The following is a 113,264-nucleotide window of genomic DNA, read 5'->3' on the forward strand; positions in this document are numbered from 1 at the left end:
GGTGCCGTGCACCGAGGAGCGGAACGGGATGGTCGTCTCCGTCCGGATGTCCTCCCCGCGCGCCGGCGGGGCCTGGTAGCCGCCCGGCGCCCCGTACCCGGTCTGACCGCCGAACTGGGCGAACAGGTCCTCGAACCCGCCCGGGCCGCCGGGGCCGCCCGCGCCGCCGGTGGAGTAGGTCGTGCGGCGGCGGCGTCCTCCGCCGCCTTCGCCGAAGATGTCGCCGAAGAGGTCCTCGAAGTTGGCCGAGCCCCCGGCGCCGCCGGGGCCGCCGGCGGTGAAGCGCGCCCCGGAGCCCATCGCGCGGATCGCGTCGTACTGCTTGCGCTCCTCGGGGTCGGAGAGCACGGAGTTCGCCTCGGTGATGTCCTTGAACCGCTGCTCGGCCTCCGTGTCCCCCGGGTTCTGGTCCGGGTGGTACTGGCGGGCGAGCTTGCGGTAGGCCTTCTTGACATCGGCGGCGGACGCGTCCTTGGAGACGCCGAGAATGCTGTAGAAGTCCTTGTCGATCCAGTCCTGGCTGGCCATGACGCCTCCTTTCTGTGGGGCCGGTGGGGGTCCTGCGGAGCAGGACCCGGTGGTGGTCCGGGGGTCGTCCCCGGCGCGGCGGCGCCGGGGACGGGTGGACGGGTCAGGGGAGGCCCGACGGACGGGCCTCCCCTGACGTCGCCGGGATCAGGCCGGGTCCGGCCTCACTCGGCGACCGCGACGGCGACCTGGGCCGGCCGCACCACGCGCTCGCCGATCCGGAAGCCGGAGCGCAGCACCATCGAGACCTGGTCCGGCTCGACCTCGCTCGTGGGCTGCTGCAGCACCGCCTCGTGGACGTTCGGGTCGAACTTCTCCCCGACCTCCCCGAGGCGCACCAGCCCGTGCCGCACGAGGGTCTCCTCGAGCTTGTTCGCGATCGCCGCGAATGGGCCGTCGGTGAGGTCGCCCGCCTGCCGGGCCGCGTCGATGTCGTCGAACACCGGCAGCAGCGTCTGCAGGAGGTCGCCCGTCACGAAGGTCCGCAGCTGCTCCTTCTCGCGCGCCGTGCGGTGCTTGAAGTTCACGAACTCGGCCTGCAGCCGGCGCAGCTCCTCGAGCCGCTCCTCGGCGAGGGCGGCCGCCGGGGACTCCTCCGCGGCGGCCGGCGCCGGTGCGGCGTCCCCGGACTCCGCGTCCGTCGACTGGGGCGTCGAGAGGATGTCGTCCACCGTCAGGCCCTCCGGGCCGGCCTCCTCGCGGGGGCCGGCGCCGGAGTCCTGCGCGGACTGCTCGCCGGGGTGGGCGGCGGGGTCGCCGGGAACGCTCCCGGCGCCGTGGTCGTCCGCGTTCTCGTCGGGTCCTGGCGTGGGGTCGGGCATGCTCACTTCTTCTCGTCCTCGTCGTCGACGACCTCGGCGTCGACGATGTCCTCGTCACCGGTGGCACCGGTGGCGCCCGCGCCCGGGGCGCCCTCGGCGCCCTCGGTCTGCGACTGCGCGTAGAGGGCCTCGCCGAGCTTGGTCTGGGACTGCTGCAGCTTGTCGTAGGCCGACTTCACGGCGTCCTCGTCCTCGCCCTCGAGCGCCTTCTTCAGGGCGTCGACGTCCGCCTGCACCTCGGACTTGACGTCCGCGGGCAGCTTCTCATCGTTGTCCTTCAGGAGCTTGTCGACGGAGTACGCCTGCTGCTCCGCGTTGTTGCGCAGGTCGGCCGCCTCGCGGCGCACCCGGTCCGCCTCGGCGTTGGCCTCGGCGTCCTTGACCATCCGGTCGATGTCCTCTTTGGAGAGGGAGGACCCGCCCGTGATGGTCATCGACTGCTCGGTGCCGGTGCCCTTGTCCTTCGCGGAGACGTGCACGATGCCGTTGGCGTCGATGTCGAAGGTGACCTCGATCTGCGGCATCCCGCGCGGGGCGGGGGCGATGCCGGTCAGCTCGAAGGTGCCCAGGTTCTTGTTGTCCCGGGTGAACTGGCGCTCGCCCTGGAAGACCTGGATGGACACGGACGGCTGGTTGTCCTCGGCGGTGGTGAAGGTCTCGGACCGCTTGGTGGGGATGGCCGTGTTGCGCTCGATGAGCTTGGTCATCACGCCGCCCTTGGTCTCGATGCCCAGCGACAGCGGGGTCACGTCGATGAGCAGCACGTCCTTGCGGTCGCCCTTGAGCACGCCCGCCTGGATCGCGGCGCCGACGGCGACGACCTCGTCCGGGTTCACGCCCTTGTTGGGCTCCTTGCCGGCCAGGCGCTGGACGGTCTCCGCGACGGCGGGCATGCGGGTCGAGCCGCCCACCAGCACCACGTGGTCGATGTCGGACACGGAGATGCCGGCCTCGGCGATGACGTCCTTGAACGGCTTCTCGGTGCGCTCGAGCAGGTCCCGGGTGAGCTCCTCGAACTTGGCGCGGGTGAGACGCTCGTCCAGGTGCACCGGGCCCTCGGGGGTCACGGACAGGTACTGCAGGGAGATGCTGGTGCTGGTCGCGGAGGACAGCTCCTTCTTGGCCTGCTCCGCGGTCTCCTTCAGGCGCTGCAGGGCGATCTTGTCCTTGGACAGGTCCGCACCGGTCTTCGACTTCACCTGCGCCAGCAGCCAGTCGACCACGCGCTGGTCCCAGTCGTCGCCGCCGAGGCGGTTGTCGCCGGCGGTCGAGCGGACCTGGATGGTGGAGAAGTCGTCCTCGTCCTTGCCGACCTCCAGCAGGGAGACGTCGAAGGTGCCGCCGCCGAGGTCGAAGACCAGGATGAGCTCGTCCTCCTTGCCCTTCTCCAGGCCGTAGGCGAGCGCCGCGGCGGTGGGCTCGTTGACGATGCGCAGCACGTTCATGCCGGCGATCTCACCGGCCTCCTTGGTGGCCTGGCGCTCGGCGTCGTTGAAGTACGCCGGGACGGTGATCACGGCGTCGGTGACCTTGTCGCCGAGGTAGGACTCGGCGTCGGTCTTGAGCTTCATCAGGATGCGCGCCGAGATCTCCTGCGGCGTGTACTTCTTACCGTCGATGTCGGTGGACCACCCGGTGCCCATGTGGCGCTTCACCGAGGCGATCGTGCGGTCCACGTTGGTGACGGCCTGGCGCTTGGCGATGTCGCCCACCAGGGTCTCGCCGTCCTTGGAGAAGGCGACGACGGACGGCGTGGTCCGGTTGCCCTCGGCGTTGGCGATGACGGTGGGCTCGCCGCCCTCCAGCACGGACACCACGGAGTTGGTGGTGCCGAGGTCGATTCCTACTGCACGAGACATGGACGTGTTCTCCTTCGGGTCGAGCTGAACCGGGCGGGCCGTACCGGCCCCGTTGGGGTCCCGGAGGTCTCAGTTCTTGAGTTTTCCTGGCTCAAGTCTGCCACGTGAGCCGCTGATGTCAACTTAAGTTGAGCCACATCGACTCAACCCGGGGTGCCGGGTGATGTGAGACGCCGCGCACTCCCTGCCGCTGGGGCAGGACGTCGGATACCGTGGAGTGTTTGAGCCCGTTCCCGCGGGCCACCGCCACACCCCCCGGGTCCGCCCCGCACGTCACCGCACGCACCGACACGACACCGCACGCACCCCGACACCTCAGGAGCCACCGTGAGCACCACGCCACCCCATTCGCCGCATCCGTCCAGTGAGGCCGACGGCTCCCGCCGGCCGAAGCCGCGGGAGGTGCTGCGGGAGATCAACTACCCGCACGGCATCCACCCCGCCCTCGTCCCCGGCATCGCCGTCGAGGACCAGAAGCTGCACTACGGCACGGACAAGGTGGTCTTCACCGTCACCGCCGCGCTGATCGTGGGGTTCATCGCCTGGGGCGTGCTCTCCACCGAGTCCCTGACGGCCGCCTCCACCGCGGCCCTGGGCTGGGTGACCGGCAACACCGGGTGGTTCTTCACCGCCCTGTCCACGGCCGCCGTGCTGTTCATGCTCGTCGTCGGCTTCACCCGGACCGGGCGGATCCCCCTGGGCATGGACGACGAGAAGCCCGAGTACTCCTTCTTCTCCTGGCTCGCCATGCTCTTCGCCGCCGGCATGGGCATCGGCCTCATGTTCTACGGCGCCTCCGAGCCACTCAGCCACTTCGGCGCCGGCGTGCCCGGCTTCGGGGCGGAGCCCGGCTCCGAGGAGATGACCGTCTACGCCCTCGTCCAGACGGCCTTCCACTGGGGTCTCAACCCCTGGGCCATGTACGCCGTGGTCGGGGCGGCCGTCGCGTACGGCGCCTACCGCCGCGGACGCTCCCCGCTCATCAGCCGGATCTTCGTGCCGCTCATCGGCCAGCGGCGCGCCGAGGGCGGCCTGGGCCGGCTCATCGACGTGTTCGCCATCTTCGCGACCCTCTTCGGCACCGCGGCCTCGCTCGGGATCGGCGCGCTGCAGATCTCCCGGGGCCTCGAGATCGTCGCCGGCTGGGGACCGGTCGGCAACGGCGGGCTCATCGCGATCATCGCCGTCCTCACCGCCGCCTTCGTGGTCTCGGCGGTCTCCGGCGTGGCCCGCGGCATCCGCTACCTCTCCAACACGAACCTGCTGCTGGCCTTCCTGCTGGCCCTGTTCGTGTTCGTGGCCGGGCCCACCGTCCTGATCCTGGACCTGGTCCCCGCCGTGTTCAGCACCTACCTGCAGGAGTACCTCTGGATGACCGGTCAGACCGGCGGCTGGGGCGAGGACGCGACCGCCTTCGCGGGCGGCTGGACCGTCTTCTACTGGGCCTGGTGGCTGTCCTGGTCCCCGTTCGTCGGCATGTTCATCGCGAAGATCTCCCGCGGCCGCACGCTGCGCCAGTTCGTGACCGTGGTGCTCGTGGTCCCCTCCTCGATGTGCGTGCTCTGGTTCGTGGTCATCGGCGGCACGTCCATGTACCTCCAGCGCACCGGGACCGACCTGGCCGCCGCGGGCGGCCAGGAGGCCGCGCTCTTCGGCATGCTCGACGCCCTGCCCTTCGGCGCGATCACCTCGGTGCTCGCCATGGTCGTCATCGGCATCTTCTTCGTGACCAGCGCGGACTCCGCGTCCATCGTCATGGGCACGCTGTCCCAGCGGGGCCAGCCGGAGCCGAACCGGCCGATCGTCGTGTTCTGGGGCCTGTGCCTCGGCGGCATCGCCTCGGTCATGATGCTCGTGGGCGGCGACGACGCCCTGACCGGCATGCAGAACCTCGTGACCGTCTCGGCCCTGCCGTTCGCGGTGATCGTCGCCTTCCTGATGGTCTCCTTCTACAAGGACCTGCGCAGCGACCCCGCCACGATCCGCCACGCGTTCGCCCTCACGGCGGTGCGCAAGGCCGTGATCCACGGCATCGAGGAGCACGGCGACGACTTCGCCCTCCAGGTGGAGCACGCCCCGGGCGCCCGTGCCGCCGGCGAGACCTTCGACTCCCACGACCCGGCCGTCACCGACTGGTACCGGCGGGTCGACGAGAACGGCGAGGAGATCGACCTCGCCGCGCAGACCGGTTCGGCCTCCGGCCAGCAGGCTGACCAGGAGCAGGAGCGTCCGGACGCCCGGCAGGAACGACTGGACCCGGACGAGCAGCGACCGCTCGACCCGACCGTCCGCCGGCCCTGACCGGACCCGCGCCGTGCGGCCGTCGCCCCTGGGGGCGGCGGCCGCACTTCTCGTGCCGGGACCGGACGGCTTAGACTGCCCGCTATGTATTCGATCGTGGCCGTGTGCACCGGCAACATCTGCCGCTCGCCCATGGCGGAGTTCGCCCTGCGCCGCGCCTTCGAGGCCGCAGGACTGGCCGAGCGCGTGCGGATCGACTCGGCCGGCGTCAGCGACGAGGAGCTCGGCAACCCCGTGGACCCCCGCGCCGGCGACCTCCTGCGCCGCGAGGGGCTCGACGCCTCCGCGCACGCGGCCCAGGTCTTCGACCCCGTCCGCTTCGGCGACCGGGACCTCGTGCTCGCCCTGGACGTGGTGCACTGGCAGCGCCTGCGGGCGCTCGCACCGGACCCCTCCGCCGCCGCCAAGGTGCGGCTGCTGCGGGAGTTCGACCCCGCCGTCGAGGACCTCGAGCACGGCGATCTGGGGATCTACGACCCCTGGTACGGGGGCCCCGAGGACTTCGAGTCCACCTGGGGCATGATCGACGCCGCCGTGCCGGGCGTGGTCCGCGCCGTCGTCCGGGAGCTCGGCGCCGACCGGCGAGCCGCGCCGGGCCCCGCGCAGGACGCCGGACGCGCGTGATCGACATCGAGCTCGAGCTGGATCCGGCGCTCGCCGCGGCCCACCCCGCCGGCACCAACCTGGCGCGGCTGCTCCCCTCCCCCACCCGCCGCCCGTACCTCATCGGCATCGACGGGCGCTCGGGGGCCGGCAAGACCAGCCTCGCCGAGCAGCTCGCCGCGGTGCTGCGCCCGGTGCGGGACGTGACGCTCTTCCACCTCGAGGACCTCTACCCGGGCTGGGACGGGCTAGGCCCCGGCCGCCGCACCTACGTGGACGAGGTCCTCACGCACCTCGACCAGGGCCGGGACGCCGAGTGGAGCGCCTGGGACTGGGTCACCGGCTCCCCGGGGACCCCGCGGCTGACCCGCGTGGCGGAGGTCGTGATCCTGGAGGGCGTCGGCGCGTGCAGCGCCGAGGCCCGGGAGCTGCTGGACGTCTCCGTATGGGTCGAGCTGCCCACCGCTCTACGCTACGACCGCGCGCTGAGCCGTGACGGCTCCTACTACGCCGAGCACTGGGACCGCTGGGCCGCCCAGGAGGACGCCTACCTGGCGGAGGACCACGTCTGGGAACAGGTGGACATCCTGCACCCCGGCCCGGTCTGCTGAGCCCCGCGACCGCACCGACAGGAGGATCCGTGACCAGCACCGTCGTCGTCCTCGACGCCGCCCACCCGGAGGGCGTCCTCGCCGATCCGTCCGTCCCGCTCGTGCGGATCGACGACCAGGGGCTCACCCGGGGAGACGGTGTCTTCGAGACCATGCGCGCCGTCGACGGGCTCGTGCAGAAGTTCGAGGCCCACCACCAGCGGCTGTCGGCCTCCGCGCGGCTGGCGCAGCTGCCCGTGCCGTCGGCGCGGGACGTGCGCGGGGCGGTGGAGCTGGCGCTCGCCCACGCCGCCCCCGGCGGGGAGGGCGGCCTGGGGGCCGAGCACGCCGTCAAGGTGGTGATCAGCCGCGGCACCCCGGCGGACGGCCCGTGGTCTTGGATCGTGGTGAGCCCCGTGCCGGAGACGACGTTCCGGCAGCGCCGGGACGGCGTGACCGCGGTGCTGCTGCCGCGCGGCCACGACCCCGCCCAGGACGCGGGGTACCCGTGGCTGCTCCCCGGGGCCAAGACGCTCTCCTACGCGATCAACATGGCCGCCCTGCGCCACGCCCGCTCCCTCGGCGCGGACGAGGCGGTCTTCACCACGGAGGGGCGCAGGATCCTGGAGGGCGCGACGTCCTCCGTGGTCTGCGCCCGGGTGCGCGCCGGCCGCCGCACCCTGCTGACGCCGGAGCCCTCGCACGGGATCCTGCCGGGCACCACGCAGGCCAAGATCTTCGCCGCCGCCCGCCGGGACGGCTGGGAGCTCGGCTACGGGCCCCTGTACCCGGTGGACCTCATGGAGGCCGACGCCGTGTGGCTGGTCTCCAGCGTCCGGCTCGCGGTGCCGGTGCGCCGGCTCGACCACCAGCCGCTGCCGGTGGACCCGGACCTGACGAGGCTCGTCACGAGCTGGGTCCAGCAGGCCTGATCCTTCGCTCAGGCCCAGATGAACCGGTGCGTCCCGAGCAGGGCGGACACCGCCGGGCCCGCCGCGGCGGCGGCCGCGCAGCCCGCGAGAACCGCGGCGTCCCGCCAGGAGTACCCCGGGACGCGGGCCCACGTGCGCGGACCCGCACCGAAGCCGCGGGCCTCCATGGTGACCGAGAGCCGGGTGGCCCGTCGCAGGGACTGCACCAGCAGGGTGAAGGCCTGGCCGCCGAACTCCCGCAGCGCGCCCACCGGACCGTGCCCGGCCCCCGCCCCGCGCGCCCGCCGCGCCATCGCCAGGGTGGCCCACTCGGAGACCATCACCCCCACCAGCCGCAGCGCGGCCAGGGACGCGAGCACGAAGCGGGCCGGCAGGCGCAGCGTCTGGGCGAGGCCGTCGGCGAGGTCCGTGGGATCCGTGGTGAGCACCAGCATCAGCCCGGGCAGCGCCAGCGCCAGCCCGCGCAGGGCGATCGCCACCCCTGCGGCCAGCGAGCCGGACGAGATCCCGGTGACCCCCAGGTCGAGCAGCACCGGCCCGGTGTCCTCGGTGAGCAGGGCCGTGCCCCACCCGCTCACGAGCGCCGCCACGACCACCGGCCACGCCCGGCGCAGCAGCGCGAGCGGGCGCTGACCGGCCAGCGCCAGCAGCAGCACCTCGCCCAGCAGCACGGTCCCCGACGTCACGGGGTCCGCGCTGAGCAGCAGCACCACGGTCAGCAGCAGCGCCCCGGCCAGCTTGACCACCGCGTTCGTCCGCCCCAGCAGGGAGGTCCGGGCCGACGGCGCGATCGCGGTGGCGCTCACCGGACGGGCTCCCGCCGGGCGGGGACGACCCGCACCGCGCCGGCGCCCGGCGCCGCCGGAGCGGCCGGGGCACTGCCTGCCGCGGACGCGGACCGCACGGCAGGAACGGCCGCCGCCCCCTCCGCCGCCGGTGCCGTGCGAGCGGCGTGGCCCCGCTTGCACGGGGTGCCCAGCGCCAGCACCTCGGCGCCGAGCGCCCGCACGAAGTCCTCGTCGTGGGTCACGGCGAGGACCGACGTGCCGGCGTCGACGAGCTCCACGAGCAGGTCCACGAGCTCTGCCCACGTCAGGGCGTCCTGACCGAACGTCGGCTCGTCGAGCACCAGCACGTCCGGGTCCGTGGCGAGCACCGTGGCCACGGACAGCCGCCGCTTCTCGCCGCCGGAGAGGGTGAACGGGTTGGCGTCGGCCAGGTGCGCGAGCCGCAGCCGGCGGAGCAGTTCGTCCGTGCGGCGCTCCCGCTCGGCCTCCGGCGTGCCGGCCAACCGGGGGCCGAGCTCGAGCTCGGCCCGCACGGTGGCGCGCAGGAACTGGTGCTCGGGCTCCTGGAAGACCGTCCCCACGCGGGCCACGAGCTCCCGGCCGCTCCACTCGAGCGGGTCGGGGCTCGCGCCGCGGTCGAGGACCGGGTGAGCCCGCACGGTGCCGCGCACGGGGGCGAGCAGGCCCGCCAGCGTCAGCGCGAGCGTGGACTTGCCGGCGCCGTTCGGCCCGGTCAGCGCGAGCGCGCGGCCGCGTCGCAGGGTCAGCTCCACGTCGGCCACCGCCGTGGGGAGGTCCCGGCCCGCGGCGGCGTCGTCCACCGGGCGGCCGCGACGCCGCGCCCGCCGCCGGGCGCGCAGCTGCCGCGCCGAGGGCTGGCTGCGCGAGACGCCCAGACCGGTGGCGCTCAGCAGCGGTGCGCCGTCCGCCCCGGAGCCGGCGGCCCGGGTTCCGGCGGGACCCCCGGCGGAATGTGCACCGGAGCCTGCACCGGGACCCGCGGCGGGGCGAGCGGGCGCACGCGTGGCAGGCACCCGGCCGGGCACCCACACCCCCGCGCCGCTGAGCTCGTCGGCCGCGGCGCCGAGCACCCGGCCCGGCGCGCCGTCGTGGGTGATGCTCCCGTCCCGGCCGAGCACGACGACGCGGTCCACGACCTCGGCCCACACGGCGACACGGTGCTCCACGACCACGAGCGTGGCGCCGCTGCGGTCGAGGCAGGACACCACGGCGTCGCGGACCTGCCGCACGCCGGCGGGGTCCAGGTTGGCGGTCGGCTCGTCGAGCAGCAGCAACCCGGGGCTCATGGCCACGGCGCCCGCGAGCGCCAGGCGCTGCTTCTGCCCGCCGGACAGGGCCGCGGTGGAGTGGTCGAGGGGGAGGTCCAGCCCCACGTCGTCGAGCGCCGCGCGCACCCGCGGCCAGATTTGCTCCCGGGGCACCGCGAGGTTCTCGAGGCCGAAGGCGGTGTCGTCCCCGATCCGGGACAGCACCACCTGGGACTCGGGGTCCTGCTGCACGAGCCCGGCCCGGCCGCGCGCCTGCTCCGGCGGCATGCCGTCGAGCAGCAGCTCGCCGGAGGCGGACTGCCCGTCGTCGTCGTGGAGGACTCCTGCCAGGGCGTGCAGGAGGGTGGACTTGCCCGCCCCGCTGGGTCCCAGCAGGAGCACGCGCTCCCCCGGCGCCACCACGAGGTCGAGGCCGCGCAGCGCCGCCGCGTCCCGCCCGGGGTGGTGCCAGCCGAAGCCGCGGGCCTCAACCCGGGCCCCGTGGGTGGCGGGCACCACGGGGCCCGGGGTCGTGGGAGCCGTCATCGCCGCACGGCCCGCCCCGACGCGAGGCCCTGCAGCACGCCGGTCGCCGCGAGGGCCCGCACCACGGCCTGCATCAGCAGGCCCGCGAGCACCGCCCCGGAGACAGCCGCCAGGACCACATAGACCACCTGATGGCTCAGCGCCCATTCGTAGTTGTAGACGATGTTCTCGTGGACGCCGAGGAAGATCCCGCTCACGGCGCCCGCCACGGCCGCCACGAGGGCGTCGAACCGGCGGTACCGGAAGGCGGCGAAGGCCAGTTCCGCGCCGATGCCCTGGACGAGGCCGGAGAGCACGACCAGCAGGCCGAAGTGGGTGCCCAGGAAGCTCTCGATCACGGCGGCGAGCAGCTCGCAGAACAGCGCGGCGCCGGGCTTGCGGATGATCAGTCCGCCGAGCACGCCGGCCACGAGCCAGCCGCCGGCGATCAGCCCCACGGCGGGCGGGTAGGCGACCGCGGCCGTGCCGACCACGGGGTAGAGCAGGTTCGACCACGCCCAGAAGACGACCGCGCACACGGCGGCGAGGACGGCGGCCACGACGATGTCGACGACGCGCCAGGACGACGCACGGGACGTGCCGGGGCGGCGGGCGGGGCGGTGGGTGGTGGTGTTCACGGTGGGTTCCTCCTGGGCTCAGCGAGCCGTCGGTGCCAGGAGGGGACGGGGTTCCGCGGGCCGCGCCGGTGGCGCGTTCCCGGGGAAGCACCCCTGAGATGCTCGACTCCCTTCGCCGGTGCTAGCCGGAGCAGGTTCGAGGGTCTGCGGCGATCCGCACTCTCAGCGCCGCGCCGGTCTCACCGGCGGGGCGCTCCCCTGTCGTTCAGTGGCACCGAGTCTACCCCTCCCTCGCCCGCTCCGTGCACGACCGGTGCACGGCCGGTGAACGACGCAGGGGCCCGTCCGGCCGGACACCGGTGCGGTGTCCGGCCGGACGGGCCCCTGCGCGAGGTGCTCGCCGGGCCTCAGACCTCGGCCTGGCTCGAGGCCTTGGGGTTGGTCTGCGGCTTGTTCTCCATCTTCGCGATCTGGCGGGAGATGGCGACCTTGATGACGGTGCCCACGAGACCGGTCACGAGCGACCAGATGATGATGCCCGTCCAGGCCTCGTCCGGGTCCGGGTTCTTGGCGGGGGGCGGGTCGCCGGTGATGCGCGTCCACGCCGCGCCGAGCACCTTGTGCGAGAGCGCCACGCCGCCGAGCGAGAGGCCGGTGCCCACGAGTTCGAGGACCTTGGTGTTCATGGAGTGCTGCTCCTTGTCGTCCGAGGGGGACGCGGGTGCGCCCTGTCGATCCTGCCCAGCCTAACGCGTCCCCGGCGATCCGTCAGTCTGCTGTCCGTCCGCTCGCCGGCCGTCCGGGCTCGGCACCGGCGGTCCCGCGGCGACGCCCTCCGCCCCGCCCTCCGCGGCGCGGTTGAGGACCTTCTGCAGGTCGTCCTGGGTCAGCGTGGTCCGGTTCAGGTGCTTGGTGCGGTACGTCGAGCGTCCCACCATGTGCGCCGAGACGGGCACGGTGAGCAGCTGGAAGATCCAGCCGAGGGCGATGAGCGGGATCATGACGGGTTCGCGGTTCTCGAGGGCGACGGCCGTGAGCATGAGGAGCAGCCCGAAGACCTGGGGCTTGGTGCCGGCGTGCATGCGCGTCAGCAGGTCCGGGAAGCGGACCAGGCCGATCGCGGCGGCGAGGGACATGAGCGCGCCGACCACGAGGCACACGGCCGCGGCGGCGTCCAGGACGGTGTCCAGCACGGCGCTCACCGCCCGTGCTCGGCGGTCTGGGTGGCGAAGCGCGCCACCGTCACGGCACCGATGAACCCGACCAGCGAGACGATCACCATGAGGATCAGGTTGTTGAGGTGGCCGTGGTAGGCCATGTCCACGGCGAGGGCGGCCGCGACGATGGCCAGCAGCACGTCCGTGGCCACCACGCGGTCCAGCAGGGAGGGCCCCTTGGCGAGGCGGTAGAGGGTGCCCGCGGCGGCCGCGCTGAGCAGCACGGCCGCGACGGCCACGGCGATCTGCATCACGGGCGGTCCTCCTGGGGGGCGTCGGTGGGGGTGGATCCCGGGGCGTCGCCCGGGGCGTCCGCCGGGGATCCGGTGGGCACCTCGTCCCGGCGGCGGCCCACGATCTGCTGGCTCGCGGTGACCGGGGAGCTGAGCGCGGCACTGTCCCGCCGGTCCGTGCCGGAGGCCCGTCCGCCGCCCCGCTCGGCCCGCAGGGCGGCGAGCTCCTCCGGGGTGCCCATGATCCGGATCCAGGCGGCCTCCACCTGCAGGGCGGACCGGCGGAAGTCCTCGGCCTCCTGGGCGCTGCGGACGTTGAGCGCGTGGAAGTACAGCGTGCCGGAGGCCCGGTCCACCTCCACCACGAGCGAGCCCGGGATCAGGGTCATGGTGTGCCCGGTGGCCGTCAGGAGCAGGTCGGAGCGCGTGCGCAGCTGGACACCGACCACCGCGTTGCGCGCGCGCGGCCCCACGAGGATCGCGATGAGCATCACCTCGAAGCTCGCCTTGGCGACCTGCCACACGAACGTCACGGCGAAGAGGGCGAACTGGAACGGGTTGAACCGGCCGGACAGCTGCACCGGCGGCAGGTACAGCACCCACGTCACGAGCAGGGCCAGGACCAGCCCGACCAGCAGGTTGCCGGGGCCGAAGTCGCCCCAGAGGGCGCCCCACACCACCACGAGCCACACCAGCAGCGGCAGCTCGACGAGCAGGGAGTTCTTGGGACGGGTCACGGCGCCTCCTCCACGACGGGCCGTGGCGCGGACGCGGGGTCCAGCACGGCCTCGACGTAGCGCTCGGGGTGGACGAGGTTCTCCGCGGCGTTGTCCGCGAGCTGGAACAGCGGCCCGGCGAACACGGTCAGGGCCACCCCCACGGCGACGAGGGCCGAGGCGCCGCCGAGCATCGAGGGGGACATCAGGCGCACGTCGCCCTTGCCCGCGAACCGGCCCGCCTGGTCGTCGACGGCGCCCGAGGTCAGCAGGAACCGGGAGCCGGCCGGCACCGGGGCCAGCAGGATGGGGTCCGGGTACTCCGCGTCCTCCGGGGCGCGCAGGAACACACGGTTCCACACCCGGATCATGGCGAGCAGGGTCAGGAGGGACACCGCCACGGAGCCCGCGACGAGGGCGTAGGCCAGCCCGTCGCCCTGGTCGACGCCGGCCTGCAGCAGACCGGTCTTGCCCAGGAAGCCGGAGAACGGCGGGATGCCGCCGAGATTGAGCGCGGGCACGAGGTAGAGCAGCGCGAGCAGCGGCGAGATCTTGGCCATCCCGGCCAGCCGGTCCACGTTGGTGGACCCGCCGCGGCGCTCGATCAGCCCGGCCACGAGGAACAGGCTCGTCTGGATCACGATGTGGTGGGCCACGTAGTAGACCGTGGCGGAGAGCGCCTCCTGGGTGCCCACGGCCACCCCGAAGATCATGTACCCGATGTGGCTGATCAGGGTGAAGGACAGCATGCGCTTGATGTCGATCTGCGCGAGCGCGCCCAGGATGCCGACCACCATGGTGAGCAGCGCGACCCACATCAGGAGGTCGTCGAGCCGCTCCCCGGGGAAGAGCACGGTCTCGGTGCGGATGATCGAGTACACACCCACCTTGGTCAGCAGGCCGGCGAACACGGCGGTCACGGGCGCGGAGGCGGTCGGGTAGGAGTCCGGGAGCCAGAAGGACAGCGGGAAGACCGCGGCCTTGATGCCGAACGCGATGAGCAGCATCAGGTGCAGCTGCATCTGCGTCCCCACCGGCAGGCCCTCGAGCTTGACCGAGAGGTCGGCCATGTTGATGGTGCCCGTGGCCGCGTAGATCATCGCGATGGTGATCAGGAACAGGACGGAGGAGATCACCGAGACCACCACGTAGGTCACGCCGGTGCGGATCCGCTGCACGGTCCCGCCCATCGTCATGAGCACGTAGGACGCGGTCAGCAGGATCTCGAAGCCCACGTAGAGGTTGAACAGGTCCCCGGCGAGGAAGGCGTTCGAGACCCCCGCCACGAGGATCAGGAAGGAGGGGTGGAAGATCGAGATCGGCCCCTCCTCGTCGCCGTCGGCCACGCCCTGCCCGCTCGCGTAGACGAGCACGGCGAGGGAGACGACCGTGGAGACCACGAGCATCAGGGACGAGAGCTGGTCCACGACCATGACGATGCCCCAGGGCGCCTCCCAGCCGCCGAGGTGGACGGCCTGCGGGCCGAGGTTCCACGTGGTCCCGAGGATGAGCGCCTCGACCGCGAGGGTGAGCACGAGCGAGCCGATGGCCACGGTCCGTTGGAGGGCGTTGCGCCGCAGGAGCAGGAGGCTCAGGGCCGCACCGAGGAACGGGATGATGACGGCCAGGGGGGCCAGCTGGGCGAAGTTGACGGTCACCGCTTCCCTCCCCACTCGTCGACGCCGCGCACACCCGGGGTCTCCAGGGACTCACCGGGGTCCTGGGGCCGCGGGGCGTCGTCGAACTCCGTGGTGTCGGCGGGGACGTCGGCGTCGTCCTCCATGTCGTAGGAGGACTGCCGCGCCACGCGCCGGTCCTCGACATCGTCCTGGATCTCGTCCCGGCGCCCGAGGACCCAGGACCGGTAGATCATGCCCAGGAGGAACGCGGTGACCGCGAGGGAGATCACGATGGCGGTGAGGATGAGGGCCTGGGGCAGGGGGTCGCTGTATTCCTCCGCGGCGATCGACCCCTCGTACAGGGGCGCGAAGCCGGCGGCCCCGCCGGCGTGCAGGATCAGCAGGTTCGTGCCGTTGGTCAGCAGCATCAGCCCGAGCAGCACGCGGGTGAGCGAGCGCTCGAGCAGCAGGTACACGCCCACGGCGTAGAGCACGCCCATCACGACCAGCAGGGTCAGGTTCACGGTCATCGGTGCTCGTTCCCTCCGTCGGTGGCGGTCCGGAGGGCCGGGGTCGGCGACGTCGCGGACGAGACCGCGGTCGCTCCGGCGGCCACCTTCCGCTGCCGCGTGACGCGGATGCGCGTGCCGCGCCCCGGGGTGCGCCGCCGCCGGCGGACGGCGTCCTCCTCGATCCGCTGATCGATCCGGCCGCCGAGCGAGCGCAGGATGTCCAGGATGAGCCCCACCACGATGAGGTAGACCGCGATGTCGAAGATCAGGGCGGTCACGAACTTCTCCGCACCGAAGAGCGGCAGCTCGGCCTCGAAGGTGTAGCTCTGCATCACCGACCCGCCGAAGAACACCGGGGTGACGGCGTAGAGCGCGGCGAGCGCCAGGCCCGTCCCGAGCATCGTGCCCGCGTTGATCGGCGTGGCCAGCTCCAGCTCGTAGCGCCCGCCCGCGAGGTAGCGCACGGTCAGGGCGAGGCCGGCCATGAGGCCGCCCGCGAACCCTCCGCCGGGGTCGTTGTGCCCGGCGATCAGCAGGTAGAGCGAGACCATCATGAACGTGTGGAACAGCAGCCGGGTGACCACCTCGAAGACGATCGAGCGCCGCTCGGGGGCCATCGTCCTCCCGGCGAGCAGGTAGGGGTCCTCGAGGTCGTCGTCCCGGCGCGCGAGGCCCACGTCCAGGGGCTCGCCGCCGGGCGAGACGGCCGCGGCGTTGCGCCGCCGGATCACCCGCAGCTGGTCGGTGGTGGGATCGTCCCCGGAGCGGACGATGCGGTCCCCGCGCCCGGTGACGAAGATCAGGGAGGCCACGCCGGTGGCGGCGAGCACGAGCACCGAGATCTCCCCGAACGTGTCCCACGCACGGATGTCCACGAGGATCACGTTGACGACGTTCTGTCCGTCCCCGAGCTCGTAGGCCATCCGGGGCAGCTCCAGGGAGATCGGGTCGGCCGTGCGGGAGGAGATGCTGAACGCCGCGAGCGCCATCATGAACAGCCCGAAGGTCACCGCGATGGTGCCGCGCAGCAGCCGGCGCCCGGCCGGATTGCGGTGCCACAGGGGCGCGGGCAGCGAGCGCAGGGCGAGCACGAACGCCACGAGCAGCACGGTCTCGACGAGCGTCTGGGTCAGAGCGAGGTCCGGCGCGCCCTGCAGGGCGAAGATGAGGGCCAGCCCGTAGCCGGTGACCGATACGAGCAGCACCGCGAGGAAGCGCTTGCGGGCCAGGGGCACCAGCAGGGCCGCGACGACCATGGCCGCGCCGGCGATCAGCTGGCCCGGGCCGTCGGAGACCCGCAGCGACCCCAGGGGCGGGGTCTCCTCCGCGATCAGCGCCACGAGCGGCACGACGATGGCCGTGATCAGGATGACGGAGAGGTAGAACATCAGCGAACCGCGCTGGGTGCGGCCGGTGATCCACACGGCGGCGAGGTCCAGCACGTTGACGACCCGCCGGTAGACGAGCTCCCCCGGGGGCAGGGACGGCAGGGCCCGCTGGAGGTCCGCGACATGGCGCCGGAACAGGTGGAGCACGATCCCGCCCGCGACGATGAGGGCGGAGAACCCGAGGGCCGGGGTGAACCCGTGCCACAAGGCCAGGTAGAAGTCGTGCTCCACGGCCGGGAACTGCTCGACGTAGGGCTGCAGCATGGCGTTGACGGGCGAGGGCCACAGGCCGAGGACCACGGTGAGCACGGAGAGCACGAGCGGCGCGGCGAGGAACGCGGGCTCGACCCGCTGCATGTCGCTGACCACGGCCCTGCCGCCGACCCCGGCGTCGAGCTCGGAGAACTCGGCGGACTTGTGGGCGAACCCGCCCCACACGAACCGAGCGCTGTAGGCGAAGGTCAGCACGGAGCCGACCACGAGCCCCGCGAGCACCACGATCCCCGCCGCGCCCTCGACGTCGTGGGCAAACGCGGTCAGCACGGACTCCTTGGCCACGAAGCCGGCCAGCGGGGGCAGCCCGGCCATGGACGCCGCGGCCACGAGCGAGACGGCGAACAGGACGGGCACGCGGCCGGCGAGCCCCGACAGGCGGCGGATGTCCCGGGTGCCCGCCCGGTGGTCGATGATCCCGACCACGAGGAACAGCGTCGCCTTGAACAGTCCGTGCGCGAGGAGCATGGTGATGCCCGCCTGCGCCGTGTCCGCCGAGCCGCGGCCCACGATGACCATGAGGAAGCCGAGCTGGCTGACGGTGCCGTAGGCGAGGAGCAGCTTCAGGTCGTACTGCTTCAGGGCCGCCCAGCCGCCGAAGAGCATGGTGCCCAGCCCCAGCACCGCGATGGTCGGCTGCCACAGCGCCGTCTCGGCGAAGCCCGGGGCGAAGCGGGCCACCAGGTAGATGCCGGCCTTGACCATCGCGGCGGCATGCAGGTACGCGGACACCGGGGTGGGCGCGGCCATCGCGGCCGGCAGCCAGAAGTGCAGCGGGATCAGCGCGGACTTCGTCACGGCGCCGACGAGGAGCAGGAGGACCGCCACGTCCACCACGGTCCCGCGCTGCGCCAGCTCGGGGGCCGCCGCGAGCACCTCGGAGATCCGGTAGGTGCCCGCGGCCTGGCCCAGCATCACGATGCCGACCAGCATGGCCAGGCCGCCGGCGGTGGTGAGCACGAGGGCCTGCAGCGCCGCGCGCCGGGCGGACAGGCGGGTCCGGCTGTAGCTGATGAGCAGGAACGACAGGACGGTGGTGATCTCCCAGAAGACGAACAGCACCAGCATGTCGTCGGCGGTCACCAGGCCGAACATGGCGCCCGCGAAGGCGAGCAGCTGCGCGCCGAAGCCGCCAATGCCGCTCGCGCCGGACTTGAAGTAGCGGGCGCAGTAGAACAGCACCAGGGAGCCCACGCCGAGCACGAGCAGGGACATCGTCCACGAGAGGGCGTCCATGCGCAGCACCAGGTCCAGGTCCAGGGACGGGATCCACTCGCCGCCCTCGGTCCAGCCGCCCTCCGGACCGTAGACCCGCGGGCCGGAGCCCAGCAGCCACAGGAAGCCGGCGAACGGGACCACCGCCAGGAGGTAGAAGGCGCTGCGTCCCATCCGTGCGAACAGCAGGGGCGCGACCGCGGCCACCACTGCGTGGAGCAGGAGCACAGCGGTCATCAGGCGCCTCCGGAGGTCGGGGAAGAGATCGGCGGGCGGGCGTCGAGGGGCCCGGACGCGGGCACGGAGGACCTGTGCGAGCACGGGGTGGCCGGGGCGCGCCCGGGTGTTCCACCCTATCAAAGGGGTGTTGCCGCCCCCGCTCGTATGTCCTGACAGCACCTGTACGTCCCCGGGCGATTTCCTGGGCGGAACCCGGATTGCCGGGCTGCCCTCCGGCGAGGCCGCCCTCCGCGACGGGCACCGCGGGCCTAGCATGACTGCCATGGACGCCACGCCCCCCGGCCCTCCCGCCCCCGCACCCTCCCTCCCCGCGACGGCGTTCGTGCCGCGCCGCTCGCACGTGTGGGCCTGGAGCCTGTGGGACGCCGGATCCGCCGCCTTCAACGCCGTGATGACCACGTTCGTGTTCACCGTCTATCTCACGAGCGACCCCTTCGGCGGGGAGGACCACGCCTCGGAGGTCCTGGGCTACGGGATCGGGGCCGCCGGCGTCGTGGTGGCCCTGCTGGCCCCCGTGGTGGGCCAGCGCAGCGACGGCGCGGGGCGGCGCAAGCTGTGGCTCGGGATCAACACGATGCTCACGGCGCTGCTGACGGCCCTGTGCTTCCTGGTCCTCCCCGACCAGCCGTACCTCTACCTCGGGGTGGGCCTGCTGGCGCTGGCCAACGTCTTCGACGAGTTCGCGGTGGTCAACTACAACGCGATGCTGCCGGGGATCGCGGGCCGCGAGCACATCGGGCGGGTGAGCGGCCAGGGCTGGGCGATGGGCTACTTCGGCGGGATCGTGGCGCTGACGATCGTGCTGTTCGGGTTCATCACCCCGGGCCTGCTCGGCATCCCCGAGGAGGACGCCCTCAACGTGCGGGCCGTGGCCCTGTTCTCGGGACTGTGGATCGCGCTGTTCTCGATCCCCGTCCTGCTGGTGGTGCCCGAGATCCGCCCCACCCGCCGGGGACCGCGCCCGTCCGTGGCCCGCTCCTACCGCCAGCTGTGGCAGACCCTGCGGGAGCTGTACCGGGACGCCCCGCAGACGCTGTGGTTCCTGCTCTCCTCCGCCGTGTTCCGGGACGGGCTCAACGCGGTGTTCACCTTCGGCGGCGTCATCGCGGCCGGCACGTTCGGCTTCACCCTGAGCGAGGTCATCGTCTTCGCGATCGTCGGCAACGTGGCGGCCGGGGCGGGCGCCCTCGTGGGCGGCCGGCTCGACGACCGGGTGGGGCCCAAGCGCGTCATCGTGGCATCGCTCGTCGGCATCCTGCTGGCCGGGACCCCGCTGCTGTTCCTCGAGGGCACGGCGGCGTTCTGGGTCTGCGGGCTGCTGCTGTGCCTGTTCGTGGGCCCCGCGCAGTCCGCCTCCCGCACGTTCCTCGGCCGGCTCACGCGGACCGGCGAGGAGGGCGCCCTGTTCGGTCTCTACGCCACCACGGGCCGGGCCGTGAGCTTCCTGGCGCCCACCCTGTTCGCGGTGTTCGTCTCCGTGCTCGGCGCGCAGCGCTGGGGGATCCTCGGGATCCTCCTGGTGGTCGGCGCCGGCCTGCTCCTGCTGCTGCGCGCGCGCGACCCGAAGACCGCGGCGGCCCCCCACCACGGCGCCGCCGGCTCGTGAGCCCACCCGTTCGTGGGCCCGCCGGTTCACGGGCCGCGGGGCGGCGGCACACCGCCGGGTGCGGCCGGAGCGTGTCGGGTCAGATGCGGGTGCGGGAGAACCCGAGGTGGCTGCGCGAGGCCGTGGGTCCGCGCTGCCCCTGGTACCGGTTGCCGTAGGCGCCGGAGCCGTACGGGTGCTCCGTGGGCGAGGAGAGCCGGAAGAAGCACAGCTGGCCCACCTTGGAGCCCGGCCACAGCTTGATCGGCAGCGTGGCCATGTTGGACAGCTCGAGCGTGACGTGCCCCGAGAAGCCCGGGTCGATGAACCCCGCCGTGGAGTGGGTCAGCAGGCCCAGGCGCCCCAGCGAGGACTTCCCCTCGAGACGGGCGGCGATGTCGTCCGGGAGGGTCACCTTCTCGTAGGTGGAGCCGAGCACGAACTCCCCCGGGTGGAGCACGAAGGCCTCCTCGGGGTCGACCTCCACGAGCCGGGTGAGCTCCGGCTGCTCCACGGACGGGTCGATGTGCGCGTACTTGTGGTTGTCGAAGAGCCGGAACCAGCGGTCCAGCCGCACGTCGATGCTGGCGGGCTGGATCAGGGCGGGGTCGTAGGGCTCGAGGACGACCCGGCCGCCGTCGAGCTCCCGGCGGATGTCGCGGTCAGAGATCAGCACGGTCCCCAAGGTATCGCACGGCCGGGCGCCGGACCGCGCTGCGCCGCCGCCCCGTGCCCACCCCCGTCCCGGCGGGTGGTGTAGAGTATGTGCTGTCCTCGTCCGGTGCTCGCGCCGGACGGACCACGGATGCGCGGCTGTAGCTCAATGGTAGAGCGCACGCTTCCCAAGCCTGATACGCGGGTTCGATTCCCGTCAGCCGCTCTCGCACCGAACGCCCCGAGCCCACCCGGCCGGGGCGTTCGTCGTCTCCCGGGGCCGCGCGGTAGGATGTCCCCGCGCCCCGTTCCCCGCATCCGCACCGGGGCGACCGCCCGGGCCCTGCGCCCGTCACCCGCACCCTGCTCACGAGGAGCACATCTCCCGTCATGCTGCGCACCATGTTCAAGGCCAAGATCCACCGTGCCGTCGTGACCCAGGCCGACCTCCACTACGTCGGCTCGGTCACCGTCGACCAGGACCTCCTCGACGCCGCCGACATCCTCCCCGGCGAGCTCGTCTCCATCGTGGACGTCACCAACGGCGCCCGGCTGGAGACCTACACGATCGCCGGCGAGCGCGGCTCCGGCGTCGTCGGGATCAACGGGGCCGCCGCCCACCTCGTGCACCCCGGGGACCTCGTCATCCTCATCAGCTACGCGCAGATGGACGACGCCGAGGCCCGCGCCCACGTGCCGTCCGTGGTCCACGTGGACGCGGACAACCGGATCGTCGACCTCGGGTCGGATCCCGCCGAGGCCCTGCTCGACAGCGTCGCCCGCCCGCCCCACTCCCGGACGCTGAGCGCCGCCCGCGCCGACCTGCCCGCCGCGTGACCCGCCCCGGCCCGACCGCGGACGGGCCGGTGATGGGATAGAACTGTAGGGGCCCGCGGACGCGGACCCGCAGCAGCGCGAGGGAGGGTCCCGTGACCGGAGTGTTCTCGGGGTTCTTCATCGTCTGGGCCGTCATCCTGACCGGCTACGCCGTGGGCCGGCGGGGCGTGCTGGGCCCCCAGGGGCAGCTCGTGCTGAGCAAGTTCGCCTTCTACGTGGCCAGCCCGCCGCTGCTGTTCCTCACCATCTCCGAGGCGGACATCGCCCAGATCCTCTCCGCGCCGCTGCTGGTGGCCGCCGTGTCCGCCGTGGCCACCACCCTCGTCTACGCCGGGATCGCCCGGTGGGTGCTGCGCCGGGACGCGGCCACCACCCTGATGGGCGCCCAGGCCGCCTCCCAGGTGAACTCGGCCAACCTCGGCATCCCGATCGCCGTCTTCGTGCTCGGGGACGCGTCCCAGGTGGTCCCCGTCATCCTGTTCCAGCTGGCGCTCAACACACCCGTCTACCTGACCGTCATGGACACCCTCACCGACGGCCGCCGTCCCAGCCTCGGCAGCGTCCTGGGCAACGTGGTCACCAACCCGATGATCGTGGGCTCCGGGCTGGGGATCCTCTTCGCCGTCACCGGGTGGAGGCTGCCGGAGGTGGTGCACGAGCCCGTGGAGCTGGTGGCGGGGGCCTCCATCCCGGCGATGCTGATGGCCTTCGGCATCTCCCTGGTGGGCGCCTCCCCGCTGCGGCGGGGTGCCGGGCCGCGCCGGGACGTGGTGCTGGCCAGCACGCTCAAGCTGCTGCTCCACCCGGCGCTGGCGTTCCTGTTCGCACGGTTCGTGCTGGGCCTGGACGGCCACGCCCTCTACGCCGTGGTGGTGATGGCGGCGCTGCCGACCGCCCAGAACATCTACGTGGCGGCCGTGCGCTACGGCCGGGCGGAGCAGCTGTGCCGGGACACCGTGCTGGTCACCACGGTGGTCGCCATGCTGACCATGGCGGTCGTGGCCCTGCTGCTCTCCTGAGCCGCTCCGCCGCGCCCCAGAACCTCGCGGCGCGGGGCCGCAACCGGCGCCGTTCCGGGCGGAAACAGCCGGGCGCACCGGGACACGCCCGGGCCCACGGCGGCACACCGATGCAGACCGTCAGGTTACTGGTCTGTGAGGTAGCGCACTCATAGACTGAAAGCTCCGTGCAGGGGTGGTCGACCGGCAGCACCCGCCGCCGACCGGGTCCCACAGGACCCCCTCGACGCCCCTCGCGGACCGCCACATCGCCGAAGGGGAGGAACGACCGTTGACCACCACCTCACACCCCCACAGAGCACCGGGCAGGCGGCGGCTCAGCGCCGCCGCGGCCCTCGGTGCCGTGGGCGCCCTGCTCATGACGGGGTGCGGTGACGCCGACGCCGGCGCCACCCCCACCCTGACCTGGTACATCAACCCCGACGCCGGCGGTCAGGCGGAGCTCGCGCAGCAGTGCTCCGAGGAGTCCGGAGGCCGGTACAACATCGAGACCTCGCTGCTCCCGCGCGACGCCGCGTCGCAGCGTGAGCAGCTCGCCCGGCGCCTGGCCGCCGGGGACAGCTCGATGGACATCATGAGCCTGGACCCGCCCTTCATCCCCGAACTGGCCGAGCCGGGCTTCCTGTCCCCCGTGCCGGGGGACGTGGAGGAGGCCACGACCCAGGACGTCCTGGCGGGGCCCCTGGAGGGCGCGAAGTGGAAGGACGAGCTGGTCTCGGTGCCGTTCTGGGCCAACACCCAGCTGCTGTGGTACCGGGAGTCCGTGGCGGAGGCCGCCGGTCTGAACATGGACGAGCCGGTGACCTGGGACCAGATCATGGACGCCGCGCGGGAGCAGGACAAGTACCTCGGGGTGCAGGGCACGTCGGCCGAGTCGATGACCGTGTGGGTGAACGCCCTCGTGGCGTCCGCGGGAGGCTCGATCGTGGAGAACCCGGAGGCCCCCTCCGACGAGATCTCGATCGGCCTGGACTCCGACGCCGGCCGGAAGGCGGCCGAGATCGTCGGGACCATCGGCCAGGACGGGCTCGGCGGCCCCGGCCTGCCGACCGCCGACGAGAACGCCTCGATGATCCAGTTCCAGTCCGACGACGGCTCCTTCATGGTCAACTGGCCCTTCATCTACGCGGCGACCGCCGCCGCCGTGGAGGGCGGGACGGTCGACCAGTCCGTGTACGAGGACATCGGCTGGGCCCTGTGGCCGCGGGTGGACCCGGACGAGCCCTCCGCTCCCCCGCTGGGCGGGATCAACCTCGGCGTGGGCGCCACGTCCGAGCACCAGGAGCTGGCGTGGGAGGCGGTCGAGTGCATCGTCCAGCCCGAGAACCAGGCCTACTACTTCGTGAGCAACGGCAACCCGGCGGCGTCCGAGGCCGCCTACGAGGACCCGGAGGTCCGGGAGGCCTACCCGATGTACGCCACGATCCGTGAGTCCCTGGACAACGCGGCCCCGCGCCCGCAGACGCCGTTCTACAACGAGGTCTCCACCGCCATCCAGCAGGAGTGGACCCCGCCGGCGTCCGTCACCGAGGACACGCCCCGGCTCACCGCCGAGTTCATCGAGTCCGTCCTGAGAGGAGAGCGGCTGCTATGAGCACCGTCGTCAACCCCAACGCCCCCGGCACCGGGCCCCGGGAGGTCTCCCCGGCCCCCGTGACCGGCCGCCGCAGCGCGAAGCCGCTGATGTCCGACCGGGCCCGGTCGGAGCGCAAGCTCGGCTGGATGCTCGCCGGTCCGGCGTTCATCGTGATGCTGCTGGTCACGATGTACCCGATCCTGCAGGCGCTGTGGGACTCCTTCTTCTCGTTCCGGCTCACCGCCCCCGGGGAGAAGGAGTTCGTCTTCCTCGGCAACTACGCCACGGTCCTCACCGACGGGGTGTTCTGGCGGGACCTGTGGATCACGGTGCTCATCACGATCGTCACCGTGGTCGTGGAGCTCGTCCTCGGCTTCGCCCTGGCGCTCGTGATGAACAACGCGATCCGCAACACCAAGGGTCTGCTGCGCACCGCGATCCTGGTGCCCTACGGCATCATCACCGTGGTCTCCGCGTTCGCCTGGTTCTACGCGTTCGACATCACGACCGGCTACATCAACAACTGGTTCTCCTGGGTCCCGGGCATCGGCCCGGACTTCAACTGGTTCGCGTCCCAGTGGCCGGCCCTGTTCGTGATCATGGCCTCCGAGATCTGGAAGACCACGCCGTTCATCTCGCTTTTGCTGCTCGCCGGCCTGGCCCAGGTGCCGAGCGAGTACACCGAGGCGGCGCGGGTCGACGGCGCCACGTGGTGGCAGCGGATGTCCCGGGTGGTCCTGCCCAACATGAAGGCCGCGATCATGGTGGCCGTGGTGTTCCGCGCCCTGGACGCGTTCCGCATCTTCGACAACATCTTCATCATGACCCAGGGGCAGTACGGCACGGAGACCCTGTCCCTGCTCGCCTACCGCACCTCCATCGGCCGACTGGAGATCGGGCTCGGCTCCGCGATCTCCGTGATCCTGTTCGTCTGCGTGCTGCTGATCGCCTTCGTCGCCATCAAGGTGTTCAAGGTCGACCTCGCCGGCGCCGGGAAGGGAAGGTAACCCATGACCACCAAGCAGAAGGTCGGATGGGGCGTCGTCACGGTCCTGGTCCTCCTCTACGCCCTATTCCCCGTCGCCTCGATCCTCATGACGTCCTTTAAGACGCCCGCGGACCTGACCTCCGGGAAGTTCCTGCCCACGCAGTGGGTCGGGGAGAACTACTCCTCGATCTTCGTGGGGCAGGCCCGCGAACTGTTCGTGCCCTCCCTGATCAACTCGATCGGCATCTGCCTGATCGCCACGGCCGTGGCCGTGGTGCTCGCCACGCTCTGCGCCTACGCGATCGCCCGGCTGGACTTCCCGGGCAAGAAGATGATCCTGACGGTCGCCCTGGCGGTGTCCATGTTCCCCGTGGTCTCGATCGTGACCCCGCTGTTCAACCTGTGGCGCCAGATCGGGCTGTACGACACCTGGCCCGGCCTGATCATCCCCTACCTCTCGCTCACCCTGCCGATCTCCATCTGGACGCTGACCGCGTTCTTCCAGCAGATCCCGTGGGACCTCGAGCGGGCGGCCCAGGTGGACGGCGCCACCACGTGGCAGGCGTTCCGCAAGGTCATCGTGCCGCTGGCCCTGCCCGGCGTCTTCACCACGGCGATCATCGCGTTCTTCATCGCGTGGAACGACTTCGTCTACGGCATCGGCCTCACCTCCACCGAGGCGGCCCGGCCCGTCCCGGCGGCGCTCGCGTTCTTCACCGGCGCCTCGCAGTTCGAGGACCCGGCGGGCGCGATCTCCGCGGCGGCCATCGTCGTCACCATCCCGGTGGTGCTGCTGGTGCTGCTGTTCCAGCGCCAGATCGTCTCCGGCCTCACCCAGGGCGCGGTCAAGGGCTGAGCCCGCGCCGCCTCCCGCATCTTCCGAACCGAACGAAGGACTGAGTCCCAGATGGCATCCATCACCCTCAACCACCTCGTCAAGAAGTACGGCGACGGCTTCCCGGCCGTCAACGACGTGTCGATCGACATCGCCGACGGCGAGTTCCTCATCCTCGTGGGGCCCTCCGGCTGCGGCAAGTCCACGCTGCTGCGGATGATCGTGGGCCTCGAGGACATCACCTCCGGGGACCTCCTGATCAACGGCCAGCGGGTCAACGAGAAGGAGCCCCGCGAGCGCAACCTGTCCATGGTGTTCCAGAACTACGCGCTCTACCCGCACCTGACCGTGTACGAGAACATCGCGTTCCCGCTGCGGCTGTCCAAGGGCAAGTTCTCCGACGAGGAGATCGACCGCAAGGTGCGCGCGGCGTCGTCGACCCTAGACCTCGACGACCACCTCGAGCGCAAGCCGGCCAACCTCTCCGGTGGTCAGCGCCAGCGCGTGGCGATGGGTCGGGCGATCGTGCGGGACGCCGACGCGTTCCTGTTCGACGAGCCCCTGTCCAACCTGGACGCGAAGCTGCGCGGCCAGATGCGCACCGAGATCGCCCAGCTCCAGCGCCGGATGGGCATCACCTCGGTCTACGTGACCCACGACCAGACTGAGGCCATGACCCTCGGCGACCGCGTGGCGGTGCTCAAGAAGGGCATCCTGCAGCAGATCGCCTCGCCCCGTGAGCTCTACGAGCAGCCGGCGAACCTGTTCGTGGCGGGGTTCATCGGCTCCCCGTCGATGAACTTCCTCCCGGCGCACGTGAAGGGCAGCGTGTTCGACACCCCGCTGGGCGAGATCCCGGTCCCCGAGAAGGCCGCCGGGAAGCTGCCTGCGGACGGGTCAATCGTGCTGCTCGGCCTGCGCCCCGAGCACTTCAACGACGCCAAGTTCGTGGACGAGGCGATCGCCTCCCGGGGCACCGTCTTCGACACCGAGTTCACCCACACGGAGTGGATGGGCAACGAGCAGTACGGCTACATCAACTACCGGCAGGACGACTCGGTCAAGGCGAAGCTCGACGAGCTGGCGCAGGAGCTGGACGGGGACGAGATGCACCCGCAGATCGTCGTCTCCCTGGACGCCACCTCCCGCATCCGCGGGGGGACGAAGGGCAGGATCTGGGTCGACACCCGCCGGATGCACGTCTTCGACCCCGAGACCGGCGCGAACCTGACCCGGGACGAGGAGGCCGGCGCCGAGCTGACCCGCGAGGCCGTCGAGGAGCGCAAGGCCGAGATCGAGCGGGCCCGCCAGGAGCTGGCCGCCGCCGGCTGAGCACGAGGCGCTCCGCACGGTGCCCGAGGAGCCCGCCGCCCGCTGCCGGGGCGGCGGGCTCCCGCGCGTCCGGGGCGCGGCAGGGGCCCGGGAGCACAGGGGCGCGGCAGGTGCCGGCGAGCCCAGGAACTCAGCCGGTGCCCGGCAGGCCGAGCGAGAACCACCCCACGAGGACGAGGACGGCGACCAGGCCCGCGGAGGACGCGGCCGAGCGCAGCCGCGGGTGCCGGAGCCCCCAGGGCACGAGCCGGGGCCAGCGGGCGGCGGCCTCCCGTGCCGTCGCGCGCTCGAGGTGGGTGCGGGGCGCCCCCAGCGCCACGGCGACGTCCTCGAGGGCGCGGGCGTCCCACACCGCGCCGTCGAGGCCCAGGACCCGGCGGCCCGAGCGGCCCGCCGCCCACAGGTGGGGACGGGCGGCCGACCGCGGGGCGCCGGCCGCCCGGTGCAGGGCCCCGACCGTGACGACGTGCTCCACCTCCGCGAGCGGCGTCGCGGCGAAGCCCACGGTGCGGGAGCGCAGGACGTGGCTGTCCGTGCGGACGACCAGCACCGGACGCAGCCGGACCCAGCACGCGGCGGCGGCGAGGAGCACGAGCGCGAGCACCACCACCGCCACGCCGGGGGCCGGCCGCCGCGCCCAGAGGAACAGCACGAGCACCACGACCACCAGCAGCGGGCCCAGGCAGGAGAGCAGGCGCCGGCCGTAGGAGCCCAGCCGGGGACGCAGCACGGCGCGGACGGGTCCGTACTTCTCGGGGACCTGGCGGACGGAGTCGGCCATGGGGAGTCAGCTCCAGACGGGGGACGGGATCGGGCGGGGGAAGGGGTGCGGCACGTAGCGTACCCGTCCTGGGGCGGACCGCGCCCCCTGGACGGGCCCCGCCCGGCCCGGTGCACGCACAGGCCGGGGGGCGATCGGCTAGCGTGATCGGATGGAGTCCAACGTCCGCGTGCTGAAAGCCCTCGGGGCCTGGCTGTTCCTCGTGCTGCTCGGGGTGGCGGCCGCCGCCGTCACCATCGCCCTGGTCAACAAGTACATGTACGGCCCGGAGACGGACGTGCGGGCCTACGTCGAGGACCTGCGGGACGGGGACGGCGGCGAGGCCCTGGGGCTGCTCAACGCCCGCGTCCCGGAGGCCAACGCGGCGATGCTGGACGGGGACCCGCTCGAGGCCGCGGCCGAGGACCTCGAGGACCTGGAGGTCTCCACCGTCTCGGAGGACGGCGAGCGGGCCGTGGTCCGCGCGGACTACACCCTCGACGGCGAGCCGCACAGCTCCGAGTTCGCCCTCCACCCCGTGGACACCCAGTGGGGCTTCTTCACGGTGTGGGCGTTCGACGAGACCCCCCTGCCCACGGTGACGGTCAGTCTGCCGGGGGCCACCTCGGTCGACGTGAACGGCATGTCCGTGGCCCTGCCGGAGTCCTCCGCGGAGTTCTCCGCCTTCTTCCCGGGCGCCTACACGGCCTCGTACACGTCCGAGCTCGTGGCGGCCGACCCGGTGCGCACCGTGCTGACCGACCCGGGCCAGCAGGCGGAGATCGTCCTGGAGGCCCGGCCGACCGAGGCCCTCGAGCGGGAGGTGGACCGGCAGCTGAAGGAGCACCTGGACGGCTGCGCCGGGCAGGGCAGCCTCTTCCCGTCCGGCTGCCCGTTCTCCTTCGAGTTCGACGGCCGGGTCTCGGGGGACGTGGAGTGGACGATCGAGTCCTATCCGGACCCGGAGATCGTCGTGGGCGCCGAGGGCGGCCGGGGCTGGGCCCTGGAGCCCGCGCAGGGCACCGCGCGGATCGCCTTCGACTCCCTCGACCTGTTCACCGGGGACATCGAACGGCTCGAGCGCACCGTGCCGTTCGAGGTCGCCGCCGACCTCGACATCGACGGCTCGACGGTGCGGGTCGACCCGCGCGGCTGAGCCCGCCGCGCGGGGACACCCCGCGGAGACATCCCCGGGTCATCCCCCGGGACACCGCCCGGCGCGACGCTCGACCGGGACCGCTCAGTTGACGCCGCGCAGGTCCAGGACCAGCTCGCTCTCGCCCTCGGCGTCCAGCACGAAGGGGATGCCCCAGTCCTGCTGGTAGAGGTGGCAGGCCGCGTGGTCGGGGATCTCCCCGCCCGGCTCGCCGTCGCACGCCGCGGCGCGCGCGGTGATGTGCAGGACGCCCTCGGTGACGCCGTCCGCCAGCACGAGCTGCCGGCGCAGGCCCTGGGCCGTGCCGGCGCCCTCGGCCAGCGCCTCCTCCGGGGAGGACGAGATCTTCAGCTGCGTCGGGTCCCCCCACCGGTCGTCGAGCTTCTGCCCGGTCGGCGCCGCGAAGCGCACCTCCACCGCGAGCGCGCCCGGGGCGAGCCTGGTGCGGGCCCGCTGGGTCCGCGACGCCCCCTCGTCGACGCGCTGGGCGGCGGCGGGGATCGGCACGCGCACCAGGCGGTGGGCGTTGGCCTCGACGACGACGAGCAGCGGCTCCTCCCCCGAGACGTCCAGCAGCACGTCGGAGGGCTCGGCCAGACCGCGGGCCAGCGTGGCCACCTGCCGGGTCCGGGGGTCGTAGTGGCGCACGGCGCCGTTGTAGGTGTCCGCCACGGCCACCGACCCGTCGGGCAGCTGGGCCACGCCGAGGCAGTGCTGCAGGCGGGCCCCACCGGCGTCGCCGTCGCGGAAGCCGAAGTCGAACAGCCCCTCGCCCACGGCGGTCTCGACCGCGACGGCCCCGTCGTCGTCGAACCGGAGCACGCGCAGGGCGGAGGTCTCCGAGTCGGCGATCCACACGTTGCCCTCGTGGTCCTCCGCGAGGCCCGAGGACTGCGCGAACCACGCCTCGGCGCCGGACCCGTCCTTGAGCCCCTCGTCCCCCGTGCCCGCGAGCACGGCGAGCCTGCCGGTCCGGGGGTCGAACGAGAACAGCTGGTGGGTGCCCGCCATGGCCACCACGAGCCGGTCGGCCCGCGCGGACCACACGACGTCCCACGGGGAGGACAGCGCCACCTCCAGCGGGTCGGCCTCGGGGTCGATGTGGTTCGGCTCCGCCCCCCGCGCGCGCTCCTCGTCGAGCAGCCGCTGCACCCCGCTGCCGGCCACCGTGCGCACCTGCCCCGTGGCGAGGTCCACGCCCCGGAGCCGGTGGTTGACGGAGTCCGCCACGACCACGTCGTAGCCGGCGGCCGCGCGCACCTCCTCGGGCAGCAGCGTGAGCCCCTGGGGCTCGGTGAAGCGCGCGGTCCCCGGGTCGCCGTCCGCGTGGCCCTTGCCCGCGCCGATCACCCGGCGGACGGTCTCGAGGTCGTTGTCGAGCTGGACCAGGCGGTGGTGGCCCGTGTCGGAGACCAGGAACGAGCCGTCCGGCAGCGGCAGCACCTTGCCCGGGAAGCGGAGATCCCCCTCGGGCGCCGGCCGGGGCACGTACGGCCCGTCGCCGCGGTGCAGGGTGCCCCGGGCCTCGTGCTCGGCCACGAGCTCCTCCACGAGGGTGACGAGGCCCTGCACGTGGCCCTCCCCCGAGAGGTGCGCCACGATGTAGCCCTCCGGGTCCACCACCACGAGCGTGGGCCACGCGCGGGCCGTGTAGGCGTCCCAGGTGGTCAGCTCGGGGTCGTCGAGCACGGGGTGGTGGACCTCGTAGCGGTCCACGGCGGCCGCGAGCGCGTCCGGGTCGGCCTCGTGCTCGAACTTCGGGGAGTGCACGCCCACCGTGACGAGGACGTCGGAGAAGCGCTCCTCGAGGGGGCGCAGCTCGTCGAGCACGTGCAGGCAGTTGATGCAGCAGAAGGACCAGAAGTCCAGGACCACGACCTTGCCGCGCAGCGCGGCGAGGTCGAGGTCCCTGCCTCCGGTGTTGAGCCAGGCACGGCCCTGCAGCTCGGAGGCGCGGACGCGGGAGGTGAGGCGCATGGAGGGGGATCCTTTCGGGGCGGAGCAGGACGGGTTGGACCGGGGCGGGACGGGCGGCAGGACGGGCGGCGGGGCTCAGGGCCGGGCGGCGCGGTCGTCGCGCTCGGCGAGCCCGGCCATCATCTCGTTGTAGGCCTTGAGCTCGGCGTCGTCCGTGCGGTCGGCCTTGCGGTCCGCACGGCGGTTCTCCTTGGTGCCCTCGATCGCCCACATGATCGCGACGACGACGGCGACGACGACGGTGGGGAACTCGCCGATCCCCCACATGAGGGCCCCGCCGAGCTGCTGGTCCTCGATCGCGGTGCGGCCCCAGTCCCGGCCGGTGTTGCCGAACCAGGAGGCCTGCAGCAGGGTGTCGGAGCCCATGAGGGCGACCCCCACGAAGGCGTGGTAGACCATCGTGGCCAGCAGCAGGACCAGGCGCATCATATGGCCGGGGCGGTACGGGACGGGGTCCGTGCCGATCAGCACCAGCATGAACAGGTACCCGGTGATCAGGAAGTGCACGACCATGAGCACGTGGCCCACGTGGTAGTGCAGGGTGAAGTGGAACAGCGGGGTGAAGTAGAAGACCACGATGGAGCCGGCGAAGTTCACGGCCGCGAAGATCGGGTGCGTCACGACCCTGCCGAACCCGGAGTGCACGAGCCGCAGGATCCACTCCCGGGGCCCGCGGGTGCCGTCCGGGCGGGACTCCAGGGCCTTGAGCAGCAGGGTGACCGGTGCACCCAGGACCAGGAAGATCGGCACGACCATGGTCAGTGCCATGTGCTCGACCATGTGCGCCGAGAACAGGACCCGGCCGTAGACGGCGAACCCGCCCGAGGTGATGAAGAACAGCACCCCGACCCCGGTGAGCCACGAGAGGGTGCGCAGCACGGACCAGGAGTCCCGACGCCGGCGCACCCGCGCGAACGCCCACAGGTAGACGACCGCGAGGAACACGCAGACCGCGAGCCACAGCCAGTCGACGCGCCACGTGGTGAACCACGAGGCCGCGGTGGGCTCGGGCGGCAGCTCGTACCAGGTAAGGATCAGCGCCGGGGAGGCGTCCGGGGCGATCTCCTCGGGCACCGGCGGGGCGGTCCGGGACAGGGCCACGGCGACGCCCATGACGGCGCCCATCACGAGCAGCTCCCCGAGCACGAGCTGCCACACGGCGTGGCGGGCCGTGAGCCGGCCGGCCTCGAGCGCGGGCACCAGCCACCGGCGGTGCGCGAGGCCCGCCAGGCCGAGGCCCAGCGTGAGGACGAACTTGACCAGCACGAGCCACCCGTAGCCGCTGAAGAGCTGCTCCCAGGAGCCGATGCGCACGGCCGCGTTGACCGTCCCTGAGAGCAGGACGAGGAGGAAGGCGCCGAGGGCGACCGCGGAGAAGCGGCGCAGGACCACGGCCGCGAGCGGCACCCGCCGCCGCGGACCGGCGGGCGGACGGCCCCGGGCGGCGCCCTCGGGCAGCCTGCCGGTGCCGGCGTCCGGGGCGCTCAGCTGCGGGGAGAGCCAGGCGAGCACCACGAGCCCTCCCGTCCACAGCCCCGCGCCCAGCAGGTGCAGGCCCAGGGAGTTGACGGCGCCCATGTGGTCGTTGCCGCCGGCGGAGTGCCCGTTGAGGGCCATGGCGACGAGGGCCGCGCAGGACAGGGCCAGGGTGAGCAGCAGCCCGAGCATCGCCCGGATGCCGAAGACCAGGGTGGTCACGACGGCCGCCACCACGACGATCGCCGCCTGGGCCTGCCCGGTGGGGATGTCCGTGGTGTAGTGCAGCAGCTGCTGGGTGTAGGCCCCGTCCCCGCCCACGGGCACGCCCGCGACGTCGGAGTAGGACAGGACGAGCACGGCCACGGCGGCTACGGTCCAGACCACGGCCGCGGCCTCGGCGAGGCGCAGGGTGCGGCGGAACAGCGGGTGCTCGGGGGCCGCGGCGCGGTCCCGGGCGCCCCGGCGGCGCCCGTCGGGAGTGGTCGGCACGACGCCCACCGCGAACAGCAGGGCACCCATGACCACCACCAGCGCGCCGTTGTGCACGAGCTCCGCGGCGGGCAGCCCCCAGCGGACCAGCGCCCCGGGGTCGGCGGCGAGCCGGGCCGCGCCGGAGCCGGTCCCCAGCATCGCCGCGATGAGCGCCGCGAGGGCCACGAGGGGCACGGCCGCGAGCCACCAGGGGTCGATCCCCCGGTCGCCCGGCCGGGCTGCGGTGCCGTGGTCGGCGCGCTCGGCCGTCCTCGAACTCATGGTCAGTCTCCTTCATCCGCCCCACGACGACGGGGCGGCCCGTCTCCATTGTCCCTCCCCGAGCGCACCGGCCCGTGCGCGTGTGCCGGATCCCACACGGGCGGTCCTCAGCCCTGGAAGAGCACGGCGCCCACGAACCCTCCCTCGGCGCAGCCGGGGGGCACGGCGAAGACCGCGGACCCGACCGGGGTGGTCCAGGCGTTGAGCATGTCGAGCTCGTCGAGCCGGCGCTGGATCGGGACGAACTGGCGGTCGACGTCCGCGCAGTACGCCGCGAAGACCATCCCCGCGTCGCTGACCCCTCCGGTGGTCGCGCCCCGGCCCCGGGTGCCCGAGGCGCCCGCCATGGGCAGGTCGTAGTTGTAGACCCGCCGGTGGATCCGCTCGAGGGGGTCCTCCGAGCGCGAGCGGCGCACGTGGGCGTAGTCCGCGATGACGGGGAAGCCCAGCGGCCCCCGCGCGGCGAGGTCCGGCTCGTCGTGCTCGGCGCCGCCCGTCAACGGGGCGCCGTTGCGCAGGCGCCGCCCCACGGCGTCCTCCCGCGCCGGCGTGTCCGCCTCGTCCCAGGTGTCCAGGTTCATGGCGATCCGGCGGACGACCAGGGCCGTGCCGTCCGGGACCCACGGCGCGAAGCCGTCCCGGCCGTGGACCACCCGCTCGTACTCCTCGCTGCCGCCCCGGGGGTTGACGGTGCCGTCCACCTGGCCGAAGAGGTTGCGCATGCTCTGCCCGTCCGGGACGGAGCCCACGGTGTGCCGGAAGCCGTCCTGCACCCAGCGCACGGCGGCGAAGGAGCGGGCGGCCTTGAGCAGCACCCGCTGGGCGTGCGAGACCGCGAGGCGGTCGTCGGCGCAGATCTGCAGCAGCAGGTCGCCGTCGCTCCACCGCTCCTCGAGCCGGTCGATCGAGAACGGGGGCAGGGGCCGCAGCCAGGCCGGCGTGCGGTCCGGGGCGACCAGTCCGAGCAGCCGCCGCCCGAAGCCGAGGGTGACCGTGAGCCGCGCGGGGTGCTCGGCGAGCCACGGCTCCTGGTCGGCGACCGGCGCCCGGCCCTGGGTCAGGGCGGCGGCGTCCTCGGAGAGCACCCCCAGCAGGCGCCGCACCGCGTCCCGGGTGGTGTCCCGGCTCAGGTCCAGCGCCACGAAGGCGGCGAACGCCTGCGGCGCGGTCGCCACCCCGGCCCGACGGGCGCCGTGGAAGGGCTCGACGGCCTGCCCGCGCCCCTGCGGTGCCGCCCGGGTGGTGTCCTGCGGGGCCGCGGCGGGGGGGGCCCCGGCGCGGCGGGCCGACTCCAGGCCCAGGGCGGAGACGGCGCCGACGCCGGCGCCGCCGCCCGCCACGAGCAGGCGCCGCCGGTCCAGGCCGCGGGCCTCACCCACGGCAGCCCGGCAGTTCCGCCGCCGACGTGGCCCCGGAGGGCGACCTCGTCCCGCTCGCGTGACCCCCGGCGTGCCCCCCGCCGTCGCCCGCGTGGTCGTCCTCGCCGGCGTCCTCGTCCCCGCCGTGGCCCGGGGCGTACTCCTCCTGGGCGCCCGCGTAGTCGCGGACGGCCGCCGTGACCGTCTGCTGGGTCCCGTCCTCGAAGCGCAGGACGAGCTCGAGGTCGTCCCCGGCACGGAGGCCGCAGCGCAGGTCCAGGAGCATGAGGTGGTCCGCCCCGGGCTCGAGGGCGTAGGACTCCCCCGGCGCGATGCCGACCGGGTCCTGCATCCGCTGCATGACCGTGCTGCCGGTCTCGGGGTCGAGCACGGTCTCGTGCAGCTCGACCGCCCCGGCGACGCCCTCGGCGGACGCGCCGGTGAGCACGACCGGGGCGTCGCCCTCGTTGACGAGGGTGCCGAACACCCCGGTCATGCCTCCACCGGAGGCCGCCTTCGCCCAGGGCTGCTCCACGGTGAGCGGTTCGTGCGCGGCGGCGCCCCCGGCGTCGTGCGGGAGGGGGCGCCGGAGGCGGAGATGGACGCGGTGGACGGTGCCGCCTCCTGGGCGGAGGACGCGCAGCCCGTGAGCGCGAGGGCGCCGGGGGCGAGGACGGTGCTGGTGCGCAGCAGCGCGGCGGGCAGAGAGGTGGACAGGGAAGTGGGCACGGGTGCTCCTGGGAGTCGGTGACGAGGGTGCGCGGCGCGGGCACGCGCAGAAGGGTGGGCGGCGGCAGCCTCCGGGGTCGCGGCGGCGCCCGGCGGGCGGCGGCCTGCGGGTGCGGACGGTGCGGGAGCGGGGCGGACCCCGGGAGCTCAGCCCTTGCGGCGCCGGCTCGAGACGAGGCTCACCACGCCGAGCACGGCGAGAGCCACGGCCCCGCCGGCGACCGCGACGAGCCAGAGCGGGACGTCCCCGGACGAGGCGCGGTCCGCGGCGTCCTGGGCGCTCGCGGCGGCGTCCTCCACCGCGGCGCTCGGGTCCGCCGAGGGCTCGCCGCCGGAGCCGACGTCGTAGCTGAACGTGCCCTCGATGGGGTGCCCGTCGCCGGAGACCACGCGCCAGACCACGCGGTAGGTCTCGTCCTCCGCGCCGGCCGCGGTCAGGGGCTGGACGACCGTGTTCCCCTCGGGCTCGAGCGGGCCCTCCGTCACGGAGCGTCCCTCGGAGTCGGTGACCAGGATCTGGTGGCCGATGTCCATGATTTCGCCGGAGAAGGTGAGCTCGAGCTCCTCCGGCGCGGTGGTCAGGACGGAGTCGGGCTCCGGTGTGACGGCGGTCAGCTCGTCGTGCGCGGCGGCGGGCAGCAGGGGCAGGAGGGTGAGGGCTCCGGCTGCCAGCAGGGCGGCGGTGCGGCGGGTGGTGGACGTGGGCATGGGGTCTCCTCGGGGCCGGGCGGCGGTGGGCGGGGCCGCCGGGCCGGGAGGGCCGGGCGGCGGGCACGGGCCGTCGGACGTCCTGCCGAGGTCGGTGGCCCGGGCGGCGCCCCGCGGCCGTCCGGCTCAGCCGGCGGGCAGCGTGGCGGGTCCCGGGAGGAGGACCGGCAGCAGGGGTCGACGGCGGGCGCGCGGCGGCCCGCGGTGGGAGCGCACGGGACGCAGCAGCGTCTGGTCGGTCAGCACGTGCGGGCGCCCAGCCCGCACGGCGCGCGGGCGGCCGACGACCACGGGGGCCGGCAGCACCTGCCGCCGGCGGCGCACGCGCAGCCGCAGCGCCTCCAGGAGGACCACGGCAGCGACCTCGCCGTGGCGCATGAGCACGTAGGAGGCCAGTGCGGCGAGCACGTGGGAGACGAGCATGGCGGTCCCGCCGTGCTCGGCGTGGGCCTGGACGTCCAGCACGAGGGCGGGGCCGGGCGCACCCCCAGTGGCGCCGTGCTGCGCGGCGTGGTGCAGGGAGGGATGGGCGGCGTGGGCCACCGTGCCGGCACCGCCGGAGGCCGCGAACAGGGCGTGCAGGACGGACTGGCTGAGCAGCACGCCCAGCAGCAGGGACGACCGCGAGAGCACCCGGCCGGCCAGGGCCATGCACAGCGGCCCGGACACCGCCAGCGAGAGGAGCACGAGCACGACGGGCGGGGCCTGCCCGCCGGCGGCCGCGTGGGAGATCGCGGCGGCGGAGGTGGCGATGGCCGCTCCGGCCCAGCCGCGGGCGAGGCGCCGTGCACGTGGGCTCACGCCGCACCTCCCGTCTGGATCGCCGGCCGCTCGGCCCGATGGTCCCATTATGCGCGCCGCCCCCGGCGCCGGACCAATTGCGGCGCCCGGGGCCGCGCGGCCGGTTGCGTTCGCGGCGCGGCGTGCCCGGCGCGGGACCCGGGCACGCCGAAGGGGCGGCCCCGGTGCGGGGGCCGCCCCTTCGGACGAAGCCATGGGACGGGGCCCGGAACGGACCCGCGGGTGTCCTTACTTCTTGGACACGGCCGCCTTGAGCTTGGAACCAGCGGTCAGCTTGACGCCGTGGCCGGCCGGGATCTCGATGGTCTCGCCGGTCTGGGGGTTGCGACCGGTGCGAGCGGCACGGTCGGTGCGCTCGACGGCCAGCCAGCCCGGGATGGTGATCTTCTCACCGGCGGAGACGGACTCCTCGAAGACCTGGAACATCGCGTCCAGGACGCCGTTCACGGCGGCGTTGGTGGTGCCGGCCTTCTCGGCGACCTCTGTGACGAGTTCACTGCGGTTCTTAGCCATGTTCATGTCCTCCTGGACTTGGGGTCGTGGGGAAGCGCGGCACGGGGACCGATCGCGCTCCTGCGTCAGAAATTACCAGCTGGACTTGGTGATGCCGGGCAGTTCGCCGCGGTGAGCCATGTCGCGGAACCGGACGCGGGAGATGCCGAACTTCTGGAGGGTGCCGCGGGGGCGGCCGTCGATCTGGTCCCGGTTGCGCAGCCGGACCGGGGAGGCGTCCCGGGGCAGCTTCTGCAGGCCCAGGCGGGCCTCCTCGCGGGCCTCGTCGGTGGCGTTCTCGTCGACGAGGGTCTTCTTGAGCTCGGCACGCTTCGCGGCGTAGCGCTCGACGACGACCTTGCGCTGCTCGTTCTTGGCGATCTTGGACTTCTTGGCCATGGATTCAGCGCTCCTCGCGGAAATCGACGTGCTTGCGGACGACCGGGTCGTACTTCTTGAGCACCATGCGGTCCGGGTCGTTGCGGCGGTTCTTGCGGGTCACGTAGGTGAAACCGGTGCCGGCGGTGGACTTCAGCTTGATGATGGGACGAACGTCCTTGTCCTTGGCCATGCTAGATCTTCTCCCCACGTGCGAGAATGTCGGTCACGACGGAATCGATGCCACGGGCGTCGATGACCTTGATGCCCTTGGCGCTGACGTTGAGCGTCACGCTGCGGCGCAGCGACGGCACCCAGTACCGCTTCTTCTGGATGTTCGGGTCGAACCGGCGCTTGGTACGGCGGTGCGAGTGCGAAATGCTGTGCCCAAAGCCCGGCTGAGCTCCGGTCACCTGGCAGTGCGCTGCCATAGTGTTCTCCTCCAATGTTGACGAAATGACGGCACGCAGTGGGTGCCGCAGTTGATCACTCAGCTGCAGCAACGGGCGTCCCGCCACCTTCAGAATTGCCACCGTTCGCCAACCGGGCCCTCTCGTAAGACCCGCGGCCGGAACCGGCGAAGGCCTCGCCACGATGAAGACGGTGAAGATCAAGGTGCCGGAAGGTGGACTCCACCACACGACAGCCTTGAAGTCTAGGCCCGGACGGACTTCCCCGCAACCTGACGTCAGGTGTGACCAGCTTCGGGTCAGTCTACCGGCTCCCCGGACCCCCGCAAACCGGGGGACTCCCTGATCAGCCGCACCGGGCGGGGGCCGACGGCTCGGCGCGGGCCGCGGGACCGGCGGGGAGCACCGGGCGCGGGAGCAGCGTCGTGTACCCGGGGTGGCGGGCGGCGACCGCGTCCCCGGAGGAGGTCCCACGCAGCCGCCGCCTGACCCAGGGCAGCAGGTACTCGCGGGCCCAGAGGAGGTCCTCCTTCAGCACGCCCGGGCTCGCCGTGACCGGCAGCCGGTCGGTGGGCGGCAGCTCCAGGGCGTGCTCCACGCCCAGCAGCTCGAGCACGCGGGCGGCCACGCGGGTGTGCCCCGCGGTCGACATGTGCAGCCTGTCCACCGCCCAGTAGCGCCAGTCCTGCAAGGTGCGCATCCGCCAGTAGTCGAGGACCAGGCACCCGTGCCGGTCGGCGATCTCCCTGACGTGCTCGTTGTAGAGCGCCTGCCGGGGACGGGTCCAGGACGTGGGGGCGTCCCGGCCGGGGTCGAAGGCCGTGAACAGCACCACCTGGGCGCCGGAGCCCCGCAGCCGGGCGACCGCCTGCTCGTAGATCCCCATGAGGGCGTCCACGTCCGCCCGGGGGCGCAGCAGGTCGTTGCCCCCGGCGTAGAGGCTCACCAGGGTCGGCTCCAGGGCCAGGCACGCCTCCAGCTGCTCCTCGACGATCCCGCGGAGCAGCCGCCCCCGGACCGCGAGGTTCGCGTAGCGGGTGTCCGGGTGGGCCGCGGTCAGCTGCTCGGCCACGAGGTCCGCCCAGCCGCGCACCCCGTTGGGGCGGGCGGGGTCGGGGTCGCCCACGCCCTCGGTCATGGAGTCGCCGAGGGCCACGTAGCGGATGGGCGGTGCGAGCGGCACGGCGGCCGGGCGGGGCGTCGTCGGCTCCGTCATGCGGTGTTTCCTCCGTTCGGGGCAGGGGGGTGCTACGGGCGGGGCCGCGAGGGCGCGGTCAGGGTGCCGTCCGGTCGGTGTGCTCGGGCTGCCCCGGCTCCCCCACGGACCGGAGGCGGGAGCGGTTGCCGAGCGCCTCGTTGACCGCGCGCACCAGGGAGTTCGCCCGGGCGTTGTCCGGCAGCTGCTCGATCAGCACCGGGTTGCCCGCGGAGTCGGCCAGGGGCACGCGCCAGTTCGGGTACTCGTCCCCCGTGCCCGGCTGGTTCTGCATCCGGCGCTCGCCGACGGCGTCCACGAGGGAGACGTTGAACAGCAGCGCCGGGGACTGGGCGAGGTAGCGGTGCAGCGCCTCGACCAGGCCCTGCTCGTCCGTGGCGTCCCCGTCGGGGAGCAGCCCGTCCGCGGCGACGGCCGCGAAGAACGTGTCGAGCTGCCGGCGGGCCTCGGCCCGCTCCTCCTCCACGGGCCGGGCCAGCAGGCCCAGCTCCTGGCGCACGTCCACCTGCACGCCCTCCAGGAAGCCCGCCGTGGGCGGGAAGTCGTGGGTGCTGACCGAGGCCATGCTCAGCTCCCGGTACTGCGCCGGGGGGAGCGGCTCGTCGCCGTCCACCTCGAACCACAGGATCGAGGTGCCCAGCACGCCGCGCTCCGCGAGGTACTCCCGCACCCACGGCTCGAGGGTGCCCAGGTCCTCCCCGACCACCACGGCCCCGGCGAGCTCCGCCTCGAGCGCGAGGATGCCGACCATCGCCTCGTGGTCGTAGTAGACGTAGGCCCCCTCCGAGGCCTCCTGGCCGTCCGGGATCCACCACAGCCGGAACAGGCCCAGGACGTGGTCCACCCGGATGCCGCCGGCGTGCCGGAAGATCGTGCGCAGCATGTCCCGCCAGGGCAGGTAGCCGGCCTCGGCCAGGCGCTCCGGGTGCCACGGGGGCTGGGACCAGTTCTGGCCCTTCTGGTTGTACATGTCCGCGGGCGCGCCCACGCTGACGCCCAGGGCCAGCACGTCCTGGAGCGTCCACGCGTCGGCGCCCTGCTTGTGCACGCCCACGGCGAGGTCGTGGATCACGCCGATGTCCATCCCGGCCAGGTGCGCCGCGCGCTGCGCGGCCTCGAGCTGCTCGTCCAGCAGCCACTGCATCCACACGTGGAAGTCGATCCGGTCGGACAGCCGGGTCCGCGCCTCCACCGCGTACGGGGCGTCGGGGCGCGCCGCGGCGTCGTCCCACTCGGGGGCGTCCTCGCCGAGCTCCTCCCGCAGCGCGCACCACAGGCCGAAGTCCTGCAGGCCCTGCCCGCCCTCGGCCACGAAGCGGCGCAGCTGTTGCTGGCGGTGCGGGGAGCGGCGGACGGTGAACAGCAGCTCGAGGCTCTTCAGCTTGGCCGCGTACGCCTTGTCCCGGTCGATGGTGCTGGTGTCGAGGTTGTCCTTGCGCTGGATCGCGGCCAGCGTGTTGACCACCTCGAGGTCGCCCGGGCGCAGGTAGGCGTACTCGGGGACCTCGGCGATGCGCAGGTAGAGGGGGTTGAAGAAGCGGCGGCTGGTCGGCAGGTACGGCGAGGGCTCCACCGGCGGTGCGGGCTCGGCGGCGTGCAACGGGTTGACCAGCAGGTAGTCCGCCCCCTGCTCGCCCGAGATCGCGGCGAGGCTCGCGAGGTCCGAGGCGTCGCCCACGCCCCACGAGCGCCCGGAGGTCACCGAGTAGATCTGCGCCATGTAGCCCCAGCGGTGCCGGCCGTGCAGCCGGTCGGTGCTGGCGAGGTGCCGCGGGGTCACGGCCAGCGGCGTCGTGACCGCGCGTCCGCCGTCGACGTCGGGGCACTCGGCGCGGACCTCGTACCAGCCCACGGCGAGGCCCTCGGGCACCTCGAAGGTGGCCTGGCCGGTGAGGACGCCGTCCACGTCCCGCGGGGAGCGCCAGTTGTCGACCTGGGGGGCGGTGGTCCGGGCGCCGCCCTCCGCCACGAGGGTCACGCGGACGGTGGAGCCGTGCGGGACGTGCACCGCGAAGCGGGTGCGCTCCCCCGCGACGGCGACGACCACGGGCGGCAGGACCCGCCGCCAGGGCGCCAGCTCCCGCTGGGCGAGGCACGCCTCGATCGCGGCGTCGTCGCCGGCGTCCGCGCCCAGCGCGTGGAGCACGGCGCGCAGCGTCGGTTCCGGGACCTCCCGCTCCTGTCCGTCGAACCCGGAGTAGGTCGTGGAGACCCGGTAGGCCTCGGCGAGCCGGCGCAGTGCGCCGTCGGTGGTGGTGGTGTGGGCCATGGACCCCACTCTAACCACCAGCGCGGCCGGAGCCGCAGGCTGCTGATGATCCGGGCGGCTACGCCAGGGTGCGGGCGACGTCGACGACGAAGCGGTACCGCACGTCCGAGGCGACCACCCGGTCGTAGGCGGCGTCGACGTTGTCGGCGCCGATCAGCTCGATCTCGGACTCCACGCCGTGCTCGGCGCAGAAGTCCAGCATCTCCTGCGTCTGCGGGATCCCGCCGACCATCGACCCCGTGAGCACGCGCTGGGGGCCGATCAGGGCACCCGGGCGGACGCTGTACGGCTCGGTGGGCAGCCCCACGGAGCACAGCACGCCGTCGACCCGCAGCAGGGACAGGTACTGCTCGACGGGCAGGTCCGCGGAGACGGTGTTGAGGATCAGGTCGAAGCGGCCCTTGTTGCGCTCGAAGGTCTCGGGGTCCTTCGTGGCCCAGTAGTCGGTCGCGCCGAAGGCCAGGCCGTCCTCCTGCTTGGACAGGCTCTGGCTCAGGACGGTGACCTCGGCGCCCATGGCGGCGGCGATCTTCACGGCGACGTGGCCGAGCCCGCCCATGCCCAGGACGGCCACCCGCCGGCCCGGTCCGGCGCCCCAGCGCCTGAACGGGGCGTACGTGGTGATCCCGGCGCACAGCAGCGGGGCGGCCCGGGCGGGGTCGAGCGCCTCGGGGACGCGCAGGACGAACCGCTCGTCGACCACGATCGCGCCGCTGTACCCGCCCCGGGTGGGGGTGCCGTCGGCCTGGGGCGTGTTGTAGGTGGCGGTCACGCCCTCCGTGCAGAACTGCTCCTGGCCGCCGGTGCAGTGCTCGCAGCGGCCGCAGGAGTCGACGAAGCAGCCGACGCCCACCGTGTCGCCGGGGGCGAAGCCGGTCACGGACTCCCCGACCACGCGGACGCGGCCGACGATCTCGTGCCCCGGGGTGACGGGGTAGTGCGTGCCGCCCCACTCGTCGCGCGCGACGTGGATGTCGGAGTGGCAGATGCCGGCGAAGTGGATGTCGATCTCGACGTCGCCCGGGCCGACCGGGCGGCGCTCGATCGTGGTGCGGCGGAAGCCCGAGTCGGCGGAGACGGCCTCGAGGGCGGGGACTGTGGTCATGGGGTGCTCCTGTCGTGGTGCGGATGACGCCCGGCGGGGGTCGCGGGGCGGTGGTCGTGGGGTCCGGGGGCGTCCGGCCGGGACGGCCGGCGCCGGGACGGTGCGCTCACCAGGCGTGGGCGACGAGCTCGTAGGACCGGGCGCGCACCTCGGGGTCGTGGGCGTAGCTGTTGAGCATCAGCTCGTCGGCCCGGGTGAGCTCGACGATCTGCTCGAGATCGGCGACCACCCGCTCGGGCGTGCCGACCGCCGAGACGGCGAGGTGCTCCTGCACCATGCCCGCCTCCGCCGCGGTGAGCTCCACGCGCTCGACGGGCGGCTGGAGCGGCCGGCGGTCGTTGCGGGCGATCCCGCGCACCAGCAGCTGGTGGGTGCTGAACTGGCGCCGCGCCTCCTCGTCGGTGTCGGCGGCGAGGATGTTCGCCGCGACCATCACGTGCGGACGCTCGACCGTGGCGGTCGGGGCCTGCGCGTCGAAGCGCTGCCGGTACAGGGCGATGGCGTCCATGATCCTGGCCGGGGCGAAGTGGGAGGCGAACGCGTAGGGCAGGCCGAGCCGGGCTGCGACCTCCGCGCCGCCCGTCGACGAGCCGAGGATCCACAGGGGAACGTCAGTGTCCCGGGCCACGGGCGCCCGGACGACCTCCTGCTCCTGGCCGCCGAACAGCCGCACCAGACGGCGCACGTCGGCCTCGAAGGTGTCGTGGCCGGCGTGGCCCCGCCGCAGCTCGAGGGCGGTGCGCATGTCGGTGCCGGGCGCCCGGCCCAGGCCCAGCTCCACGCGGCCGGGGTAGAGGTTGGCGAGCGTGCCGAAGGCCTCGGCCACGGTCAGCGGCACGTGGTTGGGCAGCATGATCCCGCCGGAGCCCACGCTGAGGCGCTCCGTGGCGGCGAGCGCCTGCCCGACGAGCACCGCCGTGGCGGAGGACGCGAACGCCTCCGTGTTGTGGTGCTCGGCGTACCACAGGCGCCGGTAGCCGGAGGCGTCGAGCCGGCGGGCGAGGTCCAGCGCCTCGCGGAGGGCGTCCGCGGTGGAGCGGCCCTCCGAGAGGGGCACGAGGTCGAGGGCGGACAGCGGGACGCGGGGCGTGGCGGGCAAGGGCGGGGCTTCTTCCGTCGGGGATGGCACGAAGGGGTTCGGTGGCGGCAACACCCCCGGCCGGGGTGCTTATTCCGGGCGTCCTCCCGGGCGTTGTCCTGCTCACACCCCCGCCCCGGACGGCGCCCGGTGGGGCACCATGGGAGCATGACGTCCTTCCCCGCCCCCACGCCGTCGCTGCCCACGTCCTCCCCCGAGTTGCCGGCGCCCGCCCCCGGGTGGGCCCCGGCGTGCGTGGTCTTCGACTGCGACGGCATCCTCATGGACACGGAGGCGAATTGGGCCCGGGTCCAGCGCGCCGTCTCGGAGCGCTACGGGCTCGAGTTCACCGAGGCCATGGAGCGCCGGATGATGGGCTGGTCCGCTGCGGACGTCGCCTCGGCGATCGCCGAGGCCGCCCGGGCCGACCGCGCGGCGGTCCACGCCGACGTGCTGCGCACCGAGGAGGAGACGCTGACCGGGCACATCGTGCCCCTGCCGGGCGCGCTCGAGACGGTGCGCGCGTTCGCCGAGCGGCTTCCCGTGGCCGTGGCCAGCAACTCCACGAGCACGATCCTCGGCGTGAAGCTGGAGGAGGCCGGCTTCGCCCCCCACCTCAACACCTGGGTCTCCTCCGAGGACGTGCCGCGCGGCAAGCCGGCCCCGGACATCTACACCGAGGCGGTGCGGCGGCTGGGCTTCGCCCCGGGCGAGGCCCTGGCCGTGGAGGACTCCGTGGTGGGCGCGACCTCGGCCGTGGCGGCGGGACTGGTGGTCGTGGCCGTGCCGTCCGTCCCGGACGGCGACCCCGTGCCCGCCCACCACCGGGCCGCGACGCTGACGGACCCCGCGTTCCGGAAGCTCATGACCCGCTGGCTGGGCTGAGCGGGGCGCCCGCAGCGCTCAGCGGTTCCAGAGACCGTAGGTCTGCGCGAGCTCGGAGACCTTGCGGGCCCGGGCCAGGCGGGGCAGATAGCTGCCGTCGCCCACCACGTGCCCGGAGTCGTGCTGCGTGATGAGCTCGCGGGCCCAGGTGATCTCCTGCTCGCTCGGGGCGAGGTGGCGGTTGATCCCGTCGGTCTGCTGCGGGTCCAGGCACAGCTTGCCCGTCATGCCCATGGACTGCGTCACGGCGCACGCCTCGGCGAGGCCCTCCTCGGAGGCGCCCAGGGTCGGCCCGTCGATGGGACCGGGCAGCTCCCCCACCCGGGAGGCCACCACGAGGCTCGAGCGCGCGAACGCGAGCGCCAGGGGGTCCGCGCTGACACCGGTGTCCCGGCGGAAGTCGCCGACCCCGAAGGCGAGCCGGAACACGCCCGGGGCGCGGGCGATGTCGTTGGCGTTCATGATCCCCACCGCCGACTCGATGAGCGCCACCACGGGGGTGCCGGCCGGGGCCATCATGGCCGTCTTGGTGATGTGGTCGGGGTGCTCCGTCTTGGCCAGCATGATCCCGCGCAGGTGGCCGACCCGGCTGAGCGCGGCGAGGTCCTGTTCCCAGTACGGCGTGGTGATGTCGTTGATCCGCACCCACGCGCTCGCCCCGGCCTGGAAGGCCTCGACGACGTTCTGCCGAGCCTGGTCCTTGCCCTCGGCGGGAATGGCGTCCTCGATGTCGAAGACCACGGAGTCCGCCTCGGAGGCGAGAGCCGCGGGGAAGACGGACGGATCGGCGGCCGAGGTGAGCAGCCAGGAGCGGGACAGGCGGGCGGGCAGCGCGGCGGCGCGCTGGTTGCGGTAGGGGGCCACGTGAGGGTCCTTTCCGAGAGGGGGTCAGCGGGGACGGGAGGCCCCTGGGCACCCGTCCCCGTGAACGGGCCCGGGCCGTAGGAGCTGTCCAGTCTAGGCCGCGCGCCGATCCGGCGGAACGCTCAGACGGTCAGGGGCGTGTGACGTCCGTCAACCCGCTCCTCCGGCCGGACGGGGCCCGGCGCGGTCCCCGCCCCGAAGGGCGAGCCGCCGAGGGTCTCCCGGCCGTGCGCGGACACCCAGTTGGCCAGGTCCGGGCCCACGGGCACGATCTGGTTCGGGTTGATGTCCTCGTGGACCACGAAGTAGTGCTGCTTGATCTGCTCGAAGTCCACGGTGTCGCCGAAGCCCGGCGTCTGGAAGAGATCCCGGGCGTAGCCCCACAGGTGGGGCATCTCGGTGAGCTTGTTGCGCGAGCACTTGAAGTGCGAGTGGTAGACCGGGTCGAAGCGCACCAGGGTGGTGAACAGCCGCACGTCCGCCTCGGTGATGTGCTCGCCCATGAGGTAGCGGCGGGTCGAGAGTCGGTCCTCGAGCCAGTCCATGGCGACCCACAGCCGCTCGTAGGCCTTCTCGTGGGCGCGCTGGGAGCCGGCGAAGCCGCACCGGTAGACCCCGTTGTTGACCTCGGTGTAGACCCGCTGCATGACCTCGCGCATCTCGTCCTCGAAATCGGCCGGCCAGAGGTCGGGGGCGCCCTCGCGGTGGAAGTCGCCCCACTCCTTGGCGAGGTCCTCCGTTATCTGCGGGAAGTCGTTGGTCACCACCTGGCCGCTCGCGATCTCCACGACCGCCGGCACGGTGATGCCCCGCGGGTAGTCGGGGTAGCGGGCGAAGTACGCCTCCTGGAGCCGCTCGATGCCCAGCACCGGGTCCCTGCCGTCCGCGTCGAGGTCGAAGGTCCACGACCGGACGTCGTGGACGGGACCGGGCAGCCCCACGGAGAGGGCGTCCTCGAGCCCCAGGAGCCGTCGCACGATGAGGGTGCGGTTGGCCCAGGGGCAGGCCCGCGCGGCGACGAGCCGGTAGCGGCCGGCCTCGACGGGCCAGGCCCGCGCCCCCTCGGGCACGTCGGCGCGCGCCGGGTCGCGGACGATGCGGTCCTCGATGTAGGCGGTGTCCCGGGTGAACTCCTCGCCGGGATGCACGTAGGCGCCGGCGGTGCTGTGCTCGGACCGCTGGGTGCTGCGCTGTGACATGGTGGCTCCTCGCGGTGCGGCGGGACGGGGCGCCACCGGCCGGGACGGCGGTCGGCGGCGGGACGGCCGCACCTCCCGCCCCTCGGTTTTGATGATATGTCAATCACAGAGAGGGCGCCAGCGGGAGGTCCCGTCTGAGGCGAGGTCTACAGTGGAGGCGTCCGGCACCCTCCCACCACGGAAACAGCCCGCCCATGAGCACCCACGGCAACGAGCCCGAGTACGGCCAGCGCCTTCCCCCGCAGCACGTCCCGCCCCGGACCGCGCCCCGGGCGGCCCGCAGGCCTGCGGCCTCGCCCCGGGCCGCCCGTCGGATGGCGCGCGGGCTCTCCTTCACCCTCGTCCTGCTGGGCCTCCTGCTCGGCGGCGGACTCGCCGCCCTGGGCCACGCATGGGGGTGGGCGGTCGGCGCGCTGCTCGGACTGCCCGGGCTCGCGGGCTTCGTCGTCGTCCAGGCCCAGCTGCACCCGGCCCTCCGGGACGCCTCGGTGCCCCCGCTGCGGAGCCGCTCGAAGCTGTGGCTCATCCCCGCCGCCCTGCTGCTGCTGGGCCTCCTGCCCCTCGCCGGGGTGTTCGCGGTCCAGCCGCTGCTGGCGGGCACCACGGGTGCGCACCTGGCCGACGAGTACGTCAGCGTCCTGGTCGTCTCGGGGATGACGCTGGTCGTCGCGGCCGGCCTGGGCTTCGGGCTCGTCGCCATGGCCTCGTTCACCCCGGTCGACGACGACGACTCCCCGCTGCGCCCCACCGGCTACGCCGAGCGGCTCCGACGGCCCGCGCGCGGACCCGGCGACCTCTACGACTCGGAGTGGATCCACCGCCGCCCGGCACGGTACGGCCGCGACGCCGGCGACCGCCCGGACCCGCCGGAGGGCCCGGTCGGCGGTTGACATTTGTTGACACGTCAATTTATAGTGGGGTTTTCCCGCGCCACGAGAGGACCGCCGCATGAGCCACCCGGAGACCGGCGAGGTCAACTGGCTGTCCGACGAGGAGCAGCGCGTCTGGCGCGGCTTCCTGGCCCTGAGCCGCGGCATGCAGACCGCGGTGGACCGCCAGCTGTCCCGGGACAGCGCGCTGTCCGGCTCGGAGTACGAGGTCCTCGTCCAGCTGTCGGAGAGCAGCGCCGGCGTGATCCGATCCCGCGACCTGCTCCACGAGCTCGGCTGGGAGCGCAGCCGCCTCTCCCACCTGCTCTCCCGCATGGCCCGGCGCGGGCTGCTCGAACGGCTGCCGTGCGACAGCGACGCCCGCGGCCTCGACGTGCGGATCACTCCGGAGGGGCGGCGTGCCATCGAGGCCTCCGCCCCCGGCCACCTGGAGCTCGTGCGGGCGGCGCTGATCGACCACCTGACCCGGGAGGAGATGGACGCGCTGCTCTCCGTCTCCGGCAAGGTGCTCCCCCGGCTCGAGGAGCTGGGGCTGTGCTGACGCCGGGCGCCTGAGCCGTCCACCGGCCGAGGCCGTCCGCGGCTCGGAACCGCCCCGGACAGGGGACAGGCCCTGCCGCATGGGGGGATCGGCAGGGCCTGTCAGGCATCCCGATCGGGGGAATGGGACGCCAGTCGCCGGCAGGAACCATCCGGAGGCAGATGGGGGGATCACCTCCGGGCCATCGCCGACGACAGATTTACCTTAGACCCAGTGATCTGCATGAGCAAGCCGCCTGTGCGTTTTGTGTCCTCGACGGCCGCGGCGGCCCGGGAGGCGACCACGGGCGCGCTCGGCGCCGTGGCCGGACGGCCCGGCCGGGACACGGGAGCACCCCCGCGGGCCGAGGCCTGCGGGGGTGCTCCCGTGCTCCGCGGGCGTTGCGCCCGCGGCTGGCGTCCTACTTGGTCTGGCCCTCCTTGGCGAGGACGTAGTCGTAGACGACCTCTTCGCCCACGCCGCCGTCGGTGCGCGGCTTCGGGTCCAGCATCAGTTCGGGCTTGACCGCCGAGGCGATGTCGTCCTCGTTGTGCGGGTCGCCGGGGAAGTACAGCTGCTGGGTGACCAGCTGGTGGCCCGGGGCCGAGACCTTGATGTGGATGTGCGCCGGGCGCCAGGCGTGCCAGCCGGCCGCACCGATGAGCTGGCCGCAGGCCCCGTCGGTGGGGATCTGGTACGGGGCCGGGCGCTTGGTGTTGATCTCGAAGCAGCCGTTCTCGTCGGCCTTCACCGTGGCCCGGAACAGCCACTCGGGCAGCTCCGGGGCGTACTGGGAGTAGAAGCCGTTGGCGTCGGCGTGCCAGATCTCCACCTGGGCGCCCTGCAGCGGGTTGCCGTCGGTGTCGGTGAACCGGCCCTTGAACAGCAGCGGGGTGCCGGGCTCGTCCTCGCGCATCTGAAGGGTCGCAGGAGTGGGCAGCACCGGGGAGTCCGGCACGTAGTAGGGGCCCTCGATGGTGCCCACGGCGCCGGGGCGCTCCTGGGAGTTCACGTCCTCGATGGTGTGCTCCAGCCACACGTCCAGGAACAGCGGCCACTCCCCGTCGGTGCCGACCTTGATCAGCCACGCCTTCAGCGCGTTGTACTCCTCGTAGGTGACCTGGTGCTTGACCGCGATGTCGTTGATCGCCCTGATCGCCTCTCCGGCCAGCAGGGACACCCGCTCCTTCGGCACGTCCAGCTTCGGCAGCTTGCCCGAGGCGGTGAACCGCTCGGTCGCCTTGGACCCGGCCTCGACCGCGGTGCCCTCGTTCTCCTTGCGCGTTGCCGCGTGGGTCTCCGTCATGGTGTGCTCCACATTCCTCGTTGAACGGTGATCAGGGACGTCCCTCGTGCCCGCCGCTCCCGACGCGGCTCGCGGCCGCCGGCTCGGGCCCTCCGGCTGTGACACCGGACACGTCGACGTCTCCACCAGACTAGGGGCGCGATCAGGACGCGACAAATATCAATTGGGCGTCTTTTCTGCACCCAATACGGCATAAAAACCCCCTGGGTTACTCCTAGGGGTTTGCCTGATGTGAGCGGAGTCACGGCGCACCAGACTGGCTCCGTACCGTCCGGCAGGAGCCGGTCGCAGACTTCGGCCCGCACGTCCCGAGCAGACGTCCCGCCCAGACATCCCGAGCAGGCAGCCCGACCAGAAGGAGCACGTCATGACCGAGAACCTGACCCACGTCCGCGAGGTCCTCTCCGACGCCGTGGTGGACGACCGTGAGAACGGGCTCATCCGGGCCAAGCGGGAGATCTTCACCGACCAGGAGATCTTCGAGCTGGAGATGAAGTACATCTTCGAGGGCAACTGGGTGTACCTGGCCCACGAGTCGCAGATCCCCAACGTGGGCGACTACTTCACCACCTACATCGGCCGCACCCCGGTGGTCATCACCCGTGACAAGGAGGAGAAGCTGAACTGCATCGTCAACGCGTGCTCCCACCGCGGTGCGATGCTCTGCCGGCGCAAGACGGACAACCGCACCACCTTCACCTGCCCCTTCCACGGGTGGACGTTCAAGAACTCCGGCGAGCTGCTCAAGGTCAAGGACGGCCGCAACGGCGGCTACCCGGAGAACTTCAACAAGGAGGGCTCGCACGACCTGACCAAGGTCGCCCGCTTCGACTCCTACCGCGGCTTCCTGTTCGGCTCCCTCAACCCGGACGTGCTGCCCCTCGAGGAGCACCTGGGCGACGCCACCACGGTGATCGACTCGATCGTGGACCAGTCCCCCGAGGGCCTCGAGGTCCTGCGCGGCGCCTCGACCTACACCTACGACGGCAACTGGAAGGTCCAGGCGGAGAACGGCGCCGACGGCTACCACGTGACCTCGGTGCACTGGAACTACGCCGCGACCACCGCCCGCCGCACCGCCGGCGACTCCGCCAACAAGACCAAGGCCATGGACGCCGGCAAGTGGGGCAAGGTCAAGGGCGGGTTCTACTCCTACGAGCACGGCCACCTGCTGCTGTGGCAGGAGTGGACCAACCCGCAGGACCGCCCGCTGTGGGACCGCCGCGAGGAGCTCGTCGACAAGTACGGCGAGGAGATGGCGAACTTCATGATCAACATCTCGCGCAACCTGTGCCTGTACCCGAACGTGTACATCATGGACCAGTTCTCCTCGCAGATCCGCCACTTCCGGCCGATCTCCGCGGACCAGACCGAGGTCACCATCTACTGCATCGCCCCCAGGGGCGAGTCCCAGGAGAACCGCTCCAAGCGCATCCGCCAGTACGAGGACTTCTTCAACGCGACGGGCATGGCGACCCCGGACGACCTCGAGGAGTTCCGCTCCTGCAACAAGACCTACTGGGCCACCTCCGCCCCGTGGAACGACATGTCCCGCGGCGCCGCGCACGAGATCCAGGGCCCGGACGAGCAGGCCCAGGCCCTCGGCATGACCAGGGTCATCGCCTCCGGCGTGCGCACCGAGGACGAGGGCCTGTACCCCGTCCAGCACGGCTTCTGGAAGGACGTCATGGACAAGGGTCTGGCCGCGGAGGAGCGCGCCGCCGCGCAGCCCGCTCCCGCGACCGCCTGACCCGGACTCCCCCGAACCACAGAAAGAGTGCAGAACACCATGGCCAACCTGCTGAACCCCCTGACGGCGCTGAAGACCGCCGAGGAGATCGCGACCCTCGAGACCGTGCGCGCGTTCCTCTACAAGGAGGCACGCCTGCTGGACGACCGGCAGTTCGACGAGTGGCTCGAGTGCTACCACCCGGACTCCGAGTTCTGGATGCCGTCCTGGGACGACGACGACCGGCTGACCGAGGACCCCCAGAACGAGATCTCCCTGATCTACTACGACAACCGCGGCGGCATCGAGGACCGCGTGTTCCGCATCAAGACGGACCGCTCCTCCGCCACGTCCCTGCCGGACCCCCGCACCGGGCACAACATCACCGACGTGGAGATCCTCGAGCACGACGGCGACCGGGTGCAGGTCCGCTTCAACTGGTTCACGCTGTACTTCCGCTACAACACCACGGACACGTACTTCGGCACCAGCTTCTACACGATCGACCTCTCGGGCGACGAGCCGGTGATCCTGAAGAAGAAGGTCGTCCTGAAGAACGACTACATCCACCACGTCGTGGACGTCTACATGATCTGACGCCGGCCGTGGCCGGTCCCGCACCGGGGCCGGCCACGACGGACCGTCCGTATTCCGTGCTCACCGAGCACCCCCGCACTTCCCACAGGCCGCGACGACGCGGCCCCCCACCCAGGAGGAAATCATGGGCCACCAGGTAGCCCTCAGCTTCGAGGACGGCGTCACGAAGGTCGTCAAGGTCGGCGACTACGAGACCGTCCTCGACGCCGCCTACAAGGCGCGCATCAACATTCCCGCGGACTGCCGGGACGGCGCCTGCGGCACCTGCAAGGCCTTCTGCGACTCCGGCTCCTTCGACCCCGGGGACTTCATCGACGACGCCATGACCGAGGAGGAGCTCGAGAAGGGCTACCTGCTGACCTGCCAGGCCGTCCCCGAGTCCGACATGGCCATCCAGATCCCGGCGACCGCCGAGTCCGCGAAGACCTCCGCGGCCACGTACACCTCCACGCTCCAGGAGCTGGAGAAGCACTCCGAGACGACGATCTCCTTCACCCTCGACGTCGAGAAGCGGGAGGACCTCGCGTTCCTGCCCGGCCAGTACGTCAACATCAAGGTGCCCGGCACCGACGCCGAGCGCTCCTACTCCTTCAGCAGCGGCCCCGAGGTGGAGGGCGCGGCCTTCATGGTCCGCATCACCCCGCAGGGCGCGATGTCCGAGTACCTGCGCGACCGCGCCCAGGTCGGCGACACCGTCGAGTTCAGCGGCCCCTACGGCTCGTTCTTCCTGCGCGAGCCCAAGCGCCCGCTGCTGCTGCTCGCCGGGGGCACCGGTCTGGCCCCGCTCCTGTCGATCCTGGAGAAGCTCGCCGAGAACCCGCCCAGCACCCCCGTGCACCTGATCTACGGCGTGACCCGCGAGGCCGACATCGTCGGCCTGGACCGGCTCCGCGCCTACGAGGCGAAGCTGCCGGACTTCACCTGGGACCACATCGCCTCCGAGGAGGGCACCTCCTCCCCCCACACCGGCTACGTCACCCAGATCATCGAGCCGGCCCACCTCAACGACGGCGACGTCGACATCTACCTGTGCGGCCCGCCCCCCATGGTCAACGCCGTCTCCGCGTGGCTGGACCGCGAGGGGATCGAGCCCGCGAACTTCTACTTCGAGCGCTTCGCGCCGAAGGAGACCACCGGCGGCGACGCCGAGACCGGCGCGCCGCCCTCCCCCGAGACGATCGCCGCCGAGGGGGACACCATGACCCGCTCCGAGGCGCTCTCCTCGCTGGAGACCGGCCGGCTGGAGTTCCGCAAGGAGGACAGCTTCGCCCACCTCGACGCCCGCATGGGCCTCGAGCTCGCCGTCACCGAGCTCGTGATGGGCCGGCTGACCGAGGAGCAGCTGGAGCAGTTCCGGCGCCTCGCCGAGGCCACCACGCGCTCCGTGGGCGCGGGCACCGTGCAGGACCCCGAGGAGTACGTGCGGACCAACGAGGAGTACCACGAGTACCTCTTCATGGTCTGCGACAACCCCACGCTGCTGGAGTCCTACCGCCGGCTCGACGTGCGCGAGCAGATGGCCGCGACCTTCGAGCGGGGCACGGAGATCTTCGCCCGGGTCGCCCAGGACCACCTGGACGTCGTCGAGGCCTTCGAGCGCAACGACAAGGAGCGCGCCCGCGAGGTCATCATGGCCCACGCCCGCGACGCCAAGCAGACCATGTCCACGGCGATCGACGCCAAGGAGGCCGGCCGCTGATGGGCGCACCGTACGCGGGACAGTTCCTCACCCCGGGCCGCTTCGCCGGCAGGGTGGCGGTCGTGACCGGCGCCGCGCAGGGCATCGGGCAGAAGGTGGCCGAGCGGATCGGCGCCGAGGGCGGCGCCGTCGTCCTCGTGGACCGCGCCGAGCTGGTGCACGACGTCGCCCGGGGCATCGTCCGCGCCGCCGAGGCCTCGGGCTCGGGCGGACCCGCCACGTCCGTGACCGCCGATCTCGAGACCTGGGCCGGGGCCCAGCAGGCCGTGGAGGCCGCGCTCGCGGCCCACGGCCGGGTGGACGTGCTCGTCAACAACGTGGGCGGCACCATCTGGGCCCGCCCCTACGAGGAGTACGACGAGGAGAAGATCGAGAAGGAGATCCGCCGCTCGCTCTTCCCCACCCTGTGGTCCTGCCGCGCGGTGCTCCCGGCCATGCTCGAGCAGGGCTCGGGCACGATCGTCAACGTCTCCTCGGTGGCCACCCGCGGCATGCACCGGGTGCCCTACGCCGCGGCGAAGGGCGGGGTGAACGCGCTGACCCAGTCCCTGGCCATGGAGGTCGCCGGCCGCGGGATCCGCGTGGTCGCCACCGCCCCCGGCGGCACGGAGGCCCCGCCCCGCAGGGTCAAGCGCGGGCCCGAGGCCGAGAGCGCCCAGGAGAGGGCCTGGTACCAGGCGATCGTCGACCAGACCGTGGACTCATCGTTTGTGAAGCGCTACGGCACGCTCGACGAGCAGGCCGCGCCCATCGTGTTCCTCGCCTCCGACGAGGCCTCCTACGTCACCGGCAGCGTCCTGCCGGTCGCCGGCGGGGACCTCGGCTGAGCCGCCTCCGGGCGGACGCCCGCCGGCGTGGTCGCAGCCCCTCCACGGGTAGACTCGCGGCCATGACGGCGGGCCTGCACCACGGAGAACCCGGCGAGGAGCTCCCGCTGGTCGGTCGGGCCGCCGCGCTCGAGGAGCTCCTCGAGGTCCTGCGGACCGTGCGCAAGGGCCACGTCCGCACCGTGGTGCTCGAGGGTCCGCTGGGCTCGGGCAAGACGGCCCTGCTCGAGCTGTTCCTCGACCACTGCCGCTCCGCCGCGCGCGGCGTCCGCGTGCTCAGCGCCACCGGCGACGAGTGGGAGTCCCAGCTCGCCCTGGCCGGGTACAGCCAGCTCATGCTCGCCACGCCCCTGCGCTCCTCCCGGGGCTTCGACGGCGAGCCCGCGCCGCCCTCGGCCCCGGTCGCGGACCTGAGCCCCGCGCAGGCCGTGAACTACGCCGCCACCCTGAGCACCCACCTCGAGAGCCTGCAGACCCGCGGCAGCGTGGTGGTCACCGTCGACGACGCCCACCGGCTGGACGAGCAGACCCTGCGGATCCTGGTGTTCGTGATGCGCCGGCTGCACGGCAAGCGGGTCATGTTCGTGCTGACCCTCGACCCGGCGCAGGCGTGGCACGTCCCGGCCGGGGTGCTCGACTTCCTCACCGGCCACCAGGTCCAGCGCCTCCCCCTCGAGCCCCTCGGGGCGGAGGAGGTCCGGGCCGCGGCCCGGCACTTCTTCGGCCTCGACCTCGGCGCGACCGCCGCACACCGGCTCGTCCGGCACACCGGCGGGCTCCCCCAGCAGGTGCTCGAGCTGCTGCGCGAGCTGCCCGAGGACACCTGGCACTCCTGGTTCGCGGACCTGCCGGCGAGTTCCCGGGTGCGCACCCGAGTGCACAGCGTCCTCACCGGGGCCTCCCCCGACCTGATCCGCACGGCCGAGGCCGTCTCCGTGCTGGGGCGCAGCGCGGGCCTGTCCGAGGTGGCCCACGTCAGCGGGGTGGACGCCCTGATGGACGCCCTCGACGAGGGCCACCGCGCCGGGCTGCTGGACCTCTCCGTGGACCAGGCCCGCTCGGTCGTGCAGTTCTTCGAGCCGGGCGCCGCGGAGGCCGTCTACGGGCTGATCGTGCCGAGCCGGCGGATCGCGCTGCACCGGCGGTCCGCGACCGTGGTGCACGAGGAGGGCGAGCGGCTCGGCCACCGCGTCTCGGCCACCCCGGGGCCGGACGAGTCGCTGGCCGTGGAGCTCGAGGCCTTCGCCGCGCGGCAGGCGATGGTGGGCGCCTGGCAGGACGTCGCCACGGCGCTGTTCTCGGCGTCCCGGCTCTCCGCGGACACGCGCGCCCGCAACGACCGTCTGCTCCGGGCCGTGGACGCCCTGGTCGGCTCGGGCAACATCGCCCAGGCCGGCATGTGGGCGGCCGCCGTGGACGCCATGCCGTCCTCCCCCCTGCGCTCGTCGGTGCTCGGCTACCTCTCCACGGTGTCCGGGCAGAACCGCAGCGCGCAGACCCAGCTCGAGATGGCCTGGCGCACGAGCAACCGGCAGCGGGACCCCGCGGCCGCCGCGCAGATCGCCCAGCGCTTCGTGCTGCACGGCGTGGCCTCCTGGGACGGGCCCGTCATCACCCGGTGGGCGGAGACCGCGATGTCCCTCACCGCCCCCGGCACCCCCGCCCACATCGAGTCCGAGGCGATCTACGGCCTGGGCCTCTTCGCCCAGGGGCGGCTGCGGGAGGCCGAGGCGTCCTACGAGCGCGCCTTCGAGCACGCGGCGGAGAACGCCCAGAAGCAGCGCGTCCAGATGGGCGCCGGGTGGCTCGCCCTGCGCGCCGACGACGTCGAGACGGCGCTCGTCAACTTCCAGGCGGCCGCCCCCACCGAGTACCGGGGCGGGTCCCTGCGGATCTCCCTGTGGGCGGAGGCCTGGCTGGCCCGCACCCAGCTGGTGCTGGGCGACTGGGACGCCGCGGCGGCCACCGTCTCCCGTGCCTCGGTGCGCCTCGAGACCTCGCAGATGCCGCTCATCCGCCCGCTCCTGTACTGGACCGCCGCGGAGCTGTGGTCGATGCGAGGGGACTGGGACCGGGCCCGCCACTACGTCTCCCAGGCCGCCGTGCAGCCGGGCACCTACCGGGCCATGCAGGTCCCGGCCAGTCTCGCGCGGGCCCGCTTCCACGAGGCCCGCGCCGACTACGAGAGCGCGCTGGGGGTGCTGCAGCCGCTGACGGACCTCGACCCGTGGACCGACGAGCGGGTCTCCTTCTGGCCGTGGCAGGACACCTACGTCAACGCCCTCGTGATGACCGACCGGCTCGAGGACGCGGACGCGTTCCTCACCGCGTTCGAGCGCGTGCGCCGCGAGCGGCGGATCCCCTCCGACGACGCCCGCATCTCCTGGGCCCGGGGCCGGATCCTCGCCGCGCAGGGGGACCCGGACACGGCGCGGGAGCACTTCGAGGCGGCCCTGGGCCACCTGCGCGGGCTCAACCGCCCGTACCTGCGCGCCCGGATCAGCTTCGCCTTCGGGCAGAGCATGCGCCGTGCGGGCAAGCGACGCCTGGCGTCCACCGTGCTGCGGACCGCGCGGGACCTCTACGACTCGCTGGGCGCCGCCACCTACGTGGAGCGCTGCGACCGCGAGCTGAAGGCCACCGGTCTCGACGTCGGGAACCTGCCGGACCCCTCCGACCCGGTGCTCGCCGCAGTGGGCCGCACCGCCGTGCAGCTCACCGCCCAGGAGCAGGCGGTGGCGGAGCTGGTCTCGGGCGGGGCCACCAACAAGGAGACCGCGCGGGCCCTGTTCCTCGCCGAGAAGACCGTCCAGTACCACCTGACGCGCGTCTACGGGAAGCTGGGGATCCGCTCCCGCAGCGAGCTCGCCGCCCGCTACCGCTCCCCCGACTGACCGGCCCCGGACGACCGCGAGGTCGCGGACGACGGCGACAGCCGGTGGCCGGGTCGCCGTCGTCCGCCACCTCGCGGGGCGGGCCGGTGCTACTTCACGTCGGAGGGGTGCTTGGCCAGGGGCACCACGGTGATGTCCATGTAGGGGAACAGCGGCAGGTTCTGCAGGATGTCGTGCAGCTCGTCGTGGGAGTCGACGTCGAAGACCGAGTAGTTGGCGTACTCGCCCACCACGCGCCAGATCTCGGGCCACTTCCCGGAGCGCTGCAGCTCCTGCGAGTAGGCCTTCTCGGTGGCCTTGATCTCCGCTGCCTCCTCGGCGGGCATGTCGATGGGGAGGTTGATGTCCATGTGGACCAGGTACTTCACTGTGCGTCCTTCCGTCGGGATGGGTTCTCGGGCTGGGTTCCCGGGCGGGGTCTACCGGTCGGTGCGGTAGCGGGTGAGCTTGTCCTCGTCCACGGCGGTGCCCACCCCGGGCACGTCCGGCACGCGGATCCGGCCGTCGGCGATGACCACGGGCTCGGCGAGGAGGTCGTCGGACATGTCCAGGAAGTTGGACAGCTCCCCGGCCCGCTTCGAGGTGTGGGCCAGGGCCGCGCCGAAGACCACGGAGGCGATCGTGCCGACCTGGGTGTCGATCTGGTTGCCCACGTAGACGTCCACCCCCATGCCCTCGGCCATGCCCACGATCTTCGCGGCCTCGGTGAAGCCGGAGCGGGCGGTCTTCACCGCCAGCAGGTTCGCGCCGCCGGTGAGGATCTCCTTGGCGGCCTCCCCCAGGTTCGGGGCGGACTCGTCGGCGGCGATGGGGATCGTCGAGCGCTCCACCAGGCGGCGGCGGCCGAGCACCTCGCGGGCGTCGTCGGGCTCCTCGAGGAACTGCAGGCCCAGGTCAGCCGTGCGGCGCAGCACCTCCATGGCCTCGTTGGCGGACCAGCCGCGGTTGGCGTCCATGTAGAGCTCGGCGTCCTCGCCCAGGCCCTCGCGCAGCACGGCCGCGGCCTCGACGTCGAGGCCGATCGGGTGCCGGCCGGTCTTGAGCTTGAACGTGGTGATGCCGTAGGTCTCGCGGAACTGAAGGGCGAGGTCCAGCAGCTCCTGGGCCGGCTTGAAGCCCAGCATGTGGGAGACCCGCATGGAGTCGGTGAACCCGCCCAGCAGCCTGGTCACCGGCTGCCCGAGGAACTGGCCGATGACGTCCCACAGGGCGATGTCCACCGCCCCCTTGGCGGTCTGGTTGTGGACGGTGCGGGCCAGCACGGCCTGGACCTTCTCGCGGTCGAGGACGTCCAGGCCCACCAGCTGCGGGGCGAAGAGGTCCTCGACGACGGCCACGATGGACTTCTGGGTCTCGCCGTAGGTGTAGGGCCGCGGCGGGGTGTCGGCGGTGCCCACGATCCCGTCCTCGGTGGTGATCCGCACCAGCACGTGGTCCGCCTCGTGGACCGCACCCGAGGCGAAGTGCAGCGGGTGGACGTAGGGGATCGAGTAGGGGATCGCCTCGACGGTCGCGATCTTCATGGGCGGGCGGGCCTTTCCTGGGCGGGCGGGACGGGCGTGCCGCCGGGGGACCCAGGGGCGGCCTGGACGTCGACGACGAGGTCGATGAAGTTGTGCAGGAGCGCGGAGCGGTCCTCGCGCCGCCACGCGACGGCGAGCTCGATCTGCGGCGAGTGCTCGATGTCGCGGTAGACGACGCCCTCGAGCTGGAAGGCGCGCACCCCGGCGGGCACCACGGCCACCCCGCCGCCGGCGGCCACGAAGGACAGCAGCGTGGACGTCTCCCCCGCCACCTGGGCGATCCGCGGCTGGAAGCCGGCCTGGCGGCAGAGGTCCGCGGCGGTGCGGTAGAGCACGGAGTCGGGCGGGTAGGTGATGAACTCCTGGTCCTGCAGCTCGTGCACGGCCACGGGCAGGTCCACGGCGAGGGCGCTGAAGGAGGGCAGCGCCACCACGAGCGGCTCGCGGGCGACCACCCGGTACTCGACGTCCGGGGAGGCCACGGGCGGGCGCAGGAGGGCGGCGTCGAGGGTGTGCTCCCGCAGCCCCTCCTCCATGGCGGGGGTCAGCATCTCGCCGTGCAGCGCCAGGGACAGCCCGGGCATCGTCTCCTTCGCCCGCCGCACGACCCGCGGCATCACCCCGTAGGTGGCCGAGCCGGAGAAGCCGACCCGCAGCACGCCCGTGGCCCCCTGCCCCACCTGGTAGACGTCGGCCTTGAGGGCCTCGATCTCGTTGATGATCCGCCGCCCTCGGTCCAGGAGCACCTGGCCGGCGGCGGTGAGGTCCACCCGCCGGGTGGTCCGGTCCAGCAGCCGCACGCCGAGCTGCTCCTCGAGCTGGCGGATCTGCTGGGACAGCGGCGGCTGGGCCATGTGCAGGCGCTTGGCGGCGCGGCCGAAGTGGCGCTCCTCGGCCACGGCGATGAAGTAGTTGAGCTGCCGGATCTCCATCGTGGCACCTGGCCCTTCCGCTCGGTCGAAGGGGTCGTCGTCGACCGCCACCCGCTGTATTGATCCACACAGTACACCCAAACTGCTTCATTAGGACATCTGTGACCCCTAATCGACTCCGCGGCCGCCGTGCGCCCCCGGGCCGAGCCCTGTGCCCCCGGCCCGTCGAGGTGGTGCAATGGGCCCATGCGCACCGACATCACCGCCGACCGGCACGGCTCCTTCGCCCGGGCGGTCAAGTCCCTCGTGATCCCCCGTCCCATCGCGTGGGTCAGCTCCCTCTCGGCCGCAGGCGTCGACAACCTGGCCCCGCACTCGTTCTTCACGGTGGCCTCGGAGCACCCCACGATCGTCCAGTTCGTCTCGGTCGGGGAGAAGGACAGCCTCCGCAACATCCGGCAGACCCGGGAGTTCGTGGTCAACTTCGCGTCCGCCGGGCTGTTCGAGCAGATCAACGCGACCGGCACCGACTATCCGCCCGAGCTCAGCGAGTTCGACGCCGTGGGGCTGACCCGTGAGCCCTCGCGCACCGTGGCCGCCCCCCGCGTGGCCGAGTCCCCCGCCGCCATCGAGTGCCGGCTGCACGGGGACCCCATCCCCGTGGGCGACAGCTTCCTGGTCCTCGGCACGGTCACCCACGTGGCGGTGGACGAGCGGGCCATGGACGAGCGGGGGCCCGTGGCGGCGGCGCTGCGGCCGATCGCGCGGCTCGGGCGCGACGAGTGGGGCGAGCTGGGCCGGATCCGGTCGATCCGGCGGGTCCCCTACCGGGACGTCGCCCCGGAGGCGGACCTGCCCTGAGCCCCCGGGCTCAGAGCCGCACACCCGTGCGCTGCAGCTGCTCGCGGACCTCCCGGCGCTGGATCTTGCCGAGCATCGTGCGCGGGAGGTCGTCGACGGCCACGATCCGCCGGGGGACCTTGTAGCGGGCCAGGCCCGCCCAGCAGTGCTCGCGCAGGGCCGCCTCGTCGAGCTCGGCGCCCGGCACGAGGGTCACGGCGGCGACGACCACCTCGCTGCCGCTGGGGTCGGTGAGCCCCACCACCGCGGCGTCCGCCACGGCGCGGTGCCGGCGCAGCGTGTCCTCGACCTCGCTGGGGGCCACGTTGAACCCTCCGGTGATCACGACCTCCTTGAGCCGGTCGACCACCTGCAGGAATCCGGCGTCGTCGACCGTGACGATGTCGCCGGTGCGCAGCCATCCGTCCTCCGTGAGCGTCCGGGCGGTCTCGTCGGGGCGCTCCCAGTACCCCTGGAAGACCTGCGGGCCCCGCACCCACAGCTCCCCGGGGTGGTCCCGGGGGACGTCCTCGAGGGTGTCCGGGTCGACGAGCCGGATGTCGGTGGACGGGAACGGGATCCCGATGGAGCCCGCCCGGCGGGAGTCGTTGAGCGGGTTGCAGGCCACCAGCGGGGAGCACTCAGTCAGCCCGTAGCCCTCGATCAGGATCCCCCCGGTGGCCCGCTCCCACTGCTCCACGAGCGGGACCGGCAGGCTCATGGCCCCGGAGACGGCCACCGGGATGCCGCGCAGGTCCACGCCCTGCTCCGGTGCGGCGTCGAGGAGCTTCTGGTACACCGGCGGCACCGCGGGCAGCACCGTGGGGCGGGCGCGCTTCATCGCCCCGAGGATCAGGTCCGCGCGCACGGTCGGGAAGAGCACGAGCCTCGCGCCGAGGGACATCGCGAACGTCACCCCCAGGGTCAGGCCGAAGGCGTGGAAGAGCGGCAGCACGCCGTGCACCACCTCGCGCTCGCCGGAGCCGAGCCAGTGCCGGCCCATGAGGGCGTTGGACTCGAGGTTGCGGTGCGTGAGCATCGCCCCCTTGGGCAGCCCGGTGGTGCCGGAGGTGTACTGCAGCAGCGCGAGGTCGTGCGCGGCGGGCCGCGGGTGCTCCGCGGCGATCGGGTCGGAGGCCAGCAGCTCCCGCCAGGGGATCGTGCCCGGGGCGGGGCCGGTGAGCTGCGCGCGGGAGGCGCGTGCGCTCGGCAGCGGCAGGCGCAGGGCCAGCCGCTTCGCCCGCGGCATCGCGGCGGTGATGTCCACGGACACGACCGCGTCGACCCGCAGGTCCGCGGGCAGGGCGCGCACCCGCTCGGCCGCCCGGTCCCAGACGATCGCCACGCGCGCCCCGTGGTCCTCGAACTGGTGGCGCAGCTCCGGGGCCGTGTAGAGCGGGTTGTGCTCGACGACGACGGCGCCCAGGCGCAGCACCGCGTAGAACGCCACGACGTGCTGCGGGCAGTTGGGCAGGACGATCGCGACCCGGTCGCCGCGGCCCACGCCCAGCCGGCGCAGGCCCTCGGCCGCGCGGTCGACCTGCCGGCCCAGAGCGGCGTAGGAGGTCGTGGCCCCGAAGAACTCGAGTGCTGTGCTCGCGCCGTGGCGGGCCACGGAGCGCTCGAGCATGTGCACCAGGGACGTCTCCGGCAGGTCCAGGTCCGCGGGGACGCCCGGGTCGTAGCTGGCGGTCCAGGGGCGGGCACGCAGGAACTCGCGGACGGTGTCGACAGGCATGGTCCCGACCCTACTCGGCGGCGGCGCCCGGCTGCCCGGCCGCGGCGACACCCCGTGCCGGACGGGACGGCTCACCAGGCCCGGTCCGGGGACCGGCCGTAGACTCCGGTGCCATGACGCCCTCCTCGACCCCCGGCTCGCCCGCCCCCGACGACCCGACGCCCTGGTCGGACACCGGTCCGCACGACTCCCCGGACGCCACCCGGCCGCTGCCCCCGGTCAGCCGGTTCGCCGCCCCGGCCGGCGGCACGCCGCACGACGCCCCCGAGGGGGGCGCCGGGAGCGGCGGGACCGAGGACTGGACCTGGTACGACGACGAGGACGACCAGCACACCCGACCGCTGCCGGCGGTGACCGCCCAGCGCCCGGTGCCGGAGGACCCGCGGCCGCGCACGGACCCGACGCCCGCGGTCGGGGCCCCCGGCACCTCGGCCGGCTACGGCCCCGCGCCCGGCTACGGCGCCGGACCCGACGGCCCGTTCTCCGGCGGCCCGTCCTCCGGCGTCCCGGTCGACGCCGCGACCCGTCTCGCCCGGCAGCGGGAGGAGTTCGGGGGCCTCCAGCTGGTCCCCGGCTTCTTCGGCTGGCTCAGCGCCATGGCCCTGACCTGGCTGCTCCTGGCCCTGGCGGGCCTGACCGCGGCCGCGCTGGGGCTGCGCCTCGTGGACGGGGTCGGCGGCGTGGTGGACGACCTCGCCGCCGGGTCAGCGGCGGCCTGGACGGGCGCGGCCGCCCTCGGCCTGGTCGAGTTCCTCGCATTCCTGGGCGGCGGCTACGCCGCGGGCCGGATGGCGCGGTTCTCCGGGGCCCGGCAGGGCGTGTCCGTGTGGCTGTGGTCCCTGTTCGGCCGCTCCGTGGCCACCGTCGCGGGACTGGTGTGGGCCGACACCGTCGGCCTGGCGCCCGTGGGCGTCTCGGCCCAGGCGCTGATCGGCGACCTGCTCGTCCCGGGCCTGCTCGCGGTCCTCGCCGTGCTCGCCGTCGACCTGCTCGCGGCGGTGCTCGGCGGGCTGTGGGGCGTCCGCTACCACCGCAGGGTCGATCGCTGGGGGGACGGACCGGAGGACCGGGCCCGGTAACTTTGCGTCCCAGCACCGTGTCGGGTTCGCATCCGACCACCAAAGAGGGGACAATCGGAACACCTCGGTGAGATCCGTCACCCCCACGCGGAAATCTGCGGACCGGCCCACCGAGCAGCACCCGGAGGAAACACCCATGCCGTCCACCCTTGTCGCCGTCGTCGATGACCACGAGGTCGTCCGGGAGGGCGTCCGCCTCGTCTCCATGACCTCGCAGGCGGACGTGAAGCTCGTCGGATCGGCCTCCAGCGTCCCCGGACTCCTCGACCAGCTGGGCCGGGACCCCGAGAACCCCGCCCTCACCGCCCAGGGCGCCAAGCGGATCGAGTGCGAGGTCGTGCTCCTGGACCTGTCCCTCGACGACATGTCCCGCCCCGCCACCAACGTGGAGCTGCTGCGCGCCGCCGGCATGAAGGTGCTCATCTTCAGCATCGGCGAGAACGCCGCGCTGATCCGCGAGGCGCTGCGGGCCGGCGCGCTGGGCCTGGTGCGCAAGTCGGACCCGCTCGAGCACGCGATCGAGGAGGCCCGCAACATCGCCGAGGGCAAGCCCGTGATCACCAAGGAGCTCGCCGCCGCGATCGACGGGGACGTGGAGTTCTCCCGGGCCAGCCTCTCCCCGCGGGAGCAGGAGACCCTGCGGCTCTACGCCTCCGGCTTCGCCCAGGTACAGGTCGCACGCCGGATGGGCATCAAGCAGAGCGCCGTCAAGACCAACATCGACCGCATCCGGGAGAAGTACGCGCGCGTCGGGCGCCCGGCGCCCACCAAGATCGACCTGCGCATCCGGGCGATCGAGGACGGCCTGGTCGAGCCCACGGCGGACATCACCACGGCGGAGAAGCATCTGTGATCCGCCCCTCGCCCCGGTGAGGGCCGCCGCTCCGTGAGCCACGCCGCGCACCGGCCCCCGCTCGCCTACCGGAAGGTCCCCGCCCGGCGGCGCCGCAGCAGCCTCCTGGTGCCGACCTCGCCGCAGGAGCTGGGGATGAACTCCTACCGCATCCACCTGCTCGCGAACATCTGCCACGGGCTGGTCGTCGTCGCGCTGTTCCTGGAGGCCCTCACCATCGTCGAGGACCAGCTGCGCGCCTTCGAACGGTGGCACCTGGTGTTCCTGCTGGCCCTCCTGGTCAACGGCGGCGCGATGCTCCTCCAGGGCGCCAGGCGGCAGGTGCGGATGTGGCCGGTGCTCGCGGCCCCGGTGCTCGTGGCCCTCACCGTCCTGACCCTCCCGCTCGCCTGGACGGGCACCGCTCCGCCGCAGGACCCGTGGGTGGAGCCGTTCATCCTGCTCGCGGCCGCCGCCACCGTGGTTGCGTGGAGCATCGAGCTGGCCGTCGCGTACCTGGCGTCCGTCACGGTCTTCTACCTCCTGGTCATGGTGCGCACCACGGAGTCGGCGGACGTGATGGGCGTGCTGTTCGACGCCACGAGCCGGATCGCGTTCGGCGTGGTCCTCGTGGTGCTGATCAGCCTGGTCTACAAGGGCGGGCAGAACGCGGACCAGGTGTACGCGGCCGCGATCGCGCAGGAGCTGCAGCTGAACCGCTCGCGCTCGCAGGCCGAGGAGCAGGAGCGGCTGGACCGCCTCATCCACGACAACGTCATGGCCGCCCTGCTGGACGCCGGACGGGCCCCGGGCCCCGTCCAGCGGCGCACCCGGGAGCTGGCCCAGCGGGCCCTCGAGGTCCTCTCCTTCGAGGAGCGCCGCGCCGAGGGCAAGGGCACCACCGTGGTGCACACCCTGCTCGACGACCTGCTCGAGTCCCTCTCCCCGTGGCGCAACCGGGTGCGCTTCAACAGCATCACCCCCTACATCAGGCCCCCCGGCCAGCCGCGCCCGCTCATCCCCGTGGAGACGGCGCAGGCGCTCGTGCAGGCGGTCACCGAGGCGGTCTCCAACAGCGCCCGCCACGCCGGCACCGAGGTCACCTTCGTGACCATGGACGGCGGCGTGTGCCCGCCCACCCCCCTCAACCCCGAGGGCTTCTTCCTGCGCTTCCAGGTGGTGGACCGCGGCCGCGGCTTCCAGGTCCGCAGCATCGACTCCCGGCGGCTCGGGGTCCGCGTGTCCATCCTGGGCAACGTGCGCCACGTGGGCGGCGCGGTGGACGTCGACAGCGCACCGGGCCGCGGCACGCGCGTCACGATCCTCTGGCCCCGGGACGCGCAGCCGTGATCTCCCGCACCCTCTTCCATCCCCTGAGCCTGGTGGCCGCCACGGTGTTCTTCCTGATCCCCGTGGTGCTCGGGATCCTGCAGACGCCCAGCATGGACAAGCCGGACCTCATGCAGGCCGCGCTCGTCACCTACGTGGTCGCGGTGGCGCTGGTCGTCTACCCGTACGGGCAGCGCCGGCTGCCCGATCTGCCCGCGGCCCTGGGCGTGCTCCTCATGCTGGTGTCGATCCAGCGCTCCTACGACGCCCTGAACCCCCAGGCTGAGCTGTTCGGCGGGCAGTGGTTCACCCTGGGCTTCGACGGCTTCCTCGTGGTCCTGGGCATCCGGCGCCGCGCGGGGTGGGGCTGGGCCACGCTCGTCATCGCGGTCGCCGTGTCCATGACGTGGGGCGCCCGCTCCGCCCTGGGCCTCTGGGACGCGGCGCTGACGAACGCCGCGGCGGCGGCCCTGCTGCTCGCGAGCCAGCTCATCGCCCGGGAGTACGACCGGGCCTCCGCCGCGTTCGCCGAGGCCCGGGACATGGTGATCTCGGCGCGCTCCCACGACGAGGCGGAGCAGGACACGGTCAACGCCTCCGTGCAGCGCGTGCACGAGGTGCGCCGCCTCGCGGGCGGACTGCTCGAGCGGATCGCGCACGACCCCTCCCCCGTCTCCGAGTACGAGATCGAGCAGTTCCGCCTCACCGAGGCGCAGCTGCGGGACTCCATCCGGGGCCGGTCGATCGCCACCCCCTACCTGCTCGAGGTCACGCGGGCGGCGCGGGCCCGGGGCGTGCTGGTGGACATCCTGGACGAGCGCGGCAAGCCCCTGCCCACGGCGGTGCTGCGCGCGGCCACCCGCCAGGCCATGGAGGTGCTCAACGCCGCGACCTCGGGATCGGTCACGATCCGCGCCTTCCCGGAGGGAGAACCCGCCGCGGTGTTCATCGTCCACGACGGCAACGCCGGGGACGAGGAGCCCGTGGCCATCGAGATCGCCGACGGCACCGGTGCGGTCTCCCGGTTCTGACCGGCTCCACCGCCCACGGTGCGGGCACCCGCACTGCACCCGGTCCCCCGGCGCCCCGGACACCGCCGGCACCGTCCACAGGGAGCCGCGTCCCTGCGGTCCGCCGGCCCGGCGTTCCTACCGTGGTCCCATGGACACCGCCTCCGCCGGGCACGACCCGCACCCCGCCGACGACCGCTCCCGCCCTGGCACGACCGCCCGCCCGCCCGCCGCCCACCGCTCCCGCGGCGCCCACGACCGCCCCGACGACCGCCCGCCCGACACCGCCCTCCGGGGCGGCGCCGGCCGCTCCCCCGACGACGCCTTCCGCGCCGTGCTCTGCGGGGACGGCCTGCGCCGCTGCCCCTGGGCGCCCACGGGCCCGGCCGCCCTCGAGGAGCACGACCGGCGCTGGGGCGCACGGCCCACGGACTCCTCCGGCTGGTTCGAGGCCCTCGGCCTGGAGATCTTCCAGGCGGGCCTGGCCCGCTGGAGCATCGCCCAGCGGCGGGAGGGCCTGCGCCGGGCGCTGCGGGACTTCGTCCCCGAGGAGATCGCCCGGATGACCGAGGACGACGTCGACGGGCTGCTCCTGGATCCCGCGGTCATCCGCAACCGGGTCAAGATCGAGGCCGTGGTGCACAACGCGCGCGCCTGCTGCGAACTCGGTCCCGAGGACTGGGCGGAGCACGTCCGGGACCTCCGCCCGGCCGCCGCCGAGCCGCCCCTGACCGTCCTGGAGGAGTCCCGCCGCTCCCCCGAGGGGGACCGGCTGGCCGCGCGGCTCAAGGAGCAGGGACTCGTGTTCGTGGGGCGCACCACCGCGCACCGGTTCCTGCTCCGCCCCGGGGTGCTCCCCGGGCACCTGGCCGGGTGCTTCAGGGGCGGGACTGGAACCGGAGGATCCGGGTGAGGGCCTCCTCCACCCGGTCGGGCCCCGCGGCGAAGGACAGCCGGATCGCGCGGTGGCCGCGCGCGGCGTCGAAGTCCAGGCCCGGGACGACCGCGACGGCCTCCGTCTCCAGCAGCCGCCGGCACCACTCCAGGGAGCTGCCGTGCCGCTCGAGCTGCTCCCCGAGGTCGGCGTAGAGGTAGAACGCCCCGTCCGCCGGCGCGACCTCCCCCCACCGGAGCGCCGGGAGCGCGTCCAGGAGCAGGCTTCGGGAGCGTGCGAACTGCTCGACCGCCCGGTCCGCCCCGGCGTAGGCGTCCGGGGTAAAGGCCTCCACGGCGGCGTGCTGCGCGGCGGCGGGCGGGCAGAGGCACAGGTTGCCGGCCAGCGCGTCGACCGCGGCCGCGAGGTCCCGGGGCAGCAGGGCCCACCCCAGCCGCCACCCCGTCATCCCCCAGTACTTGGAGAAGGAGGAGATCACCACGGCGTCGCGGTCGTGCTCCCACGCGCTGGTGCCCCGGTACGGCCCGCCGTCGCGGGGCGCGCCGCCCTCCGGGGCGGTGTGCACGATCCCGTGGTAGATCTCGTCGCTGATCAGGCGCGTCCCGTGCTCGGTGCACCACCGGGCCAGCGCCGCCAGCTCTCCCGGCTCCAGCACGGTGCCGGTCGGGTTCGCCGGGCCCGCCACCACCAGTCCCTGCAGGGGCCCGTGCGCGGCGACCGCGGCGTCGAGCATCGCGGGCGTGGGCTGGAAGCGGGTCGCCGCCCCGCAGTCGAGCTCGACCACCTCGGCGCCCAGGGCGGCCAGGGTGTTGCGGTAGGCGGGGTAGCCCGGCCGGCACACCGCCACCCGGTCCCCCGCGTCGAACGCCGCCAGGAAGGTGAGCACGAGCGCCCCGGAGGCCCCCGTGGTGATCGCGACGTCCTCGGGACGGACGTCGAGCCCGTACCACCGGGCGTAGTGGCCGGCCACCGCCCGGCGCAGCGGCTCGATCCCGAGGGCGGGGGTGTAGCCCAGCCCCTCGTTGCGGGCGTGCACCCGGGCGGCCGCCCGCGCGACGGGACCCGGGGCGCCGCCGGAGGGCTCCCCCGCGCAGAGGGAGACGACGTCCCGGCCGGCGGCGCGCAGGCGCTCGACGTCGGCGAGAATCTCCATCACCCGGAACGGCGGCACCGCCGAGCGTGCGGAGGGACGGGGCGGCAGGTGCGCAGGCATGCGCCCAGCCTACGGCCGCCGTGGTCCGGCGCGATCGCGGTCATGCCCCGTCATGCGCACTTCGGGGGACAGACTTTTGTCCAGGCCTCCGCAATACTGGATCCAGTCCTGGACGTCAGGAGGCCGCACTGAGGCGGTCCTCCGGGCGTGGGGGGACAGGTCTCCGGCATCAGTGCCGGGGGCCGACGGGCAGGTTGCCACCGCGGCCGGCGTCGCACGAGTGATCCATCGTGAATGAGATGTGTGATTGTGTCTGGGGGGATTTCAATCACGGGTCCACAGGAGATGGGGCGCCGGGCACAGGACGCAACCGCCCAGTTCCACGTCGGTGCGGCGTCGGGTCCCGGCCCGGCGGGGAGAGCCGTGAGACGTGGCGGCACGCGCGTCGACGAAGCAGCACACGGCCCCGCACCGATCGGTGCGGGGCCGTTGCCGTGCCGCTCGTGCCGCGGACCGCACGGGCCGGGGCTCACTCCAGCAGCAGCGCCGGCTCCTCGAGGATCCGGGCCACGTCCGCGGTGAAGCGGGCCGCGAGGTCCCCGTCGACCACGCGGTGGTCGAAGGACCCGCCCAGCGTGGTGACCCAGCGGGGCACCACGGCGCCGTCCACGACCCACGGCTTCTGCTTGATGCTCCCGAACGCGATGATCGCCACCTCGCCGGGATTGATGATCGGCGTGCCGGTGTCGAGGCCCAGGGCCCCGATGTTGGTCACGGTCAGGGTGCCGCCCTGCATGTCGGCCGGCTGGGTGCGTCCCGCCCGGGCGGTCCGCGAGAGCTCGTCGAGGGCCACGGCCAGCTCGCGCAGCGAGAGGTCCTGGGCGTCCTTGACGTTCGGGACCATGAGCCCGCGCGGCGTGGCCGCCGCGATGCCCAGGTTGACGAAGTGCTTGACGAGGATCTCCTCGTCCGTCCACGTCGCGTTGACCATCGGGGTGCGGGCCGCGGCCCACACGACGGCCTTCGCGAGCACCAGCAGGGGCGTGACCTTGACGCCCTCGTAGTCCGGGGCGGCCTTGAGCCGCCGGACGAACTCCATGGTGCGCGTGGCGTCGACCTCCACGAAGACCGAGGCGTGCGGGGCGCTGAAGGCGCTGCGCACCATGTTCTGCGCCGTGGCCTTCCGCACGCCCTTGACGGGGATCCGCTCGATCCGCTCCTCCGGGGCCGCGGGGCGGCGCCGGTCCACGGCCTCGCCGAGCCGCGCCACGTGGGCGAGCAGGTCCTGCTTGGTGATCTGTCCGGCGGCGCCCGTGGCGGGGACGTCGGCGAGGTCGACGCCCAGGTCCCGTGCGGCCTTCCGGACGGGAGGCTTCGCCAGCGCGGGGCGGCGCGGGACGACCTCGACGGCCGGTGGCACGTCGCCGCGACCGGGCCGGCGCCAGACGCCGCTGTCCTCGGCCAGCCGGGCGGCGCGCCCGGCGATGCCCTGGGCCGCCGTGCCGATCCCACCGCCGAGCCCGGCCCCCAGCGGGCCCCGGGACAGCTTCTCCGTCCAGCCCGCGGGACGGGCCGGCTCCGGCTCGGCCTCCGGCACCGCCGGCGGGGCCGCCCGGCGGCGCCGGCGCACGGGGTCGGCCTTGGGCCCGGAGCCGACGAGCGGCCGGTCCGCACCGGGCTCCCCGCCCTCCCCCAGGATCCCGGGGACGCCGGATGCCGGGGCGGGCTCCGCCGACTCGCCCGGGGAGCCCACGGCGATGATGGGGGTGCCGACCTCGACCGTGCTGCCCTCGGCGGCCAGCAGGTCCAGGACGGTGCCGGCGTACGGGGACGGCAACTCGACCACGGACTTCGCGGTCTCGATCTCGACGAGCACCTGGTTGACCGTGACGGTCTCCCCCGGTGCGACCTTCCACGCGAGGATCTCCGCCTCGGTCAGGCCCTCGCCGACGTCGGGCAGGTTGAAGATCTGGGGCATGTCAGTACTTCCTCTCTCGCGCGCGGCCCCCGGGCCGGCGGCGGTGCCGCCGGCCCGGGGGCCGGCGACCGGGTCGGCGGGGTCAGTAGGCGAAGGACCGGTCCAGGGCCTCGAGGATGCGGTCGAGGTCCGGCACGTACTGGTCCTCGACGGCGGCCACCGGATACGGCAGGTGGTAGGCGCCCACCCGCAGCACCGGTGCCTCGAGGGAGTAGAACGCCCGCTCGGTGAGGCGGGCGGCGATCTCCCCGCCGAGGCCGCCGAAGGTCGGGGCCTCGTGGGCGACGACGAGGCGGCCGGTCCGGCGCACGGAGTCCTCGAGGGTGTCGAAGTCGATCGGCGACAGCGAGCGCAGGTCGATCACCTCGACGCTGCGCCCGTCCTCCTCCGCCGCCTGCGCCGCGGCGAGCGCGACGGGCACGAGGGGGCCCCAGGCCACCACGGTGGCGTCCTCGCCGTGACGGACGACTTGCGCGGAGAACGGGTCGGCGGTCGGGCGCTCGACGTCCACCGCGCCCTTGAGCCAGTACCGCCGCTTGGGCTCGAAGACGATGACGGGGTCCTCGCACGCGATGGCCTGCTGGGTCATCCAGTAGGCGTCCTGGGCGTTGGACGGCGTGACGATGCGCAGCCCCGCCGTGTGCGCGAACAGCGCCTCGGGGGACTCCGAGTGGTGCTCCACCGAGCCGATGACCCCGCCGTACGGGATGCGGATCGTCACGGGGACGGTGACGTCCCCGTTGGTGCGGTTGCGCATCTTGGCCAGCTGCGTGGTGATCTGGTTGAACGCCGGGAAGGAGAAGCCGTCGAACTGGATCTCGCACACGGGCCGGTAGCCGCGCAGGGCGAGCCCGATGGCGGTGCCCACGATCCCGGCCTCCCCCAGCGGGGTGTCCATCACCCGGTGGGCGCCGAAATCCGCCTTGAGCCCCTCGGTGACGCGGTAGACGCCGCCGAGGGAACCGATGTCCTCACCCATGAGCAGCACCCGGGGGTTCTCCTCCATGGCCCGGCGCAGGCCCGCGTTGACCGCCTTCGCGATCGTCAGGTCGGGTGCGGTGCTCATGCGAGGTCCTCCTGGGTGCCGGCGGTCTGCGGGTCGGGGGCCCCGGCCACGGGGTCGGCCGCCACGGTCAGTCCGGCGGCCTGCGTGCCCCGGTCCGGTCCGGCGGTGCCCGGCCCGGCGTCGTCGTCGGTGTCGGTGTCGGTGTCGGCGAAGCCCGCCTGGTAGGCCGCGTACCAGGCGCGCTCCTCCTCCACGAGGGCGTGCGGCTCGGCGTAGGGCCGGTCGAAGAAGTCCTCGAACGCGGGCGGATCCATGGCCAGCACGAGGGCGCGGGCCTGGTCGGCGAACGCCTGGGCATCGACCGCGACGTCGGCGAAGAAGTCGTCGCCGGTGCCGTGGGCCTCGCGCAGGTGCGCCTCGAGACGGAGCAGCGGGTCGAGCTCGCTCCAGTGCTGCTCGTCCTCCCGCAGGCGGTACTTGGTGGGGTCGTCCGCGGTGGTGTGGGCCCCCAGCCGGTAGGTCTCGGCCTCCACGAGCACCGGGCCCTGGCCGGCGCGGGCCTTCTCGAGCGCGTACCGCGAGGCCGCCAGCACTGCGAGGACGTCGTTGCCGTCCACGCGGATCCCCTCGAAGCCGTACCCCGCGGCGCGCTCGGCCAGGGGCACGCGGGACTGGGTGCGGAACGGCACCGAGATGGCCCACTGGTTGTTCTGCACGAAGAAGACCACCGGGGCGTCGTAGGACGCGGCGAAGACCATGCCCTCGTGGACCTCGCCCTGGGTGGAGGTGCCGTCCCCGAAGTAGACGACCGCGGCCGCCGGCTCGGCCTCCCGGCCCTCCGCCTCGGCCGTCCGCCGGTCCAGGTCGATGCCCATGGCGTAGCCCACGGCGTGCGGGACCTGGCAGCCGAGCACGATGGAGTAGACGTTCATGTGGTGCCGGCTGGGCCGCCAGCCCCCGGCGCTGTGCCCGCGGAACACGGTGAGCAGCTCGGCGGGCTCGACGCCCCGCTCGATGGCCACGGCGTGCTCCCGGTAGGTCGGGAACACGTGGTCGGCCGGGTGCAGCGCACGGGCGGAGCCCACCTGGGCGGCCTCCTGCCCGCGCATCGGCGCCCACAGCACCAGCTGCCCCTGCCGCTGGAGGTTGGTCGCCTCCTCGTCGAAGCGGCGGGCCAGCGCCATCGAGCGGTACAGCCCGCGCAGCTGCTCGGCGTCGACGTCGCGCACGTACGGGGACAGGACCGGGTCCTCGCTCAGCCGGCCGTCCCGGTCGAGGAGCCGCACCAGGCGCGTGCGCACCTCCGGCGTCGGCACGGTGCGGGCCGGCACGGGGGCGGCCGGGGACGATGGGGCGGCATCCATGGGCAGGACGTCCTTTCGGGTTGCTCGGGAGGGAGCCGGGCCGGCGCGGCCGCGGATCAGAGCACGGGCGGGTGGGGGAACTGCGCGCACAGCTCCAGGAACCGGGTGTTGGCCTCCGGCTCCCCGATGGTCACGCGCACGCCCTCGTCGCCGAAGCGGCGCACGGACAGGGCGTGGGCGTCGCACAGCTCGGCGAAGCCCCCGCTGTGCTCCCCCAGGTTCAGCCACACGAAGTTGGCCTGCGTCTGCGGGTACGGCCAGCCGAGCCCGTCGAGCCCGGCGAGGACCCGCTCCCGCTCGTCGACGACCCGCTGGACGCGCTCGGCCACCTGGTCGTAGTGGCGCACGGACGCGATCGCCGCGCGCTGGGCGAGGTCGGTCACGGAGAACGCGGGGGACGCCTGGCGCAGGTACTGGGTGATCTCCTGGCGGGCCACGGAGTAACCAATCCGGAGCCCGGCCAGACCGTGGGCCTTGGAGAACGTCCGCAGCACGACGACGTTGGGGTGCCGGCGGTACAGGTCGACGCCGTCGACGAGGTCGTCGCGGCGCTGGAACTCCTGGTATGCCTCGTCGATCACCACGACCACGTCGCGCGGCACGGCGGCGAGGAACTCCTCGACCTGCGCGGTGGTGAGGCTGGGGCCCGTCGGGTTGTTCGGCGTGCACAGCAGCACGACCTTCGTCCGGGCGGTGACCGCGGCGGCCATGGCCTCGAGGTCGTGGGAGCCGTCCCGGCGGTTCGGGACCGGGACGCCCAGCCCGCCGGAGAGCCCGATGCTGATCGGGTAGGCCTCGAAGGAGCGCCAGGCGTGCACCACCTCGTCCGGGGTGCCGTCCTCGCCGGCGCCCACGAGGGCGCCGAGCAGCTGGTTGAGCGCGCCGAGGCTGCCGGCGCCGGTGACGATGTCCTGGCCGGGAACGCCGAGGAACTCGCCGAGCACCTCCCGCAGCTCCGCGGAGGTCGTCTCGGGGTAGCGGTGCACCGCGTCCCAGCCGGCGAGGACCTCCTTGACGGCGGGCACGGGCCCGAACGGGTTCTCGTTGGAGGACAGCTTGTAGGACACGAGCCCGTCCACCACGACCGGGGGCTTGCCGGCCGCGTAGCGGGGAAGTCGGGACAGAGCCGGGCGCGGCCGGACCGCCGGGGTGGTGGCGGTGGCCGGGCCCGAGGCCGGGGCGGTGCCGGCCAGGGTGCGGGTAGCGTCGCTGGTACTCATGGAGGTCATGCTATCCCCGCACCCCCGGGGTTCCCCCGGTCGATGACGCCCCTCCGGACGACCCGCTGCTTTTCGGGGCGAAAGCTACAACCGGGTTCCGCGAAAGTTGGCGGCGGACGACAATTCGTCCGCCCGGGAGCGCGCGGGGGCCGTGGAAGAATGTGCCCATGCCCAACACCGATCGCATCCTGTCCTCAGGGCGCGCGGCGCTCGCCGCCGCCGTCCCGCCCGTCGCGCTGGGGCCCCTCGACGGCCGCTACCAGCCCGTGGTCGCGCCCCTGGTCGACCACCTCTCCGAGGCCGCCCTCAACCGCAACCGCGTGCACGTGGAGGTCGAGTGGTTCGTGCACCTCACCGAGCGGTCGGTGCTGCCGGGGCTGGCGCCCCTGACCCAGGAGCAGACCGCGGGGCTGCGCCGGATCGTCACGGACTTCGACACGGACTCGGTCGCGGAGCTCGCGGAGATCGAGGCCGTGACGGTCCACGACGTCAAGGCCGTGGAGTACTACATCGGCCGCCGGCTGCCCGCCCTGGGACTGGAGCACCTAATCCCCCTCGTGCACTTCGGCTGCACCTCCGAGGACATCAACAACCTGGCGTGGGCCCTGGGGGTCAAGGACGCCACGACCGAAGTGTGGCTGCCCGCGGCCCGGGCGCTCGTGGCCGACGTCGCGGCGCTGGCCGGGTCCGCGGCGGAGACCCCCATGCTCTCCCGCACCCACGGCCAGCCCGCCACGCCCACCACGCTGGGCAAGGAGATGGCGGTGGTCGCCCACCGCCTGGGCCGCCAGCTGTCCCGGATCGAGCGCACCGAGTACCTGGGGAAGATCAACGGCGCCACGGGCACCTACGCCGCCCACTACGCGTCCGTCCCGGACGCGGACTGGACGGAGGTCTCGCGCGAGTTCGTGGAGGGCCTGGGCCTGTCCTGGAACCCGCTGACCACCCAGATCGAGTCCCACGACTGGCAGGCCGAGCTCTACGCCGACCTCGCCCGGTTCAACCGGATCCTGCACAACTTCTGCACCGACGTGTGGTCCTACATCTCGATCGGCTACTTCCAGCAGATCCCCGTGGAGGGCGCCACCGGCTCCTCCACCATGCCGCACAAGGTCAACCCCATCCGCTTCGAGAACGCCGAGGCGAACCTCGAGCTCTCCAACGCCCTGCTGGACGCCCTCGGCGCCACGCTCGTGACGTCCCGGTGGCAGCGCGACCTCACCGACTCCTCGTCCCAGCGCAACATCGGCGTGGCCTTCGGGCACTCCCTGCTCGCGGTCTCCAACGTGAGCAAGGGCCTCGCCCGCCTCGACGTGGCGGAGGCGGTTCTGGCCGCCGATCTCGACGCGAACTGGGAGGTCCTCGCGGAGGCGGTCCAGATGGTCATGCGCGCCGAGGCGATCGCCGGCGTCGAGGGCATGGACAACCCCTACGAGCGCCTCAAGGACCTGACCCGCGGCCGCCGGGTGGACGCCGCCCGGCTCCAGGAGTTCGTGGCGGGCCTGGGCCTGTCCCCGGCCGCGGAGCGGCGGCTGTCCGGGCTGACCCCGGCCACCTACACGGGCATCGCGGCGGACCTCGTGCGCTTCCTGTGAGCCCGTGCCCCGCGTGACGACGGGGTGCCCGGGCACGGGGCGTCGGGACGCGCCCGGGCCCGGGCACCCCGTGCCGCGCGGATCGGACCGTTCGGATCAGTCCGTGCGGATCAGACGGTTCGGATCAGACGGACGGGAGATCGTGCAGGTTGTTGCACACGGTGTCCTCCGGGGCGGCCCACAGCCGCTTCTCGCACCCGGCGGACACCACGCGGACCCGCAGCTGTCCCGACGATCCCGGGACGTAGTAGAGGTGGACCTCGCTCTCGATGTCCCGGATGATCCGGGTGGTCGACCGCGGGGACCACACCTCCGCGGGATTGCACAGCGCGACGATGTTCCCGAGGGGGTCCGTGCGGACGCCCGTGACGGGTCGCTGGTCGGTCATCGGTAGCACTCCTGAGCTCGTGCCCCGGCCGGCACCGCCGGTCCGGGGATCAGTCCTATACCACGGTGCGGTCCTGCGCACCACCCTCCACCGGGGTCGCGTGCCGGCCGCCTGGGTTTTCGTTTGCTTTTGACGCACTCCGGGCGTTCGCTTTTGACTCACGGGGCGTTGCCCGGGATCATCGGTGCCTGAACCCTCTCTCGCGGCGGACCTGGATCCTGGTCCGCGGGACCGGAGAGGACGGTGCTCGGACCACGGCCTTCGGGGGAAGGCAGGCTCCGGGCGCACCGGGGACAGTGATCATGACAGTGGGGGATCATGACAATGGATGGGGAACACTCGATCAGGCTGCGGCTTCTCGGCAACGTCGAGGTCGAGCTCGACGGCACCGTGCTGGCCCTGGGCCACCGGCAGCAGCGCCTGCTGGCCGCGCTCGCCGTCCTCGGTCCCAAGCCGCGCCGGTTCCTCGGCGAGCTGCTGTGGCCCGACCGGACCGCGGAGCGCGCGATGGGCAGCCTGCGCACCACCGTCTTCAACATCTCGCGCCAGGTGCCCGGGGCCGTCGGGGCCCGCGGCAACAACATCGCCCTGGCCGAAACGGTCACCGTGGACCTGCACGAGCTGCGCGCGTCCCTGGACCGGGCGGCCACCGCCACGGCGCCCGTGACGGAGGACCCCTGGTTCCTGTCCCCCGACGGCGCCCAGCTGCTGCCCGGCTGGTACGACGGCTGGGTGATGGCCGAGCAGGACCGGCTGCGGACCCTGTACGTCAACGCCGTGGAGCACCTCGCCCGGCTCTCCCTGGAGCACCGCGACTTCTACCGGGCCCACGTGCTCGCCGACAACGTCCGGGCCCTCGACCCGCTGCGGGAGAGCGCGGTCCGCGTGTCGATCGAGGCGGACCTGGGTCTCGGCAACAACGCCCCGGCCCTGCAGACGTTCCGCAGCTTCTGCAGCACGATGGCCGACGAGCTCGGAGCTCCGCCCTCCCCCCAGATCACCCAGCTGATGGGCCACATGCGCAGCGCCTGACGCGCTCCCGCCCGGGGCCGTCCCGGCCGGTGCGTGCCAGGCGGCGGAGGAACGGCGTCCCCGCGACCCGCTGCCGGGTCGCGGGGACGTCCACTGGGCGGTCATGGCCGGGTCATCGTCCCGAGGTCAGGGCGGCCGTGGCCGACCGCACCGGGATGCCGCGCCAGGCGGTGTGGGGCAGCAGCTGCTCGCCCTTCATCACCAGCGACAGCGCGTCCACCGAGACACCCGCGCCGACCGTCGTGTCGTAGAGCACGATCGAGCGCGCACCGACGGAGGCCCCGGGCAGGATCTCCACGTGGGACATCTTCATCACGCGGTCCTCGAAGAGGTGCGTCTGCAGCGACACGTCCGTCGAGACGGCGGCGTCGTCGCCGATGTGGACGAGGTCGAACTCGGTCAGGTAGGTGGTGCCGATGTACGTCCGCCGGCCGATCTGCGCGCCGAACAGGCGCAGGACCGGGCCGATCAGGGGCGTGCCCACGAGACCGCCGATGAGGGCGGGGACCGCCGCGGACTCGTACACGCCGGTGACGAACTCGCTGCGCCGGACGAAGTTGTCCCACAGCGGCTCGACGCGCTGGCGGTACCGGCCCACGATCGCCCACTTCAGGACGACGACGGCGAGGACCACGGTCAGGCCGGTGGCCAGCGCGACGAGGGGCAGCACGGCGACGAAGCCGAGCAGCGTCAGCTCGGGCACCAGGGCGACCGACGCGAGCAGGCCCAGGTAGCCGATCAGCCCGATCAGCGCCGGCGGGACCGTGATGCGCAGCGCCTCGATGACGAGGCGGGCCGCCACCTTGCCGCGCGAGGGCCGGAAGGTGAGGCTCTCGTCGTAGTTGCCGCTGTCCTGCCGGCGGGGCAGGAACATGGCGGGCGAGCCCAGCCAGGACGTGCCGTCCGGCACGTCGGCCGGGGGCACCGAGGCGACGCCCACCAGGGAGCCCTCGCCCATCCGGGTGCCCGAGGGCACGAACGCGGCGTTGCCCACGAACGAGCGGTCGCCCACCACGGTGCGCTCCATGTACAGGTGACCGTGGTGGTAGACGGCGCTGCCCACGCTGGCCATGTCCGCGACGAAGCTCCCCTCGCCGAGGGTGAGGAGGTCCGGGTCGATGTGGCCGACCGTGGAGACCTCGGAGCGGGGGCCGACCTTGGCGCCCAGGGCGCGCAGCCAGGGAACGGTGTACATCGTGGCGTACAGGGCGTTGGTGCTCTCCAGGCTGGTGGAGAGCAGCTGGTCCGCCATCCACTTGCGCACGCCGAGCCCGCTGCGCACGGGGTGGATGCCGGTGGGCGTACGGCGCAGGACGATCTTCCGCCCGCCCGCGACCACGGCGCAGACCGTGAGCACGTAGACGACGCCGACCGCCGGGGTGAGGGCGAGCCCCACGGGGAGCCCGAACTCCAGGGCCGCGGCCCAGATCATCAGGAAGGACGGGAGCACCAGGACGAAGGGCATCAGCTCGAGGACCAGCCAGCCTAGGAGCAGGCCGGCCGCCAGCGGGGCGGGCCAGCGTCCGCTGGGCATCGGGCGCCGCTCCATCCGCTCGAGCAGCTCGTCGTCCCCGTCACCGGGCCGGGCCGGGGAGCCCAGCCAGTGCTCGCCGGCGGGGATCGTCTGGTTGCGGGAGGCCAGGGACTGCTCGGCCAGGCGGGCACCGTCCTCGATCCGGGTGCCCGGCTGCAGGAGGGCGTTGGCCCCCACGAACGCGTCGTCGCCGATGTGCACCGGCGCGATGGTCACCCACCCCTCCTCGACCTGGGCGGTCTGCACGGAGGAGTTGTAGCCGATGCTGGCGCGGGCGCCGACGGTGACGAGCGAGGGCAGGCCGATGGCGGCGGTGCCCACGTGGGCGTCCGGACCGATCCTGGCGCCCAGCAGGCGCAGGTAGACGGCGGCCATCGGGGTGCCGGTCAGGAGGTTGAGCGGCGAGAGCCGGGTCAGCCCGTCGATGCACCACAGCAGGTAGTACTGCCGGCCCCAGAGGGCGTGGTGCCCCGGTCTGACGAAGCGGCCCAGCACGCGGGAGCCGAGGAACGGCAGGAGGACGCGGGCGAGCACGGAGACCAGGACGCCCACCAGGAGCATGTCCCACATCAGGGCGTAGCTGAACTGCCCGCCGTAGGAGTACAGGACCGCGGCGAGCGGAGAGCCGACGAGCATGGCCGCCAGGACCATCGTCGTCACCTGCGCGAGGCCGCACAGCGCCACGCGGCCGCTGGTGTGGTGCAGCGGCGCGGGGCGGTCGTCCGGGGCGGCCGCGGCGGGGACGTACGCCGGGGCGGCGTCCAGGTGGCGCGCCAGGTCCCGGACGGTCGGGTAGGTGTAGATGTCCGCGATGGAGATGTCCTGGTCCGGGTGCGCGCGGCGCAGCTCGGACGTGGCGGTCGCGGCGAGCAGCGAGTGCCCGCCGAGCTCCATGAAGAAGTCCGCCTCCACGGAGAGCTGGTCCTCGGGGATGCGGAAGACCTTCGACCACACCTCCGTGATCCCCCACTCGGCGTCCGTCGCCGGCGGGACCAGCCCCATCGTGGTCACGAAGCGGGGCGTGCTGGGGTCCGGCAGGTTCTTCCGGTCCACCTTGCCGCTGACCATCATCGGCATCGCGGGCAGGATCTCGTAGAAGGACGGCACCATGTACGGCGGCAGCGCCGCGACCACGGAGTCGTGGAGCAGCTCGAAGAGGGCGCGCTCGTCGCGCACCGGGGCGCGCAGGGTGAGGAACGCCGCGACGTCGTCGCCGCCGGAGGTGAGCTTCACGGCGGCGTCCGCCACCGCGTCCTCCCGGCGCAGCACGTTCTCGATCTCCTGCAGGTCCGCGCGGTGACCGCGGATCTTCACCTCGCTGTCGGCGCGGCCGAGGTACTCGATCTCGCCGTCGGGCATGAACCGGCCCAGGTCGCCGGTGCGGTAGATCCGTCCGGCCCGGGGCCCGTCCGGGTGGGGGCGGAAGCGCTCCTCGGTGACGTGCGGCAGGTTGACGTAGCCGCGGGCCACGCCGGGGCCGGCGATGCAGATCTCGCCGGGCTCGCCGTCGGCGACCTCGTTCATCTCCTCGTCGAGGATCCGCACCTCGTAGGTGGGCAGGGGTTTGCCGATGGTCACGGGCCGTCCGGGGGCGAGCTCGCCCCACGTGGCGGTCACGGTGCCCTCGGTGGGGCCGTAGGTGTTGAGCATCCGGCGCTCGGGGGTGGACCACCGCTCCACGAGGTCGGCGGGGCAGGCCTCGCCGCCCACCAGGATGCTGCGGATGCGGGGCAGGTCGTGCTCCAGGGTGGCCAGGACGGTCGGCACGCAGTAGAGCACGGAGATCTCCATGCGCTGCAGGAACTCGGCGAGCCCCTGTCCCAGGCGGGCGTCGTCGGTGGGGCCGGCCACCAGGGAGGCGCCCACGGCCCAGGTCGGCCAGATCTCCTCGATGGAGAAGTCGAACGCGATGGTCATGCCCTGGTAGACGCGGTCCTCGGAGCGGACGTCGTAGACCTCGGGCACGATCTCGATGAAGTTGCAGATGCTCGAGTGCGCGACCTCGACGCCCTTGGGGCGGCCGGTCGAGCCCGAGGTGTAGATGATGTAGCACGTGGGGTCGCCCTCGTGGCGGACGACGGGGCGGTGCGCGGGCGCCTCCTCGAGCCGCTCGCCGATCCGGCCGACGTCGACGACGTCGGCGGGCGCGTCCTCGACCAGGGCCACGAACTCGGCGGAGGTCAGCATGAGGGACAGGTCGGAGTCCTCGGCGATGAACTGCACGCGGTCCGCGGGCAGGTTCGGGTCGATCGGGACGAAGGTGGCGCCCGTCTTGAGGATCGCCAGGAGGGACGCGTAGAGCATCGTGGAGCGCTGGAGCAGGATCCCGACGCGGTCGCCCGCGCTCAGGCCGTAGCCGGTGATCAGGTGGGCCAGACGGTTGGCGAGCTCGTCGAGCTCCGCGTAGGTGTAGGCCCGGCCGTCGGCGTGCAGCGCCTGGGCGTCGGGGGTCAGGTCGCAGCTGCGCTCGAAGAAGTGGTGCAGCCGGGTGGGCTTGGTCTCCGTGCTCCGGACGCCCCGGGTCGAGGGCTCCGTCCACGGAGCTGCTCCGGCGGGGCCCCCCTTCGCGGCGGCCTCGTCCCACAGCACTCGCTCTGCCGCCGCAGCCTCCTCGCGGCGGTGAGAGCGATGTGGCACTGAGGTCATGTCCAACTCCTTTCGATGCACGTAACACCGGTGTTACCGGCACGTCCGTTCTACGGAGCGGGGTGTTATGGCCTCCTCACGGATCCGTCACTGCGGCGTTATTCCTCCGTTATCGATGCGTTCGTCGGTGGAGCTGCCAGGGGCGATGCCGACCGCTCGATCGGTTTCCAGTGGGAAAGATCACAGCCCGCATCTCGCTCTGCGAGACGTTTTCGACTGCAATCGTGCGGTTCCCGGGCCGGGGGTCGACGGTCGGCATGCTCCCTCGGCGCGCGCCGCGCGCCGAGGGAGGCAGTGGCCGGCCGCTCGTCCCGGCCACATCTCCGGGGACAGGAGAATTCGCCGTGTTACCTTTCGTGAACGAGCGTCGGGCCGTTCCGGCACGCACGAGGCCCCCGCGCGGGAACAGGACCGTCTCGTCCCTGTTCCCGTGCGGGGGCCTCGTGCTGCGCCGCGCCCCGGGTGCCGCTCAGCCGGCCGGGGAGCCCCGGTCCTCGTCGTCGCCGGAGGGCGTCGCCGCGGCGCCGTCCGGCCGGGCCGCCCAGGTGAGGTAGCCGCCGTCGAGGTTGACGACGTCACGTCCGTGCTGCGCCAGGACCCGGGCCGCGAGGTAGCCGCGCAGGCCGGCCTGGCAGTGCACCACGAGCTCGCCCTCCGGCAGCTCGTCGAGGCGGTCCCGCAGCTGGTCCAGCTCGATGTTGATCCCGCCGGGGATCGGCATCGCCGTGTGCTCGCCCGGGGTGCGGACGTCCAGCAGGGTGGCGCCGGAGGCGAGGCGGTCGTCGAGCTCGTGCCACTGGACGGTCTCGACGAGCCCGTCCCGGTGGTTGCGGTCGATGTAGCCGAGCATGTTCACGGGGTCCTTGGCGGAGCCGTAGAGCGGGGAGTAGGCCAGCTCGAGCTCGGCGAGGTCGGCGGCCGCGATGCCGCCGGTGATGGCCGTGGCGAGGACGTCGATGCGCTTGTCCACGCCCGCCCCGCCCACGCCCTGGGCGCCGAGGATCGCGTCGTCCTCCGGGTCCACGAGCAGCTTGAGGGTCATCCCCTCCGCCCCGGGGTAGTAGCCGGCGTGGTTCGCGGGGTGCGTGTGGATCGCGCGGTAGGACCGGCCCGCAGCGCGCAGCCGCTTCTCGTTCCAGCCCGTGGCCGCGGCCGTGAGGCCGAAGACGCCGACCACGGAGGTGCCCAGCACCGGCCGGTCGGAGACGTCCATGCCGGCGATCACGTCGGCGACGAGCCGGCCCTGGAGGTTGGCCGTGTTGGCCAGGGCGACGAGCGTGGCGGACCCGTCGAGGGCGTCGCGCTTCTCCACGGCGTCCCCCACGGCGTAGACGTCCGGGTCGGAGGTGCGCAGGTGCTCGTCGACGACGATGCCGCCGCGCGCCCCGACCTCCAGACCCGCGGCCCGGGCCAGCGTGCTGTCGGGGCGGACGCCGACCGCGGCGAGGACCACGTCGGCGGGCAGCTCGGTGCCGTCGTCGAGCGTCACGGTGCGCTCCCCCACCTCGGTGACCGTGGTCCCCAGCCGCAGGTCGAGCCCGCGCTCGCGCATCAGGGTGTGGAAGGGCTCGACCATCTCGGGGTCGAGCGGGGCCATGACCTGGGGGGCGGCCTCGACGAGGGAGACCTGCAGGCCGCGGTGGACGAGCTGCTCGGCGACCTCGAGGCCGACGTAGCCGCCGCCGACGACCACGGCGGAGCGGGCGCCCTCGACCGCGGCCACGACCGCGTCGGTGTCCTCGATGTCGCGCAGGACCAGGGCGCGCTCGATGCCGGGCACGGGTGGGCGGACGGGGACAGCCCCCGGGGAGAGGACGAGGACGTCGTAGCCCCGCTCCTCCTCCCGGCCGGAGGCGAGGTCCCGGACGCGCAGCACGTGCCGGTCCCGATCGACGCCGACGACCTCGTGCCCCACCCGGACGTCGAGGCCGAACCGGGCGCCCAGGGACTGCGGGGTCTGCAGCAGCAGCGCGGAGCGCTCCTCGATGACGCCGCCCACGTGGTAGGGCAGGCCGCAGTTGGCGAAGGACACGTGGCCGCTGCGCTCGTACACCGTGATCTCGGCGTCCTCCAGCAGTCGGCGCAGACGGGTGGCCGCGGACATTCCGCCGGCGACGCCGCCCACGATGACGATTCTCATGCGGTCATGCTACCGGCGCCGCTCAGGCCGCCGCGCGGCCCGCCCGCTCCGGCCAGCCCGGTGTCCTGAGCCGGCGCCGGAGGGTGCTGCCGGGCCGGGAACCGGTGAACTCGCCGTCGGCCCCGCACGCCGCGACCCAGCCGGGCGCGTCCCGTCCCAGCACGTGCGCGGCGCGGGCGTAGGCCTGGGCCTCCACCGCGCTCTGCGCGGCGACCACGACCCGGCCCCACGGGCTCGCCGCGGCGGCGCCGGTCACCGGGTTGACCAGGACGCTCCCGGGGCTCTCCACCACCGCGAGGCCCCGCCGGCCGCGCTCGACGAGGGCCGCCCGCACCCCGGGCTCCACACCGGCCCGAGGGTCGGCGGTCCGGGGGTCCGCGCTCCGGGCCGCCGGGGCGGCGCCCACGAGGGCGGCGGCCGCGGCGGTCGGCCCGCCCACGGCGCACGCCGCGCCGACCTCGGCGACCAGCGCAACGCCGGGGTGCGTCTCCGTGAAGACCCGGACGATGCGGTCCGCCGCCCACGCGTCGGCGACCGGCGCGAGGTCCAGGACCGTGCCGCGGCCCATGCGCAGCCGCCGGGTGGCCACGTCCAGGTCGAGGCTCCCGATCCCGGGCGCCGGGTGCGGCTCGAGCCCGTCCAGGGCCCGCCAGGCCGCCCCGCCGGTGGTGGGATCGGTGAGCCCGCTCGTGAGGCGGGCGGAGAGCAGGGCGGCCGCGACGATCCCGGCGAGCACGGGCCCGAGGACGACGTCGACGTCCTCGTGCTCGGCGAACCGGTTCAGCAGGGACAGCTCCGAGTCGATGCGCTCGGGCGCGACGGCGCGGGCGACCTCGCGGCGCACGTGCTCGGCGAGCCGGACGGCCTCGGCCTGGAGGTCCGGGGCAGGGGCGCGCACGGCGCCGGCGTCCGGGGCGCGGGGCGGGATCGGGGTGGGCATGACCGTCTCCTGGTGGTGGAGGGAGAGGCGGGCGACGACGGCGTGCGGGGGGACACGGACAGCTGCTGTCGAGCATACGCGCGCCGGGCCCGGCCGGTGGTGACGTGACCCCCCGTTACCCGACCGTCATGGTCGCGCACCGGGACCGGCCCGTGACGGCCGCCGCGGCCGCCGGGACGCCGAGCGGGGCCCCGGAAGGCGCCCCCGCCCAGCGCAGCACGTCGGCCGGGCGGTTCGTGGTGAGCTGCTGGACGCCGAGCGCGCGGCACAGGTCCACGTCCCGTGCGGTGTCGACCGTCCAGACCCGCAGCACGCGCCCCTCCGCCCGCCACTGCCGCACGAGGTCGGGGCGGGCCCGGACGAAGTCCAGCCCCGGGCCCACCAGGTCAACGAGGCCCGCCGAGATCACGGGCAGCGCCGGCGGCACCACGAACCGCATCCCGGCGTGGAGCACCGCCGCGGCCGTGCGGCCGACGCGCAGGCTGTCCCCGACCGTGCGGCGGGTGGTCGTCCCGACCAGCTGGCACACGTGTCGGGCGGGCACCGTCTCCAGGAAGTGCCGGACGGCGTCGGGGTGGAAGCTCATCAGCGAGACCGTGACGTCGTCCAGCCGCCCAGTCTCGGGGTCCCACCCCTCCCGCATCAGCAGGCCGAGGACCTCCTCCTCGAGGCGGTGGCCGAACGGGCTGGGGTGCTTCGTCTCCACGGCCAGGCCCACGGGCCGGCCCGCTCCCCGCAGCAGGTCCAGCAGCTCGGGCAGGGTGAGCAGCTGACGGTCCGGCGCCCCGTGGCCCGGCGGGATGCGCACGCCCTTCCAGGAGGTCCAGTCGAGGCGGCGCAGCTCGGCGAGCGTGCGGGCGGAGACGGGGCCCCGGCCGTCGCTCGTGCGGCCCAGCTGGGCGTCGTGGTGCAGGACGAGGTGGCCGTCGCGGCTGAGGTGGACGTCGCACTCCACCCCGTCGGCGCCGTCCAGCAGCGCCTGCACATAGGCGGCCCGGGTGTGCTCGGGGAGGTCCGCGCTGGCCCCCCGGTGCGCGTAGACGATCGGCCGCACGGCGCTCCCTCGGCTGTCGGTCGGGGCGCGGTGCGCCCCGCTCGTGCACCAGGCTAGGGAGACGCGGTGAACGCGGGGCCACGCCCCGGCGGACCTGTCGTGAACGACGACGACGCCCCGCCGGGCGCGGGGCGTCGTCGAGCGGCAGCGCGGGAGCGCGGCGCGGGGTCTACTGCTCGCCGGTGATCTCTCCGTGGGCCGCGGCGACCGTGTCGGCCTTCCGGCCCCGCCTGCCCTTCCGGGACTTGCCGTCGTCGAAGCGGGGGGCCCGCTCCTCGGGCCCGAGCTCGGCGGGGAACGTGGTGGACAGCGGACCGAACGCCTCGTGCGTCGCGGCGATGACCTGCTTGGACATGGCCAGGTTCGCTCCCCCGCCGACGATCGCGCCCACGCCGAACGGCAGGGCGCGGCCGAACACGGCTCCGGTCTGCTTGAGCAGGAAGCGCTTGACGAACATGTTGCGGATGATCCTGCTGACGTCGAAGGTCTTCGAGTCGTCCTTGCCCATCATCAGGCCCCAGGAGGACATCATGCCGCGGCCCTTGGTGCCGCTGGCCAGGATCTGGTTCATGACCTGGCGGCCGTCCTCGCCGAGCATCAGGGCCATGACCATGGTGCGGGTCTTCTCCGGGTCCTCCGTGTGCACCCCGTGCAGCTCGGCGATCGCCTGGGCGTACAGGGCGGTGGCCTCGAGGTAGCCGACCACCGCGAAGGAGGACAGGCCGAGGGACGCGACGGTGCCGATGCCGGGGACCACCGCGGTGGCGCCGACGGCCCCGCCGCCCATGGTCACGGACCGGACGTAGATCTTCTCGAGCCGCCTGGCGATCTGCTCGGGCGTCTCGTCGGGGTGGTCGGCGCGCTCCTTCTTCACGAAGCCCAGGACCACGGGCCGCTGCACGCGCAGCACGGTGTCGAGGAGCTTGTTCATGGCGGGCTTGGGCTTGCCCTCGTCGTCGAACGCGTTGCTCAGGGGATTCAGGTCCATGGCGTGCTCTCCTTGTGGGGTGCCGGGACGGTGGGTCTCAGCCCACTATATGCACAGCAGGCTGATCGGGTCCCGGGATTCGCCAACGGCTGAGGAGGGGCGCGATCAGCTCCCGGGCAACCGGGAGACGGACGGGTCGACCTGCTGGAAGGAGTCGGGGAACTCGGCGCGCAGCCGGACCAGCTCCCGGGCGAAGGCATCCAGGTCCCGGTCCTCCTGGCTGAGCGGCTGCCACTGCCGGGCCGGCAGGGCGTGGCCCTGGTCGTCGAGGGCGACCATGACCATGAGGCAGTTGGTGGTCAGCGCGAGCTCGCCGGTCGCGGGGTCCCCCGACCAGCAGTTCACGGAGATGTGCAGGCCGCGGGCCGCGGTGTGGATGAGCCGCGCCCGGACCTCCACGAGGTGGCCGATGTGCATGGGCCGGTAGAACCGGACGCCCCCGGCGTAGACGGCGATGACCGGCCGGCCCGCCCACCGGGCCCCGCACACGTACGCGGCCTCGTCGATCCAGCGCATGGCCGTGCCCCCGTGCACCTTCCCTCCCCAGTTGATGTCCGTGGGCGCGGCGAGGAAGCGCAGCACGGTCTCCTCGGCGGTGCCCTCGTCCGTGTACCGCTGCTCCGCCATCAGCTCCTCGATGCTGTTGCGCAGCTCGATCCGCCGCTGCGTGACGGCCGACTGCTGGCGCTCGTGCTCCGTCTCGGGCGCCCACTGCGGGACGGGGGTGGGCCGGCCGTCCCCGTCCACGGCCACCATGATGATCAGGCACGTGTCCTTGAGGGTCACCCCGTGCTCGCGGGGGTCCGCGGAGGCCACCTCCACCCGGATGTGCATCGAGGACCGTCCCGTGTGCACGATCTTCGCGGAGACCTCCACCATGTCCCCCACGCACACCGGGCGGTCGAAGTGGATGTTGCCCACGTACGCCGTCACGCAGTAGGCCCGGGACCAGCCCACGGCGCACGCGTAGGCGGCCTTGTCGATCCACTCGAGGACGCGCCCGCCGTCCACGGTGCCGGTGCGCCCGGCGTCGGTCGGGGCGGCGAGGAAGCGGAGAACGGCGGTGTCGCGTGCGGCCATGCACCCAGTGTGGCACGGGTCACCGCACGGCCCGCCCCGCGGCCGACACGGCCGCTCGCCCGCTCACTCGACGACGGGCGCCCACGCGTTGAGCCGGCGGAGCATGTCCGACTTCTTGCGGGTGTGCCCCTCCATCCGCACGAGGATGTCGTCGAGGGCCTCGATCGCGTCCACCACGAACGGTCCCTTGTTGAGCATCACGCACTCGGCGCGCTGGCCCATCGCCGCGTCCGTGACCTCCGCCCGGGAGGGCAGGCCCTTCTTGGCGAGGGACTCCAGGACCTGGGTGGCCCAGACCACGGGCACGTGCCCGGCCTCGCACAGCCACAGGATCTCCTCCTGCACCTCGGCCATCCGCTCGAACCCGGCCTCGACGGCGAGGTCCCCGCGGGCGATCATGACGCCCACGTCCTGCCACCGCATGGCCTCCAGCAGCATCGCGGGGAGGGACTCGAAGCCGCCCACGGTCTCGATCTTGAGGGTGACGTCCAGGGCGGTGTTGCCGATCCGCTCGAGCTCCCGCAGCAGGTCGGTCACGTCCTCCCGCGAGCGCACGAAGGACATGTTGACGATGTCGGCGTGCTCGGCCACGAACGGTAGGTGCGAGCGGTCCTCGTCGGTGAGCGAGGAGATGCGCAGGTCCGTCTCGGGCAGGTTGATGCCCTTCCCCGCCTTGAGCTTGGTGCCGCCGGGGCCCGCCTGCAGCACCTCCAGCACGATCTCGTCGGGCCCCACGGAGGTGATCCGGCAGCGGATCCTCCCGTCGTCGATCCAGGCCGGCTGCCCCTCCCTGGCGTCCGTGAACACCTCGGGCAGGGAGCAGCCGATCCGGAACGGGCTCTCCGACCGGACCGGGGCGGGTGCGAGGTCCCGGGTCAGCACCACGGTGTCCCCCGCGCGCACGCGCAGGGACTGCTCGACGGCGGGCAGCTCGCCGAGCACTCCCTCCGTGCCGTCCTCGGCCCGCACGGCCAGGCCCGTGGCGAAGTACACGGTCTTGGCGCACTCGACGAGCACGCCGGGCCCGGTGGCCTCGATCACCCGCAGGGTCCGTCCGGAGCCGCGCGCGTCCTTGAGCCGCAGCCGCTCCCCCGGGGTGCGGGCCGCGGTCCAGGCGGCGCCGGCCACGGGGACGGCCGGGGCGTCGTCGTCGACCGCCGGGTCCGCCTCGCCCAGCCAGAGGCGGGCCGGGGCGGTCACCCGGCCGCCGCTGTCCCGGGTGGGCTTAATCTTCTCGACCTGCGGACCGGGCTCGATCGGCCCGGTGCGCAGCTTGGGCCCCGCGAGGTCCATGGCCACGCGGACCTCGCGGCCGAGCGCCTGCCCGGCCGCCCGGACGTGCCCGATCATGGCCGCCCACTGCTCGGGGCCGTCGTGCGCGCAGTTGATCCGGGCCACGTCCATCCCGGCGCGGACCATGTCCTGGACGAGCCGGGGGTCCTCGGCGGCCTCCGAGGGGAAGGTGACCATGATCCGGGTGCTGCGCCCCTCCCGGCCCGGGCCGAGCAGGGCCGCGGTGTTGCGGCGCAGCACCTCCGCACCGGGCTCGCCGGGCTCGTCGGGGCCAGGCGCCCCGCCGTCCTCCTCCGGCCGGCCGGCAAGCACGCGGAGGGTCTCCAGCACGGCGCCGAGGTGGCTCATGACCCCAGCCTCCATCCGCCCCAGGGAGGACAAGCCCAGGCCGCTGAGGTCCCGCTGCAGGTCCCGCACGTCCTGGCTGCGCACGGCCACGTAGTCCACGAGGTTGAGCGCGGACCCGCGGTGGCGGGGGTTCACGCGCTCGAGCTGCGGCACGGCCGCCCGGCGGGCCCGGAGCACCACGTCGACGAGCGCCGCGACCCGGTCGTGCAGCCGCGCGGCGCACTCCTGCCGGGCGGTCGCCGCCATGCCGTGCTCCCTCCCGCGGTCCCGACCGGGAGCTGCCCCGCCGCGACCGCCGTCGACCTGCTGACTCCCCATGATCCTCCTCGTCCGCCCGGCTGTCAGCGCCGACCGTACCCGCCCCGGGCGAACAGCGGCTGAACACGTGGCGACGGGGCCTCAGGCGGGGCGGGCGAACGGGGAGCGGCGCAGACGGTAGCCGTGGACGGGGATCAGCCGGCGGGAGCCGGTGCCGGCCTCCAGGATCCAGAGCAGCCGCAGGTGGGGGGCGCACTGGCCCACCGTGCCGACGTGGCGGAGGTGGTCCTGCTCCCACACCTCGATCCGGTCGCCGGGGCGGATCCGGGCGGGGTCCTGGACCCAGGTGTCATCGGTGGTCGCGTCGACGGTCGTCGCTCGGAGGGTCGTCATGGCGGCACGTCCTCTCGGGGGTCGGGGTCCGGGGAGGGGGCCCTCGGACACCTCCAGGATCGTCCGCCGATGTGGCCGGTACGTTTCCGTGCGATGGACGGGCCGTGCATTCGTCCCGCGGGGGCTGTGAGACTCACCACGCGGACCGGCGGAGGGTTAGGCTCGTGCGGACGCCACCGCCTGCGCCCGCCCCGCGGCGGGCGGCAGGTCCCGCCACCGGAAGGAGCCGCTGTGATCAGCTCGGAGAACGTCAGGGCCTACGTGGAGCGCATGGCCTCGGACGAGCCCGCCCCCGGCGGCGGCGCCGCGGGCGCCCTGCAGGCGGCGCTGGGCGCGGCCCTGATCGCGATGTCCGCCCGATACTCCACGGCATCCGAGCACGCGGACCGCGCCCGGCGCGCGGCCGACCGGGCCGAGGAGCTGATCCCGCGCGCGCTGGGCCTGGCGGACGCCGACGCCGAGGCCTTCGGCGCGCTCTCGGCCGCCTACACCCTGCCGAAGGACACCGACGAGGAGAAGGCAGAGCGCTCGCGGGCGGTCCAGGAGGCCACGGCCGGCGCCGCGCGCCCCCCGCGGGAGCTGATCGGCGTGGGCACCGAGGTGGTCGGGCTCGCGCGCGAGCTGACCGGCTGGTGCAACCCCAACGTCCTCAGCGACGTGGCGGCGGCCTCCGAGGCGGCCCGGGCCGCGGTGGCCACGGCCATGGTCACGCTCGAGATCAACGTCCGCGCCCTCAAGGACGCCGCGACCCGGGAGGAGCTGCGCGCGGGGCTGGCCGAGGGCGAGCGGGCCGTCGAGGACGCCGCGGAGCTCACGCGGCTGATCCGCGAGCGCGTCCAGGGCTGAGGACCGGGCCAGCGGGGTCTCAGTCCTCCGCGCCCGCGGCGCTCTCCGTGTCCGCCGTGCCCGCGGGGCGGCGCACCCCGAAGGAGCCGACGACGGCGAGCAGCGAGATGATCCCGCCGCACAGGAAGGCGCTCCGCACGCCCGCCTCGGTGGCCTCCGGAGCCGAGGCCCCGGAGGCCGCCGCGCCGGCGGCCGAGAGGGTCAGCACGGTGACGAACAGGGCCGTGCCCGCCGCGCCCGCCACCTGCTGCAGGGTGCCCACCATGGCGGAGCCGTGCGAGTACAGCCGTGTCGGCAGGGCGCCCAGGCCCGCGGTGAACAGCGGGGTGAACATCAGGGCCAGACCCGTGCTGAGCACCACGTGGGCGAGCAGCACCATCGGGACGGGCGTGGCCCCCGTGGTGGAGGCGAGGTACCAGAGGGACGCGCTCAGCAGGATCGAGCCCGGCACGAGCAGCACCGTGGGGCCCGAGCGGTCGTAGACCCGCCCCACGAAGGGTGCCAGCAGTCCCATGACGAGCCCGCCCGGCAGCAGCAGCAGGCCCGTGCCCAGGGGGTCGAGGCCGTGCACGGTCTGCAGGTAGATGGGCAGGACGATCAGCGTGCCGAAGAGGGCCATCATGCTGACGGCGAGCACCGCCGTGGACATCGTGAACACCCGGGACCGGAAGGTCCGCAGGTCCAGCAGGGCGCGGTCCGCGCGCTGCAGCCTCGTCTGGCGCCGCACGAACACGGCCAACGCGGCCACGCCCAGCACGAGCGGCACCCACGCCGGGAGCGCGGCGTCCCCGCCCTCGCCGAGCGTGCTCAGGCCGTAGACGAGGCCGCCGAAGCCCAGGGCCGAGAGCACCACCGAGACCACGTCCAGCGGCGCCGGGCGGGGCTCGGTGACGTTCTGCATCCGCCACGCGCCGAGCAGCAGGGAGCCCACCGCGATCGGCAGCACCAGGATGAACATCCACCGCCACTCGAGCACGCTGAGGATGACGCCCGAGATGGTGGGCCCCACGGCCGGGGCGACCGAGATGACGATCGAGATGTTGCCCATGACCCGCCCGCGCCCGGCCGGCGGCACCAGGGTCAGCACCGTGGTCATCAGCAGCGGCATCATGATGGCCGTGCCGCCGGCCTGCACCACCCGCCCCGCGAGCAGCGTCCCGAACCCGGGCGCGGCCGCGCAGACGAGGGTGCCGAGGCTGAACAGGGTCATGGCGGTCAGAAACACGGGCCGGGTGTGCAGGCGCTGGAGCAGGAACCCCGTCACCGGGATGACCACGGCCATGGTCAGCATGTAGGCGGTGGTGAGCCACTGGCCGGCGACCGCCGTGACGGAGAGGTCGGCCATGAGGCGGGGCAGCGCCACGCCCATGATCGTCTCGTTGAGGATCACCACGAACGTGGAGACCAGCAGCAGGCCGATGACCAGGCGGTTGCGGGCGGAGTGGTCGGTGTCCGCGACGACGGCCGGGGGGCCGGTGTCCGGGAGCGCCGTGGAGGGCGCGGGGGCGGGGACGGGAGGGGTCTCGGACACGGGGACGTCGGGTGCCATGGGCGGGGATCCTTCGGGACGCAGCAGTGGTTCACCGGTAGAGCCGTCCCGGCCCCCGCTTCATTCCCGTCCGGGAAGTGACAATGGGCTCATGCGCAGATACCTCAAGGACGCCGGCGTGCACGCCGAGATCACCCCGGACGGCTTCACCGAGGGCGGGTTCGTGCTCTCCATCGGCGGGGCCGAGCAGTCCCACGTGGACCTCGCCCGCCCCGGGGAGATCTTCTACGAGTACCTGCGGCGGATCGGCGGCGTCGTCGACGTGGTGGCGGCGCCGGGTGCGCCGGTCACCGCGGTCCACCTGGGCGCCGGGGCCCTGACGCTCGCCCGGTACGTGGCCGCGACCCGGCCCGGCTCCGCGCAGGTCGCCGTGGAGCTCGAGCGGGAGCTGCCCGCGTTCGTGCTCGAGGCGCTGCCCCTGCCCGCGGGGGCGGACGTGCGCGTCGTGATCGACGACGCCCGGGCGGCCCTGCCGGACGTCGTCACCCCCGGGACCGCGGACCTCGTGGTCCTCGACGTCTTCTCGGGCCGGGACGCCCCCGCCCACCTCACGGAGTCGTCCTTCTACGCCGAGGCCGCCGGGCTGCTGGCGCCCGGCGGGGTGCTGGTCGTCAACGTGGGCGACGACCCCGGGCTGGCGTTCTTCGCCGGGCAGGCGCGGGCGATGCGGGAGGCCCTGGTCGACGTGTGGTGCCTGGCCGAGGAGCGGCTGCTCACGGGACGCTACCCGGGCAACCTGGTCCTCGTGGGCGGGCGCCGGGCCCTGCCCCGAGAGTGGGCGGACGCCTTCGCCGCCGCCGGACCGCACCCGGCGGGCGTGCTGGACGGCCTCGGCCTGGAGGAACTGCTCCACCGCCTGTAGCGTGGATCACACCGCCGAGCCGAGGAGCGTGCTGTGAGCACCGCCGAGAACACCGCCACGAATGCCACCGCGAACATCCACGGGAACACCATCGGGGGCGCCGCCGGGGACACCACCGTCCTGGAGTCCGTCCCCGCCGTCGAGGGCGAGACGTTCTCCCGGGTGGCCCTGACGCCGGCCGCCGTGGAGCTGCTCGGGACGCTGCGGGGGATCCACGGGCGGCTGATGTTCCACCAGTCCGGCGGGTGCTGCGACGGCTCCGCGCCCATGTGCTACCCGGCCGGGGACTTCCTCACCGGCCCGGCGGACGTGCTGCTGGGCGTGTTCACGCTGCCCGGTGATCCGGCCACGGCCGAGCTCGAGTTCTGGATGTCCCGCGAGCAGTTCGAGTACTGGAACCACACCCTCCTCACGGTGGACGTGGTGGAGGGCCGCGGCTCCGGGTTCTCGGTGGAGGCGCCGGAGGGCAAGCGCTTCCTGATCCGCTCGGCGCTCATGCAGGATCCGGCCGGCTCCTGAGCCGGCCCTGCTCGTCGAAGGACGGGCCCCGGTCGTGGACCGGGAAGGTGGCGAAGGCCGGGACCTCGTAGGGGTGGGCCCCGGCCATCGCCCGCAGCACGCGCTCGCGCTGGGCGGCCGGATACAGCGTCTCGATGCGGACCTCGTCGACCTCCTGGGGCGTGCCGACCTCCCCGATCACGGGGTGCGCCCCCGGCAGCGGCGTGAACCGCCCGGTGCCGCGGCTCACGAACGCGGTGTGGGAGTAGTGCCCGGCCCGTCCGGCCCCGGCCTCGCCCAGGGCCTGCAGGACCTGCTCGGCGTGGGTGGCGGGGACGAAGACGACCAGGCAGTGCTGCTCGCCGCTCGGGGGCTCAGTGCTCATGGGGGGCGCAGACCTCCGGTTCGTCGTGGTCCGCGGGCTCCAGCTGGATCGTGGAGTGCTGGACGGACACGGGGAAGTGCTCGGCCACGCACTGCTGGATCCGGCCCAGCGCCTCCGCGGAGCCGCCGGAGTAGAAGTACTCCTCCTCGAGCACCACGTGGGCGGTGAGCACGGGCAGGTCCGAGGAGATCCGGGTCGCGTGCAGGTCGTGGACCTCCACCACGTGCGGGAGCTCGAGGATGTGCCCGCGGACCTCGTCCATGTCGAGCCCGGGGGGCACGCTCTCCATGAGCACGGACAGGGACTCCACGAGCAGCCGGATGGTGCGGGGCACGATGAGCGCCCCGATGAGCAGCGCCACCACGGCGTCCGCCTGCACCCAGCCGGTGAGGGTGATGACCACGGCCGCGACGATCACGGCGACCGAGCCCAGTGCGTCGTTGAGCACCTCGAGCATCGCCGCGCGCAGGTTCAGGTTCGAGCGCCGGCCCCCGAAGAGCACCGCCATCGCCACGAGGTTGCCGGCCAGGCCCAGGGCGCCGAAGACCAGCATCTCGGCCGAGGCCACCGGGTGCGGCTCGAGGAACCGGCGCACGCCCTCCACGAGCACGAACAGCCCCACGGCCAGCAACACCCCGGCCTGCAGGGCCGCTGCCACGATCTCCGCGCGCCGCCAGCCCCACGTGCGCCGGGCGCTGGGCGGGCGCAGGGTCAGCTGCGCGGCGATCAGCGCGAGCAGCAGCCCGCCCGCGTCCGTGAGCACGTGGGCGGTGTCGATGAGGAGCGCCAGGGAGCCCGTCCACAGGGCGCCGACCAGCTGGACGACGAACAGCGCCGCGGTGATCCCGAGGGCGGTGGCGATCCGCCACCGGTCGGTCCCGGGGCCGGCGTGCGAGTGCCCGGGCCCGTGGTCGTGCTCCGCGCGTCCGCGGTCCCCGGCGTGGTCGTGAGCCATGCCTCCATCGTAGAACGCGGGCGGGGGTGCGGCGTCGCGGCTCAGCCGGTGACGAACCCGCGGAACTCCCCGGTGGCGGGGCCGTAGTGGGAGTCCACCTTCATCACGGCGCCGGGCGTGCCGCCGCCGTTGAGGGCCTTGAGCAGGTCCCGCACGGCGTGCCGGGGGCCCTCGGCGATCACCCCCACGGTGCCGTCCGTGTTGTTCACCGCCGAGCCGTGCAGGCCCAGCCGCTCCGCGTGGCGCGCGGTCCACCAGCGGAACCCGACGCCCTGCACGGAGCCGTGCACCACGGCGGTCAGGCGCAGGACCTCCTCGAGGTCCAGCCGTTCGGGGTCCCGGCCGGCGGTGGCCCCCTGGTGGATCGGAGGCAGGCTCACAGGTCCACCACCGTGGACTGGCCGGGGTCGATCTGCTCCCCGGTGGCGCGGGCCCTGGCCCAGCGCAGCGCGGTGGCGACCGTCCCGGGGCTGCGCCAGTGCTCGGCGGTCTCCGTGCGCACGCGCAGCACCACGAGGCCGGGGGTGGCGGGCCCGTCCGGGTAGTACGCCTTCAGCGCGTCGGACCACAGCCCCTCGAGCACCTGCCGGTCCTCGACCACCTCGGCGGCGCCGGAGATCGAGACCCATTCGTGGTCGCCCACGAACGCGACGTTGACGGCGTCGTTGGCCGCCACGTCCCGGACCGAGGAGGTGTCCCGGCTGGTGAAGAAGTTGAGGTCCTCCCCCGGGGCCACGTCGACCACGGTCATCGGGCGGCTGACGAGCTTGCCGGTGGCCTCGCGGGTGCTGAGCATGCCGACGCGGGTGCGGTTCACGAACTCGACGATGTGCTGGATGTCATCCTGGTGGGTGCTCATGTGGTCAGATTAGGGAACGACCGGGCCTCGTGGCACGGCCGGGCCCGGGAATTCATTATGGGCGGAACCGTTCGTCATGCGCCGCCGCGCCGCAACGGCCCGGCCGGCCCACGAGAGGACGAGAGCAGGACCATGGACGACACACAGTTCTCGGAGCAGACCGCAGAGACAACGACGGAGAGCGCCACCGGGGCGATCAGCGCCCAGGACCGGATCGAGATCGCCGAGATCCTGAGCTTCTCCTCGCACCTGCTGGACAACCGCCAGTGGGACATGTTCGGGGAGGTGTTCGTGCCGGAGGTCCGCCTCAGCGCACCGCAGGGCGAGTTCGACGGTCCGGCGGGCGTGCGGCGCTTCGTCGAGTCCGTCGATCTCGCCCGCTTCCCCGCCACGCACACCCTGAACTCGATCGTGGAAGCCGTGGACGCGGACACCGCCGTGTGCTGGTCCAGGATGCTGCTGCTGACGTGGGACCGGAGGGTGGCCTGCGGCGACTACATCGACACGTTCCGCCGCACCGCCGACGGGTGGCGGATCGAGCGGCGCACCGTGGCGCCCCGCAACGACTCCGCCTCCGTGGCGCTCGCCGAGGGCGGCTACGCGCCGGCCCCGTACGCCTACGCGATGTTCGACGACGCCGTGCTCGCGGCCGCCGACCGGACCCGCCAGTGAGCCCCGCACCGGGCGCGAGATGGGACCGGGTGCCCGCCGCCGACGCGCTCGAGATCGGCACCGTCCTGAGCCGGTGCGCCCGGGTGGTGGACGCCCGCGCCTGGCCGGACCTGGACCGGGTGTTCACCGGGGACGCCGTCGTCGTGTCCCCGGGCGGGACCGCGCGCGGGCCCGCGGAGATCGCCGAGCGGACCCTGGCCGAGACCCGGGACCCCCACCTGGTCACCGACACGGTGCTGCGCCGGCTCGCCCCGGACCGGGTGCGGGCCTGGAGCAAGTGGCTGGTGGTGTGCGCCGACGGGACCGCGCTGGGCGGGGACCAGCTGGACCTGTTCGTGCGCACCCCGGACGGCTGGCGGATCGCCGAGCGCCGCATCGCCGCCCTGGACGCGCCCGGGCTCGGCACGACCGGGCCCGGCGCGACCGCACGCGTCCTGGGGACGGCCGACTTCCTGGCCTAGGGGCCGTGCGCCGGTCCCGGCCCGGGGGCCCTGCGACGAGGGGCGGCCGCCGCGCCCGGTGTCCCGGTGCGCGGCGGCCGCCCCTCGTGCGGTGCGCTCAGGCGGTCACGGCTGCACCTCGAGCGCCTCGGTGATGAGCGTGTGCCCGTCGGAGAACTCGATGGTCTTCCCGATGGTCGAGGGGTCGTCCAGCACGGCCGCGACCACGAGCGCCACGTTGGCCCGCGAGGTCCGGTGCTCGCCGTCCCGCTCGCCCGCGGACACGTCGATCCTGCCGGTCGCCTCGTCCTCCGTGAGGGCACCGGGGCCCACGATCGTCCAGTCGAGCGAGGAGGCGCGCAGGTGCTCGTCGGCGTCGGCCTTGGCCTGGGCGTAGGCGTAGAAGGGGTCGTCCTCGGGGACGCCGTGGTCCTGGCCGGCGCCGAAGTAGGAGACCATGACGAAGCGCTTGGCGCCGGCCATCACGGCCGCGTCCATCGCGCGGATCGCCGCGTCCCGGTCCACGGCGTAGGTGCGCTCGGGGCTGCCGCCGCCGGCGCCGGCGCTCCACACGACGGCGTCCTGGCCCTCGAGCAGGTCCGCGAGCTGGGCGACCGACAGCTGCTCGACGTCGGCCACCACGGGGGACGCGCCGGTGTTCTCGACGTCGTCCGTGTGGTCGGGGTTGCGGAAGATGCTCGTGACCTCGTTGCCGCCGGTCTTGAGCAGCTGGGCGAGGACGAGGGCGACCTTGCCGTGGCCGCCGATGATGGCTGTGCGGGACATGGATGTGCTCCTTGGGGTGGTGAAGGGACGTGGTGTTCTCCCCCGACGCTAGCCCCCTCGCGGCCGCAGGGACACGGCTCACGCGGAGGGCGAAACCGGGAATGCGTCCGGCCCCGGCGTCCGGCGCCGCCTCGGGTAGCCTCGACGGGACCCCTGATCCCGACCGGAGGCTGCCCCGTGCTGATCTTCCAGCTCCTGCTGACCGCGATCGCCCTCGTCCTGCTGGTCGTCGCCCTGATCGACGGCGCGTGGACGCTCGCGCTCATCGCCGCCATGATGCTGATGATCGCGGTGTCCGGCGTGTTCATCGCCTACCGCCGGGAGAAGCACCTGGGCCGGCGCTGAGCGCCCCCGCTCCTTCCCCGGGCCGCTCCGGGGCTACTCGGCGGCGTCCTCGATGCCGGTCACGGCGGTGAGGATGAACACCGAGTCCTCCAGGGCCACCACGGAGTGCCGCTCCGCGGGGATCACGTGCAGGTGTCCGGCCCCGAGCACCAGGTCCTCGCTCGAGGAGACCCGGATCCGCCCGTGCAGCACCTGCAGGCTCCCGGCGTAGGGGGCGTTGTGCTCCGCGAGCACCGCCCCCTCCTTGAGAGCCAGGAGGGTCTGGCGAAGCACCTTCTGGTGCAGGAGCTGCTCGGCGCTGCGCCCGTGCGGGGCGTGGCGTGCCTCGTTCAAGTGCTGCAGGGCGATCTCGTTCAGGTGCTGCATGGTTCTCCTCCTGGGTGGGTGATCCGGTCTCCGTCGACCACGGCGAAGTCCCGCAGCGTCGCGGGGGTCAGCTTGCCGGGGCCCATGATGTGCTGCACGTCGTGCGCGCGCACCAGCAGGGCCTCGGCCACGAGCGAGCGGTGGCAGCGCCACCAGACGGCCTCCGCGCACATGATCGCGACGATGCGGGCCTCGGCCAGGCGCTCGAGCTCGGCCAGCGCGGCCCGGAACTCGTCGGTCAGCATGTGGTCGGCGTAGCCGCGGAAGGACTCGTTGCGCCAGGCGGTGTTGACCGTGTCCTTCGAGGTGGGGCGCAGCCCGCCCAGGCCCTTGCAGTAGCTGTGCCCGATGCTGGCCTCCGCGAGCGTGCCCGGCAGCGCGTCGAGGTCGAACTGCGGGTTCGTCCGCGAGCGCGGCACCGTGCGGATGTCGACGAGCTGCTGCACCCCGGACTCCCGCAGCAGCGCCACGAACTCCTCGGCGGAGCGCGTGGAGTGGCCCACGGTGTAGACGGTGTGCGCTGTCATGTCCCCACCCTACTGACCGGGCACGGAGGCCTCCCCGTCCCGACACGGCCCGCTCCGCGGGAGCCGGCCCGGGCCGTCACGGCCCGCCGGAGCCGGCCTCGGTCCAGCGGGCGGACCCGCCCGAGGTCCGGCGGCCGACGGCCGCCCGGGAGTTCCACGCCTCGTGGTCGGCCATGGTGAAGAGCCGGCCCGTCACGGCGGTCGGGACGATGCGGACGAACTGGTCCTTCATCCCCTCCTGCCATGGGAACAGGGGCAGCTGCAGGGCCTCCCTCAGGGCGTGGCCCGGCCGGACGCTCTCGGCGCCGCCCTTCACGATCACGCTCCACGCCGTGGCGGTCGCCGGGTCGTGCCCGTCGATCTCGAGGGCCACCGCCAGGCCCTCGAGCGCGCCGCTCACCTTCGTGCCCAGGCCCGAGCGGAACACGATCGTCTCGCGGTCGACCACGTAGTTGATCGGGAAGATCTCCGGCGCTCCGTCCACCACGACGGCCAGCCGGGCGACCCCGTCCGCCTGCAGTCGGTTCCAGCAGTCCTCGGGGGCGAGCTCCTCCACGTCCTTGCGGTACCAGTCCACCGTCGACCCCTTCCGTGCTCCTCGGCCGCTCGGGGGTGCCCGGTCGCCACCTCCAACCTACGGTGCCGCCGCCGCCGGCGGAACAGGACCGGTCCGCGCCGCGGCGCCCGGTCCGGGACGTGGGAGAATCGGGGCCATGAGCGTGGTGATCGCGGGATGCGGAGACCTGGGCACGGAGATCGGGCTGCGGCTGGCCGAGCAGGGGCACGAGGTGCTGGGCCTGCGCCGCCGCGCGGAGCTGCTGCCGCCGCCCCTGATCGGGATCGCGGTGGACCTGAGCACCGAGGTGCCCGAGCTGCCGGGCGACGTCGAGCTGCTGGTCGTGGCCACCGCCGCGGACGGGCGGACGCCGGAGGCCTACCGGGCGGCCTACGTCGACGGCCTGCGCCACCTGTTCGACGGGCTGCGCGCCGCCGGGGCCCTGCCCCGGCGCGCCCTGCTGATCTCCTCGACCGCCGTGTGCGGGGACGCCGACGGCGGGGAGGTCACCGAGGACACCCCGCCGGACCCCTCGACCCCGACCGCGCGGATCCTGCTGGAGGCCGAGGAGCTGTTCCACGAGCAGTTCCCCCACGGCACGGTCCTGCGGCTGTCCGGGATCTACGGGCCGGGCCGGACGCGGCTGATCGACAAGGTGCGCTCCGGGGACGGTGCCGCCGGGGCGGCCTGGACCAACCGCATCCACCGCGACGACGCGGCGGCGGCCGCCGTGCACCTGCTGACCATGGACGCCCAGCCGCTCACGCTGTACCTGGGCACGGACGACGAGCCCGTGCCCGAGCTCGAGGTCCTCGAGTTCCTGGCGCAGGAGCTCGGCGTCCCCCGGCCCGAGGACGTCCCGGAGGCGGACGCGCCGCGCCGGGGCTCGAAGCGGCTGTCCAACCGGCGGCTGCGGGAGTCCGGCGTCGAGCTGCGCCATCCCACGTACCGGGAGGGCTACCGGGCGGTGCTCGCCGGGGAGGGCGTGCGCCACCCCTGACCGGCGCCCACCCGCAGGACGACGTCGCGCACCTCGTAGGCGGCGATCAGCTCGACCCACGAGACCCGCGGCGGGTGCGCGAACTCGAGGGGCAGCCGCAGCAGGCGCTGCAGGAAGACGTCGGTCTCCTGGATCGCGAGGAACCCGCCCGGGCACCGGTGGGCGCCGTCCCCGAAGGACATCGCCTCGGGCCGGATCCCGCGCGGCCGGGACCGTTCCGGGCACAGCTGCCGGGCGTCCTCCCCCAGGGCCTGCTCGTCGGTGTTCGCCTGGCGGACGTAGAGGTCGAGCAGCGCCCCGGCGGGCACCTCGTGGCGCTGTTCCCCGTCCTCCAGGACCAGCTCCCGCGTGGTCCGGCGGTAGAGGTGGCCCACCACCGGTTCCAGGCGCAGGATCTCGTGCAGGATCCCGTGCCGGGCCGGCTCGTCGGCCGCGAGGTACTCCTCCTGCAGCCGGTCGTCCTCCAGCAGGTGCCAGGCGGCCACCGCGATGAACTCGCGGGTGGTGGCCATGCCGGCGGCCGCGTAGGTGAGGCACTCCACGAGGATCTCCCGGTCCGTGTAGTCCTCCGCGAGCAGGTGGGACACGACGTCCTCCTGCGGCTCCCGGCGCCGGGCCCGGATGGCCGGGCGCACGTCCCGGAGCTGGAAGGCGGTCATCGCCCACATCGGCCGCAGGGCCCCGGCGACGGCGCCCAGCCGAGCGGGGAGCCGGCGCCGCGGGGAACCGGCGGAGCCGGTCACGGGGCCGCTGAAGAAGCGCTCCAGGCGCCGGGACATCTCGTCGATGTCCGAGTTCGTCAGCCCCACCACCTGGGCGGCGACCTCCACGGAGTAGCGCAGGGTGATCGCGGACAGCTCGGCCCCGCCGTCCTGCCGGATCCGCTCGACCAGCTCGTCGGCGCGCTCCTCCATCAGGGCCCGGTAGCGGCGGCTCACCGCGGCCGGGGTGAAGAACCTCGCGGTGGCGGTGCGCTGGCGCCGGTGCTCCGGACCGTCCGCGTAGAGCACGGGCGGGTGGTCGCCGGTCAGGCCCTGCCGGGCGGTCTCCGCGCTGAAGCCGGCCTGGACCGTGCCGTCGGCCTCCCGCAGCACCTGGCGGACCATCGGCAGGGAGCGGACGTGCCAGACGCCGTCGAGCACCTCCACCCGCGGCGCGCTGCGCTCGCCGGGCGGGGCGGTCCGGCGCCGGTCGCCGTGCGGGACGGGGCAGCGGGTCGCGGGGCGGGCGTCGTCGCTCATGGGCTCATGCTAGTCCCGCCTCCTGACGCCGGGGGGTCGCGTTCTGCCGCGATCAGCGACTCGGTCCGACCGGACGCGACCCCCCGGCGAGGCCCAGCGCAGAACGAGCCCCGTCGCGGCAGCCGGACCCGGGGCGCAGCTCCTCGCGCAGAGGACCGGGCCGCCGGTCAGCGCACCGGCTCCGCCACGAGGTCCGAGACCTCGAGCCGGTCCCCGGTGATGCCGTGGCTCTGCATCAGGTCCGCGGTCCGCTGCAGCCTCTCGAGGTCCAGCGCGCCCTGGAACACCGGCATCTCCACCTGCTCGGTGAGCTCGGCGCTCACCTGGGTGTAGGTCGGCACCAGCTCCACCAGCCGTTCCCGGTCGTCCTGCAGCTCCTCCCCGGAGGCGGTGATGGCGCGCCCGAAGGCGGCCACCGTCTCGGGGTTCTGCTCGGCGAACTCCTGCGTGGTGACCCAGCCGGCGACCGGCATCTCCTCCACCGGCCCGGAGAAGAGGTCGAAGATCTTCCGGTGCCCGGCCTGCTCGGCCATCGCCTGGAACGGCTCGACCTGCCAGGCGGCGTCCACCTCGCCGCGCTCCAGGGCGGCGCTCATGTCCGGGTACGGCATCTCGACCAGGTCGACCTCCCGGGGGTCCAGCCCGGCCTCCTCGAGGTGCTCGTAGAACGCGACGGTGCCGATGTTCTGCAGGTTGTTCACGGCCACGGTCCTGCCGGCGAGGTCGGCGGGTGCCTCCAGCCCGGAGTCCTCGGCGACGAACACGCCGTGGTCCGTGGCGCCGACGTCGTTGCCGGCCACCAGCCGGATGGGCAGGCCCTTCTCGGCGGCCAGGAGCGCGGAGGTGTAGTTGGTGTAGGTGATGTCGAAGTCCCCGGAGACCAGGGCGGGGATGGCCGCCGCGCCCCCGGCGGTCTGCACCAGCTCGGCGTCGAGTTCCTCGGCCTCGAAGAGGCCCGCCTCGTCGGCGTGCACCGCCGTGGCGGTGTGGACCAGCGGGAAATAGCCGATGCGCACCGCGGCGGCCGCCCCCTCCTCCTCGGCGGACGCGCCGGTTCCCCCGCCGCACGCGGTCAGCCCCAGGCTCAGGGCTGCGAACAGGGGGACGAGGGCGGTTCCGGGACGGGTGCTCTGACGGGACATGACGGGCCTTTCGTCGGTGGTCGGACGGATCGTGGGCACTGCTCAGGGCTCGAGCTCGACGCGCACGGGCAGCGATCCCCACGCACGCAGGGTGTTGTTGAGGTGGCGCCGAGGCTGCCCGGTGAGCTCGATCCGCCGGACGCGCGGGATCATCGCCAGCAGCAGGGCCTCGGCCTCCAGCCGGGCCACGTGCTGGCCCACGCACTGGTGGATGCCCATGCCGAAGCCGACGTGCCCTGACGGGTCGCGGGAGAGGTCGAAGACGTCCGGGTCCGCCCACCGCCGTGGGTCCCGGTTCGCCGCGCCCAGGAACAGCAGCACCTTCTCCCCCTCGGGGATGTCGGTGCCTGCCACCCGGAGGTCCCGCGTCGTCGTCCGGAAGAACGTCTGGACGGGGGACTCGAGCCGGACGGCCTCGTCGAAGGCGGTCCGCACGAGGGACGGGTCCGCCCGGAGCCGGGCCCACTCGCCGGGGTGGCCGGCGAACGAGTGGAGGATCGCCGAGAGGGCGTGGACCGTGGTGTCGACCCCGGCGGTGAGCAGGGAGCGGACGATCAGCGGCGCCTGCTCGGGGGTGATCTCGCCGCGGTCGGCGGCGGCCCAGATGTCGGCACCGAAGCCCTCCGGGGCGAGCGCCTCGCGGGCGCACCGGGACGCGACCCAGGCCCCGAGCTCCGCGACGCGGGGCTGCCCCCTCTCGACCAGGTGGTTGACCGGGCCGAACGCGTTGAAGACGTGGTCGCCGTAGGGCAGGAGGTGTTCGCGGCCGTCCTGGGGCAGCCCGACGGCGTCGGGGAACACGCGCAGGGGGAAGGCCTCGGCGAGCTGCGCGACGGCGTCGAACTCCGTGGCCCCGCCGAGGACCTCGGACACGAGCTCCTCGGCGTCGGCGGCCCAGGCGGGGCGCAGCTTCTTCAGCGCCCGCGGGCTGAGCACGTTCGCCAGGACGTGGCGTGGGGCGTCGTGCTGGGGCGGGTCGGCCTCCAGGAGCAGACTCGGCGGGCGCCAGGGCTTCTCGCGCTTGAAGTCGGACAGCCCCACCCCGGCGGCGGACTGGAACCCCTGCCAGTCGGTCAGGGAGGCGTGGACCTCCGCGTGGCGGCCCATCGCCCAGGTCCCGCAGGACTCGAGGCGGACGACCGGCCCGGCCTCGCGCAGCGTCTCGTGGAAGGGCAGCGGGTCGGTGAGGACGTCGTCGCCGAACGGGTCCTCGGTGAGGACGGGAACGGTGGAGGAAACGGTGGTGGCGGGAACGGTCATGGGCTCGTCGCTCTCTGCTCGGGCGGTCACAGGTCGATGGTCAGGCGGGGTGTGCGGGAGCGGGAGACGCAGACCATGAGGCAGTCCCCGGCCGCCCGCTCGTGCGGGGCCAGGACGGAGTCCCGGTGGTCGGGAGTCCCGGCGAGGACGTCGGTCTCGCACGTCCCGCACAGGCCCTGCTCGCACGAGGCCAGGACACCGTGGCCGTCGGCGCGCAGGGCGTCGAGGACGGTCCGGCCCGGGGCCACCTCCAGGACCCGGCCGCTGCGGGCGAGCTCGAGCTCGAAGGAGGTGCCGTCCGCGAGCGCGGCACCGGCGTCCGCCGTGAAGTGCTCCACGCGCAGCCCGCCGGCGGGCAGCTCCAGCTCGGGCTCCAGCTCGAGGAGGGGGGTGAGGAAGCGCTCGGGCCCGCAGGCGTACACCCCGGTGGCGCCGTCCAGCTCGCCGATGGTCTCCCGGAGGTCCCCGTGCCCGACGATGGACGTCTCGTGGAACTCGACGTTCCCGCCGTGGGCCGCCAGCTCGTCGAGGAACGGCATGGACGCCCTCGTGCGGCCGAAGGCCACGCAGCGCCAGGGCACGCCGAGGCGCACGGCCTGGTCGATCATGGGCAGCATCGGGGTGATCCCGATGCCGGCGCCCAGGAACAGGTAGGAGCCGGCCGGGTGCATCCGGAAGGTGTTGCGCGGGCCGCCGAAGGGCACGACGTCGCCCACCCGCAGCTGCTCGTGGACGTACCGGGAGCCGCCGCGGCCGGCGGGGTCGAGCTTCACCCCGACCCGGTAGGTCGTGGGGTCCCAGCGGTCGCCGCACAGGGAGTACTGCCGGATCCTGCCCTCCCCCAGGTGCAGGTCCACGTGGGCGCCGGGGCTCCAGTCGGGCAGGCGGGACCCGTCGGGGGCGGCGAGCGTCAGCGCGACGGTGTCGTCGGAGACGGCCTCCTTGGCGCGCACGGCCAGGCCGGTGGGGCCGCGGCCGGCGGACGCGGCCTGAGCCGCGGCGCGGGCCACGGGGGACGGGAGTGCGGTGGACATCGGACCTCCTCGGTGCGGATGCCCTCCAGTCTTGGTGTGTCATGGATCACACACCACAGCACTCTCATTGGTCGAGAGGCTCAGCCCGTCCCGTCGAGCCGGCGGGTCACGGTGGCCGCGGCGATCCGCAGCAGGGGCTCCCACTGGCGGGACCGCGGGAGGTTGGGCACGACGACGGACAGCGTCGCCACGGCCTCTCCGCGCCGGAACACCGGCGCCGCGATCCCGGTGGCGTCGGGGTGCAGGTATCCCGGGCAGTGCGCGGAGCCGTCACGGCGGATCAGGGCCAGCATCCGCCGCAGCCGCTCGGGATCCGTGGGTGTCGAGTCCGTGAACGCCTCGTGCGGGCCGGCGAGCACCTCCTCCTGGAACGCGGCGTCGCTGTGCGCCAGCAGCACGAGCCCGGACGAGGAGGCGTGCAGGGACAGCCGCCCGGCGATGCGGGTGAAGTTCACCACCGCGTCCGGCGCGCTGAGCCGCTCCAGGAACAGCACCTCGGTGCCGTCCAGGACGCCGATCTGGGCGTGCTGGCGGACCTGGGCGTGCAGGTCCTCGAGCACGGGCATCGCCGCCTCGCGCAGCGACAGGGCGGAGGAGGCCCGGGCCGCGACCTCCCACAGCCGCACCCCCAGCCGGACACGGCGCTCCTCGTCCCGCTCCAGCCAGCCGTGCTCGGTCAGTTCGGCGACGAGCCGGGAGGCCGTCGCCAGGTGCAGGCCGGTGCGCCGGGCCAGCTCGGTGACGGTGAGCCACTCCTCGCCCTGCCGGAACGCCTCGACGAGGCGCACGGCGCGGGAGAGGACCGACTCACCGGACTGGGTGCGCGCCACCGCTGCGGATCCTCCCTCTGCGCTCCCCCGGACGAGAGCGCCGCCGCGGCCTCGCCGCCGGATCCGGGTGCGGTCTCAGCTCCGCTCCGCCTGGTCGTTCTCGATCTGCGCCGTGGCGGGCAGCACCTGGGAGGACGAGGGTCCGTCCAGCACGACCAGCAGCACGCGCAGGTCGACCTCGGAGAGGTAGGCCCCCACCAGGCGGTGGTTGGAGTCGAGGACCACGAGGAAGCCCTCGGTCCGGTACGCTGGGACGGTGAGCTGGACCGGCCCCGCCTCCTCCGCGAACTCCTGCCGCATCTGCTCGATCTTGCCCTGCCGGTCCTCCGGCCACTGCTTCGCCGCCGCCTCGGCGAGGGTCAGCGGCCGGTGCTGCGGGTGCGACCACTCGCCCGGGTTGCCCTCGGGGTCCACGTGCCACACCGTGTAGAGGTCGGCGAGCTCCTCCCGGGACGAGACCACGAGGTCCTCGATCCGGGAGTTCTCGTCGTCCACCGCTCCCCAGTCGAGCCAGGCCCGGATGTCGTCGCCGAACAGGGTCCTGAAGTCCGAAACGTCCATGCCGTCATCTCAGCAGACTTGTGTGCTCACCGCCACAGGTGACGCCGGGCCGGGCGCTCAGGAGCCCTCGGCGCTCCCCCGGGCCGGGCGCGCCGCCGCCTCGGGCCGGACGTTGAACGCCGAGGCGGAGCGGTCGGCGGGCTCGGTCGGGAACACCGTGTGCCCCTCCGCCCACTTGTGCCGCGCGTAGGAGTGCAGCCGGTCGGCGAACGGCCCGTCCCGCCACTCCAGATAGGGCATGTCCTGGCTCGCGTCGAGCAGGAAGTAGCTGCTGAACGCCCGGAGCACCTGCGGCGCGCCCGGGTCCGCCGCTGGCTCCTCCGCCGCGGCGGGATCCCCGAGCACCAGGAAGATCGGGGCTCCGGGCAGGCCGTCGTAGACCCGCACCTCCAGGCGTTCGGCCACCAGGGGATCGAGCTCACCGAGGGCCCGGAGCTGGTGGACCAGCGTGTCGAAGCTGCGCCGCAGGTCCATGGGCGAGAGGCCGTAGTGGTGGCGGATCTCGCGGAGCCGGGACGCGAGCGCGGGCGACTTCGGGTCGAGGACCAGCAGCCGGACGCGGACCCCGGCGTCGAGCGCCTTGTGGATCGCGTCCAGGTCGCCGGCCAGGGTCAGCGGGAAGGTGTCCATCCACCACATCTCCTGTCCGGGCTGCACGCCCCGGAGCACGTCGACCGCGTCGAGCTCCTCGCGGACCCCCACGAGGCCGAGCCGGTCGTCGCGGGCCGCCGTCGGCGCGGGGACCGGGGGACGCTGCGCCTCGACGGGCCAGGAGCCGCGCCAGCGCGCCAGCCCGGCGTCCAGGAGCAGCCCCACACCGCCCACGGTGAGCAGGACGGCCCCAGCGTCGAGGAGCACCTCCGACCACGCCCGCCCGGCCACCAGGGCGACGACGACGAGCGCCGCGCCGAGGCCGACCAGCACGACCGGCGCCGTGACCGGGCGCCGCTCCGGCACGGTGCGTGCGGCGGCGCGCCACCCGTCACCCCCGGCCCGGTCCTGGGCGGCACTGCGGATCTCCAGCACGGGGCTCCCCCTCCTCGAGCGGCTCTGCTCCCACCCTGGCACGGCTCCTGACCTGGGCGTTAGCACCGTGGGCACCGGGGCATTTTGTGACAGCCGGTGCGCCGCGCCCGTCCGGAGCTCCGTCCCCACTTCTGCGGCACCGTGCCCCACCATGCGTTTGCATACCTAAACTCGGAGTCGGGCGGGTGGGGGCCCGGCGTCACGACCGCTCCCGCCCCGGGGACCGGCCCCACGCCCAGCAGCTGACCGCACCGGCCGCGCTGCCCCCTCCGGCGGAAGGCACCTCTCTTGGCCACGACACTCCGGGACCGCCTCGGCGACCGTCACAACCGCCTCAACGCCCTCCGCCTGGGCCTGGCGTCCCTGGTGATCGTCGGCCACGCCTGGCCGCTGACCGGCGCGGACGGCCCGAGCCTCGAGGTCCTGTCCGACGTGGCCGTCAACGGCTTCTTCGTGCTCAGCGGCTACCTCATCGCGGACAGCAGGGTGCGGACCACGCTGGTGCCCTACCTCTGGCGGCGGTTCCTGCGCATCTACCCGGCCTTCCTGGTGAGCCTGTTCGTGGTGGCCGCCGTCTTCGCGCCGCTCGCGGCCGCGCTCGAGGGCACGTCGCTCGACCTGGCCTCCGCCGCCGGCTTCGTGCTGAGCAACGGGGACCTGAGGATCTCGCAGTGGGGCATCGACGGGACCCTGGTCCGGGTCCCGGCCCCGGACTCCTGGAACGGCTCGCTCTGGACGCTGTTCCACGAGACCCTCGCCTACGTGCTGATCGGGCTCGTCCTCAGCCTCGCCGTCGCGGCGCGGCACGCCCGGTGGGTGCTCCCGGCGCTGTTCCTCGTCGTGCTCGTCCTCCGTCCCCTGGTCGAGGGCCCGCTGGAGGTCACGAGCCACCTCTGGCTCAACGGCGCCCGGCTGGTGGGCTACTTCCTGGCGGGCGCGGCGGTCTGGGCCTGGGCGGGGACGTGGCGGCCCACCTGGGTGCACATCGCGGGGGCGGGCGTCGTCTACGCCGTGCTGACGGACCAGGGCTGGGCGGACCTGTACGGGCAGCTGCCGCTCGCCGTGCTGCTCCTCGGCCTCGGCGCCGCCCCGTCCCGGAACTGGACCACCCGCACCGACCTCTCCTACGGCGTCTACATCTACGCGTACCCGGTGCAGCAGCTCCTCGTGCTGCTCGGCACGGCGTCGTGGGGCGTCGCCGTCAACTCCCTGCTCGTCGTCCTCCTGACGCTGCCCCTGGCGCTGCTGTCGTGGACGTTCGTCGAGAAGCCCGCCCTGCGGGCCAAGGCGTGGCTCGACCCCCGCGACCGGCCCGACCGGCGGGTTCCCTCCGCCGGCGCGCAGGCACCCTCGCCCGCGGCAGTCGAGGGACGCCGTCCGGAGTGACCGCACCGGATCCCGCCCCCGCCGCCCGGACGGCGCGCCCGGGACCCCCGGGCCTCCTTGTCCGGCACCGGGGCGGTGCCTACCGTGAGGAGCAGGCGGGCGCGACGCCGCCGGCCCCGACCCGTCAGGAGCACCCATGGACACCCCGGTGATCGAGGCCCGCGGGCTCGTCAAGACCTTCGGCCCCACCGCGGCCTTGGACGGCTTCGACCTCACCGTGGCACCGGGGCAGGTCGCGGGCTTCCTGGGCCCCAACGGCTCGGGGAAGTCCACGGCGATCCGGGTGCTGCTGGGCCTGCTCCGGTCGGACGCGGGCACGGCCACGGTCCTCGGCCTGGACGCCTGGCGGGACGCCGTGCAGATCCACCGCCGCACCGCCTACGTCCCCGGGGACACGAACCTGTGGCCCAACCTGACCGGGGGCGAGATCGTGGACCTGCTCACCGGCATCCGCGGCGGACGACGGCGGCGGCGCCGCCGCGACGAGCTCGTCGAGCGCTTCGAGCTCGACCCCACGAAGAAGGCCCGCAGCTACTCCAAGGGCAACCGGCAGAAGGTGGCCCTGGTGGCCGCCCTGAGCGCCGAGGCGGAGCTGTACGTCCTGGACGAGCCGACCTCCGGGCTGGACCCCCTCATGGAGGCCGTGTTCACGGATGAGGTGCGCCGGCTGAGCGGGCAGGGCAGCACGGTCCTGCTCTCGAGCCACATCCTGGCGGAGGTCGAGAAGCTGTGCGACACCGTGACCATCATCCGCGCCGGACGGGACGTGGAGAGCGGCACCCTCCCCCAGCTGCGCCACCTGACCCGCTCCGCCGTCACGGCCACGACCTCCGCCGACCCCGGCCGCCTGGGCGGGCTGCCGGGCGTGCACCACCTCGTGCACGAGGATGGGAGGCTGCGCTTCGACGTCGACGACGCCCGGGTCCCGAGGTGCTCCGGGCGCTCGCCGACCTGGGCGTGCAGAACCTGACCGTCACCCCGCCCTCGCTCGAGGAGCTCTTCCTGCGCCACTACGGCGACCGCCCGGCCGAGCCCGCCGCCCCGGGCGGGACCGGGCTCGGCGCCGGCCAGGACGTGCGGGCGCCCCGATGAGGACCGCCGAGCCGTGGGCCGCGACCGGCCGGCTCTTCCGGCTCAATCTGCGCCTGGACCGGGTCCGGATCCTCGTGTGGGTGCTCGCGCTCACCGGCACCGTGTCCGCGACGGTGCTCGCCCTCGAGAAGACGTTCCCGGACGGCGAGGCCCGCCAGGCCCGGGCGGCCCTGCTGGACAACCCGTCCGCCGTGATGATGACCGGCCCGGCCTTCGGCGCGGACGACTACACGCTGGGCGCCATGACGGTCAACGAGCTGAGCCTGTCGGTGCTCGTGGCGACGGCGATCATGAGCATCCTGCTCGCGAGCCGGCATGTGCGGGCCGAGGAGGAGTCCGGGCGGCTCGAGGTCGTCCGCGCACTGCCGGTGGGCCGCTTCGCCCCGGCGGCGGCCGCCCTGGGAGCGGTCGCCGTGGCGGACGCGGCTGTCGGCGCCGGGATCACCGCCGGGCTCTTCGCGGCGGGCCTGGGCGGGGTCGACGCCGTGGCGTGGGGCGTGGCCACGGCGCTCACCGGCCTGGTCTTCGGGGCCGTGGCGGCCGTGACCGCCCAGCTCACCGAGCACGCACGGGCCGCCTCCGGCACGGCGATGTCCGTGCTCGGCGCGGCCTTCCTGGTGCGCGGGATCGGGGACGTCGTCGAACCCACCGGCTCGTGGCTGTCCTGGTTCTCACCGATCGCCTGGGCCCAGCAGACCCGGCTCTACGTGGACCTTCGCTGGTGGCCGCTGACGCTCTCAGCGGCACTCACGGCGGCGCTGCTGGTGGCGGCCGTGCTGCTGGCCCAGCGGCGGGACCTGGGCGCCGGGCTGCGGCCGGCACGCCCCGGGCCCGCGGCGGCCGGGGCGGCCCTGCTCTCCGCGACCGGGCTGGCGCGGCGGCTGCTGCGCGGCACGTTCCTGGGGTGGACCGCCGGACTCGTCCTCTTCGGCCTGGCCTTCGGCTCGCTGGCCGACTCGCTGGAGGACAGCATCGCGGACATCCCGTCGATCACCGACTGGCTCGTGATGGACCTCGACGCCCTCACCGAGTCCTTCGCCGCCGCGACGCTGTCCTACCTCGCGCTCGGGGTGGTCGCGTTCGCCGTCTCGGGCGTGCTGCGCCTGCGCTCCGAGGAGGAGTCCGGCCGCACGGCCCTGCTCCTCTCGACGGGCCTCGACCGGGTGCGCTGGGTGCTCGGCTGGCTCGCCGTGGTCGGGGTGGAGGCCCTCCTGGCCCTGCTGCTGGCCGGGGCCGCGCTGGGCGCCGGGGTCACGGCCACCACCGGGGACCTGCGCTGGACCGGCGAGCTCGCCCTGGCGGCCCTGGCCTACGCCCCGGCCGTGCTCGTGGTGGCGGGGGTCGCCGCCGCCCTGGTGGGACTCGTCCCGCGGTTCGCCGCGCTGAGCTGGGCCGTGGTCGCGTACGTGGTCTTCGTCTCGTGGTTCGGCCTGCTGCTCGACCTGCCGGAGGCGGCGATGAACCTCTCGCCCGTGCAGCTGACGCCGCTCGTGCCCTCCGAAGACTGGGAGGCCGCTCCGCTGCTGGGTCTCGCCGCGCTGGCGCTCGCCCTCCTGGTCGCGGCCGCCGCCGGGTTCCGCCGCCGGGACCTCGTGGCCTGAGCCGGCGGGCCGGCCACCGCCGAGGGGGCGACCCCGGGCGGCGTCGGGGTCGACGGCCGTCCGGGGGCGCCCCCTCGGCACGTGCGGAGCCGGGCGGCCCTGCGGTCGGGCTGCGGCGGAGCCGCGGAGCGGGTCAGCCCGCGACGAGCTTGAGCGTCTCCCGGCTGAAGGCCTCGAGGTCACCAGGGTTGCGGGAGGTGACGAGTCGTCCGTCGACGACGACCTCCTCGTCCACCCAGTCCGCCCCGGCGTTCTTCAGGTCCGTGGCCAGGGAGGTGTAGGACGTGAGCCGCTTGCCCTGCGCGAGTCCCGCCTCGATGAGGATCCACGGGGCGTGGCAGATGGCCGCGATCGGCTTGCCCGCGGCGTCGAACTCCTTGACCAGGCGCAGGGCGTCCTGGTCCGTGCGCACGGTGTCCGCGTTGAGGGTGCCCCCGGGCAGGACCAGCGCGTCGAAGTCCTCGGCCTTCGCCGCGGCGAGGGTGCCGTCGACGTCGTAGCTGCCGGCGCGGTCCCAGTCCCCCTGCATCGCCGTGATAGTGCCCTGCTCCGGGGACAGGAGCACGGGGGTGCCGCCGGCCTCCTGGACGGCCTTCCACGGCTCGGTGAGCTCGGGCTCCTCGACGCCGTTCGTGGCGATGAACGCGATCTTCCTGCCGGTGATGTCGGTGGTCATGGACTGCCTCCTGGGTGCGGTGGATGGGGTGGATCTGTGGATGGGGTGGATCTGTCCGTTCGGTAGACCTGCGGCTCCGGTGGAGCCGCCGGTCCGGCGGAACCGTGCCGGGGCGCCGCGGCCGCTACTGCGACCGGAGACCGCCGAGGACGTCGAGCGCCGCCCGCAGCCGGACGCCGGCGTCGTCGGCGACCTCCTGCACGGCGGGGCTGCCGCTGAGCTGGACCATGGTCTGCGGGTCGATGGCCTCGACCGTGGAGGAGCCGGCGTCCGCGCCGCGGCGCACCACCACGTTGCAGGGCAGGAGCGCGCCGAGCTGGGGCTCCGCGGCCAGGGCCTTGCTGGCGAGCCCGGGGTTGCAGGCGCCGAGGATGACGTAGTCGCCCACGCCCTCGGCGGCCTCGGCGCCGAGCTTTTTCTCGAAGGTGGCGCGCACGTCGATCTCGGTGAGGATGCCGAAGCCCTGCTCGGCCAGGGCGGCCCGCGTCCGCTCGACCGCCTCCGCGTAGGGCAGCGGGACGACGACGGCGTTGGTGTACCTCAAGCTGGCACTCCTTCTCGGTCCGGGCTCCTGCTCAGGACTCCACTGTTGGCACGCGGGGCGCGGAAAGGGAAGAGCGGGACGGCCAGGTTCTCGCTGGGCGATACCGGCGCCCGGTCTCGATACCCCTGGGGGTAGTTAAATACCCCCCAGGGTATCTGCCATACTCGCGACGAACGCCGGGTGGAGCGCCCGGCACCCCTCCACGGCCTGACCACCCCGCCCCGGCCGGCGGGAAGCAAAGGACACGCACCATGACCGTCACCCTCGTACTGACCCTCCTGCTGTCGGTGCTGATCGGGCTCTCGCTCGGTCTGCTCGGCGGCGGCGGATCCATCCTCACCGTCCCGATCCTCACCTACGTCGCCGGGCTGGACCCCAAGGAGGCCATCGCGGCCTCCCTGTTCGTCGTCGGGGTGACCTCCGCCGTCAGCGCCGTCAACCACGCCCGCAACGGGCGCGTGAAGTGGCGCACCGGGCTCGTCTTCGGCGCGGCCGGCATGGCCGGGGCCTTCCTCGGCGGCCTGGCCGGCGGCTACATCCCCGGCACCGTGCTGACGGTCGCCTTCGCCCTGATGATGGTCGCGAC

The 113,264-nt window shown here is 73.6% G+C and carries 107 protein-coding genes, 1 tRNA gene, 1 pseudogene and 1 riboswitch (2 of these 110 cut by a window edge); of the genes and pseudogenes, 40 read left to right on the top strand and 69 right to left on the bottom strand.

The features are described from left to right. From RF647_RS01050 to dnaK, 3 genes are all read right to left on the bottom strand, one after another. A protein-coding gene (locus RF647_RS01050; protein ID WP_368810121.1) for a DnaJ C-terminal domain-containing protein crosses the window boundary here: on the bottom strand, positions 1-528 show its 5' portion. Its footprint begins 489 nt before the window's first position; the window shows 528 of its 1,017 coding nt (coding positions 1-528); the start codon lies at positions 526-528; the stop codon falls past the left edge of the window. Positions 529-692: 164 nt separating this feature from the next. Beyond that, positions 693-1,355 (bottom strand): nucleotide exchange factor GrpE, encoded by a 663-nt coding sequence (locus RF647_RS01055; protein ID WP_109244091.1) that lies wholly within the window; start codon positions 1,353-1,355, stop codon positions 693-695. After that, positions 1,352-3,208: a molecular chaperone DnaK gene (gene dnaK, locus RF647_RS01060; RefSeq protein WP_031282565.1), complete on the bottom strand. Its 1,857-nt coding sequence runs from the start codon at positions 3,206-3,208 to the stop codon at positions 1,352-1,354. Before dnaK ends, RF647_RS01055 begins: the two co-directional genes overlap by 4 nt. Positions 3,209-3,535: 327 nt before the next feature. Between dnaK and RF647_RS01065 the strand changes: the two genes are divergently transcribed. From RF647_RS01065 to RF647_RS01080, 4 genes are all read left to right on the top strand, one after another. After that, positions 3,536-5,509 carry a BCCT family transporter gene (locus RF647_RS01065; protein ID WP_368810122.1) on the top strand — a complete coding sequence of 658 codons (1,974 nt, stop codon included), beginning with the start codon at positions 3,536-3,538 and terminating at the stop codon, positions 5,507-5,509. Positions 5,510-5,593: 84 nt separating this feature from the next. Next, positions 5,594-6,133 (top strand): low molecular weight protein-tyrosine-phosphatase, encoded by a 540-nt coding sequence (locus RF647_RS01070; RefSeq protein WP_368810123.1) that lies wholly within the window; start codon positions 5,594-5,596, stop codon positions 6,131-6,133. Further along, positions 6,130-6,723, top strand: coding sequence for a uridine kinase (locus RF647_RS01075; RefSeq protein ID WP_368810124.1), 594 nt, complete (start codon positions 6,130-6,132; stop codon positions 6,721-6,723). Before RF647_RS01070 ends, RF647_RS01075 begins: the two co-directional genes overlap by 4 nt. Before the next feature lie 29 nt (positions 6,724-6,752). Then, a complete protein-coding gene (locus RF647_RS01080; protein ID WP_368810125.1) occupies positions 6,753-7,634 on the top strand; it encodes an aminotransferase class IV in 882 nt (293 codons plus the stop codon). Between the two features lie 8 nt (positions 7,635-7,642). On the opposite strand, the gene RF647_RS01085 is transcribed toward RF647_RS01080, so the two are convergent. The 10 genes from RF647_RS01085 to RF647_RS01130 form a co-directional block, all read right to left on the bottom strand. Continuing rightward, complete coding sequence (locus tag RF647_RS01085) at positions 7,643-8,440, bottom strand: energy-coupling factor transporter transmembrane protein EcfT (RefSeq protein WP_368810126.1); 798 nt, start codon at positions 8,438-8,440, stop codon at positions 7,643-7,645. Further along, complete coding sequence (locus RF647_RS01090) at positions 8,437-10,236, bottom strand: ABC transporter ATP-binding protein (protein WP_368810127.1); 1,800 nt, start codon at positions 10,234-10,236, stop codon at positions 8,437-8,439. The genes RF647_RS01085 and RF647_RS01090 overlap by 4 nt, the downstream gene beginning before the upstream one ends. Beyond that, positions 10,233-10,853 (bottom strand): ECF transporter S component, encoded by a 621-nt coding sequence (locus RF647_RS01095; protein ID WP_368810128.1) that lies wholly within the window; start codon positions 10,851-10,853, stop codon positions 10,233-10,235. The genes RF647_RS01090 and RF647_RS01095 overlap by 4 nt, the downstream gene beginning before the upstream one ends. A 90-nt stretch (positions 10,854-10,943) precedes the next feature. After that, a riboswitch (TPP riboswitch) is annotated at positions 10,944-11,063 on the bottom strand. Positions 11,064-11,200: 137 nt separating this feature from the next. Then, a complete protein-coding gene (locus RF647_RS01100) occupies positions 11,201-11,479 on the bottom strand; it encodes a DUF4235 domain-containing protein (protein WP_368810129.1) in 279 nt (92 codons plus the stop codon). Positions 11,480-11,539: 60 nt separating this feature from the next. Further along, a complete protein-coding gene (gene mnhG / locus RF647_RS01105) occupies positions 11,540-11,986 on the bottom strand; it encodes a monovalent cation/H(+) antiporter subunit G (protein ID WP_368810352.1) in 447 nt (148 codons plus the stop codon). Between the two features lie 5 nt (positions 11,987-11,991). Next, the gene (locus RF647_RS01110; RefSeq protein WP_368810130.1) at positions 11,992-12,264 is read right to left on the bottom strand and encodes a monovalent cation/H+ antiporter complex subunit F; all 273 of its coding nucleotides are present in this window, start codon (positions 12,262-12,264) and stop codon (positions 11,992-11,994) included. Beyond that, complete coding sequence (locus RF647_RS01115; RefSeq protein WP_368810131.1) at positions 12,261-12,980, bottom strand: Na+/H+ antiporter subunit E; 720 nt, start codon at positions 12,978-12,980, stop codon at positions 12,261-12,263. Before RF647_RS01115 ends, RF647_RS01110 begins: the two co-directional genes overlap by 4 nt. Further along, positions 12,977-14,617, bottom strand: coding sequence for a Na+/H+ antiporter subunit D (locus RF647_RS01120; protein WP_133409151.1), 1,641 nt, complete (start codon positions 14,615-14,617; stop codon positions 12,977-12,979). Before RF647_RS01120 ends, RF647_RS01115 begins: the two co-directional genes overlap by 4 nt. Next, positions 14,614-15,108, bottom strand: coding sequence for a Na(+)/H(+) antiporter subunit C (locus RF647_RS01125; protein ID WP_368810132.1), 495 nt, complete (start codon positions 15,106-15,108; stop codon positions 14,614-14,616). Before RF647_RS01125 ends, RF647_RS01120 begins: the two co-directional genes overlap by 4 nt. Next, on the bottom strand, positions 15,105-18,203 hold the full coding sequence (locus tag RF647_RS01130) for a Na+/H+ antiporter subunit A (protein ID WP_368810133.1): 3,099 nt from the start codon (positions 18,201-18,203) through the stop codon (positions 15,105-15,107). The genes RF647_RS01125 and RF647_RS01130 overlap by 4 nt, the downstream gene beginning before the upstream one ends. A 265-nt stretch (positions 18,204-18,468) precedes the next feature. Between RF647_RS01130 and RF647_RS01135 the strand changes: the two genes are divergently transcribed. Further along, positions 18,469-19,812, top strand: coding sequence for an MFS transporter (locus RF647_RS01135; RefSeq protein WP_368810134.1), 1,344 nt, complete (start codon positions 18,469-18,471; stop codon positions 19,810-19,812). A gap of 79 nt (positions 19,813-19,891) precedes the next feature. On the opposite strand, the gene dcd is transcribed toward RF647_RS01135, so the two are convergent. Next, positions 19,892-20,467 (bottom strand): dCTP deaminase, encoded by a 576-nt coding sequence (gene dcd, locus RF647_RS01140; RefSeq protein ID WP_017832625.1) that lies wholly within the window; start codon positions 20,465-20,467, stop codon positions 19,892-19,894. Positions 20,468-20,600: 133 nt separating this feature from the next. Here dcd and RF647_RS01145 point away from each other — a divergent pair. The 7 genes from RF647_RS01145 (at position 20,601) to RF647_RS01175 (ending at position 27,032) form a co-directional block, all read left to right on the top strand. Then, positions 20,601-20,671, top strand: a tRNA-Gly gene (locus RF647_RS01145). A gap of 164 nt (positions 20,672-20,835) precedes the next feature. Further along, positions 20,836-21,282: an aspartate 1-decarboxylase gene (gene panD / locus RF647_RS01150; RefSeq protein WP_368810135.1), complete on the top strand. Its 447-nt coding sequence runs from the start codon at positions 20,836-20,838 to the stop codon at positions 21,280-21,282. Between the two features lie 92 nt (positions 21,283-21,374). Next, positions 21,375-22,301: an AEC family transporter gene (locus tag RF647_RS01155; RefSeq protein WP_368810136.1), complete on the top strand. Its 927-nt coding sequence runs from the start codon at positions 21,375-21,377 to the stop codon at positions 22,299-22,301. Positions 22,302-22,572: 271 nt separating this feature from the next. Further along, a complete protein-coding gene (locus RF647_RS01160) occupies positions 22,573-23,895 on the top strand; it encodes an extracellular solute-binding protein (RefSeq protein ID WP_368810137.1) in 1,323 nt (440 codons plus the stop codon). A gap of 89 nt (positions 23,896-23,984) precedes the next feature. Beyond that, positions 23,985-24,884: a carbohydrate ABC transporter permease gene (locus RF647_RS01165; RefSeq protein ID WP_109268261.1), complete on the top strand. Its 900-nt coding sequence runs from the start codon at positions 23,985-23,987 to the stop codon at positions 24,882-24,884. A gap of 3 nt (positions 24,885-24,887) precedes the next feature. Beyond that, on the top strand, positions 24,888-25,721 hold the full coding sequence (locus tag RF647_RS01170) for a carbohydrate ABC transporter permease (protein ID WP_368810138.1): 834 nt from the start codon (positions 24,888-24,890) through the stop codon (positions 25,719-25,721). 51 nt (positions 25,722-25,772) lie between these two features. Beyond that, positions 25,773-27,032, top strand: coding sequence for an ABC transporter ATP-binding protein (locus RF647_RS01175; RefSeq protein WP_133409144.1), 1,260 nt, complete (start codon positions 25,773-25,775; stop codon positions 27,030-27,032). Between the two features lie 130 nt (positions 27,033-27,162). Here RF647_RS01175 and RF647_RS01180 read toward each other — a convergent pair whose 3' ends face one another. Beyond that, positions 27,163-27,813: a hypothetical protein gene (locus tag RF647_RS01180; RefSeq protein ID WP_368810139.1), complete on the bottom strand. Its 651-nt coding sequence runs from the start codon at positions 27,811-27,813 to the stop codon at positions 27,163-27,165. Positions 27,814-27,964: 151 nt separating this feature from the next. Here RF647_RS01180 and RF647_RS01185 point away from each other — a divergent pair, with 151 nt between their 5' ends. Beyond that, positions 27,965-28,948 (top strand): hypothetical protein, encoded by a 984-nt coding sequence (locus tag RF647_RS01185; protein ID WP_368810140.1) that lies wholly within the window; start codon positions 27,965-27,967, stop codon positions 28,946-28,948. A gap of 84 nt (positions 28,949-29,032) precedes the next feature. Here the strand turns inward: RF647_RS01185 and RF647_RS01190 are convergent, their stop codons facing one another. From RF647_RS01190 to RF647_RS01260, 15 genes are all read right to left on the bottom strand, one after another. After that, positions 29,033-30,925, bottom strand: coding sequence for an NHL domain-containing thioredoxin family protein (locus tag RF647_RS01190; RefSeq protein WP_368810141.1), 1,893 nt, complete (start codon positions 30,923-30,925; stop codon positions 29,033-29,035). Positions 30,926-31,000: 75 nt separating this feature from the next. Further along, on the bottom strand, positions 31,001-33,157 hold the full coding sequence (locus RF647_RS01195; protein ID WP_368810142.1) for a cytochrome c oxidase assembly protein: 2,157 nt from the start codon (positions 33,155-33,157) through the stop codon (positions 31,001-31,003). A 107-nt stretch (positions 33,158-33,264) separates the two neighbouring features. Further along, positions 33,265-34,536, bottom strand: a complete 1,272-nt coding sequence (locus tag RF647_RS01200; protein ID WP_368810143.1) for a Dyp-type peroxidase — start codon at positions 34,534-34,536, stop codon at positions 33,265-33,267. Further along, positions 34,529-35,011, bottom strand: coding sequence for a copper chaperone PCu(A)C (locus tag RF647_RS01205; RefSeq protein ID WP_368810144.1), 483 nt, complete (start codon positions 35,009-35,011; stop codon positions 34,529-34,531). Before RF647_RS01205 ends, RF647_RS01200 begins: the two co-directional genes overlap by 8 nt. Then, complete coding sequence (locus tag RF647_RS01210) at positions 35,008-35,244, bottom strand: hypothetical protein (RefSeq protein WP_368810145.1); 237 nt, start codon at positions 35,242-35,244, stop codon at positions 35,008-35,010. Before RF647_RS01210 ends, RF647_RS01205 begins: the two co-directional genes overlap by 4 nt. A 147-nt stretch (positions 35,245-35,391) precedes the next feature. Further along, a complete protein-coding gene (locus tag RF647_RS01215) occupies positions 35,392-35,952 on the bottom strand; it encodes a copper resistance protein CopC (RefSeq protein WP_368810146.1) in 561 nt (186 codons plus the stop codon). A gap of 126 nt (positions 35,953-36,078) precedes the next feature. Then, the gene (locus RF647_RS01220) at positions 36,079-36,753 is read right to left on the bottom strand and encodes a hypothetical protein (RefSeq protein WP_368810147.1); all 675 of its coding nucleotides are present in this window, start codon (positions 36,751-36,753) and stop codon (positions 36,079-36,081) included. A 228-nt stretch (positions 36,754-36,981) separates the two neighbouring features. Next, entirely contained in the window at positions 36,982-37,266 is a 285-nt protein-coding gene (locus tag RF647_RS01225; protein ID WP_368810148.1) for an HU family DNA-binding protein, read from the bottom strand. 72 nt (positions 37,267-37,338) lie between these two features. Continuing rightward, on the bottom strand, positions 37,339-37,644 hold the full coding sequence (rpsN, locus tag RF647_RS01230; RefSeq protein ID WP_017832641.1) for a 30S ribosomal protein S14: 306 nt from the start codon (positions 37,642-37,644) through the stop codon (positions 37,339-37,341). Positions 37,645-37,648: 4 nt separating this feature from the next. Further along, the gene (gene rpmG / locus RF647_RS01235) at positions 37,649-37,816 is read right to left on the bottom strand and encodes a 50S ribosomal protein L33 (RefSeq protein WP_017832642.1); all 168 of its coding nucleotides are present in this window, start codon (positions 37,814-37,816) and stop codon (positions 37,649-37,651) included. 1 nt (position 37,817) lies between these two features. Further along, positions 37,818-38,054 carry a 50S ribosomal protein L28 gene (rpmB, locus tag RF647_RS01240; RefSeq protein ID WP_017832643.1) on the bottom strand — a complete coding sequence of 79 codons (237 nt, stop codon included), beginning with the start codon at positions 38,052-38,054 and terminating at the stop codon, positions 37,818-37,820. A 325-nt stretch (positions 38,055-38,379) separates the two neighbouring features. Further along, positions 38,380-39,249, bottom strand: a complete 870-nt coding sequence (locus tag RF647_RS01245) for an SGNH/GDSL hydrolase family protein (protein ID WP_368810149.1) — start codon at positions 39,247-39,249, stop codon at positions 38,380-38,382. A gap of 58 nt (positions 39,250-39,307) precedes the next feature. Continuing rightward, a complete protein-coding gene (malQ, locus tag RF647_RS01250; protein ID WP_368810150.1) occupies positions 39,308-41,518 on the bottom strand; it encodes a 4-alpha-glucanotransferase in 2,211 nt (736 codons plus the stop codon). A gap of 58 nt (positions 41,519-41,576) precedes the next feature. Beyond that, entirely contained in the window at positions 41,577-42,623 is a 1,047-nt protein-coding gene (locus RF647_RS01255) for an NAD(P)-dependent alcohol dehydrogenase (protein WP_368810151.1), read from the bottom strand. A 106-nt stretch (positions 42,624-42,729) separates the two neighbouring features. After that, positions 42,730-43,722 carry an LLM class flavin-dependent oxidoreductase gene (locus RF647_RS01260; RefSeq protein WP_095650355.1) on the bottom strand — a complete coding sequence of 331 codons (993 nt, stop codon included), beginning with the start codon at positions 43,720-43,722 and terminating at the stop codon, positions 42,730-42,732. A gap of 147 nt (positions 43,723-43,869) precedes the next feature. Between RF647_RS01260 and RF647_RS01265 the strand changes: the two genes are divergently transcribed. After that, positions 43,870-44,586, top strand: coding sequence for an HAD family hydrolase (locus RF647_RS01265; protein WP_368810152.1), 717 nt, complete (start codon positions 43,870-43,872; stop codon positions 44,584-44,586). A gap of 18 nt (positions 44,587-44,604) precedes the next feature. On the opposite strand, the gene RF647_RS01270 is transcribed toward RF647_RS01265, so the two are convergent. Together RF647_RS01270 and RF647_RS01275 are read right to left on the bottom strand one after the other, a co-directional pair. Beyond that, positions 44,605-45,450, bottom strand: a complete 846-nt coding sequence (locus tag RF647_RS01270) for a CoA ester lyase (protein WP_133409133.1) — start codon at positions 45,448-45,450, stop codon at positions 44,605-44,607. A 122-nt stretch (positions 45,451-45,572) separates the two neighbouring features. Then, positions 45,573-46,649: a glutathione S-transferase C-terminal domain-containing protein gene (locus tag RF647_RS01275; protein ID WP_368810153.1), complete on the bottom strand. Its 1,077-nt coding sequence runs from the start codon at positions 46,647-46,649 to the stop codon at positions 45,573-45,575. A 194-nt stretch (positions 46,650-46,843) separates the two neighbouring features. On the opposite strand from RF647_RS01275, the gene RF647_RS01280 reads away from it, so the two are divergent. Further along, on the top strand, positions 46,844-47,539 hold the full coding sequence (locus RF647_RS01280; RefSeq protein WP_368810154.1) for a hypothetical protein: 696 nt from the start codon (positions 46,844-46,846) through the stop codon (positions 47,537-47,539). Positions 47,540-47,597: 58 nt separating this feature from the next. Beyond that, positions 47,598-48,080 (top strand): MarR family winged helix-turn-helix transcriptional regulator, encoded by a 483-nt coding sequence (locus RF647_RS01285; RefSeq protein ID WP_368810155.1) that lies wholly within the window; start codon positions 47,598-47,600, stop codon positions 48,078-48,080. A gap of 400 nt (positions 48,081-48,480) precedes the next feature. Here the strand turns inward: RF647_RS01285 and catA are convergent, their stop codons facing one another. Then, positions 48,481-49,365 carry a catechol 1,2-dioxygenase gene (catA, locus tag RF647_RS01290; protein WP_368810156.1) on the bottom strand — a complete coding sequence of 295 codons (885 nt, stop codon included), beginning with the start codon at positions 49,363-49,365 and terminating at the stop codon, positions 48,481-48,483. A 367-nt stretch (positions 49,366-49,732) separates the two neighbouring features. Here catA and benA point away from each other — a divergent pair, with 367 nt between their 5' ends. From benA to RF647_RS01315, 5 genes are all read left to right on the top strand, one after another. Then, complete coding sequence (benA, locus tag RF647_RS01295) at positions 49,733-51,115, top strand: benzoate 1,2-dioxygenase large subunit (protein ID WP_368810157.1); 1,383 nt, start codon at positions 49,733-49,735, stop codon at positions 51,113-51,115. Positions 51,116-51,154: 39 nt separating this feature from the next. Then, on the top strand, positions 51,155-51,691 hold the full coding sequence (gene benB / locus RF647_RS01300; protein WP_368810158.1) for a benzoate 1,2-dioxygenase small subunit: 537 nt from the start codon (positions 51,155-51,157) through the stop codon (positions 51,689-51,691). A 124-nt stretch (positions 51,692-51,815) separates the two neighbouring features. Then, complete coding sequence (gene benC, locus RF647_RS01305) at positions 51,816-53,390, top strand: benzoate 1,2-dioxygenase electron transfer component BenC (RefSeq protein WP_368810159.1); 1,575 nt, start codon at positions 51,816-51,818, stop codon at positions 53,388-53,390. Next, a complete protein-coding gene (locus RF647_RS01310; protein ID WP_368810160.1) occupies positions 53,390-54,217 on the top strand; it encodes a 1,6-dihydroxycyclohexa-2,4-diene-1-carboxylate dehydrogenase in 828 nt (275 codons plus the stop codon). Before benC ends, RF647_RS01310 begins: the two co-directional genes overlap by 1 nt. Positions 54,218-54,279: 62 nt before the next feature. Continuing rightward, a complete protein-coding gene (locus RF647_RS01315) occupies positions 54,280-57,111 on the top strand; it encodes an AAA family ATPase (RefSeq protein WP_368810161.1) in 2,832 nt (943 codons plus the stop codon). Between the two features lie 89 nt (positions 57,112-57,200). On the opposite strand, the gene catC is transcribed toward RF647_RS01315, so the two are convergent. From catC to RF647_RS01330, 3 genes are read right to left on the bottom strand one after another with little or no spacing between them, the layout of a single operon-like run. Further along, entirely contained in the window at positions 57,201-57,479 is a 279-nt protein-coding gene (catC, locus tag RF647_RS01320; protein WP_368810162.1) for a muconolactone Delta-isomerase, read from the bottom strand. A gap of 51 nt (positions 57,480-57,530) precedes the next feature. Continuing rightward, a complete protein-coding gene (locus RF647_RS01325) occupies positions 57,531-58,634 on the bottom strand; it encodes a mandelate racemase/muconate lactonizing enzyme family protein (RefSeq protein WP_368810163.1) in 1,104 nt (367 codons plus the stop codon). Further along, positions 58,631-59,566 carry a LysR substrate-binding domain-containing protein gene (locus tag RF647_RS01330; RefSeq protein WP_133409122.1) on the bottom strand — a complete coding sequence of 312 codons (936 nt, stop codon included), beginning with the start codon at positions 59,564-59,566 and terminating at the stop codon, positions 58,631-58,633. The genes RF647_RS01325 and RF647_RS01330 overlap by 4 nt, the downstream gene beginning before the upstream one ends. Positions 59,567-59,752: 186 nt before the next feature. Between RF647_RS01330 and RF647_RS01335 the strand changes: the two genes are divergently transcribed. Further along, a complete protein-coding gene (locus RF647_RS01335) occupies positions 59,753-60,367 on the top strand; it encodes a flavin reductase family protein (RefSeq protein ID WP_368810164.1) in 615 nt (204 codons plus the stop codon). Positions 60,368-60,377: 10 nt separating this feature from the next. Here the strand turns inward: RF647_RS01335 and RF647_RS01340 are convergent, their stop codons facing one another. Continuing rightward, positions 60,378-62,084, bottom strand: coding sequence for a long-chain-fatty-acid--CoA ligase (locus tag RF647_RS01340; protein ID WP_368810165.1), 1,707 nt, complete (start codon positions 62,082-62,084; stop codon positions 60,378-60,380). Positions 62,085-62,197: 113 nt separating this feature from the next. Between RF647_RS01340 and RF647_RS01345 the strand changes: the two genes are divergently transcribed. The 5 genes from RF647_RS01345 to RF647_RS01365 all read left to right on the top strand — a co-directional run bounded on the left by RF647_RS01345 (position 62,198) and on the right by RF647_RS01365 (position 67,247). Then, positions 62,198-63,163 carry a hypothetical protein gene (locus tag RF647_RS01345; RefSeq protein WP_368810166.1) on the top strand — a complete coding sequence of 322 codons (966 nt, stop codon included), beginning with the start codon at positions 62,198-62,200 and terminating at the stop codon, positions 63,161-63,163. Between the two features lie 136 nt (positions 63,164-63,299). Continuing rightward, positions 63,300-64,016 carry a response regulator transcription factor gene (locus RF647_RS01350; protein ID WP_017832665.1) on the top strand — a complete coding sequence of 239 codons (717 nt, stop codon included), beginning with the start codon at positions 63,300-63,302 and terminating at the stop codon, positions 64,014-64,016. A 33-nt stretch (positions 64,017-64,049) separates the two neighbouring features. After that, a complete protein-coding gene (locus RF647_RS01355; RefSeq protein ID WP_368810167.1) occupies positions 64,050-65,345 on the top strand; it encodes a sensor histidine kinase in 1,296 nt (431 codons plus the stop codon). Further along, on the top strand, positions 65,342-66,355 hold the full coding sequence (locus RF647_RS01360) for a hypothetical protein (RefSeq protein ID WP_368794956.1): 1,014 nt from the start codon (positions 65,342-65,344) through the stop codon (positions 66,353-66,355). Before RF647_RS01355 ends, RF647_RS01360 begins: the two co-directional genes overlap by 4 nt. Before the next feature lie 130 nt (positions 66,356-66,485). Next, a complete protein-coding gene (locus RF647_RS01365; protein WP_368810168.1) occupies positions 66,486-67,247 on the top strand; it encodes a DNA-3-methyladenine glycosylase I in 762 nt (253 codons plus the stop codon). Here RF647_RS01365 and RF647_RS01370 read toward each other — a convergent pair. The 5 genes from RF647_RS01370 to RF647_RS01390 all read right to left on the bottom strand — a co-directional run bounded on the left by RF647_RS01370 (position 67,213) and on the right by RF647_RS01390 (position 73,950). Then, positions 67,213-68,442 carry an aminotransferase class I/II-fold pyridoxal phosphate-dependent enzyme gene (locus RF647_RS01370; protein WP_368810169.1) on the bottom strand — a complete coding sequence of 410 codons (1,230 nt, stop codon included), beginning with the start codon at positions 68,440-68,442 and terminating at the stop codon, positions 67,213-67,215. The genes RF647_RS01365 and RF647_RS01370 overlap by 35 nt on opposite strands. 469 nt (positions 68,443-68,911) lie before the next feature. Further along, on the bottom strand, positions 68,912-70,360 hold the full coding sequence (locus RF647_RS01375) for a dihydrolipoamide acetyltransferase family protein (RefSeq protein ID WP_368810170.1): 1,449 nt from the start codon (positions 70,358-70,360) through the stop codon (positions 68,912-68,914). An 82-nt stretch (positions 70,361-70,442) separates the two neighbouring features. Further along, entirely contained in the window at positions 70,443-71,426 is a 984-nt protein-coding gene (locus tag RF647_RS01380) for an alpha-ketoacid dehydrogenase subunit beta (RefSeq protein WP_035928182.1), read from the bottom strand. Next, positions 71,423-72,730 (bottom strand): thiamine pyrophosphate-dependent enzyme, encoded by a 1,308-nt coding sequence (locus tag RF647_RS01385; protein ID WP_368810171.1) that lies wholly within the window; start codon positions 72,728-72,730, stop codon positions 71,423-71,425. Before RF647_RS01385 ends, RF647_RS01380 begins: the two co-directional genes overlap by 4 nt. Positions 72,731-72,786: 56 nt before the next feature. Next, a complete protein-coding gene (locus RF647_RS01390) occupies positions 72,787-73,950 on the bottom strand; it encodes a histidinol-phosphate transaminase (protein ID WP_368810172.1) in 1,164 nt (387 codons plus the stop codon). Positions 73,951-74,117: 167 nt separating this feature from the next. Between RF647_RS01390 and purB the strand changes: the two genes are divergently transcribed. After that, the gene (gene purB, locus RF647_RS01395) at positions 74,118-75,545 is read left to right on the top strand and encodes an adenylosuccinate lyase (RefSeq protein WP_368810173.1); all 1,428 of its coding nucleotides are present in this window, start codon (positions 74,118-74,120) and stop codon (positions 75,543-75,545) included. A 124-nt stretch (positions 75,546-75,669) separates the two neighbouring features. On the opposite strand, the gene RF647_RS01400 is transcribed toward purB, so the two are convergent. Further along, entirely contained in the window at positions 75,670-75,933 is a 264-nt protein-coding gene (locus RF647_RS01400; RefSeq protein ID WP_017833496.1) for a hypothetical protein, read from the bottom strand. A 324-nt stretch (positions 75,934-76,257) separates the two neighbouring features. On the opposite strand from RF647_RS01400, the gene RF647_RS01405 reads away from it, so the two are divergent. After that, positions 76,258-76,965 (top strand): BTAD domain-containing putative transcriptional regulator, encoded by a 708-nt coding sequence (locus tag RF647_RS01405; RefSeq protein WP_035928176.1) that lies wholly within the window; start codon positions 76,258-76,260, stop codon positions 76,963-76,965. A gap of 112 nt (positions 76,966-77,077) precedes the next feature. Here the strand turns inward: RF647_RS01405 and RF647_RS01410 are convergent, their stop codons facing one another. The 8 genes from RF647_RS01410 to RF647_RS01445 form a co-directional block, all read right to left on the bottom strand. After that, entirely contained in the window at positions 77,078-81,145 is a 4,068-nt protein-coding gene (locus tag RF647_RS01410; protein ID WP_368810174.1) for a Pls/PosA family non-ribosomal peptide synthetase, read from the bottom strand. A gap of 469 nt (positions 81,146-81,614) precedes the next feature. Further along, the gene (locus RF647_RS01415) at positions 81,615-83,285 is read right to left on the bottom strand and encodes an FAD-dependent oxidoreductase (RefSeq protein ID WP_368810175.1); all 1,671 of its coding nucleotides are present in this window, start codon (positions 83,283-83,285) and stop codon (positions 81,615-81,617) included. A 22-nt stretch (positions 83,286-83,307) separates the two neighbouring features. Then, positions 83,308-84,225, bottom strand: a complete 918-nt coding sequence (locus RF647_RS01420) for an FAD:protein FMN transferase (protein WP_368810176.1) — start codon at positions 84,223-84,225, stop codon at positions 83,308-83,310. 115 nt (positions 84,226-84,340) lie between these two features. Further along, positions 84,341-85,279 carry a glycerophosphodiester phosphodiesterase gene (locus RF647_RS01425; RefSeq protein WP_368810177.1) on the bottom strand — a complete coding sequence of 313 codons (939 nt, stop codon included), beginning with the start codon at positions 85,277-85,279 and terminating at the stop codon, positions 84,341-84,343. A 169-nt stretch (positions 85,280-85,448) separates the two neighbouring features. After that, the gene (locus tag RF647_RS01430) at positions 85,449-86,267 is read right to left on the bottom strand and encodes a di- and tripeptidase (protein WP_368810178.1); all 819 of its coding nucleotides are present in this window, start codon (positions 86,265-86,267) and stop codon (positions 85,449-85,451) included. 105 nt (positions 86,268-86,372) lie between these two features. Continuing rightward, positions 86,373-87,347: an acyl-CoA thioesterase gene (locus tag RF647_RS01435; protein ID WP_368810179.1), complete on the bottom strand. Its 975-nt coding sequence runs from the start codon at positions 87,345-87,347 to the stop codon at positions 86,373-86,375. Between the two features lie 63 nt (positions 87,348-87,410). Further along, positions 87,411-89,234 (bottom strand): pyruvate kinase, encoded by a 1,824-nt coding sequence (locus RF647_RS01440; RefSeq protein ID WP_368810180.1) that lies wholly within the window; start codon positions 89,232-89,234, stop codon positions 87,411-87,413. Positions 89,235-89,387: 153 nt separating this feature from the next. Continuing rightward, a complete protein-coding gene (locus RF647_RS01445) occupies positions 89,388-89,639 on the bottom strand; it encodes a hypothetical protein (RefSeq protein WP_017833487.1) in 252 nt (83 codons plus the stop codon). Between the two features lie 231 nt (positions 89,640-89,870). On the opposite strand from RF647_RS01445, the gene RF647_RS01450 reads away from it, so the two are divergent. Beyond that, positions 89,871-90,485, top strand: coding sequence for a cyclodeaminase/cyclohydrolase family protein (locus tag RF647_RS01450; RefSeq protein ID WP_368810181.1), 615 nt, complete (start codon positions 89,871-89,873; stop codon positions 90,483-90,485). 19 nt (positions 90,486-90,504) lie between these two features. Here the strand turns inward: RF647_RS01450 and RF647_RS01455 are convergent, their stop codons facing one another. Beyond that, a complete protein-coding gene (locus tag RF647_RS01455; protein ID WP_368810182.1) occupies positions 90,505-92,034 on the bottom strand; it encodes an MDR family MFS transporter in 1,530 nt (509 codons plus the stop codon). A 91-nt stretch (positions 92,035-92,125) separates the two neighbouring features. Between RF647_RS01455 and RF647_RS01460 the strand changes: the two genes are divergently transcribed. Further along, entirely contained in the window at positions 92,126-92,896 is a 771-nt protein-coding gene (locus RF647_RS01460; RefSeq protein WP_368810183.1) for a spermidine synthase, read from the top strand. A gap of 90 nt (positions 92,897-92,986) precedes the next feature. Next, positions 92,987-93,415, top strand: a complete 429-nt coding sequence (locus tag RF647_RS01465; protein ID WP_368810353.1) for a DUF779 domain-containing protein — start codon at positions 92,987-92,989, stop codon at positions 93,413-93,415. Here the strand turns inward: RF647_RS01465 and RF647_RS01470 are convergent. The 4 genes from RF647_RS01470 to RF647_RS01485 are packed head-to-tail and all read right to left on the bottom strand — an operon-like array spanning position 93,390 to position 95,593. Further along, positions 93,390-93,779, bottom strand: coding sequence for a hypothetical protein (locus RF647_RS01470; protein ID WP_368810184.1), 390 nt, complete (start codon positions 93,777-93,779; stop codon positions 93,390-93,392). The genes RF647_RS01465 and RF647_RS01470 overlap by 26 nt on opposite strands. Then, positions 93,769-94,734, bottom strand: a complete 966-nt coding sequence (locus RF647_RS01475; protein ID WP_207307532.1) for a cation diffusion facilitator family transporter — start codon at positions 94,732-94,734, stop codon at positions 93,769-93,771. The genes RF647_RS01470 and RF647_RS01475 overlap by 11 nt, the downstream gene beginning before the upstream one ends. Positions 94,735-94,775: 41 nt before the next feature. Further along, positions 94,776-95,114, bottom strand: a complete 339-nt coding sequence (locus tag RF647_RS01480) for an acylphosphatase (protein ID WP_368810185.1) — start codon at positions 95,112-95,114, stop codon at positions 94,776-94,778. After that, a complete protein-coding gene (locus RF647_RS01485) occupies positions 95,111-95,593 on the bottom strand; it encodes a pyridoxamine 5'-phosphate oxidase family protein (protein ID WP_017833479.1) in 483 nt (160 codons plus the stop codon). Before RF647_RS01485 ends, RF647_RS01480 begins: the two co-directional genes overlap by 4 nt. A 132-nt stretch (positions 95,594-95,725) precedes the next feature. Here RF647_RS01485 and RF647_RS01490 point away from each other — a divergent pair, with 132 nt between their 5' ends. Continuing rightward, a complete protein-coding gene (locus tag RF647_RS01490) occupies positions 95,726-96,265 on the top strand; it encodes a nuclear transport factor 2 family protein (protein WP_368810186.1) in 540 nt (179 codons plus the stop codon). 29 nt (positions 96,266-96,294) lie between these two features. Further along, complete coding sequence (locus RF647_RS01495) at positions 96,295-96,726, top strand: nuclear transport factor 2 family protein (protein ID WP_368810187.1); 432 nt, start codon at positions 96,295-96,297, stop codon at positions 96,724-96,726. Between the two features lie 105 nt (positions 96,727-96,831). On the opposite strand, the gene RF647_RS01500 is transcribed toward RF647_RS01495, so the two are convergent. After that, positions 96,832-97,491 carry an SDR family oxidoreductase gene (locus tag RF647_RS01500; protein WP_368810188.1) on the bottom strand — a complete coding sequence of 220 codons (660 nt, stop codon included), beginning with the start codon at positions 97,489-97,491 and terminating at the stop codon, positions 96,832-96,834. Positions 97,492-97,668: 177 nt separating this feature from the next. Here RF647_RS01500 and RF647_RS01505 point away from each other — a divergent pair, with 177 nt between their 5' ends. Continuing rightward, the gene (locus RF647_RS01505; protein WP_017833475.1) at positions 97,669-97,836 is read left to right on the top strand and encodes a hypothetical protein; all 168 of its coding nucleotides are present in this window, start codon (positions 97,669-97,671) and stop codon (positions 97,834-97,836) included. Positions 97,837-97,869: 33 nt separating this feature from the next. On the opposite strand, the gene RF647_RS01510 is transcribed toward RF647_RS01505, so the two are convergent. From RF647_RS01510 to RF647_RS01520, 3 genes are all read right to left on the bottom strand, one after another. Then, a complete protein-coding gene (locus RF647_RS01510) occupies positions 97,870-98,202 on the bottom strand; it encodes a hypothetical protein (protein ID WP_017833474.1) in 333 nt (110 codons plus the stop codon). Next, positions 98,190-98,729 (bottom strand): DUF488 family protein, encoded by a 540-nt coding sequence (locus tag RF647_RS01515; protein ID WP_368810189.1) that lies wholly within the window; start codon positions 98,727-98,729, stop codon positions 98,190-98,192. Before RF647_RS01515 ends, RF647_RS01510 begins: the two co-directional genes overlap by 13 nt. Before the next feature lie 76 nt (positions 98,730-98,805). After that, positions 98,806-99,306, bottom strand: a complete 501-nt coding sequence (locus RF647_RS01520) for a pyridoxamine 5'-phosphate oxidase family protein (RefSeq protein WP_368810190.1) — start codon at positions 99,304-99,306, stop codon at positions 98,806-98,808. Positions 99,307-99,442: 136 nt separating this feature from the next. Here RF647_RS01520 and RF647_RS01525 point away from each other — a divergent pair, with 136 nt between their 5' ends. After that, positions 99,443-100,285 carry an SDR family oxidoreductase gene (locus tag RF647_RS01525; protein ID WP_368810191.1) on the top strand — a complete coding sequence of 281 codons (843 nt, stop codon included), beginning with the start codon at positions 99,443-99,445 and terminating at the stop codon, positions 100,283-100,285. Here RF647_RS01525 and RF647_RS01530 read toward each other — a convergent pair. The 7 genes from RF647_RS01530 to RF647_RS01560 form a co-directional block, all read right to left on the bottom strand. Continuing rightward, on the bottom strand, positions 100,243-101,526 hold the full coding sequence (locus RF647_RS01530; protein WP_368810192.1) for a cytochrome P450: 1,284 nt from the start codon (positions 101,524-101,526) through the stop codon (positions 100,243-100,245). The genes RF647_RS01525 and RF647_RS01530 overlap by 43 nt on opposite strands. Before the next feature lie 167 nt (positions 101,527-101,693). Next, positions 101,694-102,668: an ABC transporter substrate-binding protein gene (locus RF647_RS01535; protein WP_368810193.1), complete on the bottom strand. Its 975-nt coding sequence runs from the start codon at positions 102,666-102,668 to the stop codon at positions 101,694-101,696. Positions 102,669-102,710: 42 nt separating this feature from the next. Further along, positions 102,711-103,958: a cytochrome P450 gene (locus RF647_RS01540; RefSeq protein ID WP_368810194.1), complete on the bottom strand. Its 1,248-nt coding sequence runs from the start codon at positions 103,956-103,958 to the stop codon at positions 102,711-102,713. Further along, positions 103,955-104,962 carry a 2Fe-2S iron-sulfur cluster-binding protein gene (locus RF647_RS01545; protein WP_368810195.1) on the bottom strand — a complete coding sequence of 336 codons (1,008 nt, stop codon included), beginning with the start codon at positions 104,960-104,962 and terminating at the stop codon, positions 103,955-103,957. The genes RF647_RS01540 and RF647_RS01545 overlap by 4 nt, the downstream gene beginning before the upstream one ends. 80 nt (positions 104,963-105,042) lie before the next feature. Then, positions 105,043-105,792, bottom strand: coding sequence for an IclR family transcriptional regulator (locus RF647_RS01550; RefSeq protein WP_368810196.1), 750 nt, complete (start codon positions 105,790-105,792; stop codon positions 105,043-105,045). A gap of 75 nt (positions 105,793-105,867) precedes the next feature. Further along, positions 105,868-106,353, bottom strand: coding sequence for a hypothetical protein (locus tag RF647_RS01555; RefSeq protein WP_368810197.1), 486 nt, complete (start codon positions 106,351-106,353; stop codon positions 105,868-105,870). Positions 106,354-106,410: 57 nt separating this feature from the next. Then, on the bottom strand, positions 106,411-107,379 hold the full coding sequence (locus RF647_RS01560; protein WP_368810198.1) for a DUF5919 domain-containing protein: 969 nt from the start codon (positions 107,377-107,379) through the stop codon (positions 106,411-106,413). 288 nt (positions 107,380-107,667) lie between these two features. On the opposite strand from RF647_RS01560, the gene RF647_RS01565 reads away from it, so the two are divergent. From RF647_RS01565 to RF647_RS01575, 3 genes and pseudogenes are all read left to right on the top strand, one after another. Next, the gene (locus RF647_RS01565) at positions 107,668-108,765 is read left to right on the top strand and encodes an acyltransferase family protein (RefSeq protein ID WP_368810199.1); all 1,098 of its coding nucleotides are present in this window, start codon (positions 107,668-107,670) and stop codon (positions 108,763-108,765) included. A 136-nt stretch (positions 108,766-108,901) separates the two neighbouring features. Further along, positions 108,902-109,857, top strand: a pseudogene (locus RF647_RS01570) (ATP-binding cassette domain-containing protein). Next, positions 109,854-111,458: an ABC transporter permease gene (locus RF647_RS01575; RefSeq protein WP_368810200.1), complete on the top strand. Its 1,605-nt coding sequence runs from the start codon at positions 109,854-109,856 to the stop codon at positions 111,456-111,458. Before RF647_RS01570 ends, RF647_RS01575 begins: the two are co-directional and overlap by 4 nt. 133 nt (positions 111,459-111,591) lie before the next feature. Here RF647_RS01575 and RF647_RS01580 read toward each other — a convergent pair whose 3' ends face one another. Both RF647_RS01580 and RF647_RS01585 read right to left on the bottom strand, forming a co-directional pair. Further along, positions 111,592-112,134 carry a type 1 glutamine amidotransferase domain-containing protein gene (locus tag RF647_RS01580; protein ID WP_368810201.1) on the bottom strand — a complete coding sequence of 181 codons (543 nt, stop codon included), beginning with the start codon at positions 112,132-112,134 and terminating at the stop codon, positions 111,592-111,594. A 124-nt stretch (positions 112,135-112,258) separates the two neighbouring features. After that, the gene (locus RF647_RS01585; protein ID WP_368810202.1) at positions 112,259-112,678 is read right to left on the bottom strand and encodes a DUF302 domain-containing protein; all 420 of its coding nucleotides are present in this window, start codon (positions 112,676-112,678) and stop codon (positions 112,259-112,261) included. A 251-nt stretch (positions 112,679-112,929) separates the two neighbouring features. Here RF647_RS01585 and RF647_RS01590 point away from each other — a divergent pair, with 251 nt between their 5' ends. Beyond that, a protein-coding gene (locus tag RF647_RS01590; RefSeq protein WP_368810203.1) for a sulfite exporter TauE/SafE family protein crosses the window boundary here: on the top strand, positions 112,930-113,264 show its beginning. It continues 526 nt past the right edge of the window; only the first 335 of its 861 coding nucleotides appear in the window; the start codon lies at positions 112,930-112,932; its stop codon lies off the right edge, out of view.

It is taken from the genome of Kocuria sp. CPCC 205263, assembly GCF_040981075.1.
GTDB classification, from domain to species: domain Bacteria; phylum Actinomycetota; class Actinomycetes; order Actinomycetales; family Micrococcaceae; genus Kocuria; species Kocuria rosea.

Coding starts and splice junctions, on each gene's coding strand:
- RF647_RS01370 (WP_368810169.1), bottom strand. CDS start 68,442: ATGCCTGCGCACCTGCCGCCCCGTCCCTCCGCACGCTCGGCGGTGCCG.
- RF647_RS01380 (WP_035928182.1), bottom strand. CDS start 71,426: ATGAGCACCGCACCCGACCTGACGATCGCGAAGGCGGTCAACGCGGGC.
- RF647_RS01340 (WP_368810165.1), bottom strand. CDS start 62,084: ATGCCTGTCGACACCGTCCGCGAGTTCCTGCGTGCCCGCCCCTGGACC.
- RF647_RS01430 (WP_368810178.1), bottom strand. CDS start 86,267: ATGGACCTGAATCCCCTGAGCAACGCGTTCGACGACGAGGGCAAGCCC.
- RF647_RS01580 (WP_368810201.1), bottom strand. CDS start 112,134: ATGACCACCGACATCACCGGCAGGAAGATCGCGTTCATCGCCACGAAC.
- RF647_RS01285 (WP_368810155.1), top strand. CDS start 47,598: ATGAGCCACCCGGAGACCGGCGAGGTCAACTGGCTGTCCGACGAGGAG.
- RF647_RS01460 (WP_368810183.1), top strand. CDS start 92,126: ATGCGCAGATACCTCAAGGACGCCGGCGTGCACGCCGAGATCACCCCG.
- RF647_RS01070 (WP_368810123.1), top strand. CDS start 5,594: ATGTATTCGATCGTGGCCGTGTGCACCGGCAACATCTGCCGCTCGCCC.
- RF647_RS01545 (WP_368810195.1), bottom strand. CDS start 104,962: ATGTCCACCGCACTCCCGTCCCCCGTGGCCCGCGCCGCGGCTCAGGCC.
- RF647_RS01090 (WP_368810127.1), bottom strand. CDS start 10,236: ATGACGGCTCCCACGACCCCGGGCCCCGTGGTGCCCGCCACCCACGGG.
- RF647_RS01215 (WP_368810146.1), bottom strand. CDS start 35,952: ATGCCCACGTCCACCACCCGCCGCACCGCCGCCCTGCTGGCAGCCGGA.
- RF647_RS01405 (WP_035928176.1), top strand. CDS start 76,258: ATGGATGGGGAACACTCGATCAGGCTGCGGCTTCTCGGCAACGTCGAG.
- RF647_RS01175 (WP_133409144.1), top strand. CDS start 25,773: ATGGCATCCATCACCCTCAACCACCTCGTCAAGAAGTACGGCGACGGC.
- RF647_RS01275 (WP_368810153.1), bottom strand. CDS start 46,649: ATGTCACAGCGCAGCACCCAGCGGTCCGAGCACAGCACCGCCGGCGCC.
- RF647_RS01335 (WP_368810164.1), top strand. CDS start 59,753: ATGCGCACCGACATCACCGCCGACCGGCACGGCTCCTTCGCCCGGGCG.
- RF647_RS01365 (WP_368810168.1), top strand. CDS start 66,486: ATGGACACCGCCTCCGCCGGGCACGACCCGCACCCCGCCGACGACCGC.
- RF647_RS01415 (WP_368810175.1), bottom strand. CDS start 83,285: ATGAGAATCGTCATCGTGGGCGGCGTCGCCGGCGGAATGTCCGCGGCC.
- RF647_RS01410 (WP_368810174.1), bottom strand. CDS start 81,145: ATGACCTCAGTGCCACATCGCTCTCACCGCCGCGAGGAGGCTGCGGCG.
- benC (WP_368810159.1), top strand. CDS start 51,816: ATGGGCCACCAGGTAGCCCTCAGCTTCGAGGACGGCGTCACGAAGGTC.
- RF647_RS01530 (WP_368810192.1), bottom strand. CDS start 101,526: ATGAGCGACGACGCCCGCCCCGCGACCCGCTGCCCCGTCCCGCACGGC.
- RF647_RS01315 (WP_368810161.1), top strand. CDS start 54,280: ATGACGGCGGGCCTGCACCACGGAGAACCCGGCGAGGAGCTCCCGCTG.
- RF647_RS01350 (WP_017832665.1), top strand. CDS start 63,300: ATGCCGTCCACCCTTGTCGCCGTCGTCGATGACCACGAGGTCGTCCGG.
- RF647_RS01125 (WP_368810132.1), bottom strand. CDS start 15,108: ATGACCGTGAACCTGACCCTGCTGGTCGTGATGGGCGTGCTCTACGCC.
- RF647_RS01515 (WP_368810189.1), bottom strand. CDS start 98,729: ATGACAGCGCACACCGTCTACACCGTGGGCCACTCCACGCGCTCCGCC.
- RF647_RS01135 (WP_368810134.1), top strand. CDS start 18,469: ATGGACGCCACGCCCCCCGGCCCTCCCGCCCCCGCACCCTCCCTCCCC.
- RF647_RS01245 (WP_368810149.1), bottom strand. CDS start 39,249: ATGACGGAGCCGACGACGCCCCGCCCGGCCGCCGTGCCGCTCGCACCG.
- RF647_RS01195 (WP_368810142.1), bottom strand. CDS start 33,157: ATGAGTTCGAGGACGGCCGAGCGCGCCGACCACGGCACCGCAGCCCGG.
- RF647_RS01190 (WP_368810141.1), bottom strand. CDS start 30,925: ATGCGCCTCACCTCCCGCGTCCGCGCCTCCGAGCTGCAGGGCCGTGCC.
- dnaK (WP_031282565.1), bottom strand. CDS start 3,208: ATGTCTCGTGCAGTAGGAATCGACCTCGGCACCACCAACTCCGTGGTG.
- RF647_RS01100 (WP_368810129.1), bottom strand. CDS start 11,479: ATGAACACCAAGGTCCTCGAACTCGTGGGCACCGGCCTCTCGCTCGGC.
- RF647_RS01165 (WP_109268261.1), top strand. CDS start 23,985: ATGTCCGACCGGGCCCGGTCGGAGCGCAAGCTCGGCTGGATGCTCGCC.
- rpmG (WP_017832642.1), bottom strand. CDS start 37,816: ATGGCCAAGGACAAGGACGTTCGTCCCATCATCAAGCTGAAGTCCACC.
- benA (WP_368810157.1), top strand. CDS start 49,733: ATGACCGAGAACCTGACCCACGTCCGCGAGGTCCTCTCCGACGCCGTG.
- RF647_RS01525 (WP_368810191.1), top strand. CDS start 99,443: ATGAGCGTGGTGATCGCGGGATGCGGAGACCTGGGCACGGAGATCGGG.
- RF647_RS01185 (WP_368810140.1), top strand. CDS start 27,965: ATGGAGTCCAACGTCCGCGTGCTGAAAGCCCTCGGGGCCTGGCTGTTC.
- RF647_RS01435 (WP_368810179.1), bottom strand. CDS start 87,347: ATGGCCGCACGCGACACCGCCGTTCTCCGCTTCCTCGCCGCCCCGACC.
- RF647_RS01390 (WP_368810172.1), bottom strand. CDS start 73,950: ATGAGTACCAGCGACGCTACCCGCACCCTGGCCGGCACCGCCCCGGCC.
- RF647_RS01455 (WP_368810182.1), bottom strand. CDS start 92,034: ATGGCACCCGACGTCCCCGTGTCCGAGACCCCTCCCGTCCCCGCCCCC.
- RF647_RS01500 (WP_368810188.1), bottom strand. CDS start 97,491: ATGTCCCGCACAGCCATCATCGGCGGCCACGGCAAGGTCGCCCTCGTC.
- RF647_RS01510 (WP_017833474.1), bottom strand. CDS start 98,202: ATGCAGCACCTGAACGAGATCGCCCTGCAGCACTTGAACGAGGCACGC.
- RF647_RS01555 (WP_368810197.1), bottom strand. CDS start 106,353: ATGGACGTTTCGGACTTCAGGACCCTGTTCGGCGACGACATCCGGGCC.
- RF647_RS01420 (WP_368810176.1), bottom strand. CDS start 84,225: ATGCCCACCCCGATCCCGCCCCGCGCCCCGGACGCCGGCGCCGTGCGC.
- purB (WP_368810173.1), top strand. CDS start 74,118: ATGCCCAACACCGATCGCATCCTGTCCTCAGGGCGCGCGGCGCTCGCC.
- RF647_RS01535 (WP_368810193.1), bottom strand. CDS start 102,668: ATGTCCCGTCAGAGCACCCGTCCCGGAACCGCCCTCGTCCCCCTGTTC.
- RF647_RS01445 (WP_017833487.1), bottom strand. CDS start 89,639: ATGACGACCCTCCGAGCGACGACCGTCGACGCGACCACCGATGACACC.
- catA (WP_368810156.1), bottom strand. CDS start 49,365: ATGACGGAGACCCACGCGGCAACGCGCAAGGAGAACGAGGGCACCGCG.
- RF647_RS01440 (WP_368810180.1), bottom strand. CDS start 89,234: ATGGCGGCGACCGCCCGGCAGGAGTGCGCCGCGCGGCTGCACGACCGG.
- RF647_RS01375 (WP_368810170.1), bottom strand. CDS start 70,360: ATGCCCCAGATCTTCAACCTGCCCGACGTCGGCGAGGGCCTGACCGAG.
- RF647_RS01575 (WP_368810200.1), top strand. CDS start 109,854: ATGAGGACCGCCGAGCCGTGGGCCGCGACCGGCCGGCTCTTCCGGCTC.
- RF647_RS01325 (WP_368810163.1), bottom strand. CDS start 58,634: ATGAAGATCGCGACCGTCGAGGCGATCCCCTACTCGATCCCCTACGTC.
- RF647_RS01400 (WP_017833496.1), bottom strand. CDS start 75,933: ATGACCGACCAGCGACCCGTCACGGGCGTCCGCACGGACCCCCTCGGG.
- panD (WP_368810135.1), top strand. CDS start 20,836: ATGCTGCGCACCATGTTCAAGGCCAAGATCCACCGTGCCGTCGTGACC.
- RF647_RS01385 (WP_368810171.1), bottom strand. CDS start 72,730: ATGGATGCCGCCCCATCGTCCCCGGCCGCCCCCGTGCCGGCCCGCACC.
- RF647_RS01490 (WP_368810186.1), top strand. CDS start 95,726: ATGGACGACACACAGTTCTCGGAGCAGACCGCAGAGACAACGACGGAG.
- RF647_RS01470 (WP_368810184.1), bottom strand. CDS start 93,779: ATGAGCACTGAGCCCCCGAGCGGCGAGCAGCACTGCCTGGTCGTCTTC.
- RF647_RS01475 (WP_207307532.1), bottom strand. CDS start 94,734: ATGGCTCACGACCACGCCGGGGACCGCGGACGCGCGGAGCACGACCAC.
- RF647_RS01180 (WP_368810139.1), bottom strand. CDS start 27,813: ATGGCCGACTCCGTCCGCCAGGTCCCCGAGAAGTACGGACCCGTCCGC.
- RF647_RS01330 (WP_133409122.1), bottom strand. CDS start 59,566: ATGGAGATCCGGCAGCTCAACTACTTCATCGCCGTGGCCGAGGAGCGC.
- malQ (WP_368810150.1), bottom strand. CDS start 41,518: ATGGCCCACACCACCACCACCGACGGCGCACTGCGCCGGCTCGCCGAG.
- rpmB (WP_017832643.1), bottom strand. CDS start 38,054: ATGGCAGCGCACTGCCAGGTGACCGGAGCTCAGCCGGGCTTTGGGCAC.
- RF647_RS01255 (WP_368810151.1), bottom strand. CDS start 42,623: ATGACCACAGTCCCCGCCCTCGAGGCCGTCTCCGCCGACTCGGGCTTC.
- RF647_RS01485 (WP_017833479.1), bottom strand. CDS start 95,593: ATGAGCACCCACCAGGATGACATCCAGCACATCGTCGAGTTCGTGAAC.
- RF647_RS01265 (WP_368810152.1), top strand. CDS start 43,870: ATGACGTCCTTCCCCGCCCCCACGCCGTCGCTGCCCACGTCCTCCCCC.
- RF647_RS01225 (WP_368810148.1), bottom strand. CDS start 37,266: ATGGCTAAGAACCGCAGTGAACTCGTCACAGAGGTCGCCGAGAAGGCC.
- RF647_RS01310 (WP_368810160.1), top strand. CDS start 53,390: ATGGGCGCACCGTACGCGGGACAGTTCCTCACCCCGGGCCGCTTCGCC.
- RF647_RS01280 (WP_368810154.1), top strand. CDS start 46,844: ATGAGCACCCACGGCAACGAGCCCGAGTACGGCCAGCGCCTTCCCCCG.
- rpsN (WP_017832641.1), bottom strand. CDS start 37,644: ATGGCCAAGAAGTCCAAGATCGCCAAGAACGAGCAGCGCAAGGTCGTC.
- RF647_RS01345 (WP_368810166.1), top strand. CDS start 62,198: ATGACGCCCTCCTCGACCCCCGGCTCGCCCGCCCCCGACGACCCGACG.
- benB (WP_368810158.1), top strand. CDS start 51,155: ATGGCCAACCTGCTGAACCCCCTGACGGCGCTGAAGACCGCCGAGGAG.
- RF647_RS01205 (WP_368810144.1), bottom strand. CDS start 35,011: ATGACCGGGGTGTTCGGCACCCTCGTCAACGAGGGCGACGCCCCGGTC.
- RF647_RS01130 (WP_368810133.1), bottom strand. CDS start 18,203: ATGACCGCTGTGCTCCTGCTCCACGCAGTGGTGGCCGCGGTCGCGCCC.
- RF647_RS01170 (WP_368810138.1), top strand. CDS start 24,888: ATGACCACCAAGCAGAAGGTCGGATGGGGCGTCGTCACGGTCCTGGTC.